Genomic DNA, 97,191 nt, shown 5'->3' with positions numbered 1-97,191 from the left:
AAACCCGACAGGAGCGAGCATCCCGATTTCTTCAATCGGGATAAAGCGAATGGCGGGACTACAGTACCTATGAAATATTGTCCTTTCATTTCCTAAAAACATTTTATTATTAATAGGAAATGAGCGGTTCTGTGCTCTTGGCTTTTTCAGCCCTGCTTTCTGGTACGAGTTCCGATGCTAATTTAGTGCCGATTTATCGGTAAAGGATCGGAAGCTCTTCCCGACAATCAGGTTTATTTAACAAAGTTTGGTGCCCTGAAGCAAGCCGCTGTTAACTAAACCCGACAGGAGCGAGCATCCCGATTTCTTCAATCGGGATAAAGCGAATGGCGGGACTACAGTACCTATGAAATACTAACCTTTCGTTTCAAAAACCTAAAAATAATTTATACTCAATACAAAACAATCAGTTTCATGTTTTGATATTTGTGGAAAATCAGCTACCTGACCATCATAAATTTGAAATCCCTGAAACAAACAATTAACTTCATGCCATGGAAACCGATTTAATCATTTCAGCAATAAACGAATTACACAAAAAAGCAGATCAGGCTTTAGAAAGTAAGGATATAACGGCCTATACTGCGATGTTTGATGACAGCATAACTTATACTCCTGCAGAAGGTATAGCGCTTAATAAACGCGATTATACAATCGATTTAAAAAAGTATTTTGGCCATATTAAGGAAATCCACACCAGCTATTATCGCATTAAATCTTCTTTTGAAAACGAAGTTTTTACCGAAAAAATAGCCCGGAAATCAGTCATTTTAAAACCTAATCTGCTTATTTTCTCTAAAAAACAAACCATCCAGACAGAAGAAATCTACCACTGGAAAAATATTAAAGGCGAATGGAAAGTAATCGCTATTGAAATTACCTTAGAGGAAAAGTATTAACGCTCATTTTGAATGATAAAAATATTAAAGTTATATAGTTTAGTACTTGTAGTCTTCTTAACAAGTTGCAATAATAAATCTTCTTCAACAAAGATCGAACTTTTGGATACGGTTTCATTTGAAGAGCTTTCTAAAATTTCATGTGAATATCTTAAAAACCAACAAGCCTACTGCCAAGACAAATATAAAATTGGCGAATATGAACGATGGGATTATGATCAATCAACCGGTAAGCTCATATTTAGCAATAAGGGTGTACAGAAAGTTATTATTGACTATGAGGAAGTTGGATCTGTATCATTAAGATCAAATACCTGGCTATGGGCTTGGGGTAATTCCTCGATAGAAGAAAATGTAAAAAAAGAAATATCAAGAGTTAGAGCTTATGGTATTAAAAGAGGTTTTGAAAATCTTTTAACGGCAAAATGGTCTGCTGATATAGTGGATGGTTGGGATATGGCCGCAATTTCAGCATATATTTTAAAATCTAAAGGTGTTTATCGCGTTCCTAGCGATGATAATAAACTGTTTTCATTTATGCTTTTCAAAAAGATTACTGTCGTAGATTCTTTACCCAAAAAGAAATAGCAGTTTTAGATGTTTTCATTTGATAGAAAAAACATAAAATCTTCTACTCTAAAGTTTAAAACAAAATCGGTATTTTTGCCGCTCAATTTAGATTACAATATATGTTAAGAACAGTAACTTGTGGTGCATTAAACCTAAATAACTTAGGCGAAAGTGTTACGCTATGTGGTTGGGTACAAAAATCAAGAGATTTAGGCGGTATGACTTTTATCGATATCCGCGATCGTTATGGCATTACTCAGTTGGTTTTTAACATGGACGATAATCGTGAACTTTGCGAAGCAGCACGTTCATTAGGTCGCGAATTTGTAATTAAAGCAATTGGTACCGTTGTAGAAAGAAGCAACAAAAACCCAAAAATGCCAACCGGTGATGTGGAGATTAAAATTTCTGCTTTGGAGATTTTAAATGCAGCAAAATTACCGCCATTCATGATCGATGATGAAACTGATGGTGGTGATGAGTTGCGCATGAAATACCGTTATTTAGATTTACGCCGTAATCCGGTTCGTAATAACCTGGTTTTACGTCATAAAATGGCACAGTCGGTTCGCCGTTATTTAGATGCTTTGGATTTTATCGAAGTAGAAACCCCTGTTTTAATTAAATCTACGCCAGAAGGAGCGAGAGATTTCGTGGTGCCTAGCCGCATGAACGAAGGGGAGTTTTATGCTTTGCCTCAGTCGCCGCAAACCTTCAAACAATTGTTAATGGTTTCGGGTTTCGACCGTTATTTCCAGATTGTAAAATGTTTTAGAGATGAAGATTTAAGAGCCGACCGTCAGCCTGAGTTTACCCAGATTGATTGCGAAATGTCTTTCATCGAACAAGAAGATATATTAAATACTTTCGAAGGTCTGATCCGTACTTTATTTAAAGAAGTACGCAACTACGACTTACCGGAAGTACCGCGTATGCAATATGCAGATGCGATGCGTTTATACGGCTCTGATAAACCTGATACCCGTTTTGCAATGCAGTTTGTAGAGCTTAACAATTTGGTAAAAGGTAAGGGCTTCCCGGTTTTCGACAATGCAGAATTGGTAGTGGGTATCAATGCTAAAGGCGCTGCAAGCTATACACGTAAGCAATTAGATGAATTAACCGATTTTATCAAGCGCCCGCAAATTGGTGCTACAGGTTTGATTTATGCCCGTCATAATGAAGACGGAACCATTAAATCTTCAGTAGATAAATTCTTTAACGAAGAAGATCTTAAACAGTGGAGCGAAGCTTTCGGTACAGAAAAAGGCGATTTATTATTGATTTTAGCAGGTTCTACCGATAAAGTACGTAAACAGTTAAATGAGCTTCGTTTAGAAATGGGCAACCGCTTAGGTTTACGTGATAAAAACACATTCTCTGCCCTTTGGGTATTGGATTTCCCGCTTTTAGAGTGGGATGAGGAAACAGAACGTTACCATGCGATGCACCACCCCTTCACTTCGCCAAAACCCGAAGATATTGCCTTATTGGATACCGACCCTAAAAACGTCCGTGCCAATGCTTACGATATGGTAATCAACGGAACTGAAGTTGGTGGCGGATCGATCCGTATCCACGACAGCGCATTACAGGCCTTAATGTTTAAACATTTAGGTTTCAGTGCAGAAGAAGCTCAAAAACAATTTGGTTTCTTAATGGATGCCTTCGAGTTTGGGGCACCTCCACATGGCGGTATTGCCTTTGGTTTCGATCGTTTAACATCAATTTTCGCAGGTTTAGATTCCATACGCGATGTGATTGCTTTTCCTAAAAATAACTCAGGCAGAGATGTAATGATCGATAGCCCGAGCACTATTGACGAGAAGCAATTGAAAGAATTAAAGATTAAAACGGATTTATAGATTCATTAGTTCACTGGTCATTGGTTCATTGGGCTGGGAGCAGAAATAGCACAGTCATAAAACAAGGTTTACAAAGGCTAAGTTTTTAATCAAAAAAGCCTCAGGATTCTAAATTCTGAGGCTTTTTAATGATATCATTTTACGCTACGCTAACGAATGAACCAATGGCTAATGAACCATTGAACTAATACGTTTCACTATCAGGCGGAATGCCGTAGTCTATAAATTTCTTTTCTTTTTTCTCTTTCTTTTTCCCCAACCAACTCTTCACAGAATTAAAAATTGCCGATAAATGTTCCGCATCAAGCGATTTACCAATTTTTCCTGAAACCAGGCCTACAGCCGCTTTGGTTAAAAAACCAGCACCTCTAAATAGGGTTTTATTCATAAACATGGGCAAAAGCAACGACATGGCGGTTCCGCTAATATTTAATTTTTCGTCGGCTTTAAACAGGTTACTTGGTGTAGCATACCGCTTTATCAGCGCGCCTAAGGTAAATTGTTTAAAATAGGCTTTCGTATCCGACTTAAGCATATTCTGCTTAAGGGTGTATTCAACCTTGAGTTCTAACTTTCTAGTCTGCAGGTCTTCTAGGTTACGGATGTCTTTATACCTTTTCATCTTCCTCCTTATCTGCAAGTTTATCAAAGTATCTTCTAATGGCTACATTAATAATTGCCTTTTCGATATACTTATCTTTAGTTAAATAAACACCTAGTGCCAATAGAATATAGAACAAGGAAACACAACCAAAGCCTCCGGCATAGCTACCCAAAAGATCAGACAGATAAAGTGCCAAGGTTACTGAGCCAAATAAAAAGGCTAATATAAAACAAACAATAACTGCGGTACTGGTTACTAAATCGGCAAAAACTTTAGAGACTTTTTCTACCAGGTAAAGTCTTGTATACTCAACCCTGGCCTCTAAAAAGCCCTTGGCATCATCGACAAGATCTTCAATGCTTTTATCTTTATTTTCCTGCATAATTCAGATTGATATTTAACCGGGCAGTTGCCCGGCTATGCAATATTTTATTTATTAAGCGTGCTCCACGTCGTCACTGTATTCTTCTTCTACGCTTCTTAATTTCGTTTTGATCGAGCTTACCACTTTATCCTTTAAGCTGGCAAGGTGGTTAATTTCATCAGCAGCTTTATCTTTGATAGAATCGCCCAGGTCTTTTAGAGATTGGCTTAATTTATCACGGGTTTCATCACCTTTATCTGGTGCGAACAAAATTCCTAGAGCCGCACCAGCAGCTAATCCTGCTAAAAGCGCAACTACAACTTTTGAGTTATCATTCATAATTAATGTATTTTAAGGGTTTAACAATTATGTACAATATAAAACTACTACATTATTTATTGTTAAGCTATATTTATAACTCCGTATGCTCGTTATTTGTTTTAATTCTTTCCAATCTTTCTGATGCCAGTGTACTGGTTTCGTAAATCTTAACGAGCAATATAAAATAAGATAATAGTAGTGGCCCAAAAACAAGGCCCAATATTCCAAATAAAGGGATACCAATAATTACGCCAATTACTGTAATTATGGGGTGAATATTGCCAACTTTTTTTGCAATGATAAACCTGAGCACATTATCGATATTGATGATAACTACGAAACCAAAAATAAGCATGGCCCAGCCTGCAAAATTATTCCCGTTCGCAATCTGTAAAATCGCAGCTGGAACAAAAACAACCGGTGGCCCCAAAACGGGCACAAAAGAAATAAATGTTGTAATAACCCCCCAAAATACAGGATCTTTATAACCCAAAACATAAAAAGAAAGGCTCAAAAGCGAACCTTGAACGAGGCAAATCAGCCCTTGTCCTAATACATTTGCATAAGTTGTATTTCGCATTTCATCGCCAAAACGAAGTGCATTCTGTTCTCTGAAAGGTGCATATTTAATCAATGAAAACTCGAATTTTCTTCGCTCAATTAACATAAAGTAGAGTAAAAAGTACATGACCAATAAACTTAATATAATATTTACTGCACTCGATATTAAGGATGGGAAAAGTTGGGTAGCCCAATTCCCCAAGCGGTTTAGCCCTTCCTGAATAAGGTCTTGATTAATTTTAACTGGAATAAGGTGCTGTAATTTAACCAACAGGTTCCTGAAAAACACTTCATTGTTCCTCAATTCCGAAATTTTGCTGATAACCATGCTACTTAACGCATAAAAAGGCATTACAATGAGTATGATACTGATGGTGATAAGGAAAATAGCTGTTACCCTTTTATTCCAGCCCTTATGCTCTGCCAAATGGATATAGGCCGGCCGCATGATCGTGTAAAGCACCAAAGTACTTAAAATAGCACTAAAAATACTTTGCAAGGAATACGCAATTAATACCCCAAGCGCAATAATAATGACCAGGTTGATGTTATTGCGTTGCTTATAAGAGAATACTGACATATATAGATAATAAGGGGTATTCTTTAAATGCTAAAATGGCCGATTTTGTTTTTCTAGATTTAAAATTTATATCCCTTCATCAACCTCAATAAATTTAATTTTATTATAAAGTGTTTTTCTGTCGATATTTAATATTTTTGCCGCCTTGGTTTTGTTGAAATTAACCGCTTTTAGCACTTCTAAAATAGCAATATATTCGGCTTCTTTAGCCGCATTTCGCAAATTAAGTGATTTATCATTATTTAATTTTAGCGGCAAAAGAAGCATGTTTTTTTCGGGCTGTGTCTTAGGATAATCAGTCATTCTAAGCTCCAATGGTAAAACATGGGTTTCTATCCGATCACCATCGGTTAATAAAGCAATCCGCCTGACAACATTCTTCAGCTCACGTACATTACCCGGCCAATTATATGCTAATAAACATTTCATCACTTCATCAGAAAAGCCTTTAATCTTTTTATTCAATTCTTTGTTTACCGTGGCCAGAAAATGCTCAGCAAAGATAAGGATATCATTGCCCCGGTGTTTCAATGATGGAACGTGTATAGAAAATTCGTTAAAGCGGTGATATAAATCTTCCCTGAATACACCCTTTTGAACCCCTTCTATTAAATTTTCATTTGTAGCTACAATAAGCCGCACATCCAGATCAATCTCCTTTGTACTTCCAATCCGCTTTATTTTCCGTTCTTGAACTGCCCTGAGTAAAGTTGCCTGGATCTCATATGATAAATTACCGATCTCATCAAGAAATAATGTACCCCCATTGGCCTGCTCAAAATGGCCAATTTTAGTGAAAACAGCTCCAGTAAATGCCCCTTTCTCGTGTCCAAAAAATTCACTTGCGGCTAAATCTTTTGTTAAAGAACCACAATCCATAGCGATAAAAGGTTCTTTGCCCCGCGAACTATTTAGGTGAATGGTTTTAGCAACACATTCTTTCCCTGTACCACTTTCCCCAGTTAAAATGACCGTATACCCTGTTCGTGCGATGAGTTGGATTTGTTTCAGTAAAAGCGCTGAAGCATCGCTTTCACCATTTATATACTCCGGGCCATTTAGAAAATCGTAAATAACATTACTTCCCGTGCATTCAAAATTCTTAGGTGATTTTACCTCCTCTTGCGCTTCAAGGGCTTTATTTATGGTTTTTAAAATTTCATCCGGGTAAAGCGGTTTCACGATATAATCGTAAGCCCCTAGTTTTATCAATTCCACGGCAAGCTTAATATCCGAATAGCCTGTAATGATAATCACAGCAGTTGACGGATAGTTTTCCTTAATATGGATTAAAATCTCTTTCCCATCGGTATCATCCAAACGATAATCGCATAATACTAAATCGAATTTCTCTTTTTCAAGAATTTGCAAAACCGTTCTACCTGTTGTTACATTCGAAACTTCAAATCCATTTTTAGTTAAAAAATTGCATAGCAATAAACCGATGCTAACTTCATCGTCAACAATGAGTACCTTCTTTTTCATGAGTAGCGTTATTATTATAAAAACCCATACGTTGTGGTAAGCACATTAGGGTTAATAATTATTTAACATAATTACTCAAAAAAAATTGCATTGAAAAATTTTTGCAACACTTTCGTTACACCAAATATCAAATTAATACTACACACATATGTTATTTTCCAGAAAAGTTTGCTTTTCTCTTTTCAACGAATGCAGTTACGCCTTCTTTAAAATCGGCAGTTTCGAAACATTTGCCAAATTCTTCAATTTCTGTAGCGTAGCCATTGTTATTATTTACAGCTGCAATTACAGATTTTATTGCAGCCGAAACAGCCAGCGGTGCACGTTGCTTAATAACATTCAGCATCTCTTCAGCTTTGCTAATTAGATCTGACTGTGGAACAACATAATTTACAAGACCTATTTTTTCTGCATCCAAAGCGGTAATCATATTGGCGGTCGTAATCATTTCTATTGCTTTACCTTTTCCAACCAATTGTGTAAGGCGCTGGGTACCACCATAACCGGGAATTAAACCTAAAGTAACTTCAGGTAAACCTAATTTTGCATGATCTGAAGCGATGCGCATATGGCAGGCCATAGCCAGCTCTAGTCCTCCGCCCAAAGCAAATCCATTAATTGCTGCAATAAATGGCTTTGAGGAATTTTCAATGGCATTAAAAACCAGCTCATGACCACGTTTTGCTAAATCTTCCCCCTGTTTACCACTATAATCAGAAAACTCTTTAATGTCAGCTCCTGCAACAAAAGCCTTTTCACCTGCTCCGGTTAAAATAACACCTCTTACTTCATCGGTTTTACCTGCGAAAGCAATTACATCTGCCAGTTCAGCCAAAGTATCTTTGTTTAATGCATTAAGTGCTTTTTCACGGTTAATGGTAACGTATAAAATGTTCTCTTTTATCTCTGAGATTAAATTCTGGTATGCCATACTTTAAAAATTTCTGTTTTCTGTAACCCAATTCTGAATATATTCTACAATACTTGCCATTGTTGTACCTGGAGGAAATAGCTCTCCAACACCCATATCTGCCAGTTTTAACCGATCTGCTTCCGGAATAATCCCTCCGCCGGTTAATAACACATCATCTAACTGTTTTTCTTTCATAAAGTGAATAATCTTTGGAAAAACTGTCATGTGTGCGCCCGATAGGATAGAAATCCCGATGGCATCAACATCTTCCTGAAGCGCGGTGTTTACCACCATTTCTGGCGTTTGGCGCAGGCCGGTATAAATTACTTCCATGCCTGCATCCCGTAAAGAAGTTGCAATTACTTTGGCCCCTCTGTCGTGGCCATCTAACCCAACTTTAGCTACTAAAACGCGGATAGGCCGATTTAATACTTTGCTCATCATTCATATTAAGTTGACGTAAATGTATCGATTTTATTAGGTAATTAAGAAATAGGGAAAAAGCAGATAATGGTTTACGGCTCATTGTTCATAGTCGTGGTTTTCGACAGCGGATTAGCTTATAATACGAACATATTTGTTCTTTCACAGCACTATAATGAAGTTCTGGACGATCAACGATCAACTATGGGCTAATAAACCTATAATCATTGTATAAATCCGCTCAATCTTTTTACATTTGCATTCCTAATTTACAGGTTTTTATGAGTGAAGAGAAGTCATTGAACTTTATTGAAGAAATTGTTGAGAACGACTTAAATAGTGGCAAGTATGAAACTTTGGTTACGCGTTTCCCGCCAGAACCTAATGGTTATTTACACATCGGCCACGCGAAAGCAATATGCTTAAATTTCGGACTAACACAAAAATACGGCGGCTATACCAATCTGCGTTTTGATGATACCAATCCGGTAACAGAAAAAACAGAATATGTAAACAGTCAGCAAGAAGATATCAGATGGTTAGGTTTTAACTGGAAAAATGAATTATATGCCTCAGATTATTTTGATGAGCTGTATGGTTTTGCCGTTAAACTGATCGAAAAAGGTCTGGCTTATGTTGACGAGAGTTCTGCAGATGAAATTGCAGCTTTAAAAGGCGCGCCAACAGAACCAGGACTGGATAGCCCATACCGTAACCGCAGCATTGAAGAAAATTTAGACATTTTCACGAAAATGAAAAATGGCGAATTTGCCGATGGCGCTTATATTTTGAGAGCAAAAATCGACATGGCCAGTCCGAATATGTTAATGCGCGATCCGATTATCTATCGTATTAAACACGCCGAACATCATCGTACGGGCAACAAATGGTGCATTTATCCGATGTACGATTTTGCTCACGGACAAAGCGATAGCATCGAAAACATCACGCACTCTATCTGTACGTTGGAATATGTTTCGCACCGTGAACTTTACGATTGGTTTATCGAAAAATTAGAGATTTTTCCTTCAAAACAATATGAATTTGCCCGTTTAAACCTTACCAGCACGGTAATGAGTAAACGTAAGTTACTTCAACTGGTTAACGAAAACTTAGTAAATGGATGGGACGATCCGCGCATGCCTACCATTAGTGGTTTGCGCAGGAGAGGTTTTACACCGAAGAGTGTACGTGAGTTTTGCGAACGCATAGGTATTGCCAAACGCGAAAATTTAATCGAACTGAGTTTATTGGAATTTTGTATCCGCGAAGATTTAAATAAAACAGCTAACCGGGTAATGGCAGTTTTAGATCCGATTAAACTGGTGATTACAAATTACGAAAAAGGAACAGAAGATTTAATCGGCGAAAACAATCCGGAGGCTGAAGATGGTGGGGGCACACGTGTGATCCCTTTCAGCAACGAACTTTGGATAGAACGTGAAGATTTTATGGAAGTACCTGCAAAAAAATGGTTCCGTTTGGCTCCAGGTGCGATGGTACGCTTAAAATTTGCCTACATTGTTAAATGTGAAGATTTTGTGAAAGATGAAAACGGAAACGTTACCGAAATTCATTGTACTTACATCCCAGAATCGAAAAGTGGAAATGATACCAGCGGCATAAATGTTAAAGGAACCATCCACTGGGTAAGTGCTCCACATGCCAAAACTGCTGAAATCCGTTTGTACGATCGGTTGTTTACTTCTGAAACCCCGGATGCTGAGGAAGGCGATTTTAAAGATTACTTAAATCCTGAAAGTTTGACGGTTTTACCTAACGCTTACATCGAACCGGCATTGGCAGACGCAGATTTAGAAAGCCGCTATCAGTTTATCCGTAAAGGTTATTTCTGTTTAGATCGAGATTCTACTGCAGATAAATTGGTTTTTAACCGTACCGTTACATTAAAAGATACGTTTAAGAAGCCGAATTAGATTTAGCCATTTTGGTCACAGATATGCACAGATGAACACAGATTAGCGTTGTTTGTCTGTGCTTTTTATTGGTTATTAGTGAGTTGAGGCTATACGATATTCCTTCACTAACTCAAAGGATAGACGATAAGTGCGCAAGATGTTTTTCGACAAGACTTCGTACCTCCGTCCTCTGACTTGACTTTCGGACTTATTTACGCTTACCGCCAGACGCCCTCCGCTTAATACTTCGTATAAACATTATAAAGCACCAAGATATCCACAGGTGTTAAAGTCGGTGTAATATCACTCTGGATAAAATGGATTTTAAAAGCCGTGATGGCTGCAGGGAGATTACTGGTGTCGTAACCAATATATTTTAAGGCCATTTCGGTATTAAAATCTACCGGCGGGTTTTTCAGCACATCATCATACCAATAGCCAAAGCCTTTATCTGCGAGTTTTTTCCAGGGGAAATTTTTAGGATCATTTTTCCGCTTAGGTGCTATATCAGCATGACCGATAAAATTCGCTGTCGGGATGCCATAGGTTTTCTTTAAAGTGGCCAACAGCTTTAGCAGGCTATTGATCTGTGCATCAGGCCATGGGTCAGTTAAGCCATTATTATCCAATTCAATTCCTATCGATGAAGAGTTTAAGTCGGTATCTTTCCCCCATTTACTTACACCAGCATGGTTTGCGCGTAAATAGTCGTTCACCATATGCACTACTCTACCATCGCGGCTGATCACATAATGGGCGCTCGTACCTGCCTTAGTTGAAAAAAATGTTTTTATGGTCTGTGCCAAACTATCTTGCGCAGTATGGTGGATCACTACAAAGTTTGGTTTACGTATCCCAAAATTTACAGAGCCAATCCATTCCTGGTTTGTTGCTCCTAATGAATCGTAAAGTTGACCAACTGGTGGCGTGGTATTGATTATTTTCGAAAAATCCTTCGCCTTTTCCTTATAGATTTTTTCAGTTGCAGCATATTTGCTGCTTCCGCAGGCAGATAAAATAAGTACAAGAGAGAAAGCGGAAATAGATAATAATTTTGATGACCTGGGAAATAACATGGTATGAATTGTTAGCAAGTTGAAGTTACAAAGTTATCTTAAACTTCACCCAATGCATCAAACTTTATACAAAGCTTTCAAAATTTACTAATTTAGCAGCCATATACTTTAATATGAAGAATTTATACAAATCAACCCTATTTTTATCGGCAGTAGCTATTTCTGTAGGTGCCTTATCCTCTTGTACCGGCAATAATAAATCTAAAGATGAAAAGGCTGTGGTAGTACAAAAAGATAGTCTGACCAATTATGTTGCACAACGCCTGCCTATTTACGAAAGGGTAAAATTAACCACCAATATTAATGAGTTGAGTGTTAACGACCGTAAAATTTTGCCTTTATTAATTCAGGCAGCAGAAATTATGGATCAATTATATTGGAAACAAGCCTACCCACAAAGAGACAGCTTGCTCGCAACTATTAAAGATGAAAAAACACGCGATTTTGTTAACATCAACTATGGCCCCTGGGATAGATTAAATAATGATAAACCTTTTGTTGAAGGTGTTGGTGCCAAACCAGAGGGCGCATCTTTTTATCCCTACGGCATTACCAAAGAAGCCATAGAGAAATCGGACCTTGCTGATAAGTTTGGTGCATATTCAGTTATTCAGAAAGACAGTACGGGCAAATTATCAACCGTACCTTATCATGTATTATTTGCTTCAGAATTACAAAAAGCAAGTTCGTTATTAAAACAGGCTGCTTTAATTGCCGAAGATGCCGGTTTAAAAAAATATTTAAACTTAAGGGCCGATGCTTTGGTAACGGATAATTTTACCGCAAGTGATTATGCCTGGTTAGATATGAAAACCAATGGTTTGGATATTATTATCGGCCCGATTGAAAATTATGAGGATAAACTGTTTAATGCCCGTACCAGTTACGAAGCTTATGTATTAATCAAAGATAAAGAGTGGAGCAAACGTTTGGCGAAGTATGTAAAAATGCTTCCTGAATTGCAGAAAAACTTACCTGTTGCAGCGAAATACAAAACCGAAACACCTGGAACCGACTCTGAGTTAAATGCATATGATGTGGTTTATTATGCAGGAGACTGCAATGCCGGATCGAAAACCATTGCCGTTAATCTTCCGAACGATGAAAAAATTCAACAGGAAAAAGGAACACGCCGTTCGCAGCTGAAAAATGCCATGCAGGCGAAATTTGATAAGATCCTGGTGCCAATTTCAAAAGAATTAATTGAAGCCGATCAGCAGCAATACATTAAGTTTGATGCATTTTTTGCAAACGTAATGTTTCATGAGGTAGCGCATGGTTTAGGGATTAAAAAAACCATTACCGGAAAAGGATTTGTACGTGCGGCATTAAAAGAACAGTATAGCTGGTTAGAAGAAGGCAAAGCCGATATTTTAGGCTTGTATATGGTAACAGGCTTACTTAAAAAGGGTGAGCTGAAAGGCGACATAAAAGATTATTACACCACATTTATGGCCGGTATTTTACGTTCTGTCCGCTTCGGCGTTTCTGAGGCGCATGGAAAAGCCAATATGCAATGCTTTAATTATTTCCAGGAAAAAGGTGCTTTTGAGCGTACCGCTAAAGGTACTTACAAAGTAAATTTCGAAAAATTTGCAACTGCCATGAACGATTTAAGCGCATTCATTCTTACCCTTCAGGGTAACGGCGATAAAGCTGCGGTAGAAAAAGCACAAAAAGAAAAAGCGGTTATCCATACAGAACTTCAAACAGATCTGGATCGGTTGACCAAAAAGAATATTCCTGTTGATGTTGTTTTCGAACAAGGTGTTGATGTACTTGGGGTAAAATAAAAGATTTCTTCCCAGGAACTTAAGGCCATAGATGCACAGGTATAAGCTTGTTTGTCTATGGCTTTTTTGCGTTGTTGGTTCACTCTTTCATTAGTTTATTTGTGGGACTGGGTTAATTGCCTAAGCTCCTTAAAAAATCTTCCCCTCCGCTATAAAAGAAAAATTGTCATTTATATTTATACGGTAAATAATCCTCAAGGTTAGGGCTGAAGAGGGAATTAAACGCCTAAACTTCTGTCATCGGACCTCCGACGTCGGACTTTTTCAAAATCCCTGTAACCTTTTTAAAAAACGGTCGTCTTACCTATAACTAAACAAGCGGAAACCTTTCGTTTCCGGGCTAAACTTTAAAATAAGCAAGCAATTAAATTGAAAGCGCATGCACATGCGGTATAGAAATCTTTTTGCCCATTTTTTTTAAGAATAAATACCTAAAAATGAAAACACTATACAGAATATCACTTACCCTTACACTCCTTTTTAGCGTTACGACCGGTTTTGCGCAAACAAATACTAAACCGAACATCAGTGGGGTAATTTTAGATGAAACCAAAAAACCTGCAGATTATGTTACTGTTGTGCTCTTTAAAGCATCCGATTCGAGCTTAGTTAAAACAGCATTTACCGATCCAAATGGAACATTTAATTTTAATGTTTCGGGCAAGGGGAGTTATTTTTATAAAGCCAGTAACATGGGTTACAAAACACTTAAAAGTAAAACCATCGTTTTAACAGAAGATAATCAAAAGGTAGATTTCGGAACGGCCCAGCTCACTGCAAACACTCAAAACTTAAAAGAAGTGAATGTAGCTGTAACTAAACCATTAATCGAAAGAAAAATGGATAAGATCGTGATGAACGTTTCCAATAGTTCGGTTATGACAGGTTCTACCGCATTAGAAGTTTTGCAAAAAGCACCAGGCGTAACGGTAGATCAAAATGATAAGATTTCGATGATGGGTAAACAGGGTGTGCTGATTCAACTGGATGGCAAGCAGACTTACATGAGCAGTGCTGATGTGGCGAATCTACTGCGCAATATGCAGAGTTCGGAAATAGAAAGCATCGAACTGATTACCAATCCTTCGTCAAAGTATGATGCTTCGGGTAATTCAGGAATTATTAACATCAAAACCAAAAAGAATAAAAACGGTGGAACGAATGGTAGCGTAAATGGCTCGCTGGGTTATGGTAAAAACCTGAGGGCAAATACCGGTATAAACCTCAATCACCGTACTCAGAAACTGAATCTTTTTGGCAACTACAATTATGGTAAATTTGAAAGAGACAACCTGATAGCGATCGATCGTATTTCGAACGGAACTCCAGATACTTACTTTATGCAGGTTGGCGAGAGCAATAGAAAGCAATATAACAATAACTTTAAGGCAGGTTTAGATTATTTTATTGATAAGAAAAATACCATCGGGTTACTCGTAAACGGTTATTTTAACCATGGAAATGAAACTGCGGTAAACAATACTTTAATTGGTCCATCTTTCAGTCAGGTAGATTCGAGCTTGATAACCAATTCATTCCAGGCAAACAAATACAATAATGTTTCTTATAACTTAAATTATAAATCTGTTCTGGATACCGCGGGTTCAGAAATCTCGGCAGATGTAGATTATTCCAAATACAAAGGAAACGATGGTTCTAATTATGAAAATGATTACCGGTTCCAAAATGGAGACAGAATCCGCCCCATCAGGTATACTCGGAACAACACCCCATCGATTATTGATATCAAAGCATTTAAAGTCGACTATAATGTATCACTTAACAAAACGATTAAACTCGAAGCCGGGCTTAAAAGCAGCTGGGTTAAAACCGACAATGACTTGCAGGCAGAAATGTTGGTAAACAATGCTTGGCAGAATGATGTAAAACGAAGCAACCAGTTTGTGTACGATGAAAATGTAAATGCGGCTTATACCAATGTAAACAAACAGTTTAAAAATACCAGCGTACAGATTGGCCTAAGGGTTGAGCAAACCAATTCGAAAGGAAATCTGATTACCACAAACACCGTTGTAGAACGAAATTACTGGGATTTCTTTCCAACGTTATTTGTTCAACAAACGCTTTCAAAAAATAATCAGTTAGGTTTTTCTTATAGCAGGAGGATAGACCGACCAAGTTACGATGCTTTAAATCCTTTTATTTATTATTTAGACGAATTTACCTATAGCAAAGGAAATCCCTTTTTAAATCCACAGTATACACACAATTTTGAGCTTAGTTATACACTATTGCAAAAATATATGCTCTCAATAGGCTATAGCAGGGTTAATGATGTAATTGCAGAGGTAATTTTGCCCGATGCAGCAAATCAATCGTTATATCAAACTAATGCAAATATTGCCACCAACATCAGCTACAACGCCAATTTAAATGTGCCTGTTCAGATTACGAAATGGTGGCAGACCAACAATAACTTAAATGTTTTTTACCTCAGTTTCAAATCACCAGATTTGGCCGGGAGCGCTTTAAAAACCGGAAAAACATCTTTCCAATTTAAATCGCAACAAACCTTTACCATTATGGATGGTTTTACAGCCGAAATAAATGGCAGTTACGAATCTCCGCTTGATTATGGAACGCTAAGTTTAAAAGCCCGCTATTATGTAGATGCGGGTTTGAGTAAATCGCTGTTTAAGAAAAAGGCAAGTTTAAAATTGGCCTTATCAGATGTATTTAACATGTCTGAAAACAATTTATCAAGTGCCTATCCGGGTTTAACTTACTCGGTACATCAAAAAAATGAAACTCAAATTGGTAGAATCAGTTTTACCTATCGTTTTGGTAAAAATGAAATTAAACCTGCCCGCCGCCGTGCAACGGGAACCGAAGCGGAACAAGGCCGGATGAAAAATTAACACTCAGCCCTTCAATTATGAAAACCCGATCAACATTATGCTGGTCGGGTTTTCTGTTTTTGTATATTTAAACTGGAAACCTGAGCATAATGTCTGTCGAGAAAATCCCCAAACAAACCGCAAATTTAACAGCTACTGCTTTTATTGAAAAATTAAGCACCTACCAATCTAAAACAGAATTGGAAAAAATTACCCGTTATTTTAAAACTGAGAAGGGCGATTACGGAGCAGAAGATCAGTTTATTGGCATTCGGATGGGGCAGGTTTTCGAAGTGGCCAAGGCTTTTGTGGCCATGCCTGTTCAGGAAATAGAAAAGCTGTTGGAAAGCCCGCTTCATGAACACCGGGCAGGCGCGGTAAGCATAATGGATTTTCGGGCAAGGGATAAAAAAACAAGTGAAAATGTAAAGAAAGCCCTTTTTGAACTTTACCTTGACCGCTACGACCGGATTAACAATTGGGACCTGGTAGACCGTGCCGCCTGTTTTGTAGTGGGTAGTTATTTATTTGATAAACCAAGAGCTATTTTATACCAATTAGCCGTTTCTGAAAATATGTGGCAGCGCCGTACAGCGATAGTGAGCACATCTTATTTTATCCGTAAAGGCGATTTGACCGATACTTTTGGTATAGCAGAAATCCTTTTAAATGATGGCGAAGACCTGATCCACAAAGCAGTTGGTGGTTGGATCAGACAGGCAGGCACAAAAAATAAAGTTCAGCTAATGGCTTTCTTAGAAAAACATGCAGCAATAATGCCCCGCACCATGCTGCGCTATGCTATAGAACATTTTGACAAAAGCGACCGCGAATATTACCTGAACCTGAAAAGAATAAATTAGAATTTATATTCCATTACATAATCATCCATAAAGTAACCTTCACCTATATCAAGTTTTACCGATTCTTTAATGGTAAAACCTCCTTTTAAGTAAAAATCCTTGGCTTTATTATGTTTGTTCACGTTCAATTGTAAAGCACTTCCCCCTGCATCTTTTACCTGGTTAAAAACCTCGTTAATTAAGATTTTCCCAACACCTTTGCCATGTGCAGATGGCAGCACATAAAGCTTGTGCAGTTTGTAAATACGCTCTTCGTGTCCAATAATAGAATATCCTGCAAAACCGAACTGCTTCTCGCCTTCCTCTGCAATCAGGAAAATATGCCCTTCCATAAATTGCTTTAGGAGTTCTCCTTTGTTGTACATTTTATTCAACATGTAATCAATCTGTGCCTGCCCGATAATATCGAGGTAGGTTGAGGGCCAGGTTGCCGCGGCAATATCCCTGATAATTTCTATATCTTCTTCTTTTGCTTTTCTGAGGGTAATCATATGGGTTCGCTAATAAAAATTGGTTGTCCTGAAAAGGTAAATTCTACAAAGCCATCTTTAACTACAGCAAAAATTTCTTCTTCATCCTGCACCAGGTTGGTTACTTCGATATATCGGTTGCCATGGATCAGGAATTCACTTCCTGCAGGTTTCCAAACAGAAAAACCTGATTTGATTGGATAATGTTTTGCCCTTTCAGTAAACACCACCAGATTAATTTTGTCTTCAAATCCGGCAAACTTCTCCAGATCAAATTTCTTCGCAATTACATTTACCGCGGGATACCGCTCTTCGTACAAATAATTAATAGCAACCATTAAAGCATCAACAGGGCCCTGAATAACTTTTGTATCCTCTTGCGTTTCCTGTCCGTTCCCATTTACTAGCACATCTACCTTTAAGCCTAATGAAAAAATCTTATCGTAACTTTCTCCGTTAACCAAAAGCGTAGGGCTCCATTCGAGCAGTTGGCCCAAAAGCTCCTCATTAAAATCCCCAAGCTCATCGATGTATAAAGCCGGCTCCTGTTTTTCTTTTACAATATGGTGTGAAGACATACTGCGAATATAGAAATTTCGCTTTAAGTACGGTAAAGGAAGAATCAGTTAGGAGTAAAATGATTAACGATTGTATGGATATTCACTCACCCAATGGAAGCCCCTGTTGATGAGTTTAAAATCTTTAAGATCTTTTCGCTTAAAACTTACGGATATGGAATCTTTCTCTGTTAGGCCTGAAAGAATCAGCCTATCTTTTCCAATAACATTATAGTTGAAAACATATTTAGTGGAGTCTTTATCGGTTGATTTTAGTAACAATTCTTTTTTCTTCTGATCAAAAACAGTAGTGAAATTAGCAGAACTATCGTTCATCTTCTTTATCCTTACATAGCCTGAATAATTAATAATCATCTGTTTCCATCGCGTACTATCAGTAGTTAAAGGCGCCAAGGTTTCACCTTTCACTTTCATACTTTCAACATTATAAATGCCATACATAAATGGCTTAGGTGCTGCACTACCATAAGTTTTTCTCTGCTCAATTAATGATGATATCAAGAATACCAGCGAAGCAGTAATGTACAGGTATTTTGCACCATAAGCTGTAAAGTAAAGCCATCTCTTTTTAAATTTTGGCCGATACATTTTTTCGAGCTGCTGGCTTTCATATCTGATAAAGAAGCGATATAGTTTTAAGAAATGTGGGGCCAAAATAAAAACACACATCACCACAAGTGCGGTTGAGAGTAGTTTTACAGGAACGTCGAAAAAATAATTCATCGACATTACATGCGCTGTTGCGGCCAAGGATAGAAAGGCACCCACAACAACCGTTCTACGGAACAAAAGCATAATGGCAGAAACTTCAATAATGCCCATAAAGATATTGTAACCTTTAGAAAAGCCAAGGAAGGTCCACGCAAGGCCCATTGGCGATGCATTTCCGAAAGGTTGAAGCAACCTCATCAATGAAGGATCAGGAAACTGTAGTTTGATTACTTTTATAGCGCCGTATAATATCAGGGTAAAGGCTAAATAAAATCTTACCAGTACCACAAGCCAGTAATAAGCTGAATTATAGCTTTTGCGTTTGCGGTCTAAAACTGACCAAATCATGCTACCAATTACCGATACTAAAAATATAAAGAGTAGCAATACCCAATCATATGAGGTGTCGCCACTTCCATTGGTGTAAATTGTAAAATCGTAATTGTAGTGGATAATGTTTTTAGAGAACCAGGGAATAAGATCGTGCAATACCAGATTTGGCAACTGCAGTATACTTGATAGGAACGTAAAGGCTCCATTGTTATTCAAGATAATGAAAAGAGACAAGAGGAGGAAAAAGAACCTGAAAGAGATTTTTTTATAAATGTTCCAGGGTGCATTGGTTTGAAGAGCGTTTTCAGACATATTTAGTTGGGTTTTATCCAAAACTAAAAATTATCCCACGGGCTTCAAATTCTAAAATGTTAATTAACAGCGCTTTCTTTAACTAATGTGTAAAAATCTTGATAGGCTTCGATAAAATCATCGGCAAAATTAATGGCTCCGGATACAGCTATACCATAAATACCTGTTTGCATTAAAGCTTCTACATTGTAGGTTTTTATCCCGCCCACAGCCAATATCGGAATATTGACGGACATAGCCTTCAATTCTTTTATAACCTGTTGATAGCCCTCGGTACCTAGAAGCGTATAATTATTGGATTTGGTTTCAGTTTCTGCAAATGGACCATAACCAGCATAATCGGCTCCTTCCTGGGCAAGTCTGATTAAATTTTCTACTGTATTTGCCGATCCTCCAAGGGTAATATCATGGCCAACCAGTTTGCGCAGGGCGATAAAATTGGCATCCATATCTTCTATATGGAAGCCCTGAATATCGGCCTTTCCATTTAAATGAACATGATCGGTAACGATTAAGGTGGTACCCCAATCATCACAGATTTCGGCTATTGCATTAATATCCTGTAAGAGTTCTTCATCACTTTTGCTTAGGCAACGGTATTGGATCCATTTTGCGCCAGCCTCGCAGGCTTGTTGTGCCTGTTCGATATGGCTTAAATGTGGGATATCGTGCGTAATGTAATGAAGTTTCTCTATGTATTTCATAATCTATAAATCGTCATTGCGAGGCACGAAGCAATCTATTTAGCGGATTAGATTGCTTCGTGCCCCACAACGACGAAAGTACTAAACTTTAACCTTTCTTAAAACTTAACGTTCAAGCTTAGCAAAAAGTTAGTTCCTGCCTGTGGGTAAAAGAAGTTTTCGGTTACCCTGCTTCCGCCTGCCTGGTAGCCATAGGTATAACCGTTGCTTTCGTATTTCTTATCGAAAACATTGTTTACCAATAAACCAAAGTTTATGTTTTTAACACCTGCAAATTTAAAGTCGTAACCCAAACGTGCATTGCTTACCCAATAACCATTAATGGTTCTATCGTTGTTCTGGGTATTATCCAGGTATTGTTTGCTTACATATTTGCTCTGTAAGGCTACAGCAAAACCCTTAACAGGTTTATAAACCAGTTCACCAAAAAGAACAGCATTTGGGGAATAGGAGATGTCGGTTAATTTGTAGTTGTTTACTACCTGCCCACCATTATCGTAATCATCATAATATTCGGTAAAGTTCTTGATTTTGTTTCTGCTCAATGCTGCATTGGCGTTTAATACAAATTGAGAAGAGATGGTGTATGAACCGTCTACTTCAATCCCTAAACGGTAACTTCTGTCTACATTCTGACGGAAATTTCCGCCAACATCATTTATTTTTCCGGTAACCACCAATTGGTTTTTATAAAACATACCATAGGCATTTGCACCGATATTAAATTTATCATTTTTAAAACGGTAACCTAATTCTACATCATTCAAACGCTCAGGTTTTGGGGAAACACCCACAGCAGCATCTGTATAATCATCTCTGTTAGGCTCTTTGTTGGCTACACTAAACGAGGCGTAAACATTGCTTTGTGGATTGATAAAATAGGTGGCCCCAAATTTTGGGTTAAAGAAATTTAAGGTTTCGTTAATAGCCAAAGTGTTCAGTTTGTTTTCCGTTCCGGCAACATCGAAATACACCCGGCGGTACTGCAGGTCGGCAAATAAGCTTAATGATTCTACCGGACTATAGTTTACTTTACCATAAGTGTTAAAATCGGTTTTAAAACCATCGTTATCATAATAGTGCCTGTCTATATTTCCATTTGAAGCATATTGGGCCCAGATCACCTGCCCGAAGTGAGCACCTTTATATTCATTATATGCACCGCCCAAAGTAAAGCTTAAATTCTTTTGAGGCACGTAGTTAAAGGCATAGGTAACACCATAAAAATCGTTATCTAACCAACGTCGACGGATTAAATCCGTTTCGGTAACTGGTACTCCTCCCGGAATAACAACCGGATTTAAGCCATAATTTTTAAGTTTATCCTGTGCCCTGTATTCTTCATAATAACCTTCACCTTTAGTATAGTGTAAAGCGCCGTTAAAAGAAAACTGATCAGAAAACTGTCTGGCATAAATTAACTGGTAATGGTTTTGTGTATAGTTATCCGTTTGGTTATTGTACAAGAAACTGTTGTAAGTTCTTCCCGAATTTAGAAGGTTTGCCGCATCTTCCGCACCTAATCCGTTTCTGGCAATATAGGCATTCATTCCGGCTACGTCATTTTCTAAACGTGATTGCGGAATACCGTTCCACGATTGATAGGTTTTCTCATTTCCTGAAAAAATATTAACGCGCAGCAGGTCTTTATTGCCGTGATAGGCACCAGATAGAAAATACGATTTAAGCAGTGATGAACCACGGTCTACATAACCATCAGAGCTGATCCTCGATAAACGGCCATCAAAGCTAAAGCGGTTATTAATCAAACCGGTTCCAACTTTAACTGTGTTTTTCCAGGTATTGAAACTGCCGTAAGTGCTGTTTACTTCGGCATAAGGCTCCGTTTCGCTGGCGGTTGTCTGGATATTTAAACTCGCACCGAATGCACCTGCGCCATTGGTTGAAGTACCTACACCGCGCTGAATCTGTATGTTATCTACAGATGAAGCAAAATCGGGCATGTTTACATAAAAAGTACCCTGGCTTTCACTATCGTTGATCGGAATACCATTTACAGTTACGTTGATCCTGCTATTGTCGCTCCCGCGGATACGGATCCCGGTGTAACCTACACCAGCACCAGCATCAGAATTAACCACAACGCCCGGTGTGTTCTGAAGGATGAAAGGTAAATCCTGCCCAAAGTTATTCTGCTGAATTTCTTCCTTACCTATATTTTTATAGGTAGTAGCCGATTTTTCTGTCGCCCGTGTTGCACGAACAATCACCTCATCAGCCAGGAAATTTTGAGCCGAGAGGCTAAAATCCAGCGTGGTAGGCTGTTTAAGTTCTACAGCTTTTTCGATTGTTTTATAGCCTACATAACTTACCACAATAGTGTATTTGCCGTTAACGAGGTTAGTGATGCTGTAATTTCCTGAGGCATCGCTTACAACTGCCGTTTTTTGATTTCTCAATTTAACCGTAGCACCTGGAAGTGGCTGCTGGTTTTGATCTGTTACCTTACCTGTAACAGAAATTTGTGCCGATACAAAGAAGGGCAACATTGCAACAAGCGCTGCAAAAAGTAAATTTTTCAATTTTATTGTTTTTAGTTAAACCCATCGGAAAAGGGGCATTGCCGATTTTCAGTTAAACTTCCATAACTCCAATCCCTACGCCGGCATTACCCGGATCAGGTGCATTCGAGGTGGATGGCTGGAGGGTTTTAAGGTTGATGGCATTACCCCTCTACCTTTTTACCTTCTACTTTTCACCTCAAAATGGGTATGATCTCAGCCTGTTTTTGTGTTTATTTAAACAAGGCACCCCTAATGATGGTGCAAATGTAGAAAATATTTAGCAATTCGAACGGTTTTTGAAGCTTTATAGGGTAATTGGATAAAATTGACAGCTTTATGGCGTAGCTTAATGAATTTGCTGGTGCTTAGGATTAGAAAATGAACGGTTCAGTGTACATGGCTTTTTCAGCCCCGCTTTCCCTCCTGCCAATTTTGAAGAAAAATCGGCATCCGTTCCAATCGGGTTTAGGTGGCCAGGAATGTAGAAATATTAGCGGATTGTTACCAAACGTTCCTACGGAACGAAAACGCCAATTAAATATTGGCTACCCACGAATCGTCCCGATGGGACGGCAAAGGCATAATATTCACAGATCGTCCCATCGGGACGACTCCTTGGTAGAAAAAAAATGTTTTATTTTTTCGTTCCATAGGAACGTTTAGTGTTTTAGGCACCACGGTAGCAAACCGCTGTTAACTAAACCAGACAGCAGCGGGCATCCCGATTTCTTCAATCGGGATAAAGCGGATGGCAGGACCACAGCACCTATGAAACACTGCCCTTCCATTTCCAAATAAAAAAATAATAATATTAATGGGAAATGAGCGGTTCTGAGCTTTTAGCAATTTCAGCCCCGCTTTCCCTCCTGCCAATTTTGAAAGAAAATCGGCATCCGTTCCAATCGGGTTTAGGTGGCCAGGTAGGTAAAAATATTAATGGATTAAGGGACTGTATTATAATTATAGATTGTCATCCTGAGCCTGTCGAAGGGCCTGTTAAATGCCGCTCAAGGCGTTTCGACAAGCTCAACGTGACAAATTCGAATGGAATTACAAATATGATACAACCTGTTTAGCTCCAGGGTAACAATCTTTGTTCAATAAACCCGACAGTAGCGGTTCCGATCCTTCATCGGAATTAGCGAATGGCGGGACTGCTGGCAGCCAAAAGCTACTGCCAATCATTTCCAAAAAAAATTAAAAGAATCCTAATCTTCTATCTTCCCAAAAATCCATCAATGGCCATAATTGCATTTTCTAACCTCTCATCACCCAATCCACCAATTACCTTATAATTCGCATTTAGTGCTTTCAGTTCCTTATGCCAAACCTGCATAAAATATTCGCGCTTATCGGGGAAATCGCGCAGCGGATCGTCTTGCCAGGGCAAATCGATGTCCATTAACAGATACAGGTCGTACGGTCTCTCAGGCAGTGCATCCAGCACTAGCTGTGGTGTTTCGCCTAATACTTCATCGCTCCAGATCTTTACCGTAATAAAAGTCGTATCGCAAATAATAAAATCGCTTTCGGTCGTTACTAAAATGGCATCTTCTAAAGCTACCTGACCGTAATACATGTTCACTTCATCTTGCAGGGTATAATCGGCAACCAGGTTTTCGCAGTAATAGCGGGCATACTCTGGCACCCACGAAACTTTATAATATTTTGCCAGCAATTGAGATATAGTAGATTTTCCCGTACTTTCCGGGCCAACAATAGCGATCTTTTTAATGTTTTTATTCACAATATGTTTTCTGAATACGGTCAAATGTAGTGGAAAAAGCCTTAAAAGAAAAAATCCGGTTGAGGAGGGCTCCTCTAACCGGATAATAAACCAAACAAACTATTTATGAAGAAATCCTCATGGCGGGTAACTAATCCGCGGAGGAAGCTTTAGATCATTGTCTAAAGTATATACAAAACGCATATATGTTCTGCTTATTACAACATTATTGCCAATATTTCTAGTATCACAACTTCGTGACTTAATTCTGACCTATAGCCGCACTTTTACTAAATTCTTTTAACACTAATTAACATTTATAATAAAACCGTACATTTGATTTCTACAGCCGTGTATAATTTATAGTACAATCCTAAAATTAGTGTTCATTATTTAAAACTATTTGTACTAAATGGTGTTATTTATTTAAGACATCAACAACTAAAACGTTATACCATGAAAAAGTTATGTGTTGTATTATCTCTGCTCATTGTATTTGCTTTAGGCTCAATTGCCTTTACAAATATTAAATTGGGTGGAATAATCGGAAAAATTACGCCGGGTGATGCGGCTTCTGCTGTTTCGCTTGTAGCGGCGACAGACACGCTAAAAGCGCAGATTAGCCAAGGTGTTTTTATTTTTACTAACCTCAAAGAAGGCGTTTATACTGTCGTTGTAAAAGCCAATGCACCATACAAAGATGCTGTAATAGAAAAGGTGGCCGTAAAAGATAGCGCCACCACAGATTTGGGCGAAATTAAATTGCAACAATAGTTCATTTCTCAAAAGAAAAATCTAAAAAGAGCACTTAAATGGTGCTCTTTTTTATTTTAAAAAAAACGCCTTAAAATCACATCTAAAGATGTATCTTTGCATCCCGACAGAACAGTTGGGATTTTTCTTCTTACAAGCACAAAATCTCGTTGCTTTCAGGGTTTCAAAAGAACCAACACTTTAGAATTTTAATTATTGTTTAAGCTTTATCATGCCTAAAGACACTTCCATACGCTCAGTACTGATTATCGGATCTGGACCAATTATTATTGGCCAAGCCTGTGAATTTGATTACTCGGGTTCGCAAGCAGCGCTTTCTTTAAAAGAAGAAGGGATTACCGTTTCCATTATCAACTCCAATCCGGCTACAATTATGACGGATAAGGTTATCGGCGACCATGTTTACTTGCGCCCGTTAACTGTTGATTCAATAGAGGTTATTTTACAAGAGCATATCGACTCTGCAGATTTACCTAGAATTGATGCGGTACTTCCTACCATGGGCGGCCAAACTGCATTGAACCTTTGTAAGGAAGCTGAAGAACGTGGTGTTTGGGAAAAATACGGGGTAAAAGTAGTTGGTGTAGATGTTGCTGCAATTGAAAAGACCGAAAACCGCGAAGCTTTCCGCCAGTTAATGGTTGATATCGGTGTAGGTGTTGCAGAATCGAGAATTGCCAACTCATTTTTAGAAGGTAAAGAAGCAGCACAAGAAATCGGTTACCCACTGGTAATCCGTCCATCATATACCTTAGGTGGTTCTGGTGGTGGTTTCGTGCACAAAAAAGAAGAGTTCGATGCCGCTTTAAAACGTGGTTTAGAGGCTTCGCCAACACATGAAGTATTGGTAGAGAAAGCTGTTTTAGGCTGGAAAGAATATGAGTTAGAGTTGTTAAGAGACAGCAATGATAACGTAATTATTATCTGTTCGATCGAAAACTTCGATCCGATGGGTATCCACACAGGAGATTCGATTACTGTTGCGCCGGCAATGACCTTATCTGATCGTTGTTACCAGGAAATGCGTAACCAGGCGATCAAAATGATGCGTGCAATCGGTAATTTCGCCGGCGGCTGTAACGTTCAGTTTTCGGTTAACCCCGTAAATGATGAAATTATCGCCATCGAAATTAATCCACGCGTATCACGTTCATCAGCTTTGGCAAGTAAAGCAACTGGTTATCCAATTGCAAAAATTGCAGCAAAACTAGCAATCGGTTACAACCTGGATGAAATTGAAAATCAGATTACAAAAACTACTTCAGCATATTTCGAACCTACTTTAGATTACGTAATTGTTAAAATACCACGCTGGAACTTCGATAAATTTAAAGGCGCTAACAAAGAGCTTGGCCTGCAGATGAAATCGGTTGGTGAGGTAATGGCAATTGGCCGTACTTTTATCGAAGCCTTGCAAAAAGCTTGTCAGAGTTTAGAGATCAACCGCGCTGGTTTAGGTGCTGATGGCAGACAGGTGCGCAATATCGAAGAGATTATGGACGGTTTGGAGCACGCTTCATGGAACCGTTTGTTCTTAATAAAAGATGCTATGGCAATGGGCGTACCTCTGGAGTCCATCCGTAAGGTAACCAAAATCGATAAATGGTTCTTAAACCAGATCCAAGAGCTGGTATTGCTCGAAACTGAACTAAAAAGATATTCACTAAACAATATCCCTCAAGATTTCTTCGTAACACTTAAACAAAAAGGCTTCTCTGACATCCAGATCGCCTGGTTGTTAGGCAATGTTACCGAAGATGAAGTTTACGATCGCCGTAAAGCTTTAGGTATAAACAGGGTATATAAAATGGTTGATACCTGCGCTGCAGAGTTCCCGGCCAAAACACCATACTATTATTCTACTTTCGAAGAGGAAAACGAATCTGTTTCATCTGACAGGAAAAAGGTAATTGTTTTGGGTTCAGGCCCTAACCGTATCGGTCAGGGTATCGAATTCGATTACTCTTGTGTACACGGCTTATTGGCAGCTAAAGAAACAGGTTTCGAGGCCATCATGATTAACTGTAATCCTGAAACGGTTTCTACAGATTTTAACATGGCCGATAAACTATATTTCGAGCCGGTTTTCTGGGAACATGTTCGCGAAATCATTGAACTGGAAAAACCGGAGGGCGTGATCGTTCAATTGGGTGGACAGACCGCTTTGAAAATGGCGGAGAAATTAACCGAAAAAGGCATCAAAATTATCGGAACATCTTTCGAGAATATGGATATCGCTGAAGACCGTGGCCGTTTCTCAGACCTGCTGAAAGAATTAGACATTCCTTATCCAAAATATGGTGTTGCAGAGAATGCTGAAGAAGCAATCGTTGTAGCAAACGAAGTAGGTTATCCGGTATTGGTGCGTCCGAGTTATGTATTGGGTGGACAGGGCATGAGCATCGTAATTAACGATGAAGACCTTGAAAAAGCAGTAGTAAAATTACTAGGGGATTTACCGGGCAACCGTGTATTGATCGATCACTTTTTAGACAGGGCAGAAGAAGCAGAATCTGATTCGATTTCTGATGGTGAGGATGTACACATTGTGGGTATGATGGAGCACATCGAGCCGGCCGGTATCCACTCAGGAGATTCATTTGCCGTATTACCTACATTCAGCTTATCAGAAACGGTAACTAAAGCAATGGAAGAATACTCGGTCAAAATTGCAAAGGCATTAGATGTACGTGGTTTATTAAACATTCAGTTCGCCATTAAGGATGAGAAAGTTTATGTAATCGAGGCAAACCCAAGGGCATCGCGTACGGTTCCTTTCATTGCAAAAGCTTACGATGTTCCATACATTAACATCGCTGCTAAAATTATGCTCGGTGTAGCGAAGCTGAAAGATTTCACGATCGTTCGTAAACTTAAAGGTTATGCCATTAAAGAACCGGTTTTCTCTTACGAAAAATTCCCTGAGGTAGCGAAAGAATTAGGTCCTGAAATGAAATCTACAGGTGAGGCGATCCGTTTCATCAAAGATTTAGAAGATCCTTACTTCCGCAAGCTTTACAAAGACAAATCGATGTACTTGAGTAAGTAATCTACTTACTAAGACTTATAAAATAACAATGGCCAGTGATGATTTTCACTGGCCATTTTTTTGTTCGATTCGTACAAACATCGCGGTTTTAAATATGATCGTCACCCTGAATTTATTTCAGGGTCTTAATAGCATGTCGTCATGCTGAAATAAATTCAGCATGACGACATGCTACAAAAAACCTATCAGGTTTTTGAATGTTTTATTATTTCTTCAATTTCGGAATCCTCGTTGGGGTATCCGTTCCGTTTACAATGGTAATTGCGCTCTTTGCAATGGCTTTGATGGTAGAAAGAATATTTTCTACATCTAACGAGCTGTATTCATCTTTCACACTATGGTACAATTTATCAATATCAATTTTATCGGTACTGATGGTGTGCGCCGGAACGCCCAAAGCAGCTAAAGTTGCATTATCACTTCTATAGAATAAGTTTTGATCCGGATATGGATCTGGATGGAAAGTAAATTCGGTCCCAGCTAAATTTTTTTGTAAAATCTTCCCAAAATCAGATCTTTCATAACCTGTAATAAATGCAGTATTCTTGCCAAATTTCGAATCCTTACCAATCATCTCAATATTGAACATGGCTACTACATCATCAGGATTTAGTTTTTCTGAGAAATATTTTGCACCAAAACCGCCTATTTCTTCAGCGGTAAAAGCAACAAAGATTAAAGTACGCTCGTTGTTTTTCTGCGCTTTGTAATACTTGGCAAGGGCAATCATAGCCGTCGTACCTGAAGCGTCATCATCTGCACCATTGGCAATACTATCGCCATCAACACTTTTTAAAAAACCTAAATGATCATAATGACCTGAGAAAATCACGATTTCTTTTGCTTTTGATTTACCTGGAATTACCCCTGCAACATTAAACAAAGGCATTTTATCTACCTTACTTTTAAATGTTGCCGAAAAATCTGTTGCGGCATCTTTGCCCAAAACAAAAACCTGCACAGCGCTTGTAGTTGCTTTAACATCTTTCTCATCAACGGTTGCAGGTTTGCTGAAATGATCTTTATAACGGTTAAAAAGATCAGCAAACTTACTGTCGACTAAAACGATCTGGTTTTTATCAGTGTTCAGCATGGTTCTGAACTGTGCTACAAAAGGCTTTTCAGGGTCTAACTTAACAACAGTGGTGTTCGACTTATCTAGCGTAACACTTTCTGTGGTAACGCCCGTAACCATTATGTTTGCAGGTGCAACTTCCTGACCATCTATTTTAACACTCGTACTTTGGTTGGTAACCTGGTATTTGTTAAAAGTTTGACGGAAAGTTTTCTCGCCAGGTAAAGGCTGTAAACCGATCTTTTTAAATTCAGATTCGATAAAAGTAGCCGCTTTATCAATGCCTGGCGTAAAAGTTGCACGCCCCTGCATATCATCGGCACTTAAGGTCTTAATCAGGTGATCGGTGTATTCGCGGGTGATAATTTTATCGATGTTTTGCGCTTTAAGCTGCAAACTTGCCATCCCGACAAGGGTAAAAAAGAATATTTTCTTCATATAATAAGTATTTTTTTGCTATTTAGATTTTACATGCGATGTTAACCATTTATCTCTAAAAGTCTGCATGGCCGGTGTTAAATTCCCGCCTGTTTTTTCAATGGCAACGATTTCTAAGGCTGGATCTTCTGTCAAGGTTAATTGAGCTGTTTTCTCTTCTCCACGGTAAAGATAAGTAACCTTCAGTACATCGCCGGGTTTGTGGGCATCAGTAATGGCCGTAACCGCAGCAAGATCTTTTAATACCTCACCATCGATGGATAGCAATACATTATCAACGTCTAAACCTGCCTGGTATGCCGGTGTACCCATCAGCGTTTGACCTAAAATCAATTTTCCATCCAATGTATTAATCTTACCAAAGCCAGCAAAAGCTTTACCAGGGTTTGCTTTGCGCAAAACAAGGCCTGCATTTAAAAGCAGCTTGGCATAATCGTTCTTTTTGGTGCCGTAAATATAATTTTTAAAAAAATCGGCAGCGAAAGCAGGATCTTTAGTCAGCGTTGCAAGGCTTTTCTCTAAATCAGGAACGGTGTAGGCAATTTCAGGTTTACCGTAGGCTTTCCAAAGTGCACGCATATAATCATCAAGACTAAGCTTAAATTCGGTTCTTAAGCGCAGATCTAAAGCCAGGGCAGTAGCGGCGCCATAAGTATAATACGAAGTAAAAATATTGCCTTTATTGGTCTGATCGATAGCCACTCCGGCATCGGCAAACACCGCATACCTACTGGCCTCTATCGGCGAAAATTTTTTTGCTCCGGGAGACAGTAAAACAGCATTTACCAAACCATTAAAAGTTTGTATGGCATTGTCGGTAGTTTTTAAACCCGCCCTGGTTAACAGCAAATTGCCGTAATATTGGGTAAAGCCTTCAGCCAGCCAAAGTTCATCACTCATATTGGCATGCTCAAAATTGAAGGGCTCCAAAGTTTTTGGCCTTAAACGTTCTACATTCCAGCTGTGGAAATATTCGTGCGAAAAAGTACCCAGGAGGTTAGACTCATAACCTGCAATTTTTGGTGTGCGCTGCACAATCGAAGTAGAGTTTCTATGCTCCATTCCATCACCCGCATTCTCCGGATACACATCATCCAGAAAATAATAATTACCATAATCGTATGTGGGGAATTCGCCCCAAACGGCAAAATGTTCATCTACCATTTTTTTAAGCATCTCAGCATAATTATCGATGGTTTTCTGATCGTCGTTAGCATGCGTAATTAAATGGATGGTCTGCACTTTACCATCGGTATTTTTAACCTGCCAGCTTGCCGTTTTATAATTGGCAATTTCGGTAGGACTATCCATAAAATATTGAAGATTTGGCGCGAAATAAGTCCCATCGGCCATTGGCTTAAGCTGTGTAGCTACTTTCCAGCCTGGTTTTTCGGCATAATTGAATTTCACCAGCCGCGGTCTGTTATCCATGCCTACCGGAAAAGCAAAAGTTGCAGGTATATTCATGTGTGCATGGGTTTCGTCGAAACCAGCATAGGTGCCGTCAATCCAGTTTCCAAAAAGTGTATAATTTACTTTTACACTGGTGCCATGATTGGGAATTTCATAAACATCGCCCGCCGTTTGTTTAATGGCCAGCTGTTTACCTGATGCATCGAAAGCTTTCAGGTGATAGACATTTTTTCCAAATTCATGTGTAGCATAACGGCCCGGAGACGACCTGCTCATTCTAACCTTTAATGTACCCGCAGGCACATTAGGGATTAACATGCTGATTTCAGCTTCATGATGGATAACGTTTGGAAAGGCAACCGTATAACTGATCTCATTTTGGGCAAAAGCCTGAAACGATAGTAGACCAAATACCGCAGCACCTAAAAATTTCTTCATAAGAATCGGGATTATAAGGGCAATTTAATAAAAATGGAAGATGTTTGAGGTAAAATGTACGATGGCTAATCGTTGATGGTCTATGTTCACAGTTGATTTTTTTCGGTTTAATAGTTTAGGAGTTTAAGCCATGACCTATGAACCATCTGACCATGAACCATCCGCTCCAACTTTCTTCTTACATTCCCCTTAGCTGTCCCAATCGTGTTTTTCGAGATCGCGGTAAGCTTTTCCTTTTATAATTTCCTTCTTCTTTGACGATTCGGAATCGACCCTTGTTTCGTGAATATTATCGGCCACTTCAAAATGGAAATCCTTGTCTTTTTTAGAATGATAAATCGATATCTCGTCCCCATCCGCTATAGCATAATCATAAGGCCCGCGTGCACTCATCAGTTTTACAAACACCGGCAAACATTCAAAAAAGATAAACAGCAGCCCGATAAAAGTAACCGCAATTGCCGTATTGTTATCCCGTGTGCCATCTACATTAAATTTAAGCTGCCCTAATGCCCAGTTGCGGTCGGCAAAACCCGCAATATCCGATAAACTGTCTAACTGTTTTTTGGTGTACAGCTTTTCGGTAAACAGGCCATCAAATTCTTTTCGTTTATCTACAAAACCTTCCGATTTATTGATGGCCGCTTTTAACGAATCTAATTCGGCCGTACGTTGTGCAATTTCGGCTTCCTTACGTTTGGCATACGGTCCGTAGCCCATTACTCCTGATGTTTCGGTAGTTTTGTTTCCAAAAATCTCGAAATTAAGTTTTTGTCTATCCGCTTTAATTCCTTTTTCAAGTGAATCTCTCGTAGCTTTCTGTTGATTTAATCTGCCAAATTCTACCTGATATTTTTTCTCGAAAGCTTTGTTCAAGGTATCAATTTTAGAACGCTGCCCGTTTAGGTAACTCACCTTTAGGCGTTCTTTAATTTCTTTATCGAAAATTTTAAGCTCTATTGGTCTCGAAATAACCATACCAATCATAATGGCCAACAGAATACGCGGTGTAGCCTGCAACAACTGTTTGTTGGTACTTGCACTTTTATTAATACTCGATACAATATAACGGTCCATATTAAAGATGGCTGCCCCCCATAAAAAGCCGAAAACAACGGCAAAAATTACCGCCAGATCATCCCCCTTAAACACAAAATACATGGCATAACCTCCCGAAAGGGCAGCAAATAAGCCGGTAAAAAAGATGGTGGCGCCAATGCCTGTATATTTATTTTGTTCTGAAGGATACTTTTCCAGTGTCGGGATATGAGCGCCAGAGCAAAACCAAAAGAAACGGTTCAGTTTGTCCATTTGTAACTATTTATAGTTAAACGCCTAAGGGCGAAAGTTGTTACAGTTTTACACAAAATTTTATGGCATTTTTTTGATGGGGAGGGTAAAGTTGATTTTCCTATATTTGCATAAATACATTTAATAAAATGAAAGAAATATCGGTACAAGAACTAAAAGAGAAAATCGATAACAAAGAAGATTTTCAATTAATTGATGTTCGTGAAACATTCGAATACGAGGTTTCCAATCTTGAAGGCGAGAATATCCCTTTGGGTGGAATTTTAATTGAGGCTGATAAGGTTGCGAAAGATAAGCCGGTAATTATTCAGTGCCGCAGTGGAAAAAGAAGCGCAGCAGCAGTAATGCAGTTAGAGCAACAATACGGATTTGACAATCTTTATAACTTAAAAGGCGGTATTTTAGCTTGGCAAGAGGCTTTTGATCCAAGCATGCCGGTATATTAATGATAGCATGAGTGAATTTTGAATGAGTGAAGTTATTATCGCTTATTCAAAATTCATTCTCTCATTCAATCATTCTCTAATTTCGTCATTCAATCATTTCTACCGTGGGTAAAAAATTTGCTTTAAATATCTTCTATAACCTAGCCATTATCCTTTCTATTTTTGGATTGGTTTGGTGTTATAACAATGCTAAATATCTTCCGGCTGGCTTTTTGGTAGGCACTACTGCCTGTTTGTTCTACTTTAAGTATCAACTTACCAAAGACATCAGAAAAAGTTTTAAAGAAAAAGATCAGAAGTAATACCTGTTAAGCCTAGACCGGGTAGCTCTTTTAAGATATACTTACCTTTTTCGAAAGCCGGATCAGTAAAGGGGTTATTCTTGGTCAGCCAGGGCCCATCCAAATCGGCCCAGTTACATAAAGGTGCCAAAGCAGCTGCAGCCAAAGTGGCGCAACTCGTTTCGCTCATACAACCGATCAGCACTTTCATCCCAAAAGAACGGGCTTTCAAAATCATCTGATGCCCTTCGTACATGCCACAGCTTTTCATCAGTTTTACGTTAATGCCATGATAAGCACCTTTCAGTTTGTCCATGTCGGCTAAACGCTGTACGGCTTCATCAGCTAACAGCGGGATCGGACTGCGCTCGGTTAACCATGCGTTCCCATCGAGGTTATTTTTATCCATAGGCTGCTCGATTAACACCACACCCTGGTTATGCAGCCAATAAATTAAATCGATCGCTTTAATTTTATCTGCCCAGCCCTGGTTCGCATCCACATATAAGGGCACATTGGTCATGCTTCTTATTGTTTCGATAATTTCCCGATCGTTATCTCTCCCCAGTTTAACTTTGATCACTTTAAAAGCTTCGGCATCTTTCAGTTTTTCGCGGATTACTTCAGGCGTATCAATTCCAATGGTGTAGGAAGTTACCGGCATTTTAGCTGGATCTGCGCCGTAAATTTCATAACAGGGTTTATTTAACAGCTTCCCTTGTATATCGTTAAGGGCAATATCAATAGCCGCTTTAATGGCTGGCTGGCCTGGAGCAAGACTATCCAGATAGACAATAATTTCTTCAAAATCGAATGGATATTGGATTTTATCCCAATCTACAAGGCTTAGAAAAGCTGTCGCACTTTCATAACTCTCACCCATATACGGCACCATCGAGGCCTCGCCATAACCTGTTACGCCTTCATATTCTATCTTTAACAGCATTAAGGGGGTGCTGGTACGGGTAAATTTCGAGATCGAAAAAGGATGTTTTAATTCTAATTCAAATTGCCTGCAACTAATCTTCATTATCAATCGTCTTCTAAATAAATAAGGTAATTATCGCCTTACAAATTATCTTTGTTTATTAACGCAACTACCACTGCCATGAAAAACATTTCAAGATTACGGTATTTTATTTATTTATCCTTAATAATTATTGGGGGATGTACCACCGGGAAAAAAGCCTTACAAAAAGGTGATTATGATGCTTCGGTTGCCAAAGCAGTAAGCAGGTTGCAAAACTCGCCAAAAAACAGTGAGGCTATGGAAGTGCTAAAAACAGCATACGACTTAGCGCTACAGGATCATTTGCGAAAAATTGAAGAAGCTAAAATATCCAACGATCTTTTCAGATGGGAATCGGTGATGTACGATTATCAAAAAATCAATCAATTGGCTGATGATATTAACAGTTGCCCAGCTTGCTTGACCATTGTTCCAAGACCTTCAAAATACATCAATGAACTTGCTGATAGTAAATACAATGCTGCTGCCGCAAGATATAATTCGGGTTTAGGGTATTTAAGAGAAAACAACCGCCAGTCGGCAAAAAAAGCTTATTATGAGTTCGAAAAAACACAAAATCTTCAGCCAAATTATAAAGATGCCAAAGCCAAAATGGAGGATGCTTATTGGGCAGCAGTAATTAGGGTTGTGGTACAACCGATTTTTGTAAACAGCGGCATGTACAAATTAAGCGCTGATTATTTTCAGCAACAGATTGATCAGTTTATTGGCAATTACTCAAGAAATAAATTTGTGATTTTTTATGGCGAAACACAGGCAACAGATCAAAAAATTATTCCCGATCAGGTATTGAGCTTAAACTTTGACGATTTTGTGGTAGGCCAGACCTATGTAAAAGAAAGGGTAGAAAAGTTGAAACGCGACAGTGTGGTAATTGGCGAAACCCGTGAGAAAAAACCAATTTACGGTACAGTTAAAGCCACCTTAAGTATTTTCGAAAAGAATATCTCCTCATCGGGTTTACTGGATATGAGCATTACCGATTGGAAAACAAAAAAGCTGGTACGCCAGCAAAAATTCCCAGGAACCTATGTTTGGAGAGATAGTTGGGCAACCTATAAAGGCGATGACAGGGCGCTGAGTAAACAACAATTGGCCATTACCAGAAGGAGGGAGCAATTGCCACCACCGCCAAGTGCTTTGTTTTTAGAATTTACCAAACCCATTTACAACCAGCTGGTTGATGATATCAGTTATTATTATAACAACCTGTAGACCTCACCCTGTTAATGGAAATGGTATAGCGATGTCTTTCGTTGAGGTAGTATCGTAAGACGACACCTAAGATACTGTCATGTTGTCCAAAGGACTCCTACGGAGAGCTTGTCGAAACACCTTAAAGCGTATTTAAGCAGGTCCTTCGACAAGCTCAGGATGACAAATCTTTATTTACCCCTGCAAGGGTAATAGGTAAAATGAGTCAACTAACAGGGACAGGCGGTTGTAATCCCTGCGTTAAAATAAAATATCGGTGCAAAGCCCTAAAAATATAATGGTTAATATTGCGGTGATGAATACCGGTTTATACAATCCTTTCCAAAACTTCGATTTTTTATACAAAATCTGCTTCTTAAGCGGCAAAACTTTTAATTCGCCTGTTGTTCAGGTGCCGTTAATTCCAAAATGGTTGTTAGCACAGGCGGGCTTGAGTGGCGAAGAGCAGATCCAGTTTTTGGATGAGAGTATCCGTTCCTACAACACCCTGGTTATCCCGGTAAACAACGAGGTAAACGAGCAGTTTTTAAACCCGCTTGAAAACAAGATCGAAACAGCCTTTGCAACAGGTTACAATGCCGTTTCTGCACTGCCCGAACTAGATCTTTTTAACTGGATAGGCAAGTTTTTATACGGCTTTGTATATATCGAAATGCACTCAGCCCTACGCAAGGAAATGACTGCCGATGGTTTAAATATGTCGCAATCATTAATGATGAAATTTGCCAATCTGAATTTCATGATGCAGAACCTGTATACCAGTCTGGAGTTTGAAGATTTTTCACCATGGTCTATCACGGTAGTGAAATTAGAAAACGGAGAAACACCGTTCAGTTTCCGTGATGAGATAAATACTTTAACCTTCTCGTTAAAAATGAAAGATTTTGGTATCATCGCCTGTTTACAGGATAATGGTACGAATAAACGCTATCATCAGGACATCATCAACGAAATAAAAGGAAAAGCTTTAACCGCCGAACAGTTTGAAGAGTTGAGCGCCCGCTTTTATTATTCGGCCTATCTGTTTAACCGCTTGCCCGAATATACTTTTATGCCAGTAGAAGGCACCACCTATATCGAAGCTATGCCTTTACGGGGCAACATGACCAAACCGCTTTTTGATGTTTGGCAAAATAAAGTATATGCACAGGTATTGGAAAACTTTTGGAAACCCTGGGGTTATGTGGTATTCGAGATTATTAAAAACCCTGATGAACCCATGAGTTTCTTCGAGAAGCCTTGTTTACCTACTGCAGGGTAGTTTTTTGCAACAGATTTGCACTGATTAAATTTTTCGATAACCTAAACGAGATCGTCATTTCGAGCGAGTGCAACGAAGTCGAGAAATCTGTGTTGATAGATCTCTCCATTTTGCTATGCTTCAGTCGAGATGAAGAAGTTAAACTATCTCCCTCCTGTTAACATGGCAATAAAGTTCTGCAAAATGCCCGGAACAAAAATGATCGTAAAAATCAGCCCGGTTAAGGCACCGAAAAAGTGTGCATCGTGGTTAATACCGTCTCTGGAATTTTTTGATGCGTAAACACAATAAATTAGATAAAGAATACCAAATATAACCGCATATACTCTCACAAATGGAATAAATATGATTCCATATGTTGCAAGAGGATCAAATAATATACAAGCAAATACTACAGCACTAATTGCGCCCGAAGCTCCCAGACTATTGTAATTAAAGTTGTCTTTATATTTGAATATTGTTGGAAGATCGCTTAAAATCAGAGCTACAATGTACAATAATGCAAATCTCCAACTACCCATCAATCTTTCAAGTTTAAACGAGAACATCAAGAAAGTGTACATATTGAAAATCAGATGCATCCAATCAGTATGTATTAAGCCACTTGTTATGACTGTCCAAGCCTTATGGCCCCTTGATACACTGTAGGGATGCAGCATAAACTTGCCATATAGCGCATGATCATAGAAAGCGTATAAGCTGGTAATAATGGTAAAAACGAAAATTACGGAGGCAACTGGTGCAATATTGAAGTATTCCATTAGGCTTATTTTAAATCAAGTTTTACGTCTGTAACCAAACGGGCTACCGGATATCTGTTGTGTGTTTTTTCGTAATAATCAGAATTTTTATACACAAAATCAAGTTGTGCAGCCGCATTCTTCGCAAAATCGACGTCCGAAGCTTTTTTCGCTTCTAGTTTATGCTTTAGTTCTGGGTTATTGTTAAGCAGTGCTGTTGCCGTATCTTCAAAAACATAGGCCGAATAATGTTCTTTCATATCCAGAATTGAATCGAAAAAGTTCCAGTTGAAATAAGAATCAGTAGCCTGTGGCTCCAGGGTTTCTACAATATACCGGTTACTCCGCTGATTAACATAAACCACAAAATCGCCTGCATAGTACTGTAAGCTTTGCTTAACTGGGTTTACCTTTACCCCAGTGTGCAGGTAGTGCCCCTCATAGGGCCTTGTTCCGGTTTTAAAATCGCCGATATAATAACTTTCTACTTCAATTTTCTGATCGGCTTTAAGTTCCTGCAGCTTAACATTATTCAGTTTAAGCAGGGCAATTACACGGTCCCAGGCTTTCGGAATAATGTAGGCAACCGGTTTTTGAACAGACACCGCGGGTTCGAACCTGTTCCATTCTTTAATGGTTTTGGTGTAAGGTTTATTGCGGTCGTAATATAAACGATCAGCGCCGCTTACCGTGCTGGGTTTTTGCCCCGCCTCAAAGCCTTTAAAGCTCAGATCGTTTACCTCGGTTTTATTCAGCTTCCATTCTAAAGGAAATTCCTTTTGTGCAGCCACAATTTCATCGGCCTTCCGCTTATTCTCTCCAATAACCCTGGCATCACGCGCTACAACCTGAATATAGGTCTGCAAAAGCTTATAAGTGGCATCCACACGCAAACCGTACGACTTTAACATATGCGTTTCGGGCATAAAACCTATGGTATTGTGCAGCGTGGTATATCCGGTAGAATAACGTGGAGGATCTATGAATCCGGTTATTCCGCTTTCTGGCGTTTCACCTATCGAATTTACATAGGGAATCATCGGGTAACCCATCTTTTCCATTCCGACATATAGATCGGGCACCAACGTTTTAGTTAAATAATCAGAAAGAATTGGGTTCAGCTTATCTTTTTGTGTCGGGATAAGTGTCATTACATATTGATAATCAGCGCCATTACTGGTGTGCGTATCTACAAATATTTCGGGTTGCCAGGTATTAAAAATGAGTTGAAATGCTGCCGAATTTTTTGAATCGGTTTTAATGAAATCACGGTTCAGATCGAGGTTTTTACTATTCCCTCTAAAACCATAGGCAACTGGGCCGTTCTGGTTGGCCCTCGAAGTTCCGCTACGGTTAAAACTGCCATCTATATTGTACAATGGAATAATGCAGATCACTACATTTTTTGGCAGTTTACCTGCTTTAAGCAAATCGCGGGCAAGCATCATTGATGCATCTATACCCTCTGGTTCGCCAGGGTGAATGCCGTTGTTGATCAATAAAATCCTTTTATCCTGCTTTCTAATCACCGAAGGATCGAAAACCCGATCACGCGATAAAACCAACACATGCAAAGGCTTACCAAAATCTGTACTTCCATAGGTGAATAGCTTAGCCTCTGGATAAGTTTTAGCCAAATTTTCGTAATAAGAAATTGCGGCAGTGTAAGTTGTGGTTTCAATTTTTCCGCTTAACTCGAAAGGTGTTTTTTGTGCGGCAGCTTTTAATCTCATCGAAAGCAAACAAAACACAAAGAATTTTCTCATGCCTTAAATCTAAGAAATGAAATGCTGTTATTAAAGTGTTTTACGATAAGATTTAATCGTTCCGAACATGTATTTAAAACCTATGGTGTAGGAGTTATAAACATCAGGTGAGTAGTTTTTAAATTTGCTACTTGGATCGTTATAACCGTCAAGGCCTTCGCCGAAAGTAAAGTTCGATTGTGCATTGATATTGATGATATACCGCATATAACCGTATCCATCGTTGATGTAATAGTTGAAACCAAAGTTTAAAGGCACCAAGAGATTAACGGTTTTGTCTTGACCAGGAAAAGGCCCGTAGCCAGGGTCGTAAGCTGCCCAACTTGGTTTATACCTTACAATATCGGTAATCTTATTGTTAATAGCCCCTATACCCAAGCCCACATACAAACCTCTTAGATTGTATAAAAATTCGCTTTTATTGTAGTCTGCCACCTCGCCAAGCATTAGCTTTATATTGGCCGTAATGGCGGTATATTGATTGATAAACTGACGGTTGTGCGGATCGGTTTCGATGTTTCCTCCTTGAACCCTACCATACTGCCCCTCTAAACCCAGCGTTACAAACGGCGTGATATGATAATCGAATACGCCATAGGCAGTGTAGCCAAAACTTCCTTTGTACACATCAGTATAAGATTTGTTTATACCTCCACCAAAACCATACGACATTTTAAAGTAATTAGATTGGGCAAAAGAAAAACTTCCTATAAAAACAAGCAGAAGGGTTATATATGTAGCTCTCAGCAATTTAAAAATCATATCGTTTTTTTACAAAAATAATATGTTTATCGAATATCTATAACTTTTACCTTTGAATTATGAGCACATACACCAACTTTAACAAATCTCTGGAGCAGCGGTTTATAAAATATGCGAAGATTGATACCCAATCTGATCCGAATTCTCCAACTTGCCCATCAACCCTAAAACAAAAAAATTTAGGGAAAGAACTGGTTCAGGAACTGTTAGAAATTGGCGTTACTGATGCCGAAATGGATGATAATGGTTATGTATATGGTACCATCCCTTCAAATACAAACAAGCCGTTACCCGTAATTTTCTTCTGCTCGCACATGGATACCTCGCCAGATTGTAGTGGTGAAAATGTTAAACCGATTATTCATGACAATTATCAAGGACAAGACTTAATTCTGCCCGACGATAACAATATTGTGATAAAATTGTCTGAAAACAAAGACTTAAAACACCAAATTGGTAACGATATTATCACAGCAAGCGGGACAACTTTATTAGGTGCCGATAATAAAGCAGGCTTAGCAGAAATTATGGAGGCAGCTACCTTTTTAATGCGCAATCCTGATGTAAAACACGGAACCATAAAGCTACTTTTCACCCCTGATGAAGAAATAGGCCGCGGCGTAGACAAAGCCGATTTAAAGAAATTAGGTGCCGATTTTGGCTATACCATAGATGGAGAAACACTGGGCTCAATCGAAGATGAAACCTTTTCTGCTGACGGCGCCACCCTTAAAATTTATGGCGTAAGTACTCACCCGGGCTTTGCCAAAGGAAAAATGGAAAGCGCCATTAAGATCCTTGCCGAAATTTTAGATTCGCTGCCAAAAGATACACTCACTCCGGAAGCTACCCATCAAAAAGAAGGATTTATCCACCCGGTAAGCATGAACGGACAGGTAGAAGAGGCAGAGGCACAGTTTATCATCAGAGATTTTACAGATGAAAAACTAGCCGCACATGGCCATTTTTTAGAAGAAACCGTAAAAAAGGTGATGGCTAAATATCCAAAGTCTACCTACAAAATTGATATTAAAGCGCAGTACCGCAACATGAAACAGGTTTTAGATCAGCATCCTAAAATTGTGCAATATGGAATTGAAGCCATTGAACGGGCAGGCGTAGTGGCAAAACAACAAAGTATCCGTGGTGGAACCGATGGCTCGCGGCTTTCTTACATGGGCTTACCTTGCCCCAATATTTTTGCCGGAGAACACGCTTTTCATAGTAAACAAGAATGGGTAAGTGTACAGGACATGGAAAAAGCTGTACAAACCATTATTAACATCGCCTGTATTTGGGAAGAGAAGGGATAAGTACAAAGTCTTGAGTTAGTAGTCTTGAGTCCTTATCAATCGATGATTAGACTCAAGACTTTGGACTCAGGACTAAAGACTAATAAGAAGCCTGCCCAATATCCAACCTCGCTATTTTTCCCTCTTTGTTTACCTTAAATTTAAAGCAGGTTTTAAAATCGCCCCATTGGTCGGAGTGGAAATGGCCATACACCTCCAATCCGTTGTTTTCAACCTTATCTATACTGGTAAAACGCTCATGTCCCAGCGCTTTCTTAAAAAAGTTATTAAATTTCATCTGGTTTCCGTCGTCGTAAAAGGCAACATCGATGGCAAATAAAGGAAACCATGTTTTTTCATCGCCTTTTTGCAATGCGGTAATAGCGGCCTTTACTTTTGCATTTGATAATTTTGTTAAATCTATCGCCATGGGTTTCTGATTTTATTTTAAGCGAAAGTAAATGCGCGGGTAATAAAATAAATAGCGCTTTAAGCTTTTCATTTGCTTAAGCTTTAAGTACTGATCAAAATTAATAAAAAAGATATTTTTAAAATACATCTTTTTGTTAATTTAGACTGCAAATGATAACTCTCGAGAACGACTATATAAAAGTTAGCCTGGCGGCTAAAGGCGCAGAACTTCAAGGCATATTTAGTAAAGAAACAAAGCTGGAATATTTGTGGAATGCCAATCCTGAATATTGGGCAAAACACAGTCCGGTTTTATTTCCTATTGTTGGCTCATTAAAAAACAACAGTTTTACTTATCAAGGTAAAAGCTATACGCTGCCACGCCACGGTTTTGCCCGCGATCATGTTTTTAATATCGAAAAAATAAGTGAAACCGAGGCCGTTTTTAGTTTAACCCAAAATGAAGATACCTTAAAAGCATATCCTTTTTATTTCGAGCTGAAACTGAGGTACCGGCTAATCGACAGGAAACTGAATTTAACTTACGAGGTAATAAACACAGGTACTGCCGAGCTTTTATTCTCAATTGGTGCACACCCGGCTTTTGCTGTACCGAACACACCCAATACCGTTTATGAAGATTATTACCTGGCCTTTAATGCCGATGAGAAATTAACTTTCTGGAAACTCGAAGATGGTTTAGTGGCCGATGAAACAGCACTCATTGAACTGGGTGGCCACAGGTTAAACCTTAAACATGAGCTGTTTTATAACGATGCGCTGGTTTTTAAGACCCTGCAGAGCAACTGCATCAGCTTGCTCAATACCAAAAACGATTATGGCCTGCATTTCCATTTCGAAGACTTCCCTTTCTTCGGCATTTGGGCTGCTACCGATGCCCCTTTTATCTGCTTAGAGCCCTGGTGCGGAGTGGCCGATGGTGTTAACCACGATCAGGAATTAACACGCAAAGAGGGGATAGTAAAGCTGGATATAGGCGAAAACTGGTCGCGGTTTTGGGAAGTAGAGTGTTTCTAGGCAGGTTACCATACGCAAGGAAAAGCTAGCTTGGGCAATTGGTCGGTATTTTTAGATTATACCAATACGCTAATGCCCTTTTTAGTAAGGCCTGTAGCCAATGTAATGGCTATTATTGCCACCACTGGCGAGCTGGTGTTTGCGGTAATGCTTATCGTAGGATACAAAATTAAGTTGGCGGCTATAGGCAGTTTTTTACTAACACTTGCTTTTGCCCGCTGTATGTTCGCCTTTGCAAATTACAGGGCCCTTTTAATTATTCTGTTTTCGTAGTAAGTACCTCCAGCTTGTTGTTGGCAACGTTACCCGCTTATAAATGGAGTATTGAAGCGAGCAAATAATTTTCCACATTAAAATATCCGTATCGCGGTGTAGTGAAAACCACTACCCATAAAGGGGTATTTTTACCTTTTAATTTGATGTTAACATGTTGATAACTATATTTATATTGTTAAAATTAAATCAACGGGACGATTTAGATTAAACACGAAACCTTTCAGCAATGAAAGGTTTTTTTTTGCAAAAAAAAACACGCCCTCAAAAAGAGGACGTGTTTACTCAAATCTAAAATTATTTTGGGACGATCGAGAATTGTTTCAATAAATGTTTAATACCCTGATACAAATATGAAAAAAGATATGGATTTATTTCCGTTCAGTTTTATTCATCTGTAAAACAATAACTTATCCAAAATCCACAATAAAATGAATAAAACATTTTAGTCTATTTAAAAACAGTGTTTTCTCAAGCTCAGCATCCGGGTTAAGGTCATCGCAACAAGATGGAATCATATAAATTTATTAATTTTCAAATGTCGAAAACGCCCTTACATTTGTCTCAAGTACACCCATTTTATCATTAAAAGGTGCAGTAACTTAGTTGTAAACAAAAGAAATAAGATTATGGCAACCATGCACCCTTACTTAAACTTCGACGGCAAGGCCGAAGAAGCTTTTAATTTTTATAAATCGGTTTTCGGAGGAGAATTTACCTTCTTTGCAAAAATGGGCGATGCACCCGAATCGGATAAATTAACCCAGGAGGAAAAAAACCGTGTAATGCACGTAGCCCTACCCATTAATGAGCATACAGTTTTAATGGCGTCTGACTGTGTACCTTCCGCAGGGCATGTACTTAAAGAAGGCAATAACATGTACATTAACCTCAATACAGAGAGCCGTGAAGATGCCGATCGCTTCTTTAATGGCCTTTCAGCAGGTGGCACCATCGAAATGCCAATGGACGATATGTTCTGGGGCGATTACTTCGGCAGCTTTAAAGACAGGTTCGGTATCCAATGGATGGTTAATTATAGCAGCCACAAATAAAACAAAGCCCTTATTGTTTTTCCCTTACCATACCTAGAGCGATAAACGGCTTAGAGTTTCCCTGGTAACACCCAAATAAGATGCAATAAGGGTTTTCGAAATCCTCTTTTGTAAAGATGGGTATTGATTGCGCCATTGTTTGTAACGCTCGCCCGCATTATTACTCAATAGCGCCAATACCCGTTTTTGCAAAGCCATGTTTCCTGTGGTGTACTTTTTCCTAAAAAAGTATTCCATTTTCCGGGAAGAAGCACAAAGTTTTTCCTTGTTCTCAAAAGAGATAGAAAGGGTTTCGGTATCTTCAATACAGTCTACATTTAAGGTTGCCGGCATTCCGGTGTTAAAAGCGTTCGGGTCTGAGAACCACCACTCTTCCATGGCAAGCTGTAAAATGTATTCTTTGCCTTCATGGTCGGTATAAGAAGACTTCACAATTCCTTTCAGTACAAAATGTTCGCAACTGGCTGCATCACCTGCCTGAATAATATATTGATGTTTTCTATATTTCCGCTTGGTAAAAAAAGATTCGGCATATTGAAATTCTTCATCTGTTAAACAAACAATCTGATCAATATGCGCCCTTAAAAAATTTGTTTCCATGTTTCTGATACAACAGCACAAATGTACTGTTTATTAAAGATTTATAAACCTGAGACAATTGCCCTTATCCGATGTACGTGATAATAATCACATTAAAATAGTGATCTATGTCCTTTCCAAAAGTTGATGCTTGCTTTAAGTTTGCAATACACAAACACACAAAACCAACCGCTAACACACAAATGAAACTTAAATTACTAACCGCCATGGCCTTACTTGCCGTATTAAACACACAAAAGTCAGCTGCCCAGAGCCTTGCTAAAATGAACTGGTTTAACGAACCTGAAAAGTGGGAAATCAAGGATAAAAACACATTTAGCTTATTTGTTCCTGCCAAAACAGATTACTGGCGGATCTCGCATTATGGCTTTACCGTGGATGATGCCCCTTTTTATTATGCCACTTATGGTGGTGAATTTGAGGTAAAAGTAAAAATTACCGGCAATTATGTAACCACCTTCGATCAGATGGGTATTATGCTCCGAATTAATGAAGAAGAATGGATTAAGGCGGGAGTAGAATTTGTGAATGGCAAACAAAATGTAAGTGCGGTGGTTACGCATAAAACAAGTGACTGGAGCGTAGTAGAATTAGCTCAGGCACCAGCATCTATCTGGATGAAAGCCGTTAGAAAACTTGATGCAGTAGAGATTTTTTACTCACTGGATGATAAAAAATACACCATGATCCGTACGTGTTATTTTAAGAATAATGCTCCTGTAATGGTGGGCCTTGTGGCTGCCTGTCCTGATGGCAAGGGCTTTAACGCCACATTCGAAAATTTCAAGGTTACACCCACGCCAGATCAGCGCAGGTTAGATTGGGCAAAAAAACAGCAGAATTAATATTTTTTTTTATAAAGTGGTCGTCATTTCGACCGTAGCGGAGAAATCTATGATTAAGTGTAGCTCACAGAACTCTCCATTTCGCTTTGCTCCATCCGATAGCTATCGGATCTAGATGACGATTTTTCTAGGGACTCAGATTAACAACTTTATAATGAAATCTTCGCTAAAGCATCAACCAAATCCTGAAAACCAGGCCTGTTTAAGGGCGATTCGACTAAACAGGCATCTCTTAAGGCACCCAGAGCATTCGAGCACGTTTCGCTTACCGTTTCGCTTTTTAAAGAAAGTAAATCATCGAGCAGGTAACCATAAGCACTAACTTCAATCCGCTCCAGCGCAAAAGCGAGCGGAGCATCAGCCTGATCATAAAAACTTGCGGCACCAAAATCGCCGAACAACGTACTGCCCTCATCATCAATTAAGATATTGTGTGCATATAAATCGCCATGCATAATTCCGGCCCCGTGCAATTGTGCAGCTAAGGAGGCAATGGTTTTGGCAATACTCAGCAGCTGTGTTTCTGACAGCTGCGTACCTTCAGGAAAAACATCCCTGGTGCAGCTTTCTAAACTCGGCGGATTACCCAGGTTATAAAAATGATGCGGAATGAGGTCCATCACTAGTCCTTTTTTATCTTCTGGGTGCAGGGCAATCTGTCCGATTAAATTAACCAAACCAGGGTGGTAACCCGCAGCAATATAGGCCGTCATTTCATCTTCTGGCAAGCCATCGCTGGTTACATTGCCCTTAAATATTTTAACGGCTACCTCCTGGGTTTCATCACCAATAGTCCGGTTTGCTTTTGAGATGATGCCCGAAGCCCCTTCACCCAATAAATGGTTAATCTCTAAGTCGTGCCAGTTAATTAACGAAAGTGTTTCTACAGCAGGTGTTTTGCTAAAGTTGTTCCCGGAAAATGCAATCCACGAAAGTTTAGGCATATTGGCAATCCATTGTGGCAGCTCATGCAGTTTATTAGCAGCAATCCGCAGTAGGGCTAAATTCTGGCAATTACTTAATTCGTCGGGCAATTGTGTTAAACGGTTACCCGATAACATCAGCTTTTGCATCCGCGTACACTGCCCAATCTCTTTTGGTAATTCGGCAATGTTGTTGTTGGTTAAAATCAGCCAGCGAAGATTAGGGTTCAGCGATTTTGCAGGCACCGTTTTAATCTGGTTAGATTTAAAACCTACAATATCCAGCAAAGGGCAGTCGGCCAATTGCTCTGGCATTACCGTAAAAAGGTTTTCTGAACAGAAGAAAATCTTCAGTTTCTTTAAACGGCCAAAATCTGCCGGTAATGTACTTAATTTATTAAAAGATAAATCCAGCACTTCCAAAGTATCGGCCAACTCGAATATTTCGTTTGGGAACCCGGTTAGGTTTTCAGAAAGTTTTAACGATACTGCTCCTTTAAGTTCGCCGCTTTGTAGTGCTAACAGGCTTTGCATAGGTATACTGATTTTAATAATTTAGAACGAAGATAAGGCTATATATTTATTTTAAAGATCAATGCTATGTTCCACACAGATTTGCTTAAGAAAATATGCATCGTGCGATATGACTAAAAGCGTTCCCTGATATTCGTTAATGGCTGCCGTTAAAATTTCTATGTTCTGGATATCGAGGTTATTGGTAGGCTCATCCAGTACCATCAGCTCGGGCGATTGGTTGCCGATGGTTAACGAACAAAGCATCAACCGCATTTTCTCACCACCACTTAAGGCCGAACAAGGTTTGTCCCAATCGGTTTTGCCAAACAAAAACCGGTTTAAACGGATTTTTACTTCATGCTCCTGCAATGCACCCGAGTTGTATTGCTGGGCCTGTTCGTAAACCGTAAGTTGATTATCAATCAACGAATAATCCTGGTCGATATATATGGAGCTAACGCCTGCTTTATTTAAACTTCCCGTTGAGGGCTGGAGCTGCCCCAAAATAAGCTTGATCAAGGTGCTTTTGCCAGATCCGTTCCGGCCCTTTATCAGGTAACGCTCCGCACTAAAAACCTGAAAACTAAGCGGCTCCTTCCAAAGTAACTGATCGTGAAAAGCAAAATTGAGCTCCTTAGCCTCAACAATACTTTTTCCTTTGTGCAGCCTGGCTTGGTTAAAACCGATTTTCATTTTGCCTGCATCGGGCAGTGCAGACCTGAGCTGGCTTAATTCAGCAGAAATATGATCGAGCTTTTCGGTATGCACAGCCTTTAATTTTGCCGTACTTTTTTCCGCATTATTTTTTAACGTATTCATCGAAATGGTCGGCAATCCGGCTTTTTCCTGTTTTTTCTTCCCTTTGGCATCAAGCTTCTGTTGCCGTTCCATCGATTCCCTTTCCACTTCTTTAGCCTTGCGCAGTGCTTTTTCCTTTGCTCGTAAATCATTGTTCAAAGCATTATTTTCAATTTTCTTTTGAGCAGCATAGAAATCGTAATTTCCGCCATATACGGTTATTCCCCGTTCACTTAACACGCAAACTTTCTCAATTTGGTTCAACAAAGTACGGTCGTGACTCACCACCACCAAAGTATTTCTGGTCAATCGGATATAATCGTACAACCTGTTTCTGCCTTCCAGATCCAAATGATTGGTCGGCTCGTCCATCAAAACAATATCCGGGCGGTGTATCGACATGCCGGCCAAAAACACACTGGTTTTTTGTCCGCCGCTTAAACTTTCCATTTTTTGGTTTAAGTCTAAACCTGCCAATCGCCAAAAACGCAAAGCTTCCGTGCAACGTTCCTCAATGGTCCAGTCATCGTTAAGTATGGCCAAATTTTCGTCGGTTACTTCCCCGCCGAGGATTTCGTTCAGCGCTTTTAGTTTATCTTCAATCCCGAGGGCCTGCGCAACGGTAAAATCATTAAACTGACCAAAAAGCTGTGGCACATAATAAGGCTCCGATTCCGTTTTAACATATCCGGCAGTTGGTTTGAGTTTACCTGACAAAATTTTTAAAAGTGTCGATTTCCCAGCCCCATTATGGCCAATGAGTGCAGTTTTTTCGTATTTATTGATGGTAAGATTTAAGTCTGAAAACAGTAAATCTCCATTGGGGTGGATATAGTTAGCCCCTTGTAGAATAAGCATAAATTTCTTTTTTATGGTAAATAATTGCAGGAACGGAACCGTTCTGCTTGTTATCTATTTTCTGAAAAGAAATGAATCTTACATGTATGGGGTGTTTTGGTAATGCTGCAAAGGTAAGGAATTTTTGCGTTTTGCGAAAGGCAGTTGGCGTGGATTGGTTAATTAGCCTTTAGTCCGAAGTCGGTAGTGAAGGATCTTTTTAATTTGAACCATGTAAGACATAGGAGGCTCATATAAGCTCAAGGGTCTAATATTTTCTTACATTTCTTATATGGTGATAATGCAATATGCTTTAAAACTCTCGCCTGCACGGGAATGACGACTGCTTTTTACACCCAACACTGCGACCTTTGTGCCTTCCCTTTGTGCACTTTGCGGTTAAAAAACAGAAAAGATGGATGAGGGAGTCTAATCGGGAGTCGGGGATCGAAAATTGAGTGATGAAAATTTTGTTTTAATCGTCCCAATTGTCATCCTGAAAGCATTGAAGGATCTTTTTCCGATGTTACACCTAGTAAAGATCCTTCGTCACACTCAGGATGACAATTTTGAACTCCTCTATCCCTATCTCTATATTATCGCTAGCATTTTATAGATTTTATCTATGTCAATTTTTATTTGCATTAGAAATTTAATCGCATATATTTACAAAAAACTTTAGGGGTGCCTACGTGCTGAGAAATACCCTTTGAACCTGATGCAGTTAGTACTGCCGAAGGGAAAAGTGAAAGCAATCACATTGCTGTCTTTTCGATCTCCATTTTGGGGCAATCTCTATAGTTTTTCCAATTTTTTAGCATATGGAAGTAACTATAAACAATCAAAACTATCTGCTCAACGAGGCCTGTTCCATCGAACAGATGCTTGCTGCTGTTATTTCAACAGAAACAAATGGCCTTGCCATAGCCATAAACCAAACCATTATTCCCAAATCAGACTGGGCAACCCATGTATTAAATCCAGCTGATCAGGTTATACTCATCAAAGCCACGCAGGGAGGGTAATGGGACGATTGAATGAGAGAATTTTGAATGATGGAACGGGAGATACTTTACATTCAAAATTTACCCAATCACTCATTCCTTCATTTTCTCCTTCACTCAATCACTCATTCTCTCCTTCAAACATTTCAACATGAAACAAGAAAAAACACCGAACCAAGAGGTGATCAGCCGCAGTCCTTTTCCGGCCTCACGCAAGATTTTTGTACCCGGAAAAATCCACGATATCCAGGTGGCCATGCGCGAAATCAGTTTATCGGAAACCAAAATCCATAACGGATTTGGCTTAACCGAGCCCAATCCGCCCGTAACTGTTTACGATACCAGCGGTCCCTATACCGATCCCAATGCTGTTATTGATGTAAAAAAAGGCTTACCGCGGATCAGGGAGCAATGGATAAAAGACAGGCTTGATGTGGTAGAACTCCCTGAGCCATCTTCTGCTTACGGGCAGCAGCGCCTGGCCGATGAGAAGCTTGATGCCTTACGCTTTAATTTCATCAACAAACCTTACAAAGCACAAGCCGGCGCCAATGTATCTCAAATGCATTATGCCAAAAAAGGCATCATAACGGCCGAAATGGAATATATCGCCATTAGGGAAAACCAGCAGATCGAACTGTTAAATGCGCAGTTGGGCGATCAGCACGAGGTAATGAACCACCAGCACCAAGGCAATAGCTTTGGCGCAAATACCCCAAAAGGTTACATCACACCCGAATTTGTAAGGGCAGAGGTAGCCTCTGGCAGGGCGGTAATTCCCTGCAATATCAACCACCCCGAACTCGAACCCATGATTATTGGCCGAAACTTTCTGGTAAAAATTAACGCCAATATCGGTAACTCGGCAGTAACCTCTACCATCGAAGAAGAAGTAGAAAAAGCCGTTTGGGCCTGCCGTTGGGGAGCCGATACCATTATGGATTTATCAACAGGAAAAAATATCCACGAAACCCGCGAATGGATTATCCGCAATTCGCCGGTGCCCATTGGTACCGTTCCTATTTATCAGGCCTTAGAAAAAGTAAACGGAAAAGCCGAAGACCTCACCTGGGAAATCTTTCGCGATACGTTGATTGAGCAGGCCGAACAAGGCGTAGATTATTTTACCATCCATGCCGGTGTTCTGCTCCGTTATGTGCCTTTAACCGCTAAAAGGATTACCGGTATTGTTTCGCGTGGCGGATCTATTATGGCCAAATGGTGCCTGGCCCATCACAAAGAAAATTTCCTGTATACCCATTTTGAGGAGATCTGCGAAATTATGAAGGCTTATGATGTGGCCTTTTCGTTAGGCGATGGCTTAAGGCCTGGCTGTATTGCCGATGCAAATGATGCCGCACAGTTTTCGGAGCTCGAAACGCTTGGCGAACTCACAAAAATAGCCTGGAAACACGATGTACAAACGATTATAGAAGGCCCTGGGCATGTACCCATGCACCTGATCAAAGCCAATATGGAAAAACAGCTCGACCATTGCGGCGAAGCGCCATTTTACACTTTAGGCCCATTAACGATCGATATTGCACCCGGTTACGACCACATTACCTCGGCCATTGGCGCTGCCATGATCGGCTGGTTTGGCACAGCGATGCTCTGTTATGTAACCCCTAAAGAACATTTAGGCCTGCCGAACAAAAAAGATGTTAAAGACGGCGTAATCACCTATAAAATTGCCGCCCATGCAGCCGATTTAGCCAAGGGCCACCCAGGCGCACAATACCGTGATAATGCTTTAAGCAAGGCCAGGTTCGAATTTAGGTGGGAAGATCAGTTTAACCTCTCACTCGATCCAGATACCGCAAAAGAATTCCATGATGAAACCTTACCTGCAGAGGGTGCCAAGATTGCACACTTCTGTTCCATGTGCGGACCGAATTTCTGCTCCATGAAAATTACGCAGGATGTGAGGGAATATGCCGCAAAACAAGGTGTGGAAGCAGAAGCGGCTTTAGCGCAGGGCATGCAGGAAAAATCGAAAGAGTTTACCCAAAAAGGAAGCGAAATTTATTCTTAAGCCGCTATGGAACTGATTGTAATTGCCAAGCCTACTATTTTTAAGGAAGAATGTCTTCTTGTAAATCAGCTTTTCGAAGCCGGTTTACAGGTTTTTCATTTACGAAAAGAAAATGCAGATGAGGCCGGTTACCGCAAAATTGTGGAAGGGATTTTACCGGAATATCATCCACGCATCGCTTTACACCATTTCCATACACTGGCCAACGATTATAACATCAATAGAATCCACCATACAGAAAGCTTTAGAAAAAGTATTACACCCAATACCCAGCCGCAAAAGCATATATGGAGCACATCTATTCATCAGTTATCAGATATAGATTGCATTAGGCCATACCGTTACAGCTTTTATGGCCCCGTATTCAACAGCCTTTCCAAACCCGGTTATATGGGGGTTATCCCTGCAGGTTTTCATTTAAACAAGCCTAACAGCAAGACAAAACTGATTGCGCTGGGTGGAATCGGTTTAAACCAGATCGATCGGGTAAAAGAAATGAATTTCGATGGCGTTGCACTATTGGGCAGTATCTGGAACGACCCCAGTAAAGCTTTAACCAATTTTAAAAAAGCACAGCAACATTGCCTCGTTTACCATCAACCGTTTTAAAAATATCAATATGATTCAGCCCCTACAATATATCTCGCAAGCAGCTAAAACAGGTACCCATTTGGATGCCATTGAGCAGGTGCTACAAGCTGGCGGAAAATGGATCCAGTTACGCATTAAACACCAGGCCGAAAGCGAGGTGTTGCCTTTTGCAAAAGCCGCGCAGGCCTTATGCGAAAAATATGGCGCCAAACTTATCGTAAACGATTTTCCGCACCTCGCTAAAGCCGTAAATAGTTATGGGGTACACCTGGGCCTGCAGGATATGCCCATTTCCGAAGCCAGGAAAATTATCGGCAAACACCAGATCATCGGCGGCACAGCCAATACTTTCGAACACATTTTGCAAAGGGTTGCGGAGGGTGCCGATTACATTGGCCTTGGCCCCTTTAGGTTTACCCGGACCAAAGAAAACCTGAGCCCGGTTGTGGGTTTGGCAGGTTACCACAAAATAATGGAAAAAGTGCGTAAAGTTGGAATCAGCACCCCCATTATTGCCATTGGCGGCATTGAAGCAGCAGATATTCCGGCTATACTCGAAACCGGAATTTACGGAATTGCCATCTCGGCAGCACTCACCAACCAAACACAAACGGCTGCGGTTCTTGAAGAAATCAACAGCAAGTTCAGTATTCATTCGATTTAAAAATTACAGATATGTTAACCATAGCAGATCAAACCTTTAGCTCTCGCCTCTTTACCGGTACCGGAAAATTCAGTTCTGCCAAAGAGATGGAAAGTGCCTTAATTGCCTCGGCCTCCGAACTGGTTACCGTAGCGCTCAAACGTGTAGATTTAAAGGGCAAGGACGACGATATCCTTCATCACCTTAAATATCCGCACATCAATTTATTGCCCAATACCTCTGGTGTGCGCAATGCAAAAGAAGCCGTTTTTGCCGCTCAACTGGCACGTGAAGCCTTAGAAACCAACTGGATTAAACTGGAAATCCACCCAGATCCGAAATACCTCATGCCAGATCCGATCGAAACCTTAAAAGCCACCGAAGAACTGGTTAAACTCGGTTTTGTGGTTTTGCCTTATATCCATGCCGACCCGGTTTTATGTAAACGTTTGGAAGATGTGGGCACGGCAGCGGTAATGCCGCTGGGCTCCCCAATTGGCAGTAACAAGGGCTTAAGAACCATCGATTTTTTAGAGATTATCATCAGCCAGAGCAGGGTTCCGGTCATTATCGATGCCGGTATAGGTGCACCGTCTGATGCGGCCAAAGCCATGGAAATTGGTGCTGATGCCGTTTTGGTGAACACCGCCATTGCTATTGCCAAAGATCCAACCAATATGGCTATTGCCTTTAAATTGGCTATAGAAGCCGGCAGAATGGCTTTCGAGTCTAAATTAGGCGCTCAAACACATTATGCTGCAGCAAGCAGTCCACTAACCGCATTTTTAGATGAAGAGTTTTAACGGGGTATTCGAATCTTACAATTGGGACGATACCAAGGTCAGTATTTACGATAAAACGGCTGCAGATGTAGAGCGGGCATTGCGCAATACACAACGGGATCTGGAAGATTTTAAAGCGCTTATTTCTCCCGCAGCATTGCCTTATCTTGAAGATATGGCGCAAATTAGCCAGCGATTAACTTTAGACCGTTTCGGTCGGGTAATACAAATGTATATACCGCTTTACCTCTCCAACGAATGCAATAACATCTGTACCTATTGTGGTTTCAGTTATGACAATAAGGTAAGGCGGAGAACGCTCAACCCAATGGAAATTATGCAGGAAGTGGCCGTAATTAAGGGTATGGGATACGACCATGTGCTGCTGGTAACGGGCGAAGCCAACCAAAGTGTACACACCGATTATTTTAAAAAAGTATTAGACCTCATCAGTCCACATTTCGCCCATATATCCATGGAGGTGCAGCCTTTGGATGTAGCCGATTATGAAACCCTTATTCCGCACGGGTTAAATACCGTACTGGTTTACCAGGAAACCTATCACCAGGATGATTACCGGAAACACCATCCAAAGGGCAAAAAATCTAACTTTTTATATCGCTTAGAAACGCCTGACCGCTTGGGGCAGGCCGGAATCCATAAAATGGGGCTTGGCGTATTAATTGGGCTGGAAGACTGGCGTACGGATTCGTTTTTTACGGCCCTGCATCTCTCTTACCTCGAAAAACAGTATTGGCAAAGTAAATTCAGTATTTCTTTCCCCAGGCTGCGGCCTTTTAGCGGTGGTTTAGAACCTAAAGTGGTGATGAACGATAAGGAATTGGTGCAACTGATCTGTGCTTACCGTTTATTCAACAGCGAAGTAGAGCTGTCTATTTCTACCCGCGAAACCGTAGCTTTCCGCAACCAGGTGATTAAGCTGGGCATTACCGCCATTAGTGCGGGTTCTAAAACCAATCCCGGTGGTTACCAGGTAGAACCTCAATCGCTGGAGCAGTTCGAAATATCTGATGAACGCTCGGCACAGGAAATTGCGGCCATGATCAGAAAACAGGGTTATGAGCCCATTTGGAAAGATTGGGATATGAGTTTGATCCAAAAATCATGTTAATAAAAGAAGAATTAAGCCGCTATAACCGCCAAATCATCCTGCCCGAGCTGGGCTTGGCGGGGCAAGAGAAGCTAAAAGCCGCCAAAGTATTGCTTATCGGCGCAGGTGGTTTGGGCTGCCCGGTATTACAGTATCTGGCCGCAGCGGGTGTAGGAACAATCGGAATTGTAGATGATGATGTGGTAGAATTGAGCAACCTGCACCGGCAGATTTTATATAATCATACTGATATTGGGCAACCTAAAGCAAAAATTGCCATGGCAAAACTCCAATTGCTTAATCCGCACGTGGGTTTCAATGCCTATCACGAACGTTTTAGGGCTGATAATGCGATAAACATTTGCCAGGATTATGATCTGGTGATCGATTGTTCAGATAATTTTACCACCCGTTACCTGGTGAACGATACCTGTGTGGCTTTAGGCAAAACACTTATTTTCGGTTCTATTTTACAGTTCGAAGGCCAGGTTGCGGTGTTTAACCACCAGGGCGGTGCAAACTATAGAGACCTTTATCCGGCACCGCCAACCGAAAATATTAACTGTATAGAGGGAGGGGTGATCGGCATTTTACCTGGCCTAATAGGCCTGTACATGGCCAATGAAGCCCTAAAATTAATCTGCGGCATTTGCGAAACACTTGCGGGCAAACTGATGATTGTTAATGCGCTGAACAATACCGTAATGGTATTTAAAATCGCCGCAAAAAAAACAGCTGATACCGCAAAGCCAGCGCCGGCCAAAACCGATAAAGCCGTACAAGAAATCGATAGCACAACATTAGATCGCTGGCTGGAAACCCATGCGGATGAAGTTTTTTTAATTGATGTACGCGAGGGTTACGAACATGAAGAAAATAATATTGGAGGCATCAACCTTCCGCTTTACGGGTTAACAGCATCGCTTACCGCTATCCCAAAGCACAAAAAAGTAGTGTGTTATTGCCAAACCGGGCAAAGAAGCAAAATGGCCGTGCAGGTGTTGGCGGGGCTTTACGAAGGAGAAGTATATAGTTTAAAAAATGGAGTGGCTTAGTTTATTAGTCATGTCGTTCATATTGATTTTTATGAGATAAATTAACCCACAAAAGCGCAACGCAGCGTAAACCGGCATCATTTAGAACCTTGCTCATTTTAGGTATTTCACTAAAAATCGATAGAGAAACCACCGCCAAGAACAAAACCTTTATCAAAATTTGGTGGCAGCTCACCAGCGGTATATTTTACGGCCACCTTGGTTTTGGTACCCGGACCTAGATTAATTTTAAGCAGCTTTTCTATCCTGATCATGTAAAAGTAATTCCAGTCTTTACCTGCATTTTTCAACAATAAATTACGGTCGAGGTCGTAATACGAATCGAATAAAAAAGCAATCCGCTCATTTCCGGAAAGTATGCCCGTTTCCCATTCCGCTTTAAGGTTTAACCTGTTCATAAATTTCGAGTCTGCAAGCAAAGGGGCAAGGCTGGTTTTATTGGCGCCAGTTACGTAATCATAACCGACAGATAAATCCAGCTGCCTGGGATTGTTGTTTTTTGCGGCCCTTAACAAACCAAACGGAAAATCGAGGATCGAACTCAGGTAAGAAGTAGAAACAGAAAGCTGCGGGCCAAAGGCAAAATCGTAATTTCTGAAATCCTGGGTGGTTTCATGTTTTGCATGCAGGTTAAATGATAACCACAAGGGCGACGCTACCTTTGCGGCCAAATTGCGTGCTTCTTCTACAAGGGGGTCTTTCCCCGGAGGTAGCTCAGGGCCGTCATCCGCCAGCGGATTTATAGTACTGCGGGGGCCAAGGTCTTTGCCTTTTACGTGAAAGAGGGGCTGCCCTTCCAATTTAATTTCCGAAATCAGGCTGCTGTTTTTGTTTTTATCCTCAGCAACGGTTACAAAACCCCTGCTGCCTAATGATAGGTTAAGTTTATTAATTTTAGCCGGGTCATTGCCCAATAGTTTTTTATCCAGTTGAAACTGATAATCGATCCCGAACGATCCTTTTTCCGGATCGATAAATTTAAGGTCGACCTTTAGCCCGTATTTATCGAACACTTTAAACGAAGCCGACGCTTCTACCATGCTTTTTTTTGCCGTGGTATCGGCACTACCCGTTTGTGCAGCTGCCAGGCTTCCATAACCCAAACAGGAGATCAATAATAACGCCCCTTTCATTTGTCTATTGCTTTAGTGGCAGTCTTATCACTCGGAAAAATGGCCTTATCAGCCCAGGTATTTATCATCGCTCCGTTGGTCTGCGTATCCTTATCCAGGTCTACCAGGATATCTTCAAGCGCCAGCGAAACATTATAATGCGCTAAAATCTGGTTAAAATTATAGGCAAACCTGATTTTTGATCTTTTAATGGCATCAGGATCTATCCCCCAATTCATATCCTTTACCTTGGCCGCTAAAAATTCATCCCAGGCATCAAATGGATTTACATCATCAAGCGGATTGTCTGATACACCGAAATAAGTACGCTTAATAAAACGTCTTTTCTTTTCCGTTAACTCTGATTCTTTCATCATGGGTCTTTTGGTTTTAACTCAATAACAAGAATATTGGCGTAAGCTAAAGCAGGCTAAAAAATAAAATTAAATCTACACATTAAGTAGCTCACTATCAACACCTCATGTTGGGTATATTATGGTTGGTTCATTCGGAAAATGGTTTATTTGGTTAACTGTAAACCAAACCGAGTATCCCATCCCATATTATTTGACCATATAGGCTTCAGCATTTTTTAATCAGCGCTAATCGCTCCCCGCCAAACACCTGACTGTTTCCACAATCCATCTTACATTTTCCATAATTTTAACCGCAAAGCGACAGAGAGAAGGCACAAAGGCCACAGCGTTGGGGCGTAAAGTTTTTTACCACATAAGGAATTTAAGAAATATAAGGCAATCGGGCTTATGTGAACCTTATAGGTCTTATTTGGTTAATTAAAAGATTCTTCAGTTTCATTCCGCTCAGCACAAGCTCGCTCAAAGACCCCGTGCATTCCATGTTTCCGTGGCAAAAAAAGCTCACCGATTTCGTTAATTCATGATAATACGTTGATCGACTCACGACTCCGGACTCACGACTTTAGGCTAAAAAAACGGCTCAATCTTTGCTCCTCCCCAGAATAAATTTAATAAGGAAACCCATTTTAGCTCATGAACAAATTACCAGCACTATCCCCAAAACCATTATTCTCCCTTTTAATCCTGTTTAGCCTTTTCCTCTCGGCCTGTTCCGAAACCCCTGAACGTTTCTTCGACATCGCCATCCTGAACACCAACATGATCAACGATTTTGCCAGTGCCGACCTGGCCCGCCACTTTAACGACGAAACCAAAGAATACCCCGATATCCCATCCAGCAAAAAGAAAGGCAACGAAGCAGCCACCAACCTCAACAACAAAATTTTATACCTCGAGCAATCGCTCGAAAAGGTAAAAAAGCTTTCCGCTTCGGGCGATGAAGAAAAGGAGATTAAAGCCCTTTCGCAGCAATTGTACGAACTCGTAATACCCGTTTATAAAAACGAGTACCTGGCTTACGCAAAACTGTGCGACAGTAAAGGCAGCCAAAGTGCCAAAGATGAAATTATTAACAGCATCGACCAGAAATATGGCGCCCGCTTTGAACAAAACTTTAATGCTTTAATGGAAAAAGGCAAAGCCTACGCTCAGAAACACAACATCCAGGTAAACTGGGGACAGTAAAATAAATAATGGTTTAACTCAGGTGTGATGCATTTGGGTTAAACCATAGCTTAGCGGCTAAGTAAAGCTTATAGGGCAATAATAAGTTTAACTTATTGTTGGGCGAATTCGGCTTCATAAAAATTTGCAGCATTATCAGTCTCTCCTTCTTCCACGGGCTGTTTAACTTCTTTCTTTAGGGTACTCGCCCAATAACCGCAAAGGCTTACAAAAATAGCTGCACATAAAAACCACACTAAACGGGTAAGCATATACCTGTAATTGGAAGTGTATTTGGTTAAAATTGTGCTGGTAAGTGGCTTTAACACTCTTTGTATATCTTTCGGATAAGAACCGCTATCGGTAAAAAACTCATGATCTTTTCCATGACCTTTATACCAAACTTTACCTATTGAATAATTTGTCAGCGTATCAGGTAAATTAATTTTCCTTTGCTGTGTTAAAGTTCGAACATTTAACGGAATTATTGGCACACCAACATTTTGTTTATCATCTTTAATCGGCTCATAATGATCATTGTCCCAATACATAAATTTCTCTTCTGGTCTGGGCATTCTAATTCTAGTCCAACGTTCCCAAACTGCAAAAGAAGTGGTGCCGATGAAGAGCAAGAGTATACAGAAAATAATGATGTAGTTTAGGGAAAAGCGGGGTTTGGCAAGTGGTCTGGATTCTGGCTCTCTAATTAAGCCCTTACCATCTGGAGTTGATGTCGTCGTAGTATTATTCGGGAAAAGGATATCTATAGGTATCCCAGCTATTTTAATTGTTTTATCAGTACTTGAATAATAATAAGAACTTCTCGGTCTAGGTTCCAAATCTATCAACCAAGCTAAGAGATCAGTATTCTCTTCGCTCGTTTTTCCTTTCTCTTTTTTAATGTGGTTATAAAGGGCCTTAAAATCATCGGGGTCTGAATCATCTATAACTTTTCGAAAGTTATCGCATTTCATTTTATCCACTTTGAAGAACATCGAAAGTATATCGATATCATTTGGATTATTTCTACTGCCATAAACCTTTAAACAAGCCTTTCTTAATCTTGTAGTGGTTGCTTCGGGCAAAATTGCATGCAGCTTCCCATTATCCCTCATCTTTTTATAGGCAGCCAATACTATGTCTTGATAATCTTCAGGCATTTTTCAAAAAATTTAGTGTAAAAGTAAAAATGAAATTTTTGGAATCTTTACGGGTTTCCGGAATTCCTTGGAATTTAAAAAGAATTCTTTAGAATCTTTGGAATTATCTGAAAACTAGCGATTTGAAGCTTGGACATTTGTCTCAACAATTAATTCAAGCAACGATTCAAACTATAATCCAAGCAAAGAACTAAATGTTAAAAACGAGTAGAAATCGCGGTAGTTATTAGCCGGTTTGGGAAGCAGTTACTAGCTCCCGCGACAGATACTCATTACTTCCCAAAAATTTCAGAAGGCCTTCTGATTTACAAATCGTAGCAAACCCCGCGAATGGTCGCGGGGAACTACTGAGTTAATCATTTCTAAAATTTTTGAATCATGTTTTTACCATTATTTATTGCTATCCTATTGGGATTAGCTACACCATCAAATACAAACCATTCTGCATCTTGTGGCGGAACAACAACTGTAAATACTGCTGATACCGATCCTGGGGATCCAGGTGACCCAGGAGATACGGATCCAGGTGACGACACTGGAGGTGAAGGCTCACATGTTCCACCAAAAAATCCATAGTTTGTGATCTACCCGAGATAGAAATTATTTCGATAATAAGTAAGGCAGTATTTTTTGCCTTACTTATTTACTTATAAAACAATCCCGAAATATCCAAGGAGAAACCATCCTGTTTTTTTATATTTGAGTAAATAATATTCTCGCTCTTGAAAAAAATATACTTTCTCCTATTTTTTCTTTTGGCAGCATTTGCTTGTAAGAAAAAGAACAACACTCAATCTCCGATTAAAAACCAGAATTTTGAAATAGCAGAATCCTTTTTCTTTAAAAATAACGACTCTTCATTCTATTACTTCAACAAAGTAACCACTACCTCTAAGGATAGCTTACAGGTGGCGATGGCTTATAATTATATGGCAGTGATACAATCAGATGCCGGAGACTACTTTGGAGGCCAAGAAAGCTTAACATTATCATTAGGCTTCTTAAATGAACAAAAACAAACTGACCTCGCCTGCCTCGCTTCGAATTATAATGAGTTAGGATTAAATAGTACATATTTCAAGAAATATACCGAGGCCATAAATTATTACAATTTGGCACTAAAGTTTTGCAGAAACGAGGCATATAGATTACGGTTCCTTAATAATAAAGCATTAGCTTATCAAAAAAGTGGGGCCTATTCAAACGCAATTGATATTTACAATGAAGTTTTGAGAAAAATCAGAGACAGGAAAGAATACGCAAGAGCACTTTCTAATGCGGCTAAAACAAAATGGCTTCAAAATCCGAAATATAATCCAATAGCAGATTTCTCAAAAGCATTGCAGATTCGCTATTTAGGAAAGGATGAGTGGGGGCAAAATGCCAGCTATGCACATCTTGCTGATTATTACGAAAAGAAAAAACCTGATTCAGCATTTAATTACGCGCAAAAAATGTATTTAATTGCAACGGAGCTTAATAGCCCAGACGATCGGCTAGAAGCACTCCAGAAGTTAATCAAACTTAGCCCATCTGCAGCAACCAAAGCGTATTTTCAAAAATACCAAAACATTGACGACAGTCTTCAAACTGCACGTAGTGCAGCTAAAAATCAATTCGCAGTTGTTCGTTACGAAACGGAAAAAAACAAAGCCAATTTTCTAAAAGCCCAGGCTGAGAACATTGAAAAACAAAAAGACATATTGCTCAGAAATATAGGGATTGGTACCTTGATCCTGTGTTTGCTATTGGGCTATTTTTTATACCATAGACGGAAAAAAAGCCTGCAACAGGAAAAGGAGATAGAAGTTAAAAAAACAGAGCTCAAATACGTGAAAAAAATTCACGACCGCGTGGCCAATAGGGTATACCAGGTAATGTCGGAAGTAGAAAATACAAGCGAAATAGACAAAAATGACCTGGCCGATAAACTCGATGTGATCTATAAAATATCGAGAGACCTTTCTTATGACAGCAAAGACATTAACAACGAAGAAAGCTTTTCAATTGAACTGTCGAAAATGTTATATGCTTACGCCTCGGCGAAAACCAACATCGTGTTAGAAGGTGGCGGCGAAAAACTTTGGGAAGACATTAAGGGCGATACCAAAGCCGAAGTATTTTGCATTTTACAGGAACTGATGACCAATATGAAAAAACATAGTGGGGCAGATACGGTTACCATAAATTTTAAGCGCGAAAATGACCGTATAACGGTTTTATATGTAGATAATGGAAAAGGAATGGAGGTTTTAACCCCTAAAAATGGATTAAGAAATACGGAAACCCGTATAGAAAGTATTTCGGGCCATATTACTTTTGATACCAAGCCTGATGGAGGGCTTCGTGTTGAATTTTCATTTCCAACCTTATAAAAATATAAATATGTTCAAAAACGTACTCATCGCCGAAGATCATGAAATTGTTAGTAAATCGCTCCGTAGCGCCCTTACAGATCTTGGCATCACTATAGCCGATAAAGATTATGTATTTTATTGTGATGATGCATTTACACGGGTACAAAAAGCACTGCGCGATGGCGACCCTTATGAACTGATCATTACCGACCTTTCTTTTGATGAAGACTACCCGAAACAAAAAATAGCAGGAGGCAGAGAACTGATCAAAGCTTTAAAAGAAATACAGCCAGATTTAAAAGTGCTGGTATTTTCTATCGAAAACAGGGCCTTAATTGCCAATACACTATTTAAAGAATTAAATATCGATGCTTACGTGCCTAAAGCCCGCCATGATGCAAAAGACCTTAAACTGGCTTTAGAAAGCATTTATAAAAACAAAAAATACCATTCGCCCAACCTGAGGCAAAAAGAAGAATACCTGCACGATTTTACCCCTTATGATAAAACAATTGTTTCGCTCATTTTAGATGGAAAAACCCAAAAAGAAATGTCGGGCATTTTGAAACAAAAAAAGATGGAACCATCCGGCTTGAGCAGCATCGAAAAACGGATAAATTATATCAAAACCGCGTTAAATATTTCAAATAATGGTCAGTTAATTGCTTATTGCATCGCAAATAAGGTGATTTAGCCGAGGTTAGTCTTCAATCCATGTCGGGAGTCGATCGGTTTCGTTTAGTCACTCCCGCAATTGTCCTTATTCGTGGTTGTCATCCTGAGCGTAGTCGAAGGATCTTCAACGATGAAAAGAATTTTACTGCTTTTAACAACCTCAGCGTGCTCTGCGACATGCATCTGTGAATCTGTATAGTTAAAAAAAGAGCTAATGTTTGGTGTTTAACATGGATAATCGCTAGGCTATCCAACCATGAACTATTAAACCATCACCCAATTAACCTATCCTAAAAGATTGCTTCGGCTCCCTCAATCCGGTCTCGCAACGAAAATGGCTATAGACTATCAGCCAATGAACTATTGACGAATGAACCGACCTACGGTTTCCCGTAAGGATGCGCCATATTCCGCCTATACTTTTGAGCAGCAAAAAAAAATAACGATGGGAAAATTTATCATTACCAAAAGAACAAACGGCGAATACCAGTTTAATCTCGAAGCAGCAAATGGCAGGGTTATCCTCACCAGCGAGGGCTACGCCGCAAAAGCAAGCTGCAACAAAGGTATCGAATCGGTAAAAACCAATGCACCAACCGATGCCAGGTACGACAGAAAAATTGCCAAAAACGGAAACTACTATTTCAATTTAAAAGCTGCCAATGGCGAAATTATCGGTACCAGCCAAATGTATACCACCGCTGATGCCAGAGATAACGGTATCGAATCGGTTAAAGAAAATGCGCCGAATGCATCAGTAAAAGATGAAACCATTTAATGCAAAAAGTTATGGATCTTAAACTAAAGTTAGAACAACTTCATCAGCGCGTAGTGGGATTAAAAGACCAGATCAATACCGAAGAAGCTACAAAAAATGCATTTGTAATGCCCTTTATTCAAATCCTCGGTTACGATATTTTTAACCCTACAGAAGTTATACCCGAACACATCTGCGATATCGGCACCAAAAAAGGCGAAAAGGTAGATTATGTAATCCGTAAAAACAACGAACCTATCCTCATTTTCGAATGTAAACACTGGAAAGAAAGTGCCGATGCGCATAATTCGCAGTTGCACCGCTATTACCATGTTTCGAAAGCACGCTTTGGCGTATTAACCAACGGTACGGTTTACAACTTTTACGCCGATCTGGAAAAACCGAATATTATGGACGAGAAACCATTCTTAACCATCGATATCGAAGACCTGAAAGATAATTCGATAAAAATCCTTGAAAGTTTTACCAAAAACGAATATAATTTAGAAACGATCCTCGATTCGGCAGAAGGTTTAAAATACATCAAAGCCATCAGAAAGGAATTTGAAAAAGAAATAGACAGTCCTTCTGACGAGATGGTGAAGTTATTGGTTAACCGTTTTTTCGATAAACCCTTAACCGCAAACCGGATGATTGCTTTTAAAGATTATACCAAAAAAGCACTTACCATCTCCATCAACGAATCCATCAGCGATCGCTTAAAATCGGCATTGAATATTAACGAGAAAATAGAGAAAAAGGAGGAGGGCAAAGTAATTCCCATTAATGAAGATCCCGATACTTCTAAAATCGTAACTACTGAAGAGGAATTAGAAGCCTTCCAGATTGTAAAGGCTATTTTGCGCGAGAAGATTCCATCTGCCAGGATCGCTGCACGGGATACCCAATCTTACTTTGGCGTATTGCTGGATGACAATAACCGTAAACCAATTTGCAGGTTCCATTTTAATACCGTTAACAAGTACATCGAAACTTTCGAGAAAGGGAAAGATGCCGGCGAGAAAAAGCAGTTATTCAACCTTGATGAACTTTACGATTATAGAAGCCAGTTGCATCAAACCTTAGAGAATTATTAATTATCCGCTCATCTCTCAAAAAATGTAGAGGTTGCTTCCGTGTCTGTTTTCGATCCAGGCAGAGCAACCGCTCATTTTGGTATAAACAACCTCCTATCATTCCCTTACTGTTAGCCGTAAGGAATATATTTTTTGCCCAAATACCTTAGTGGCATGAAACATCTCGTTACACTACTATTATTAACATTCATAATGGATAACGCCCAGGCACAAAAACAGAAGGTGATTACCTATCAGTTAATGGAGCCGGGTTTTAACACCAAAGTAATTAAAGGAAGCATTAGTGAGGTATACACGACAAAACGTTATGGCAAAACTTTCTGGTGGGTCGTAATCGGTACCGATACCATTATCCATGTATGGCGCAGGCACCTCGATACGGCAACCATGAAACCTGGCGTAAACCGCGCTTTTTATTCCATTAAACGCCTCGATAATAGCTGGTGGAAGAAAGAAAAATCGGAAGATTATGTGAAGCCGAAAACCAACTGACAAAGGAAGATCTGCCAATTTGCACCACATTAAATCATATTTACAAATAACTGTAAATGAATTAATTAACCTAAAATCACACCAATAAAATCATTGTTAAAATAGTTGTAGGCTTTACGGTTTCCCGTAAGAAAAGCAGTAAGTACCTTCATACTTTTGATATGAAAACTAAATACACACTAGACAAAAAATTATGATAAATGATTTAAAAAAGTTCTTAAATGAAGAGCAAGATCCAAAAGCCGTGGAAAAAATTTTAGAGCGGATTAATAGCCTGCTTACTTCTAACGAACAGGTAGAATATATTGCAGTACAAAAGAAACCTGCAATAAACTTCTCACCAGATTGTATTGCCTTAACGAATAGGCGAATAATATTTTGTAAACCAAAGAACTTTGGTTTGTCGATGGATTTTCAGGATTACAGTTGGAAAGATGTTGTGGATTGCCACATTAAAGAGGGCATATTAGGCGCAACATTTACAATGAAGACTGTAAGAAACTTCAATAACATGATGGATTATCTTCCAAAAAATCAGGCTAGGAAACTTTATCAATATGCTCAAGAGAAAGAGGAAGAAATGCGCGAATACAGAAGACAAAAGGAACTGGAAGATAAAAGAGCTGCAGCGGGTGGCGGTATTGTTGTAAATAATACTCCGATTACACCAAATGAAAACATTGTCCAGCAAGAAGACCCTTTTGCCGTTTTGCAAAAATTAAAAGCCCTATTAGAAAATGGAATTCTGTCTGCGGAAGAATTTGAAAATAAGAAAAATGAAATTCTATCGCGTGTGTAATGAAAGTTATAAAGTATATACTCATTGCGTGTTCGATCTGCTGTTTCGCCGCCATATTAAAATTGCCAATCGAATATTATACCTTTCTGAGAACAATAGTTTCGCTGGGTGCCTTGCTGCTTATTTACGTTTGGACAAAACAAAAAAACTATGCTTTAACAATTGTTTTTATCCTCGTCCTCATTCTTTTTAACCCACTCTTCCCCATTTACCTACACCGAAAAAGTATCTGGATTCCGCTTGATGTAATCACCGGCTTACTCTTTTTACTAATCGCCTTTTATAACAAAAAACAACCCGTAAAAAAAGAAGAAAAAGCCATAGAAGTTTTACCTGTTCAAAAAACATACGCCAGAGACCGGATTGTTTCTGCGAAGCGAGAAATATAATCATGAATTAATAAATCAAACTCAAAACTTAACGTTATGATTGCCCAAATAGAAGAATTTTTTAACCCAAAAACAGCTGAAGCACCTCAAGATGAAAATGTTGAGATCAAAGAACCCGTTACAGAAGAAGCAGAGGAAGTAAGAAAAAGAACTTACCACGAAGCAGGTTTTAGAGATGGATCGCGAAACAGCGGCAGCCCTTTGGCACTTTCGATATGCCTGAACGCCATTTATGCCAAGTTCCAAAACGAAGAAAAAGAACTGGTAGAAAAACAGCAATTGGCTAAAGAGCCCTATATCAACGAGCAGAAAACAAAGGAAACGGAAATCAAAACCCTTGCCATCAGTGAAGAAAGCAAAAAACAGCAGATCACCCACGTTGAAACCAATATCAGAAAGGTAAAAGACAATATCGAAGAGTTAAAATTCGAAATTAATGAGTTGGCCAGGGACCCCGAAAAATACCACATCAGTGCTTCAAAAGGTGCCTCAACAAAATTCTGGATCGGTCTGATCATCCTGATACCTTTAAGCTTGTATTTATTTACCTTTTATATCTCAACCTCTTATTCCGCCTTTTTTAAGCCTTTTGACGCAACAAGCACGATTATCATGAATGTGCTCGATTCAAAGGCTTTTTCAAAGGCCTGGCAAGATGGATCGTTAGAAGGTGCTTTCGTAACTTTTATTCCCTTTGTGTTTTTAGGCCTAGGCTATTTAATCCATATGTTTGGCGAAGTTAAAAGTATGGTAAACTACATTAAAATCGGCCTTCTTTTACTTACCACCTTCGTATTCGATGCTATTCTGGCCTATCAGATAGAAGAAAAGATTTATGAACTAACCAAAACCTTCGACACTCCTGCATTTAATCTCCCTATTGCCTTCGGTAAAATCCAGTTCTGGGGAATCATCTTTGCAGGTTTTGTGGTCTATCTAATCTGGGGCGTGGTATTTGATTTTATCATGAAAGAGCACCGTGAAAAAGACAAAATCAAACATGAGCAGCTCCGCAGAAAAAAGGACATCCAAATTCATCAGGATAGGATAACAGATATCGAAACGCAAAAAGAAAAGCTGATCGCAGAACTCAGCGATATAAAAAAACTTTCCCTTGAAGCGCAAGGGCGAATCGTTACCCTGCAAAGAATCATCGATGCCGTAATTATTCCTACAAAAGAATATGTGCTGTATGCCTCCGAGTACATGCAGGGCTGGATTACATTTGTAAACGAAAAACTCCGCATTTCACAGCACGAAAAATTTGACCTTCAAAATGAATGTAGGGCCTGTTATGATGAAAACCTTAAAAATGTAGGTGCCAGTGAAGATTCTCAAAATTCTGTTTATGTATCTACTTTATAAAGCCAGCACCATGAAATCGAAATTATTAACCTTATTACTAATCCCTTTAATTGTTGGCGTTTTTGTAAAAGAAAGTAAAGCCCAAGCGCAGAACCTGAACATCAGCTTTTTGCTCGACTTATCTGATCGGATAGCTCCAAAAAAGAACCCCGATTTCTATCAGAGAGATCTCGGATACATAAAATCAGTAGAAAGAGCTTTTGTCAATCATGTAAAAGGAAAAAAGATAATGCTTTTAAACGATCAGATGCAGGTTTTTTTTGATCCGATTCCTAAAATTCCAAATATCAATGAGCTAAGTCAACAATTGAAAATAAGTTTCAATCCAAAAACAGATAAAAAAGCTATTCTACGTATTGACAACATTTACACGCAAGTTTCTTCAAAAATCTATACACATACCATTAAAGACAATCATTATGTTGGTTCCGATATCTGGAAGTTCTTCAAAAATAATGTTCAGAATTATTGTATTAAAGATAAACAGCGAAATATATTGGTGATATTAACCGATGGTTACATGTATCATGAAGACAGTAAGTTTTTAGATAAAGGTAAAAGCTCTTACATCACCCCAGCATTTATCCAGTCAAAAAAGCTCATCTCTTCCGATTATAGGGCAATCATGAAAAAGAATAAGTTGGGTTTTATTTCTTTTCCTTATAATTTAAAAGACCTAGAAATTATTGTTTTAGGCATTAATCCATCAAAACAAAACCCATACGAAGAAGATGTGATTAAGCAATATTGGACTGATTGGTTTACTGCTATGAACGTGAAAAAATTCCACCTAATCACAACCGATCTGTCTGCCAATTTAGCACCTGTACTTCAAAAAATTATTTCAGGAAAATAAGAGGATATATTCACTAATTTAAAACTAGCAATGATCTTCTATAACACAGCTTGTTAATTAACCATTTTCAACAATACCATCCCTCAATCATGAAAACGCTCTCCTTACTCCTTTTTTTCTTTACCAACATTACTTGTAAAGAAAATACAAGCGTGTACATTTGCAACAGTCCTGGCGCTAAAAAATACCACTATACCTCCAGTTGCCGCGGTTTAAGCAATTGCACGTATAAAATTATAAAGGTGGATATAGAAAAAGCCAAAAAAGACGGAAAAACAATATGCGGTTGGGAAAAGTAAGTTTATTGGTTTTATTGTTAACGCTCCAGGCTTGTTTCATCCCGCCAGGCGAAAGCAAACCACTAATAAACTACAAGCATCTTATTTTTACCGCCAAAGTGATCCGCATTATGGATGGCGATACCATGGAGGTATTATACCAAAACCAGCCCATTAAAATCCGCTTGGCACATATCGATTGCCCCGAAAAAAGAGGCTCGCAACCTTTTGGCAATCAGGCTAAAAAAGCACTCTCCGATTTGTGTTTTGGGCAAATGGTGAGTGTGCGAGGCCAGAAATACGACCGCTATAAAAGATTAATTGCTATAGTAATTAACCACAACAAACAGGTAGTGAACCAGGAAATGATTAAACAGGGCATGGCCTGGCATTATAAAAAATATTCCAGCGATTTACTTTATGCACAACTGGAAATAGCCGCCAGGAAAAATAAAGTAGGCTTGTGGCAAGAAAAAGACGCTGTAGCGCCCTGGGCATGGCGGGAAACAAAGCATAACTTGTCAAAGTAGCAATTGGAATAATACTCATGATGTTTACTGGCAATTTTTTATCAAAAGTTATTAGATTTAACCCGAATTACTGCAGGATCATAGGTCTGAAACTAAGCGCATATTTTTGATGCTAAGCAATTACCTTGAGTCTTTAACGTCAATTCGGTACGACTAAAAAACAGATGAAAATATTAACAATAATATTGCAGCTTTTCATATCAATTTCTATTACCAGCGCTCAGCCCAATCTCAGGGAAGCGATGTAAATCAACATACCTGGGCGAGCAAAAAGCTTTGGGAAAATTGATTCTGCATCTGCTGGCTTTTATCAGTTACTTAATGCTATAAAGCAAATTGTAACCATTTGATATTTTTCTTGATTAACTGTTCGATAGCATTTATCCCCTCCGCATGCCTTACCTGTAATGCATCAGTACAAATGAGATAGGTTTTTCTGAAGGTAACATGCTGCATTATATGATTCTAATTTAGAGCAGTTCCATCTCCTTTTACCTTAATCTGAAAGCTGTAAGGATTTGGTTATACGGCGTTTTCATTTTTGAATGGAGATTATAATTTAACAATTTAATAATCTAGCTGGTTGCTGCTGCTTATATCAAAAAGACATCTTTGTGCGATTTTTTAGTTCACAGAAATCCTAAACCAAACAATTTATTATTATCAATTATGCTCATGAAAGGAATGTATACGCTTAATTTTCGATTGTCGCCCCCTTTGTTCCTGAAAATCATGTTTTCAGCAATACTCCTGGTGATGTCGATGGCTGTATTTGCACAGCAACCGGGGAGGACAATCTCCGGAAAGATCACCGACGAAACTGATCTGCCACTGATCGGTGCTACGGTAAAGGAACAGGGTACTTCGAATGCCGTTTCTACCGGTAGCAAAGGCGAATTTAGAATCAGCGCCGTTAAAGGTAAAATACTTGAGGTATCTTTTATCGGTTACAAAACAAAAATAATAGTTGCCGATGCCGATGTACTGAACATTAAACTGGAACCAGATGCCTCTACCATGGAGGAGGTTTTGGTTGTAGGTTATGGTAAACAGACCAAAAAAGACGTTACGGGTGCAGTTACACAGCTCGATGAGAAAAATTTCAGGCAGGGGGTTGTTACTTCGGCCGATAATTTACTCCAGGGTAAAATTGCCGGTGTACGCGTGGTAGCCAGCAGTGGCGAACCCGGAGGAGGTGTTGATGTAACCATCCGTGGGGTGGGTTCCATTCGTAGCGGGAGCACACCGTTGTTCGTTGTGGATGGGGTACCCCTAACCAACGATGATGTGAGCCCTACGGGTTCGAATGTTGGTTTTGGCTCGTCAAAAGCAAAAAATCCGTTAAACTTTTTAAATACAAGTGATATCGAATCCATTTCGGTATTGAAAGATGCTTCTGCGGCAGCCATTTATGGTGCGCGCGGATCAAATGGTGTGGTAATCGTAACCACTAAGAAGGGTAAAACGGGAGCGGGAAGCTTTACTTACGATTCGTATCTGGGCCTTTCGAATGTTGCCCATAAGCTCGATCTTTTAACTGCCGATGAATACCGTGCGGCAATCAAGGACAAATCTTTTGATCATGGCGGCAATACCGACTGGCAGGATGTAATCTACCGGCAGGCGAAAACATTGAACAATTCAGTATCCTTCTCGAAGGCCACCGCTACCGGCAACTATTATGTTTCTGCAGCACAGATGGATCAGGAAGGGATTGTGAAAAACAGTGAATTCAGACGCACCTCAGCAAGGATCAACGCTTCTGAATCGTTTCTGGATGATAAAAGACTGAAAATTGGCATTAACCTAACAGGAAGTGAAACCCGCGATGATGGTGTGCCAACCAGTGATGACGGTGGTTCGAACGGACAGTTGATCATTCAGGCCTTAATGTCGAACCCAACACGTTCGGTATTCGATCAGAATGGAAACTTCACCAATTTCAAGGCAAACGCGCACTATAACCCGGCCTACCTTTTGGATATTTACCGCGACCGTACACGCACCTTGAGGGTGCTGGGTAACCTGGATTTGTCTTTCAGAATTGTAAAAGGACTTGAATACAAGTTTAACTTAGGGTTAGACCGCTCTGTGGGCGAAAGGAATACCACTATTTTCCCGAACACAACAGATTTAAATCCAACAGGCAAGTATATCCAGGCAAACTTAGATTCGAAAAGTACGCTGATGGAACATTACCTTAACTACAGTCTGCTTACCGGAAAACATAAACTGGAAGCTATCGGTGGTTTCTCTTATCAAAAATTCGAAAGGGGCAGCAGTAGCTTTAACCTTGATGGAATAGCGGCAAAGAGCAGTGGGATTTTACCGGAAAACAATCCGGGTTACGCCGGAAAACAAACAGGCGTATTTGGTTTTGCACAGGTTAATGAGCTTCAATCTTTCTTTTCGAGGGTAAATTATGCTTTCGATAACAAATACCTCCTCACGGCATCGGTACGTGCCGATGGTTCTACGCGTTTTGGTGCGAACAACAAATATGGTTATTTCCCTTCGTTTGCATTGGGCTGGAACATGGCACAAGAAGATTTTTTCAAAAAGATCCCAGTTCTGAGCGAGCTTAAGTTAAGGGCAAGCTGGGGCCAAACGGGTAACCAGGAAGTACAGAACAAGCTTACACAGGCCAGTTATGCACTTTCTGCAGGCGATGGTTATTATTTATATAACGACCTGGCCCTGGTTAACGGTATTTCTGTAACCAGAACACCTAATCCCGATTTGAAATGGGAGGTGGTTACCCAATACAACATAGGGCTCGATTTCGAACTCTTTAAGGGCAAGTTTTATGGAACGTTAGATTATTTTAACAAAACCACAACCGATGCGATCCTGAACATTCCTTCGCAGGTATTAAGTCCAACCAGTACAGTATGGGTAAATATCGATGGCAAGATTGTAAATAAAGGATTTGAAATGATGTTGGGCTCGAGAGTGATCAATACCGGAAAATTCAACTGGTCGGTTGATGTGAACGGCGCAACCTTAAACAATAAAATTAAAGACCTTCCGGTTTCAGAAATCCTGTCTGGTACCATTTCAGGCCCGGGACTTTCCGGTGTAACCGCCAATATCTACAGAAGCGGTTATGCAGCGGGGTCGTTTTACCTGCTGGAACATATGGGTTTTGACAGTAAAGGCGCAAATATTTTTAGAGATGTAAATAGTGATGGCGTGATCGACAATAAAGATCGTGTAATTTTCCAGGGAGCCATTCCAACTTTTACCTATGGTTTAAATAGCCAGATGACTTATCAGAACTTCGACTTCTCGTTTTCGTTCATCGGGCAAACTGGTGGTTATCTGGTAAATAATACGGGTTTAAACGCACTGAATATTAACAACCTTTCTTCAGATAGAAATGTGGCCAGACGATATTTCGAATCAGGGGCTAATCCTGCCAACCCGCCACAGTTGTCTTCCCTATACCTGGAGAAATCAGATTTCATCAGGCTTAATTCTGTGCGTTTGGGCTATAACATCAAGCTTAAAAAACTAACCTGGCTGCAGGGACTTGGAGTATATGTTACCGGACAGAATTTATTTACCATAACAAATTACAGCGGTTACGATCCATTGATCAACAGCCCGAAAGCAACCGGAGGAAACCAGTCGCTGGGTATCGATTATACCAGTTATCCAACGGCAAGGACATTTATTTTTGGCGCCACCTTAAAACTATAACAATGAAAACATATCAATTATTTAAAATAAAAAATATCATGTTCCTGGTTACAGCCCTGGTTTTGGCCAGCTGTACCAAACTGGATGAAAAGGTGTTGGATGAAGTGCTGGGCGGTAACGCACAAAACCCGGCAGGGGCTTTAGCGGCAGCTTACGACCGTTTAGGTGATGGTACCTTTGTTGATCATGGTGCTGTATTCTCCCTGCAGGAGTATACCACCGATGAAGCAATATTGGCTACACGCGGAAGCGATTGGGGCGATGGAGGTAAATGGCGTTCGATGCACGAATTTACCTGGGCATCAGACAATCCGATTGTAACCGATAACTGGAATATGCTTACCAACGGGATTACCAGATCATTAACAGCAATTAAACAGGTTACTGAAAGCAGCATTCCGCAGAGAACACTCTTTTTGGCAGAAGCCAAAGGTTTACTGGCCTTTTATACCTATACTACGCTCGATCTTTTTGGGCAGGCACCATACAGAGATCCGATGGATGAAAAAGCGCCTTTAGAGATGAAACAGGCTGCAACTGAAATTGATAATCTCATCCTTCAGGTTGAAGCACTCATCCCTGATCTGGCTACCTTAGGTCAACAGTCTACACACAACGGAAGGTTTACCAAAGAGGCCGCTTATGGCCTTCTTGCCAATATGTACCTTAACCGTGCGGTATTTAAAAACCGTTATGCTGCTTCATTTAACTTTAATGAGAAATCGGTAAACACCAGTGAAACCGATATGGACAAGGTAATCAGTTATACTTCGCTGTTGATCAATTCGAGCAAGTTTAGCTTGTTGAGCAACTACTTCGATAATTTTGCGATCAAAAACTCCGGAGGTGCTGAACTGATTTTTGTAGTAACACAGAAAATTGATTATATCCATAATGGCTCCAATTCTTTCGCCTATGTTTGTGTAGAGCGTAACCAAAAACCTTCACCATTAAACAGGGGCACCAATGCTGCATGTATCAGCCCTGAGTTTTATGCAAGCTGGGAGGGTAACCATGATGACCCCAGGTTTGAAAGGAAGTACCAGTATGCCGATGGTACCTGGTTTATGAACAATGGCCCGGGTAGCGTTCCGGCAACAGATCTTGTTCCAAATAGTAGTCCTGCCGTACCCTGGTTCCATTTTAACAGGGGAATTATGGTTGGCCAGCAATACGGGCCGAAATTAACTACCGGAGGGGGATTCGAAATGACCTCAGACGGAAGAATCAAGGTATCTGAACTGGTAATGGAGAAAAGTACATCCACTAAAATGGACTTCACCCCGGCACTTAATTTTACAAACCCGGCACAGGCTGTTTTTGCACAAAACGAAATCAACCGTGGTGCCCGCTGTTTCAAATACGAATTCGACCCCGAGGAAGGTAACGGAACCAGCAATGTGGATATCCCTTTAATCCGTTTGGGCGCAATATATACCATGCGTGCCGAAGCTTATTTCCGCAAGGGGCTAACTACAGAGGCACTGGCCGATATTAACAAACTGCGTACTTCGAGAACCAGAGAATCGCTTTACGGGAATGCACCTGGTGTTGCCATCCCATCGCTTAATGAGGCTACCCTTTATAAAGAAATCGCCTTTGAAACCTATTGGGAACTGTTAAGACGCCCGCAAATGATCCGTTTTGGTAAATTTGAGCAGCCTTTTAGTGCAAAACCGATTACGCAGCCGTTTAGAAGAATCTTTCCAATCCCACAGACTACACTTGATGTAACAAAATCGATTAAACAAAACCAGGGATATTAAATTAACATGAAAAGTATTTTGCCCCCGTCTAAGGCCCAATAGTATTGAACGGTGGTGATTGTTGGTGGGAGGCTGGCATTAATCAATAAAAAATGCCCTTAAACTTAAGGGCATTTTTTGTAATCCTCCACAGCCAGTTATTACTTTTAGTGTGTTTTGGCTGTGGATTTATGAGGAATACGCTCCCCTTTTACTACTATTAATCTAAGTTGTTATTTCGCAAAATTCATTGCATTTTGTTCTGCTTCCATGATGGCCTGAGAAGCATACGATAAAGATTTAAGACTGGCAAAATCAGCCAGTTTTACATTTTTCATGTTGCTTGCAATCATTGTACTTTCGCCTGCAGTACCGTTTAATTTCAATACCGCATCTTCCTTAACGATGGTATATAAAGTGCCTGCTGTAGTTTTAATTTTTGCTGTAGCGCTCTGGTTCAGAAATAACTGAAGGTATTTTGCATCAATATTATTGCTGGTTACCACAACCGACTGTCCATAAGCTTCAATTCTTTCTAAATCTTTTACGGTAATGTTTAACGTTACCTGGCTGGTTTCCTCTGAATTGATGAATAAGGTTTTTCCATCGGTTGATACAGAAGTTTTTGTAGCATCGTAATTGCTGGTACCTTCTACATTTTGTTTATCACCTTGTGTTAAGATCAGCTTCACGTTACCACTTACCCAGATCCTGCTGAATTTTGATAATGAAGCAGTTTTGGTTTCTGCTTTAACTGGCTCAGCGGCAAAAGTTGCCATGGCTGATGAAGTAAATACTACTGCTGTTAATGCTGCTGCGAATATTGTTTTTGCTAAAGTTTTCATATCTTTTATATTTTAGGTTTTTGCTATTGTTTTGTTATTAAGACGCAGCTGCCCATTAAACGTTTCAGGCAAAAACCCGGTATTATACCAGTGTTGGTAACCGCTATACCAACGCCTGTAATTTCTAGACGAACGGTTGTTCATCATCAACGGTTTGAGGTAATCGTTTTCGGGGAAAACGTATAAACTTAAAGCGCAGCCTTTGTAACCTGCGTAATGCCGAAAAGCGCTGTCCTGCATTAACCCGCCAATTGTTAAAAAATGTTAAAGGAATTTGAAAATATTATTTTGTTGTTTTTTTTTGAACCTCCATCAGATAAACAAACAGGAAAGCATTTTTTAGAGCAATTATTTATTTTTTGATTTTAGATCATGTTATCAGCATTACCATTTAACCGTTTTCGCTTATCGGGAAGATTTGCGCTTTTTTTCATCATCTTTTTTGCCCCATCACTGGCCACTATTGCCCAGCCACTAAACGAAGCCAAGGCTGGCCCATCAGCCTTTACGGCAAAGCTGATCAATATTGAGGCGGCCACCAATGAAGTTTTTAGGTACAGTACCACCCTGCATAATGGCACTAAAAAGCAGGCCATTTACGAGCTGAAGGCAGCACTGCCAGAGGGCTGGGTAGTGAGTTACAAAGTAGAGGGCAGCCAGGTTACCTCGCTCAATATGGATGCCGGCAAAAGCCAGGAAATTGCAGTGGAGATTAATGCCAGTGCAAATGCATCACCTAAAAAATACAATATTCCCCTTAAAGCCGTTTCGGCCGATGATACCCTTTTACTTAAGCTCGAAGCAGTAGTAAAAGGCTCGTATGGCGTAACAATGAGTACACCGAGCGGAAGGCTGAGTGAAGAGGTGAGCTCGGGCGGGCATAAAGATATCCAGCTGGAAGTTAAAAACTCCGGCACACTGGCCCTGAACGAGCTGGAGCTGAGCAGTCAGCTGCCGAGCGGCTGGGAAGTGCGTTTCGAGCCAGCCAAGATCAGTAAACTTGAGGCTGGAAAAAGCGTAGCCGTTACCGCTTTTTTAAAAGTGCCCGATAAAACCATAGCCGGAGATTATGCGGCAACCTTTAGCCTTTCGGGTGCCAATGCGAACACGCAGCTCGCGTTCCGCATGTTTGTTAAAACTTCATTGCTTTCTGGCTGGATCGGTATCCTGGTGATTGTGCTCGCCATAGGCAGTGTATACTACCTTATACGCAGGTACGGCAGAAGATAATCCATTCTTTAACAGCACAAAATAAGATGGAACCTATTATACAACTCAGGAACCTAAGCAAACGCTATGGTACCTTTAAGGCGGTTGACGAACTGAACCTGGACGTGTACCGGGGTGAGATTTTTGGATTGCTCGGGCCAAACGGCGCAGGCAAAACCACCTCCATATTAATGATGCTTGGGCTAACCGATCCTTATAGCGGTACTGCCCGTGTTTGCGGATATGATGCCACCAAAAACCCTATTGCAGTAAAGCAGAAGGTGGGCTATATGCCCGATAGTGTGGGCTTTTATAACCGCATGACGGCCCTCGAAAATTTAATTTATTTGGGCAGGCTGAACAACCTGGACGAAAGTACCTTAAAAGACCGGGCCAAAGCAGTACTTAATATAGTGGGGCTTGCTGGCAGCATGGATAAAAAAGCCGGCATTTTTTCGCGGGGCATGAAACAGCGGCTGGGCCTGGCCGATGTATTGATCAAAGACCCCGAGGTAATTATTCTCGATGAGCCAACACTCGGCATAGACCCTGCAGGGGTAAAAGAATTTTTAAGCCTGATTAAAACCCTGAGCGAGCAGCAGGGGCTAACCGTTTTGCTCTCTTCGCACCACCTGCACCATGTACAACAGGTATGCGACCGTGTGGGAATATTTGTTGGCGGGAAACTGTTGGCCCAGGGCGATATTGCCTCGCTTTCTGCGAACCTTTTTGGCAAAGAAGGGGCAGTTACCACCATTAAAACAGCACAGTTAATTGAGCAGCCCTGGCCATTGGAAGCCGAAATGAGGCAATGGGAGGCGGTTACAGCTATTGGCATTTCTGGCGATACGCTGGAGTTTAGCACCCAGCATGATATTACCCCTAGCATTGTTAAGCATTTAGTGGAAAAGGGTTACGGCATTTTACAGGTAAGCCGTAAGGAGTATGGCCTGGATGAGATCTATCAGAAATATTTTGAAAGTAGTTTTAATGAAAATCTAAATCATGGAAAATCAAGCGGTATCTTCAAGCGCGCTTTCTTCGGGCAGAACAAAAAATAAGAAATATACAGGCTCATTTCAGCCAAACAGCGCCTTTGGCGTAATTATCCGAAAAGAGATTGCCGATCACATCAGGAGCTGGCGCTTTTTGGTACTGCTTGGTTTGGTGCTTTTAACCTTTGTGGCTTCTTTATATGTGTCGGTAAGCAATATCAGAACGGCCTTTACCAATACAAACGATCCAGACCATGCCTTTATGTACCTAAAGCTGCTTACATCAACAGATAATGCCATGCCGCCTTTCCATGTGCTGCTCAGTTTTCTTGCACCGCTGCTTGGCATTAGCATGGGCTTTGATGCCATTAATTCGGAGCAGAACAACGGCACTTTAACCCGGCTTTTGGCACAGCCGATTTACCGGGATAACCTGTTGCTGGCTAAATTTAGCAGTGCGATAATGATAGTAGGCATGCTTTTTCTTTCGCTCACCCTACTTATGATCGGCGGCGGGCTGGTGTTAACAGGCGTTAGGTTAGAAGCCCAGGAACTGATCAGAATAATGGGCTTCGTTTTTGTAACCCTTCTTTACGTGGCTTTCTATTTAAGTTTATCGATCCTGCTTTCTATTGTTTTTAGGCAGCCGGCAACTGCTGCACTTAGCGCCCTGGGGCTGTGGCTGTTCTTTACTGTTTTTTATCCGATTATCGTTAACCTGGTTATAAGGGCCTTTTTACCCGACCCGGCCTACCTTACGCAGGCACAGGTAATGGGCTACAATGAATTTATCTTAGATATTATGCGGATTGCACCCAACCAGCTTTATACCGATGCGGCCACCACATTATTGATGCCATCGATACGGAGCCTGGGCCCCATGAGTATGGAGCAAATGGCAGGTGCCATTCCCAGTCCGCTGCCGGTAAAAGAAAGCCTGATGATTGTATGGCCCCAGTTAAGCGGAATAATTGCCGCCAGTACAGGTTGTTTTGCCATTGCTTATTACCTTTTTATGCGCAGGGAAATTAGAAGTTAATACAAAGCAATCATCTCTAATTTTTTGTTAGGAAATATTGGATTACCGATCGCAGTGGATCTGAAGAAAGTCAAATCCCCTGGAATTAAAAAAACGTTCTGTTATGATAAATTATAGTGTAAAACCCTTTGGTACGGGGGTAAGGAACAATTATCAGTTATACCTAATATAAGCCTATTAAAAACAATAGGCAAGTTCATGCTGCCTGAGCGCCTAATTTACAACAACAATAAAACCACCTCCTTTCTTATTTGTACAATAAGGAAAATGACCTATACTGCAGTTCGATATTGATCGGTGTGGATTTTCCCTGTATGACCAGCGGCTAATTCTATTACAATTATTAATCATGTTTACCCTAATTCTGTAACGGAAAAATAATTATTTAACCCTAATTCTGTGACGAAATATTCATTAATTAACCCTAATTTGCAACAACAAGTAGTTTTGGAACCCACATAATGTGGCCATCCGATTTTATGCAGGCTCGCTGCACATTACCGACGCCGTTACCCTCGGCGGAAAGAATTACAAACTATTGAATCTCCCTTATTATCTGGTGTTTCAAATCGAGAATTACCTAACCTGGTTCAAAACACAAATTTAGATTAGCAAGTTTACACGAATTTTTTCAAAAGAATTGAAATAGATTAGTCCATAGCGTTTATTATCAAATCTTAGGATCTATAACGATTCCTATTTGTTATCCGATTGATTAATAGGTGATAGGGAGTGAAATACCCATTTTTAGGTATTGCAGTGACGGGAATTCTCATTAACTTTATTTAACAAACAAACTACCGCCACACGCGTTCAATAAACCATTTGTGAAAATAGCCCAAGGTTATTTACGGGGTATCTGTCACCCAATGGTGAATAGGCGAATTTCTTGGAGTGGGATAAAAAAAGGATGGATAGGGGCTAATTTGCAGCGCTGGTGACCTTCGCTCAGCCAGTACTGCGGTAGCTAAAAGGAAATTTAAGTTTCCGTAAACGACTATATTACCACTCGGAACTATGGGGGCAATTGATAGCTTGTGCGAAAAATAAACATATCTAAATTAACAATGATAAGCTCATGGAAAGTCTCCTAAACACTATTTTGTTTCTGTACTCCATCAATCTACTGTACAGCCAAGTCATAACCTTTAATAAAAATGTAGATGCCACCTGGAATTCGGGCAGTGTGGGAAGTTCTAGGCATTGAAAGTGATGTCAAAAAGTTCCTATTCAGCCAGCACAGGGCTATTGACCTGGGCACCACTACTGCCCAAGATTTTAGGGATAGACTTTAAGTTCAGGGCAATAACACCAGAAGTTAAATGGGAAAACTAAAATCTATTAGTAAAAAATACTTAAACTCCGGAAATGAAAAAATTAAAGTCACCTCTGGAAACGAACCTATAGCCAAGCAATTGGAGTAATGGAATGCGACGAATTTAGTGATACGGCTAAAAATAAGGCTAAGAACCTCGTCTGTGCTTTAACCGAACTGAATTTAGTATTTAGTTGTAAATCATAATAATCCAAAGAAATAAAAACTTAAATAAACAATTAAATGAAGATTCGTTTCACCCTAATTATGCTACTGGCTACCTATGTGTTTCATGGTTGCATACAAGATCAAAAATCACCATCGGCACGTGCAGATGAATGGTATGTATTATTGGATAAGAAAGCCCAAGCATATCCTTTTTGTATCGTACATAAAGGCACTATTATAGTTCCAGCAACGAGATACAAGATATTAGACGGACCATACGCAACAAAAGTGGAGGCGGAAAAAGCAGAGAAGAAATGCAAGGAATGTAAAGACCCTGACACAAAGTGAAAACCAGAATTATAACATCACTTAAGTTATAGTAAACATGAAATTATGAAAAACCCGATATCTGAGGATCAGTCGAGGAGGGACTTTTTAAAAATGATCTCTTTAGCCCCCTTTGCCCTTATGCCTACAATAAATACTATGGCAGAAATTTTAGGTATTAGTCGTCAGTACGTGGCGGATTTTTTCTCAGATGACTTTCATTATTTTGACAACAACCTCACCAGTCTGCACTTTTATTTTATAAACGCAAAGGTGGGGGGCAATGTACTTAAAAAAGTTGATCCGAAACTATCCGCTTACATGGTAGTAAAAATCCCGCAACAGCATATTTCAGAAGAAGTAATTAAAGAAGACGAATTTCTGAAGAAATATGCAGGAAACAAACAGCGGGCTAAGTCAAAGATTTCTGGTTTCTCATATCTCTCTTTTTTATTATTCCCCGAGAAAATCAAAAATGTAACAGGCAAACCTATTATCTCTACAAAAACACAATTAAATCTTAATCCACCAGATAAACTGCTCAATTTCGCGGATGCCAATTATTTTGAACTAATCATCCCCAAAAAAGATGACATTAAATCGTTTAATGGAATAGAATGGAAGGATTTCAAAAACAGTAACAATGTTAAAATAGATGATAGTAACAATAAACCGGTAAAAGGGTATATCAGTGAGCTTTATAAGGATATCTGCACAAAAATATTTAAAGACGGATCAAGTCACCCAATAACTGTACTAGAAATACCGGAAGGATTATTGGTTACTCCTTACAGCCAAGACGGGGCTAGGCCCCTTGTAGACACCTATCGGATCGAAAAGCAACGTTTCATTATTAATCAGGGCAATAAGCGGATTCTTCGCACAGTTGAGGAAATCTGGTCTGCACAAATGTTTTTCGATTCAGCAAATGGAAAAACTGATCCGGCTTTAAGGGCAGTTGGATACCTGCCTAGAAAAGACGTTGAACAAACCAGAGGTGACAATGAATGCCCAACTGGTGAATTTACTTTTTTGCCCACATTGCTGGATAAAAAGGAGCTTGTTTACCTTACGAGCTTAGGAAGGGCCGGTAGCGAGAGCAAAGATTGGAATATAGAAACCAAAGGTTTAACTTTTACCGGATTGGGTGCAATTGCTAAATTTCATTATAAGAATATGAGTCCACCCAAAGACACTGATTTAGCTGAATATGAACATCATATTAGTTTAGGGAGAGATGAATATATCAAGGTAGCCAGATTAGGGGTAATCTCTGTGACAGGCCAAAGGGCAATGCATGTAAAAATAGGGCAACGAAAAGTAATAAAAGGGGAATCTTACATGGATTTTAAGGAATACATTGAGATTGTCCAAAAAGAAATCCTATACTTTGATAATCGCTTGTTTATGGGTAATGAACAAGGTAAAGACATCAAAGAACCTCAAAACTATCTCCAAGCCAGAACTTACCCTCCAACAGCCAACCTTCCGGACAAGGTAATTCACAGCATAGATAATTCAGCAAACGAAACAGACAACACGTATCGAGACAGTGTGCTGTGGAACCTGCCAGGATATTTACCTGGTCACCCATATGCTTCAGCTCAAAGTGAGCTGAACTGGCATACCCATTACCGCCGCTGGCCGTTTAAAAAAGTAGAGTCGGTTAATTTAGTTAGCCAGCCAATTGAAACAGCTTTAGCAAAAAAACCAACTGCCATGACGTATGAGCATCCAGGGTGTGATTGCGCAAGCGTATTTTGGCCGGTATTGGAAGTACAGGTAAATAATAAAGACAAGGATTGTTATCTTGAATTTATCGGCTATGACTGGAATAATCAGCCTATCAAATTTTCAAGTACATTTCTGTTTATCAGGAAGAGGATTATAGAGTGCAACAACAATCTCGCTCAGCTTCACAAAGAAATTTACAATAACCGTTTTATCAATCAGCTGCCCGAGAGGAGGAGTATTCATTTTATTAATCAAACTATTGCACTAACTCCCGATTTCACTCCAGGAACATCCTCGGAGAATAAGTCAAATTTAGCAAAAGTAGATTTTCTTGAATACTATTTTAGTCTTTGTGCAGAACCTGTAAAAATAATCCAGGATACGGCGGGTAAAGAAACAGATGTGCCAGAAAGTTCCATCTTTAATGAACGCTTCTTTCCATTGTATCCCCAACTAAAACAAGCACAGGTATATTTGGAAAATATTCAAAGCTATTCACCGGAACCACTAGTATCTATTATTGAATATAATGATGATTTTATAAACTTTGGTTATGAAGGCAAAAAAGCATTTATATATAAAGGAAAGCAGCTATCGACTACTTACAATAAAGGAAAGCTGATATTTAATCATACCACAGACTTCATAAGTGGTAAAGATCAAGGTTTAGGCTTCAAAGACGGCCTATTAGTGAAAAAAACTGAGCTTGTTCAGGGCTACCAGAAAATCAGACAAGCCTTTAGCGGAGCCGGAGATGCAATAGGCGCCCTGGTAAATCCTGATTTCGATATTCAGTCTATTGGACTGATCAAGCAAAGTATTTCGGTTGGGAAAGAAATTAATAAAAAATATGAACAGCTGACTAGCGTAACAGATAAGCTGGAGAAATTTAATCCATCGGATTTATTAAGACAAGCACCTGAGATATTTAATGGCATTAGCTTATTGGACATCCTTCAAGAGGTCTTCCCTGATTACGAAGCACCAGTTAATGAAATTAAAAATGTCGCGGCCAAACTGGAGAAGTTTAAAGATGAAATTGTCAATAATCCGATTTATGTTAAGTTAAAGAAAGAACTGGAAACGGTTAACAAAAGTATTTTAGATTTCATAACAAGCATAGAGGCAGCGCAGGCGGGCATAGAATCTTTCAAGCAAAAGCTCAACGATTATAAGAATCAACTAAACTTGGAAGCTCAATTTGCGGATCTTGAGAACTTGGTGGAGAAGAAAATCACTCAATATAAGGTGCCCTTTCTAAAATATGAAAATGATATTGTCAATATCGCAAGTGCCGTTGATGTTATTGTCGAGGAAATCACCACTGATTTATTGACTAAAACTGAGATAGCATATGGGCTTTATCAGCAATTGACCGATGCCAGAAATAGTTTGCTGCTTTTAAAAGACTTCAAAGTAAATGCAAATGAATTTTCACCAGATGTAAAAGCAATTATTCAGGATTTCATCTCCAATCATTATTTTAATGCTACGAAATATATAATTATTGATCTGAGTGTTAATCGAGCAGAAGGTTGTTTAAGGCCCCTGCCATTAATAAAAGCCGAATTAAGCACAATATTCGGACCTTATGTTGCAAAATATAATGAATTCACTGCTGCCGTATCCAATGAATTGAAAGCCAGAGAAGCTTATGTCAATAAGCAAACTGATACCATGTTACTCTCCAATTATCAAAAGGCAGCACAGCGTTTGGAAGATGCGACAAAGGCAATTAAGCTGCTGGAACAAAAACTTGATTTCAGAGAGTTAACAAAAGAGATTGATGAAAAAATAAAAAAAACCGGGAATAATGTTGACAAAGAGCTTATTGAGTTTCAGAGATCAAAATTTGAAATAGTACAGGCTGCAGCAAAAAGTGGTATAGATTTTATTAATTCCTTCAATTTACCGTTCTATATTGAACAATATAAAAAAGCTGCCAAAGATTTCGAGACCATTAAAAGCAAACTTAAATACGGTCCGGCACTTTTAAACACTATTATTAAAAATGTCGATCTTAAGAGTAAACTCAAGCAACAAATTGATAATGCTAGAAAAAAACTAACAGCTCATTATGCTGCAAACTATACATTATTTAAAGATGATGTAAATAAGCTGGTATTAGAAAGCAACCAGGTTATCGGCGCATACAAATACATTTGCGAATCGATGATATGGGATGGCCTGGATCCGAATATTCCAGAACAGAAGGCGATTAAAGCATTACTGGGAATAACTGATGACCTTACGAAAGATATTCTTTCTATTAAGGATTTAAATTTTTCAAAAATAAATGGGTTAGATATAAACCAGGTTCGCTCTGATATAGAAAGAATTGTAAAAAAGGATCTTAAAGATCTTGAACAGAAGCTTCGTGATACCGTTAAGGATTATGAACTGTTACTAAGAAAACAAGTAGAACAAGCAGCTAATGGAATCGTAGGGAAGTTAACAAATGAAATCCAACAAATAAAACAGCAGATTCTCGAGGATCCTGACAATCAGGAACTGGCCGATAATTTTATCAAACTGAACGAACTTTACAATCTACTCACAGCCGTTAGTAAAAAGGAAGTCAACTACGATTGGCAAACAAGTTCGTTTAAGAATGCCGATTTCGGCATCGTATCATTTATAGCTTCTTCAAATCCGAAAACAACGTTAAAAGTAAGTGTAAAAAGCGCCATTAATTTTGAGCCGCTAAAATTTCCTGCAATTGTAAGTAGTATCGAATCCTCTGCTGAAAACAGGTTAAACAACTTTGGTATCAGTTTATTGAAGGCCATCATTATTAATTTTAATGAGGTAAGTTTTATTGCTGGTACAAACCAAAAGTCCAAGTTTGAAGTTAAGATAAGGGATGTACAGTTTGCTGGGGCATTTTCTTTTGTGCAAGCCTTAGAAAGTATTTTTAGCAAGTTGCTGGGTGATAATTTTTCTGTAAAGATACAGCCACTAAGCATCGAGATTCAATATCTATTGCCAATTGCTTATCTAGGAGCGCCCTCGTTCGGCTTTAAAGATATCTTGTTTAAAATATTGTATACCCTTCACTTTGACAAAAGACCGATGGAATTAGGTGTCGGAATAGGCACACCAGAGAATAGAACAAAACTATCAGTGGGTGTTTATACCGGGTTGTTCTATTTTATTGTCATTGGGAATCCAAAAGATGGGATCACCGTCATTGAAGTAAGCATAGAATTTGGTGGGTACTTTGGTTTAAATCTAGGCCCACTTAGAGGGGAGGTCAAACTAGTAGTCGGTTTATACTACAGAAAAGACCCAACAGGCGTAATCATTGAAGGCTACTTCTTGTGCGAAGGCAGGGTTAAACTCTGGTTTGTTATGGTTACAGCCAGGTTCTATATGGGCGTAAGAAGCCGAGGCAGTTATGTAGAAGGTCGATGCACAGTGTCCTATGAAATTAGGATAAGCCGCTTCTTCAAACGATCATTCGATGCTACCTATTACAAAAAACTTGCAGGTGCTTCGCCAGGCAACAATCAATCAGGTGCCTCACAAAGGCTTTTAGCAAAATATATGGCCATCAACGCAGGTGCATTGGATAAGAGTGTTAATGCGGATTCATTTGAAAACAGTGAGGAAAGAAAAACAAGGCCACTTACTCAAAAAGAATGGGAAAAATTCATTAACTCTTACATCGATTAACATGGCAACTCCTATTAAAAATATTCTTACCAGCATTTTGCCCTATGGCTATAATCAAAGTACTAAGTCATATCGCTTCTCTTTATGTATAGATTTAAATCCAAATTATGATGCCCCTCAAGGTGGGACTGATACAAATGTTCTTAGGGATTTCCTGATCAACTTTGCTGGGAAAAGTGATTCTATTTTTTCTATGATAGTGAAGACTCCTGGACTCAAAATAGCTCAACTCAACAAAGCAGATACCGTCCTTGATCCTAAAGGTTTAAAAGTGTGTTTTCCGGAGGTGATCAAGAATGTGGATGCCGTTTGGGGTAGCCTGCCAATTAATACATTTGATGCTGCTAGTCCCAAGAACTTTGGTTTTAGTAGAACATTGGATATTTCATTTAACAAAGTAACCACCATGTTTAAGGGATCTGTTCCGGACGCACAAAGGATGAGGAAATCGATGATGGCGGAACTCAGTTCTACTAAAATGGAAAAAAAAGCACTGACCCCACTTAAAAGCTCGTTACGTTCAGAATTAGTTTCGATTAACGATGAAGTAGAAAACTTTGCCAGTTTATTAGATGGTATTTCCTCGTTTTCAGAACAAGTTAATGCGATACAGCTAAAATCGATGCTGCAAGAAGCCAAATCTTTAAGATATAGCTCTATCTATGACAGTACCGCTAGTATATTGGAGTTTTGGTCTTTTATTGATTCAAATACTGTTCTTCAACGGTTAATGGGGCAAATAATTGATTTCGAAGTAAGTGAAGACGTTTTTTTCAGTTTCAACGACGGCCACGAATTCGAGTTGTCTTTTTTTTCTTCAAGTGAACTGGAAGCAAATATTAAATCCTTAGCTGGCGTAACTTGGGAGCATTTGAGTACGCCATGTAAAATTTATACAACACATAAAGCAGTCATTGTTCGCGAAGCACCATTGGTCGATTCCGTCCCGATCCAAATCGAAGCTTTTAATTATGATGTTGGTGGTAAATTAATTAGTTTGAAATCCGTTAAAGAGAAATATGAAAAATATCTCGACATTTTGGATGATCCCAGCGTAAGTGAATATGAAAAATACCTGATCAGAAAACAGCTCTTGGCAATTGATACGGCTGCAATGACTATTGGAGTAAATACTTACAACATGTCTTTAGAGGAAATTCAGCGTGCAGAAAGAAATGTGCAGGAACAAGCAGATAGCACTAACACCTTGTTGCCAAACTATCTTTACAGAATAAGAAGTGGATATAGGTTTTCGGTAAAAAGCACTGAAAGTGAAGGCCTTACCTCTATTGGTCTCCGAAGTGTGAGTTTAAAAGGAACACTAGGCAGTAAGATTGCTTTACCCAAGGAATTAACGGTTCAAAATGTAGGAATAAATACTGATTCTGGCACTCATGCTTTTTTAAAGGGTGCAACTGGAAATATGGAAGCCAAAGTGGTTGCCGATCCGGCCATGCACAATTGGAATGGGGAAAACATTGGTATGCCGAGTGTTTTTTCAAACCAGGAAGACGAGAAGAATTTCGAATCATCAATAGATGAAGGTTCTATTAGTGAATCTGTACAGTTTGTAACAGAACAGTTGAGCAAGTTTTTTATAGAAGATTACGAAATCAAAGGAGTAGAATACAAAAGGAAATCAACAGGGAAATTCTCAAGGCTTCATACAAACATCAGCGATCTGCCCATTCAGCTGATTTATTCTGCAGAAAAGATCACAAATAAGAAATTGATATTTGGACGGGAAATCCAGTTATTTCTAACTCCCGAATACAAAAACAAATATGCCATTCCAAATTCCTTGCTCCTCAAATTTCATGAAGATCAGGATAGTAGAAAGAGAGAGAAGTCGCACTGCTTAGTCACACAAAAATTTATTTTCAAAAGAAACGAACCTGTTAAACCAATTGAGTTCAGGCTATTTCACCAGCTTCTAAATGACGATGGTACACCTGTCCAGTATAGAGAAGGAGAAAGTGTAAACAACCTGGTGATAAGAAATTTTAGTGATGTTGATGATGACAAAATTTACAAAACCACCCAAACCAGCATACGTCACATACTTCCGCCAGCAATTTCGTTTCAGCAGGCAATGTGGCATAACAAGCTTTTCAACGACAATGAGGAGGGAATGACGATAGCACAGTCCTATCAATGGTATCTCAAGCATCATTATCCCGCTAATGAGGGTGAAATTAAAATGGATTGGGACAATAAGGGGGACTGGTCCCCAGTGTTATCAGCTGACGGGACTCCCCGCAGGTATACAAAGAATGATGCGTTCCTAAAATCAACCCGGATGAAAGATTTTTATCCTGGTACCTGTGAAATCAACTATCTCCCAGATCCTCTTACCAATGGATTTAGACTTGAATTTTTTAAAGATAAAGATAGATTGATAAAAGCGACAGCATATGAAGAATATGAAAAAGCAGAATTCTATTTTACAGGGAAGTATCCTAAAATTAATGCCTGGAAAATTTCTGTTGGTGATTATATACAAGATTCAGATCTTGTTTCCATTAGTAAGAGCAACGAAACCATTACCGTGCGTCTAAAAAAAGGAAGTGAAATATTTGTAACCGCGCGCACCATTTTGGTTGATGGTTTCGCAGATAAAATGGAAACTTTTGGCAACACCAACCAGTTTACGAAATTTGGCGGTAACGATTTGTTGACCCCACCTTTTGAGTTTTCTCTAGTGCATGCGGTTCAAAGGCCTTTGGTAAGACCGAAGTTTAATAATCTTTTAAAATGCCAAAAAGAACAAAACCAGACCAATGTAGAACTTATCACAACTGCAAATCTTGAACAATTATACTCCTATCGAGACATCGGGGGAATAACACGCTATGTTAGAAACACCAAACCTACAGGAAATATAGAAGTATATGCAAAATGGGAAGAGTATATTGATGACCCTAAACATATTACCACGCCTACCGAAGACTGGACTCCATTAATGCCCGTCAACAAAATAAATTTCCGTCAGTTTAATACTAACGCTAAAAATGGAGAATCGCCTGCCGTTTTCGAATACAGCATTGAGGTGACTCCGCAACTGGAAAACATGGAGCGGACCTTGAATAAAGTCAATACTGACCATAATGAATTTAAAAATTATGCAGTTGATTTAAAGGCGAGTTATAATATCAGAGAAACCAAGTACATGGAGAAATGGGTTTGGATTAAGAATAAGTCACAGTTTACAGGTTATTATCCTAAAGAGTGGGGCACAGAAGATGAATCTGTGGGAGGAGAATCTAGGAAGTCAAGGGAATTTTTTAACAGACTGTCCCAAGAGCCATTTTTAATTAAAATATTAAATAATAAAAAACCCCAGCCCCCTAAAATTTCAGATCAAAAAAGAATAAAGCTGCTTTCGGTAACTGAAGAATGGAAAGAAGGTAATACGCTTAAAAAAGCTGTAACGATGAACCGGTTAAGAATCTTCTTCGAAAGGGGAAGGTTAACCTCTGGCAACGGCGAAAGAATAGGGTTTGTAGTAAACGAACCTAAAGCCTTGTATAATAACCAAATGGTTAAAAATAATTGTGTATCTATTGTTGGAAAAGATATTGTCTCAGATACAGTAAAACCATATGATGGCTTAAATGCAAATTCGGACGTATTGTTAACAAAAGCCAATTTCGTAATTCGTGATCCCCAGAATATTTATGATGTAAATTCGGTTCATAAAGATGATCATGAGAGCTTTAGCCCTAAATATATTGAAGATTTGGGAATCATGACCTACTTGCCAAAATTCGATAGACAACATAATCTTTGGTACCTGGACATCGAACTGGCTGTCAATGACGAAAAAGGAAAAGAATTACATAATCCATTTTTAAAATTTTCACTGGTTCACTTTCAGGAAAACTCTTTTAACTACAATGCGGGAACGACAAAAGATCTAAGCAAGGATTGTAGGATATCCGATGTGTACCATTCCGGATATGCTTATATCATGGGCAAAAGACTTCTAACGGTAAGTTATGGTTATAGTTATGTCAAACCTGCTATTGAATTTGACCTTACCTCTATAAAAGGTACCCCTGAAGAAAATTTAACCAGTTTCTTCGCTGTAGTTAGGGAAAAGCCAACTGGAGGATTTGTTTGGAAAGCAGCGGCTAAGAAAGGTGGGGGTGAGGCATTCATTCAACTCCCCAACACAAGTAATAGCAATGGAATTCAGATAGATTATGTAGCCAGCAGCAATAAAGAATTTCAACTCGTGGTCATAGAAACTGAAAATTGGGAAGGTGCTAACCCTGCATCACTTGATGAACTTATTGAAAACAGAAATAATAGAATTGTATTGGTCAGCACATTTGAAATTACACCGTAAATAAACTAAAAGATAAAAATTATGAGACGCATATTCTTTTACATGGCTTCCATCAGCATCTGTATTTTCTTCGCAAGCTGCTCAAAGAGAAAAACATTAAAAATGGAAGTAGACATCACTGATTCTCTATCTTCTGTTAAGAAAATGAAAACGGCAATAGAAATAAATTACTATGAGTCCGATAGATCAACAGTTAAATATAAAAATCCTGCAGCAATTGCCTATGCGAAAAAATACGCAGCACTTAGTGATAACGTATGTGGTATATACAATAATAATCCTTCGGCTAACTTAAGCGATTGTGCCCATTTTATAGCTCACTGCTTAAAAAGCGGTGGAATAGAAATCAAAGCACAACAACCTAACCTGAAGATATGTACGGAAGGATTATGTTATAGGGTGCAGGAACTTACATCTGCACTAAAGAAGCTTTCTCAACAATATTCAAATGTTAGCGAAATTGAGATCGAAGATGCAATTATTGGGGATTATGGCTTTTTTAAAATTCCTGTAGTCAGACCAACCCACGCATTTATGATTTGCCAGCCAGCGGCAAACACTGACGATATAAAAATTTATGCACATACCGCAAACAGATCCTGTACAACCCCTGAGCCGAAATGGGATCAGTTTTTTGACGTGGCTTATAGAATTACAGATGGCAATTAATTATACCATAATGAGAAAATTATCATGAACCTTTGTTTCCCTTCTGATGTTGAGCTCACAAATAATATATGGATAAAGTAATATAATTGTAAACCCGAAAATTAGCACAGTAACAGTAAAAAAATCATAAATTCCGAGTTGTTAATCCAAATTGAACTGGAGTTCTTAACAATACTACCGTTACCTCAAATCCGGTAATTAACTGCAAATTGACAACAAAACATCGCCGCCATTTTCTCAGTTCAGTTCGGCCGATATTGTCAAAGTTAAACTTCTCAAGAGAGGTATGAAACCGTCGAACTTTTGAGGCCAGCGTGTCCAGATAATCATTAAGTTCCCGTATCTCCTCGCGCAGGCCAGTGCCTTTTCCTTTAAGCGCAGACCAGAAGCTGGGAACAATTTCCCTGCCGACAGAATATTCCTAATGTTTTCCTTTCACGGTAATCCGTAAATAGATGGGCATCATCTCGCCCTTGATAAAATTTTTTGGTCTTTTCAGATAGAATAAAAGATGAAAATTGTAACTCATAATGATACATTTAAAATTAAACAAATGTACATTTGAGCCAGTGAGTCATCAAGATGTTCGTCAGTCGAACGGGCTGTAAATCAATATTTTACAAAATAATCCAGCACCCGAACATTTCGGAAAAATTCTGGTTTTGATGTTTCAATCAATTCACTGACCTACAGGGTTTTACAAAAAATCGTCAGTTTTCGACTCACTTAAATTGACCATTCAAAATGGTCGAAAACGAGTCTTAATGTGTTATAAAAACCAAAACAAAGTCTTGAAAATCAACGATTTGCGCGACAATGTTCTGGTTTGAATCTAAGGAAGTGGTCCCGACGAGAATCGAACTCATATCTAAAGTTTAGGAAACTTCTATTCTATCCGTTGAACTACGGGACCATTTGTTGCGCAAATATAACAAAAGTTTTGTCGCAAGAGAATTCATTTTAACAAGCATTTATCTAAGGGAATTGTCTTTAAAAAACAAATTACAACAGCCACCCTTTAGGAGTATTGCATAGGGCTAAGCAATAAAAAAAGCCATTTGATTAATTTCAAATGGCTTATATTTAATTACGGACAGGCAAACGTTATCTAATTACACTACCCTCCGGAAACTTTTCTACAGGTGCCATAAAAGTGAGTTTGCCTTCGGCATTTTCGGCCATCAGGATCATTCCCTGTGATAAAATCCCTTTGATTTCGCGTGGGGCAAGATTTACGATTATACTTACCTGTTTACCAACAATATCTTCAGGTTTATAATATTCGGCGATGCCCGAAACCACTGTTCTTTCATCAATACCGGTATTTACCGTTAATTTTAATAGTTTTTTTGTTTTCTCTACCTTTTCGGCAGCAACAATGGTGGCTACACGGATATCCATTGCCGAGAAATCGTCAAACTGGATATTTTCTTTTGCCGGAACAGCAACTACATTACTGGCTGCATTGCTGGCTTTGCTTTGGTTTAGTTTCTCAATCTGGAAATCGATCGCTGCATCTTCAATTTTATCAAACAAGAGTACAGCTTCGCCAATTTCGTGGCCACGTTTTAACAGGCTTACTGTACCCGCATCTTCCCAGTCATGACCGCCATTTTGAAGCATCTTCATTAACTTTTCTGCTGTAAATGGCAAGAAAGGTTCAATCAGGATCTGAATATTGGCGGCAATTTGAAGCGCAATATTCAATATCGTTCTTACCCGGTCCTCATCCGTTTTAATGATTTTCCACGGCTCGGTTTCGGCCAGGTATTTATTTCCTAAACGGGCAACATTCATCACTTCGGATAAGGCCTCTCTAAAGCGATAATTTTCGATAGACGCAGAGATTTTGGCAGGGTAGCCAGCCAATTCATCAATAACAGCCTGATCTACAGCTGTAATTTCCATGCAGGTAGGCACTGAACCACCAAAGTACTTGTGCGTAAGTACCACAACCCTGTTCACGAAGTTACCCAGAATGGCCACCAATTCATTATTGTTTCTCGCCTGAAAATCTTTCCAGGTAAAATCGTTATCCTTGGTCTCGGGAGCTGTTGCGGTTAATACATAACGCAATACATCTTGTTTTCCTTCAAACTCTCTTAAATATTCGTTCAGCCAAACTGCCCAATTTTTAGAAGTTGATATTTTTTGGCCTTCTAAGTTTAAAAATTCGTTTGCCGGCACATTATCGGCCAAGGTATATTCGCCATGGGCCATTAACATTGCAGGAAAAATAATGCAGTGGAAAACGATATTATCTTTACCGATAAAGTGTACCAATTTGGTTTCGTCGCTTTTCCAGTATTCTTCCCAGCCACATTTATCATTTTCGTAGCTACTGATGTAATATTCTTCGGCTTTAGGGTTCCACACATCAAGCTTGGCGTAGTTACAAAGCTCTTTGGTGGCAGAAATATAGCCAATAGGCGCATCGAACCACACATAAAGCACTTTACCTTCGGCATCGCGAAGCGGAACACGAACACCCCAATCTAAATCTCTGGTCATGGCCCTTGGCTGTAAGCCTGCATTTAACCAGCTTTGGCACTGGCCGTACACATTCGGCCGCCACTCTTTATGGCTTTCGATATAGGTACGTAAACGGTCTTCATATTTATCAAGCGGCAGAAACCAGTTTTTAGTTTCTTTTAAAATTGGTTTATCACCAGATAGGGTCGATTTCGGATTGATTAAATCGGTCGCATTAAGCGTAGAGCCACAGTTTTCGCATTGATCGCCATAAGCATTTTCATTACCACATTTTGGGCAGGTACCGGTAATGTAACGATCGGCCAAAAATTGTTTTGCAGTGGCATCGTAATATTGCTCGGTAACCTCTTCGGTAAAAACACCTTTATCGTAAAGGGTTTCGAAGAAATCGGCAGCGGTTTGGTGATGGGTAAGTGATGAGGTACGGTGATAGATATCGAAAGATACGCCGAATTCTTTAAAAGAATCCCCAATAATCTTATGGTACTTATCTACCACTTCCTGAGGCGTTATGCCTTCTCTTTTGGCTTTTAAAGTAATGGGCACACCATTTTCGTCAGATCCACAGATGAATTTTACATCGCGTTTATTCGACCTTAAATAACGGGCATAAATATCTGCAGGGATGTAAACACCAGCCAGGTGCCCAATATGAACTGGCCCATTGGTATATGGAAGCGCTGCAGTTACGGTATATCTTTTAATTTTACTATTATCCAAAACAATTTTTATTAATTTGGCAAAGATAAGTGTTTTGAAGATGATTAAGCAGCCCCCGTATTTAAAAAAAGGAGATAAGATTGCCCTGGTATGTCCGGCAAAGAAATTACCCAAACCTATAGACCATGCCATAGCACGATTAGAAAGCTGGGGCTTGGAGGTTATTGTAGGCGAAAGTGTATACGCCAGTCACCACCAGTTTGCAGGAACTGATGCTTTAAGAGCCAAAGACATTCAGCGTTTTTTAGATGATCCCGCTATAAAAGCCATTATTTCGGGCCGTGGCGGTTATGGTACCATCAGAATTATTGATGACCTGGACTTTACAGAATTTAACAGGAACCCTAAATGGTTTGTAGGTTTCAGCGATATTACCGTATTATTATCACACCTGATTGCGCAATGCAATACCCAATGTATGCACGCGCAGATGCCCTATACTTTTGATGAATCTACCACAGAAGCTTTAATTTCATTACAGCAGGCTTTGTTTGGCGAAAAACAGACCTATTCTTACCAAAGCGCCTTTAAAAATCGGGCAGGAGAGGCGACCGGGGTTTTGATTGGTGGCAATTTAACTTTGCTCACCATGGTACAGGGCTCGGTTTCGGAAATGGATTTTACCGATAAAATTCTCTTTTTGGAAGATGTTGGCGAACAAGAATACGGTATAGACCGCATGTTGCGTATGCTGAAAAGGGCGGGTAAGCTAAAAGCCTTAAAGGGTTTGATTATTGGCGCCTTTACTGAAATTGAAGAAGAAAAGATTTCTTTCGGGCAAACGGCCGATGAGGTAATTTGGGATATTGTTAAGGACTACGATTTTCCAGTCTGCTTTAATTTTCCAACAGGACATATCGATAACAACCTCAGTATGGTTTTAGGTGCTGAGGTGAACTTAAAAATAGAAACAAATAACGTTCAATTTAAATATTTATAGGATGGCAATTTTAGATAATTTAGGAAAATACCGCAATACAGGCTTGTTATTGCTGCGCATTGGTTTAGGCGTAATGTTTATTATCCATGGTTTCCCGAAACTTGCAGGCGGCCCAAACGGCTGGACTGGTTTAGGAGGAAGTATGAAAGTAATCGGCATAGACTTTTTACCTATATTTTGGGGTTTTATGGCCGCCGCTACCGAAACCTTTGGTGGTTTCCTTTTAATTGTAGGATTGTTTTTCCGTCCGGCGTTAATTTTATTAATCTTTACGATGATGATAGCTGCGCTGGTTCATTTTGGTAAAGGAGATGGATTAGGCGGTGCCAGTCATGCAATAGAATTGGGCATTGTATTTTTCGGACTGATTTTTATTGGGCCGGGCAAATATAGTGTGGATAAGAAATAAACGGTTACTATATAAAACAATAAAGCCCATCGAAGAAGTTCGATGGGCTTTATTGTTAAGGCATAAATCTAGTTTTGCACAATCAATTTATTGTTTTGAACCTCATTAGCCGATATCGGCCAGATATAACCTGCAGTATTAAATGGAATTGCAGGAGCGGTACCCTGAGATCCACTTTTCGCAACAAAGCCTGCCCCAAGTCGCATTACATCTGGAGACCTAAATCCTTCGCCTAATAATTCGATTCTTCTTTCGGTGAGAATAGTATTTTTAAGATTTGCCGGTAATAAATCTGTTGCCGGAAATACATACCCTGGATTGGATCTTTGTCTAACTGCGTTTAATAACGCGATAGATCTTACAGGATCGGTTGCCACCGTAGCTTCTGCTAAGTTTAATAAAACCTCAGCATATCTAATTACGGGAATATAATCTGTATATGGAGACGGCCTCTTAAATTTAGTTAAATAAGTATTTGCTCCAGAAACTGTTGTTAAACCTTTTCTAGCATCAGTTGAAGCGGCTGCAAAAGCTGCATTTCCAAAAATCCCAGTAGGGTTTAAGAAATACTCTTCATTACCACCAGCCCCATTCGGAGTAATATTATAATAATACGCCAATTGATTTTGTGTACCAGGGGCATCAAGATCGGCCATTGGAAGACTTAAAACAGCTTCTGCTCCTACATAAGTTCCACCAAACACTGTTGCAATGTTTGCTTCCAATTTATAAGGAGCACCAGTTGTGGCCTGAAACGGAGCTGTTGCACTAACAATCTTATTTGCTTCGGTTACTACTGCCGATAAATTACCCATTGAGAGGTATACCCGAGTTTTAAACGCAATTGCGGTATTTCTAGATGCCCTAGTAGGACCAACTAACGAAACAGCTAAATCCGGCTCGGCCTCGTTTAGGTCTTTTAAAATTTGCGTATAAACTTCTGCTACTGTACTTCTTTTTAAATCGTTACCTGTTAAATCCTTTTCGCCTCTAAGTCTCAGCGGCACGCCCAAACTAGCACCGGCATCGGTTATATAAGGTTTAGCATATAATTGCAAGAGGCTATAATAGCACAGGGCACGCAAGAATTTGGCTTCAGCAATATATTGTTTCGCTACCGCTGGGGTAAGTAACGATGCATTGGCATTTACGCCTTCAATAACTAAATTAGCCCTGTTTACAGCAG

79 protein-coding genes, 1 tRNA gene and 1 riboswitch (1 of these 81 cut by a window edge) are annotated in these 97,191 nt (G+C 39.5%); of the genes, 48 read left to right on the top strand and 32 right to left on the bottom strand.

Going from position 1 to position 97,191, the window contains the following annotated elements:
* Nucleotides 1-494: 494 nt before the first annotated feature.
* From AC07VK_RS17110 to aspS, 3 genes are all read left to right on the top strand, one after another.
* Nucleotides 495-899 carry a hypothetical protein gene (locus tag AC07VK_RS17110; protein WP_492961971.1) on the top strand — a complete coding sequence of 135 codons (405 nt, stop codon included), beginning with the start codon at nucleotides 495-497 and terminating at the stop codon, nucleotides 897-899.
* Nucleotides 900-911: 12 nt separating this feature from the next.
* Nucleotides 912-1,487 (top strand): DUF6882 domain-containing protein, encoded by a 576-nt coding sequence (locus AC07VK_RS17105; RefSeq protein ID WP_492953662.1) that lies wholly within the window; start codon nucleotides 912-914, stop codon nucleotides 1,485-1,487.
* Between the two features lie 101 nt (nucleotides 1,488-1,588).
* The gene (gene aspS, locus AC07VK_RS17100) at nucleotides 1,589-3,334 is read left to right on the top strand and encodes an aspartate--tRNA ligase (RefSeq protein ID WP_492953663.1); all 1,746 of its coding nucleotides are present in this window, start codon (nucleotides 1,589-1,591) and stop codon (nucleotides 3,332-3,334) included.
* 184 nt (nucleotides 3,335-3,518) lie between these two features.
* Here the strand turns inward: aspS and AC07VK_RS17095 are convergent, their stop codons facing one another.
* The 7 genes from AC07VK_RS17095 to AC07VK_RS17065 form a co-directional block, all read right to left on the bottom strand.
* Nucleotides 3,519-3,956 carry a hypothetical protein gene (locus AC07VK_RS17095; RefSeq protein WP_492961969.1) on the bottom strand — a complete coding sequence of 146 codons (438 nt, stop codon included), beginning with the start codon at nucleotides 3,954-3,956 and terminating at the stop codon, nucleotides 3,519-3,521.
* Nucleotides 3,943-4,320: a phage holin family protein gene (locus AC07VK_RS17090; protein WP_492953665.1), complete on the bottom strand. Its 378-nt coding sequence runs from the start codon at nucleotides 4,318-4,320 to the stop codon at nucleotides 3,943-3,945. The genes AC07VK_RS17095 and AC07VK_RS17090 overlap by 14 nt, the downstream gene beginning before the upstream one ends.
* 54 nt (nucleotides 4,321-4,374) lie before the next feature.
* Nucleotides 4,375-4,641, bottom strand: a complete 267-nt coding sequence (locus AC07VK_RS17085; RefSeq protein WP_057930800.1) for a YtxH domain-containing protein — start codon at nucleotides 4,639-4,641, stop codon at nucleotides 4,375-4,377.
* A 73-nt stretch (nucleotides 4,642-4,714) separates the two neighbouring features.
* Nucleotides 4,715-5,764, bottom strand: coding sequence for an AI-2E family transporter (locus AC07VK_RS17080; RefSeq protein WP_426326704.1), 1,050 nt, complete (start codon nucleotides 5,762-5,764; stop codon nucleotides 4,715-4,717).
* Between the two features lie 66 nt (nucleotides 5,765-5,830).
* Complete coding sequence (locus tag AC07VK_RS17075) at nucleotides 5,831-7,249, bottom strand: sigma-54-dependent transcriptional regulator (protein ID WP_492961967.1); 1,419 nt, start codon at nucleotides 7,247-7,249, stop codon at nucleotides 5,831-5,833.
* 151 nt (nucleotides 7,250-7,400) lie between these two features.
* Nucleotides 7,401-8,180, bottom strand: a complete 780-nt coding sequence (locus tag AC07VK_RS17070; RefSeq protein ID WP_492961965.1) for an enoyl-CoA hydratase/isomerase family protein — start codon at nucleotides 8,178-8,180, stop codon at nucleotides 7,401-7,403.
* A gap of 3 nt (nucleotides 8,181-8,183) precedes the next feature.
* The gene (locus tag AC07VK_RS17065) at nucleotides 8,184-8,606 is read right to left on the bottom strand and encodes a cobalamin B12-binding domain-containing protein (protein WP_244215883.1); all 423 of its coding nucleotides are present in this window, start codon (nucleotides 8,604-8,606) and stop codon (nucleotides 8,184-8,186) included.
* A 260-nt stretch (nucleotides 8,607-8,866) separates the two neighbouring features.
* On the opposite strand from AC07VK_RS17065, the gene AC07VK_RS17060 reads away from it, so the two are divergent.
* On the top strand, nucleotides 8,867-10,522 hold the full coding sequence (locus AC07VK_RS17060) for a glutamine--tRNA ligase/YqeY domain fusion protein (RefSeq protein WP_492961963.1): 1,656 nt from the start codon (nucleotides 8,867-8,869) through the stop codon (nucleotides 10,520-10,522).
* Nucleotides 10,523-10,743: 221 nt separating this feature from the next.
* Here AC07VK_RS17060 and AC07VK_RS17055 read toward each other — a convergent pair whose 3' ends face one another.
* Nucleotides 10,744-11,580, bottom strand: coding sequence for an N-acetylmuramoyl-L-alanine amidase (locus tag AC07VK_RS17055; RefSeq protein ID WP_492961961.1), 837 nt, complete (start codon nucleotides 11,578-11,580; stop codon nucleotides 10,744-10,746).
* A 113-nt stretch (nucleotides 11,581-11,693) separates the two neighbouring features.
* On the opposite strand from AC07VK_RS17055, the gene AC07VK_RS17050 reads away from it, so the two are divergent.
* The 3 genes from AC07VK_RS17050 (at nucleotide 11,694) to AC07VK_RS17040 (ending at nucleotide 17,094) form a co-directional block, all read left to right on the top strand.
* Complete coding sequence (locus AC07VK_RS17050) at nucleotides 11,694-13,373, top strand: DUF8614 domain-containing protein (RefSeq protein WP_492953670.1); 1,680 nt, start codon at nucleotides 11,694-11,696, stop codon at nucleotides 13,371-13,373.
* Between the two features lie 437 nt (nucleotides 13,374-13,810).
* Nucleotides 13,811-16,252, top strand: a complete 2,442-nt coding sequence (locus AC07VK_RS17045) for an outer membrane beta-barrel protein (protein ID WP_492961959.1) — start codon at nucleotides 13,811-13,813, stop codon at nucleotides 16,250-16,252.
* 89 nt (nucleotides 16,253-16,341) lie between these two features.
* Entirely contained in the window at nucleotides 16,342-17,094 is a 753-nt protein-coding gene (locus AC07VK_RS17040) for a DNA alkylation repair protein (protein ID WP_492961957.1), read from the top strand.
* Here the strand turns inward: AC07VK_RS17040 and AC07VK_RS17035 are convergent.
* The 6 genes from AC07VK_RS17035 to AC07VK_RS17010 form a co-directional block, all read right to left on the bottom strand.
* Complete coding sequence (locus AC07VK_RS17035) at nucleotides 17,091-17,585, bottom strand: GNAT family N-acetyltransferase (protein ID WP_492953673.1); 495 nt, start codon at nucleotides 17,583-17,585, stop codon at nucleotides 17,091-17,093. The two genes, AC07VK_RS17040 and AC07VK_RS17035, sit on opposite strands and share 4 nt — an antisense overlap.
* On the bottom strand, nucleotides 17,582-18,142 hold the full coding sequence (locus AC07VK_RS17030; protein ID WP_492961955.1) for a thiamine pyrophosphokinase: 561 nt from the start codon (nucleotides 18,140-18,142) through the stop codon (nucleotides 17,582-17,584). Before AC07VK_RS17030 ends, AC07VK_RS17035 begins: the two co-directional genes overlap by 4 nt.
* 63 nt (nucleotides 18,143-18,205) lie before the next feature.
* The gene (locus AC07VK_RS17025; RefSeq protein WP_492961953.1) at nucleotides 18,206-19,498 is read right to left on the bottom strand and encodes a hypothetical protein; all 1,293 of its coding nucleotides are present in this window, start codon (nucleotides 19,496-19,498) and stop codon (nucleotides 18,206-18,208) included.
* A 59-nt stretch (nucleotides 19,499-19,557) separates the two neighbouring features.
* Nucleotides 19,558-20,202, bottom strand: a complete 645-nt coding sequence (locus AC07VK_RS17020; protein ID WP_492961951.1) for a thiamine phosphate synthase — start codon at nucleotides 20,200-20,202, stop codon at nucleotides 19,558-19,560.
* Between the two features lie 98 nt (nucleotides 20,203-20,300).
* A complete protein-coding gene (locus AC07VK_RS17015; RefSeq protein ID WP_492961949.1) occupies nucleotides 20,301-22,745 on the bottom strand; it encodes a TonB-dependent receptor in 2,445 nt (814 codons plus the stop codon).
* Nucleotides 22,746-23,943: 1,198 nt separating this feature from the next.
* Entirely contained in the window at nucleotides 23,944-24,474 is a 531-nt protein-coding gene (locus AC07VK_RS17010; protein WP_492953678.1) for an AAA family ATPase, read from the bottom strand.
* A 435-nt stretch (nucleotides 24,475-24,909) separates the two neighbouring features.
* Here AC07VK_RS17010 and AC07VK_RS17005 point away from each other — a divergent pair, with 435 nt between their 5' ends.
* Both AC07VK_RS17005 and carB read left to right on the top strand, forming a co-directional pair.
* Nucleotides 24,910-25,227 (top strand): carboxypeptidase regulatory-like domain-containing protein, encoded by a 318-nt coding sequence (locus AC07VK_RS17005; RefSeq protein WP_492961947.1) that lies wholly within the window; start codon nucleotides 24,910-24,912, stop codon nucleotides 25,225-25,227.
* A 211-nt stretch (nucleotides 25,228-25,438) separates the two neighbouring features.
* Nucleotides 25,439-28,276 (top strand): carbamoyl-phosphate synthase large subunit, encoded by a 2,838-nt coding sequence (carB, locus tag AC07VK_RS17000; protein WP_492953680.1) that lies wholly within the window; start codon nucleotides 25,439-25,441, stop codon nucleotides 28,274-28,276.
* Nucleotides 28,277-28,481: 205 nt separating this feature from the next.
* On the opposite strand, the gene AC07VK_RS16995 is transcribed toward carB, so the two are convergent.
* The 3 genes from AC07VK_RS16995 to AC07VK_RS16985 all read right to left on the bottom strand — a co-directional run bounded on the left by AC07VK_RS16995 (nucleotide 28,482) and on the right by AC07VK_RS16985 (nucleotide 32,951).
* On the bottom strand, nucleotides 28,482-29,789 hold the full coding sequence (locus tag AC07VK_RS16995) for a M20/M25/M40 family metallo-hydrolase (RefSeq protein ID WP_492953681.1): 1,308 nt from the start codon (nucleotides 29,787-29,789) through the stop codon (nucleotides 28,482-28,484).
* A gap of 18 nt (nucleotides 29,790-29,807) precedes the next feature.
* Complete coding sequence (locus AC07VK_RS16990; RefSeq protein ID WP_492961945.1) at nucleotides 29,808-31,640, bottom strand: M61 family metallopeptidase; 1,833 nt, start codon at nucleotides 31,638-31,640, stop codon at nucleotides 29,808-29,810.
* A 189-nt stretch (nucleotides 31,641-31,829) separates the two neighbouring features.
* Nucleotides 31,830-32,951: a DUF4407 domain-containing protein gene (locus AC07VK_RS16985; RefSeq protein WP_492961943.1), complete on the bottom strand. Its 1,122-nt coding sequence runs from the start codon at nucleotides 32,949-32,951 to the stop codon at nucleotides 31,830-31,832.
* A gap of 128 nt (nucleotides 32,952-33,079) precedes the next feature.
* On the opposite strand from AC07VK_RS16985, the gene AC07VK_RS16980 reads away from it, so the two are divergent.
* Both AC07VK_RS16980 and AC07VK_RS16975 read left to right on the top strand, forming a co-directional pair.
* Nucleotides 33,080-33,397, top strand: a complete 318-nt coding sequence (locus AC07VK_RS16980; protein WP_029277953.1) for a rhodanese-like domain-containing protein — start codon at nucleotides 33,080-33,082, stop codon at nucleotides 33,395-33,397.
* A 104-nt stretch (nucleotides 33,398-33,501) separates the two neighbouring features.
* Nucleotides 33,502-33,699 carry a DUF6358 family protein gene (locus tag AC07VK_RS16975; protein WP_029277955.1) on the top strand — a complete coding sequence of 66 codons (198 nt, stop codon included), beginning with the start codon at nucleotides 33,502-33,504 and terminating at the stop codon, nucleotides 33,697-33,699.
* Here the strand turns inward: AC07VK_RS16975 and AC07VK_RS16970 are convergent.
* A complete protein-coding gene (locus AC07VK_RS16970) occupies nucleotides 33,677-34,708 on the bottom strand; it encodes a dipeptide epimerase (protein WP_492961941.1) in 1,032 nt (343 codons plus the stop codon). The genes AC07VK_RS16975 and AC07VK_RS16970 overlap by 23 nt on opposite strands.
* A gap of 78 nt (nucleotides 34,709-34,786) precedes the next feature.
* On the opposite strand from AC07VK_RS16970, the gene AC07VK_RS16965 reads away from it, so the two are divergent.
* Both AC07VK_RS16965 and AC07VK_RS16960 read left to right on the top strand, forming a co-directional pair.
* The gene (locus AC07VK_RS16965; RefSeq protein ID WP_492961939.1) at nucleotides 34,787-35,923 is read left to right on the top strand and encodes a hypothetical protein; all 1,137 of its coding nucleotides are present in this window, start codon (nucleotides 34,787-34,789) and stop codon (nucleotides 35,921-35,923) included.
* Between the two features lie 277 nt (nucleotides 35,924-36,200).
* Entirely contained in the window at nucleotides 36,201-37,184 is a 984-nt protein-coding gene (locus AC07VK_RS16960; RefSeq protein ID WP_492961937.1) for a hypothetical protein, read from the top strand.
* 143 nt (nucleotides 37,185-37,327) lie between these two features.
* Here the strand turns inward: AC07VK_RS16960 and AC07VK_RS16955 are convergent, their stop codons facing one another.
* The 3 genes from AC07VK_RS16955 to AC07VK_RS16945 are packed head-to-tail and all read right to left on the bottom strand — an operon-like array spanning nucleotide 37,328 to nucleotide 40,452.
* On the bottom strand, nucleotides 37,328-37,945 hold the full coding sequence (locus AC07VK_RS16955) for a rhomboid family intramembrane serine protease (protein ID WP_492961935.1): 618 nt from the start codon (nucleotides 37,943-37,945) through the stop codon (nucleotides 37,328-37,330).
* Between the two features lie 5 nt (nucleotides 37,946-37,950).
* Nucleotides 37,951-39,690 (bottom strand): M14 family metallopeptidase, encoded by a 1,740-nt coding sequence (locus AC07VK_RS16950; RefSeq protein WP_492961933.1) that lies wholly within the window; start codon nucleotides 39,688-39,690, stop codon nucleotides 37,951-37,953.
* A 30-nt stretch (nucleotides 39,691-39,720) separates the two neighbouring features.
* Nucleotides 39,721-40,452 carry a hypothetical protein gene (locus AC07VK_RS16945; protein WP_492953688.1) on the bottom strand — a complete coding sequence of 244 codons (732 nt, stop codon included), beginning with the start codon at nucleotides 40,450-40,452 and terminating at the stop codon, nucleotides 39,721-39,723.
* A gap of 59 nt (nucleotides 40,453-40,511) precedes the next feature.
* Here AC07VK_RS16945 and pepT point away from each other — a divergent pair, with 59 nt between their 5' ends.
* A complete protein-coding gene (gene pepT / locus AC07VK_RS16940; RefSeq protein WP_492961931.1) occupies nucleotides 40,512-41,765 on the top strand; it encodes a peptidase T in 1,254 nt (417 codons plus the stop codon).
* Between the two features lie 79 nt (nucleotides 41,766-41,844).
* On the opposite strand, the gene AC07VK_RS16935 is transcribed toward pepT, so the two are convergent.
* The gene (locus tag AC07VK_RS16935; RefSeq protein ID WP_029277971.1) at nucleotides 41,845-42,174 is read right to left on the bottom strand and encodes a hypothetical protein; all 330 of its coding nucleotides are present in this window, start codon (nucleotides 42,172-42,174) and stop codon (nucleotides 41,845-41,847) included.
* 152 nt (nucleotides 42,175-42,326) lie between these two features.
* Between AC07VK_RS16935 and AC07VK_RS16930 the strand changes: the two genes are divergently transcribed.
* The 3 genes from AC07VK_RS16930 (at nucleotide 42,327) to AC07VK_RS16920 (ending at nucleotide 44,521) form a co-directional block, all read left to right on the top strand.
* A complete protein-coding gene (locus AC07VK_RS16930) occupies nucleotides 42,327-43,193 on the top strand; it encodes an aldose 1-epimerase family protein (protein ID WP_492961929.1) in 867 nt (288 codons plus the stop codon).
* A 30-nt stretch (nucleotides 43,194-43,223) separates the two neighbouring features.
* The gene (locus tag AC07VK_RS16925) at nucleotides 43,224-43,466 is read left to right on the top strand and encodes a DoxX family membrane protein (RefSeq protein ID WP_492961927.1); all 243 of its coding nucleotides are present in this window, start codon (nucleotides 43,224-43,226) and stop codon (nucleotides 43,464-43,466) included.
* A gap of 629 nt (nucleotides 43,467-44,095) precedes the next feature.
* Entirely contained in the window at nucleotides 44,096-44,521 is a 426-nt protein-coding gene (locus AC07VK_RS16920) for a VOC family protein (RefSeq protein ID WP_492953692.1), read from the top strand.
* 33 nt (nucleotides 44,522-44,554) lie between these two features.
* On the opposite strand, the gene AC07VK_RS16915 is transcribed toward AC07VK_RS16920, so the two are convergent.
* Nucleotides 44,555-45,121 carry a Crp/Fnr family transcriptional regulator gene (locus AC07VK_RS16915; RefSeq protein ID WP_492961925.1) on the bottom strand — a complete coding sequence of 189 codons (567 nt, stop codon included), beginning with the start codon at nucleotides 45,119-45,121 and terminating at the stop codon, nucleotides 44,555-44,557.
* 182 nt (nucleotides 45,122-45,303) lie between these two features.
* On the opposite strand from AC07VK_RS16915, the gene AC07VK_RS16910 reads away from it, so the two are divergent.
* Nucleotides 45,304-45,966 (top strand): DUF1349 domain-containing protein, encoded by a 663-nt coding sequence (locus AC07VK_RS16910; protein ID WP_492961923.1) that lies wholly within the window; start codon nucleotides 45,304-45,306, stop codon nucleotides 45,964-45,966.
* A 149-nt stretch (nucleotides 45,967-46,115) separates the two neighbouring features.
* On the opposite strand, the gene AC07VK_RS16905 is transcribed toward AC07VK_RS16910, so the two are convergent.
* Nucleotides 46,116-47,423 (bottom strand): leucine-rich repeat-containing protein kinase family protein, encoded by a 1,308-nt coding sequence (locus AC07VK_RS16905; RefSeq protein ID WP_492961921.1) that lies wholly within the window; start codon nucleotides 47,421-47,423, stop codon nucleotides 46,116-46,118.
* Nucleotides 47,424-47,474: 51 nt separating this feature from the next.
* Nucleotides 47,475-49,061, bottom strand: coding sequence for a ribosomal protection-like ABC-F family protein (gene abc-f, locus AC07VK_RS16900; RefSeq protein ID WP_492961920.1), 1,587 nt, complete (start codon nucleotides 49,059-49,061; stop codon nucleotides 47,475-47,477).
* 649 nt (nucleotides 49,062-49,710) lie between these two features.
* Nucleotides 49,711-49,799, top strand: a riboswitch (TPP riboswitch).
* Between the two features lie 62 nt (nucleotides 49,800-49,861).
* Between abc-f and thiS the strand changes: the two genes are divergently transcribed.
* From thiS to moeB, 7 genes are all read left to right on the top strand, one after another.
* The gene (thiS, locus tag AC07VK_RS16895; RefSeq protein WP_492953696.1) at nucleotides 49,862-50,065 is read left to right on the top strand and encodes a sulfur carrier protein ThiS; all 204 of its coding nucleotides are present in this window, start codon (nucleotides 49,862-49,864) and stop codon (nucleotides 50,063-50,065) included.
* 130 nt (nucleotides 50,066-50,195) lie between these two features.
* Entirely contained in the window at nucleotides 50,196-52,079 is a 1,884-nt protein-coding gene (gene thiC / locus AC07VK_RS16890) for a phosphomethylpyrimidine synthase ThiC (protein ID WP_492961918.1), read from the top strand.
* Between the two features lie 6 nt (nucleotides 52,080-52,085).
* Nucleotides 52,086-52,688 (top strand): thiamine phosphate synthase, encoded by a 603-nt coding sequence (locus AC07VK_RS16885; protein ID WP_492961916.1) that lies wholly within the window; start codon nucleotides 52,086-52,088, stop codon nucleotides 52,686-52,688.
* Between the two features lie 10 nt (nucleotides 52,689-52,698).
* Nucleotides 52,699-53,334 (top strand): thiamine phosphate synthase, encoded by a 636-nt coding sequence (locus tag AC07VK_RS16880; protein ID WP_492961914.1) that lies wholly within the window; start codon nucleotides 52,699-52,701, stop codon nucleotides 53,332-53,334.
* Between the two features lie 11 nt (nucleotides 53,335-53,345).
* A complete protein-coding gene (locus AC07VK_RS16875) occupies nucleotides 53,346-54,116 on the top strand; it encodes a thiazole synthase (protein WP_492961912.1) in 771 nt (256 codons plus the stop codon).
* Nucleotides 54,103-55,227 carry a 2-iminoacetate synthase ThiH gene (gene thiH / locus AC07VK_RS16870; protein WP_492961910.1) on the top strand — a complete coding sequence of 375 codons (1,125 nt, stop codon included), beginning with the start codon at nucleotides 54,103-54,105 and terminating at the stop codon, nucleotides 55,225-55,227. Before AC07VK_RS16875 ends, thiH begins: the two co-directional genes overlap by 14 nt.
* Nucleotides 55,221-56,261 carry a molybdopterin-synthase adenylyltransferase MoeB gene (gene moeB / locus AC07VK_RS16865; protein WP_492961908.1) on the top strand — a complete coding sequence of 347 codons (1,041 nt, stop codon included), beginning with the start codon at nucleotides 55,221-55,223 and terminating at the stop codon, nucleotides 56,259-56,261. Before thiH ends, moeB begins: the two co-directional genes overlap by 7 nt.
* A 110-nt stretch (nucleotides 56,262-56,371) precedes the next feature.
* Here the strand turns inward: moeB and AC07VK_RS16860 are convergent, their stop codons facing one another.
* Nucleotides 56,372-57,394, bottom strand: coding sequence for a hypothetical protein (locus AC07VK_RS16860; protein WP_492961906.1), 1,023 nt, complete (start codon nucleotides 57,392-57,394; stop codon nucleotides 56,372-56,374).
* Entirely contained in the window at nucleotides 57,391-57,750 is a 360-nt protein-coding gene (locus tag AC07VK_RS16855; protein WP_492961904.1) for a hypothetical protein, read from the bottom strand. Before AC07VK_RS16855 ends, AC07VK_RS16860 begins: the two co-directional genes overlap by 4 nt.
* 633 nt (nucleotides 57,751-58,383) lie before the next feature.
* On the opposite strand from AC07VK_RS16855, the gene AC07VK_RS16850 reads away from it, so the two are divergent.
* On the top strand, nucleotides 58,384-58,935 hold the full coding sequence (locus tag AC07VK_RS16850; RefSeq protein ID WP_492961902.1) for a hypothetical protein: 552 nt from the start codon (nucleotides 58,384-58,386) through the stop codon (nucleotides 58,933-58,935).
* 92 nt (nucleotides 58,936-59,027) lie between these two features.
* Here AC07VK_RS16850 and AC07VK_RS16845 read toward each other — a convergent pair whose 3' ends face one another.
* Nucleotides 59,028-60,074 carry a hypothetical protein gene (locus tag AC07VK_RS16845; protein ID WP_492961900.1) on the bottom strand — a complete coding sequence of 349 codons (1,047 nt, stop codon included), beginning with the start codon at nucleotides 60,072-60,074 and terminating at the stop codon, nucleotides 59,028-59,030.
* A 378-nt stretch (nucleotides 60,075-60,452) separates the two neighbouring features.
* Here AC07VK_RS16845 and AC07VK_RS16840 point away from each other — a divergent pair, with 378 nt between their 5' ends.
* The 13 genes from AC07VK_RS16840 to AC07VK_RS16780 all read left to right on the top strand — a co-directional run bounded on the left by AC07VK_RS16840 (nucleotide 60,453) and on the right by AC07VK_RS16780 (nucleotide 75,137).
* Complete coding sequence (locus tag AC07VK_RS16840; protein WP_492961898.1) at nucleotides 60,453-60,650, top strand: hypothetical protein; 198 nt, start codon at nucleotides 60,453-60,455, stop codon at nucleotides 60,648-60,650.
* 146 nt (nucleotides 60,651-60,796) lie between these two features.
* Nucleotides 60,797-62,449: a tetratricopeptide repeat-containing sensor histidine kinase gene (locus AC07VK_RS16835; RefSeq protein ID WP_492961896.1), complete on the top strand. Its 1,653-nt coding sequence runs from the start codon at nucleotides 60,797-60,799 to the stop codon at nucleotides 62,447-62,449.
* A gap of 10 nt (nucleotides 62,450-62,459) precedes the next feature.
* Nucleotides 62,460-63,125: a DNA-binding response regulator gene (locus AC07VK_RS16830; RefSeq protein ID WP_131029384.1), complete on the top strand. Its 666-nt coding sequence runs from the start codon at nucleotides 62,460-62,462 to the stop codon at nucleotides 63,123-63,125.
* Nucleotides 63,126-63,551: 426 nt separating this feature from the next.
* A complete protein-coding gene (locus AC07VK_RS16825) occupies nucleotides 63,552-63,884 on the top strand; it encodes a YegP family protein (protein WP_492961894.1) in 333 nt (110 codons plus the stop codon).
* Between the two features lie 11 nt (nucleotides 63,885-63,895).
* A complete protein-coding gene (locus AC07VK_RS16820; protein WP_492961892.1) occupies nucleotides 63,896-64,960 on the top strand; it encodes a type I restriction endonuclease in 1,065 nt (354 codons plus the stop codon).
* A 192-nt stretch (nucleotides 64,961-65,152) separates the two neighbouring features.
* Complete coding sequence (locus AC07VK_RS16815) at nucleotides 65,153-65,452, top strand: hypothetical protein (RefSeq protein ID WP_492961890.1); 300 nt, start codon at nucleotides 65,153-65,155, stop codon at nucleotides 65,450-65,452.
* Between the two features lie 193 nt (nucleotides 65,453-65,645).
* Nucleotides 65,646-66,251 carry a PH domain-containing protein gene (locus AC07VK_RS16810; protein ID WP_492961888.1) on the top strand — a complete coding sequence of 202 codons (606 nt, stop codon included), beginning with the start codon at nucleotides 65,646-65,648 and terminating at the stop codon, nucleotides 66,249-66,251.
* Complete coding sequence (locus tag AC07VK_RS16805) at nucleotides 66,251-66,640, top strand: DUF6804 family protein (RefSeq protein WP_492961886.1); 390 nt, start codon at nucleotides 66,251-66,253, stop codon at nucleotides 66,638-66,640. The genes AC07VK_RS16810 and AC07VK_RS16805 overlap by 1 nt, the downstream gene beginning before the upstream one ends.
* A 36-nt stretch (nucleotides 66,641-66,676) precedes the next feature.
* A complete protein-coding gene (locus tag AC07VK_RS16800; protein ID WP_492953720.1) occupies nucleotides 66,677-68,005 on the top strand; it encodes a hypothetical protein in 1,329 nt (442 codons plus the stop codon).
* Nucleotides 68,006-68,015: 10 nt separating this feature from the next.
* Nucleotides 68,016-68,861: a hypothetical protein gene (locus AC07VK_RS16795; protein WP_492961884.1), complete on the top strand. Its 846-nt coding sequence runs from the start codon at nucleotides 68,016-68,018 to the stop codon at nucleotides 68,859-68,861.
* A gap of 280 nt (nucleotides 68,862-69,141) precedes the next feature.
* Nucleotides 69,142-69,669, top strand: coding sequence for a thermonuclease family protein (locus AC07VK_RS16790; RefSeq protein ID WP_492961880.1), 528 nt, complete (start codon nucleotides 69,142-69,144; stop codon nucleotides 69,667-69,669).
* 732 nt (nucleotides 69,670-70,401) lie between these two features.
* Nucleotides 70,402-73,371 (top strand): SusC/RagA family TonB-linked outer membrane protein, encoded by a 2,970-nt coding sequence (locus AC07VK_RS16785; protein WP_492961876.1) that lies wholly within the window; start codon nucleotides 70,402-70,404, stop codon nucleotides 73,369-73,371.
* Between the two features lie 2 nt (nucleotides 73,372-73,373).
* Complete coding sequence (locus AC07VK_RS16780) at nucleotides 73,374-75,137, top strand: RagB/SusD family nutrient uptake outer membrane protein (protein ID WP_492961873.1); 1,764 nt, start codon at nucleotides 73,374-73,376, stop codon at nucleotides 75,135-75,137.
* Nucleotides 75,138-75,349: 212 nt separating this feature from the next.
* Here the strand turns inward: AC07VK_RS16780 and AC07VK_RS16775 are convergent, their stop codons facing one another.
* Entirely contained in the window at nucleotides 75,350-75,961 is a 612-nt protein-coding gene (locus AC07VK_RS16775; RefSeq protein WP_492961871.1) for a GIN domain-containing protein, read from the bottom strand.
* A 372-nt stretch (nucleotides 75,962-76,333) separates the two neighbouring features.
* Between AC07VK_RS16775 and AC07VK_RS16770 the strand changes: the two genes are divergently transcribed.
* The 7 genes from AC07VK_RS16770 to AC07VK_RS16740 all read left to right on the top strand — a co-directional run bounded on the left by AC07VK_RS16770 (nucleotide 76,334) and on the right by AC07VK_RS16740 (nucleotide 91,443).
* Nucleotides 76,334-77,191, top strand: coding sequence for a COG1470 family protein (locus AC07VK_RS16770; protein WP_492953726.1), 858 nt, complete (start codon nucleotides 76,334-76,336; stop codon nucleotides 77,189-77,191).
* 26 nt (nucleotides 77,192-77,217) lie between these two features.
* Nucleotides 77,218-78,231 (top strand): ABC transporter ATP-binding protein, encoded by a 1,014-nt coding sequence (locus AC07VK_RS16765; RefSeq protein ID WP_492961869.1) that lies wholly within the window; start codon nucleotides 77,218-77,220, stop codon nucleotides 78,229-78,231.
* Nucleotides 78,176-79,204: an ABC transporter permease gene (locus AC07VK_RS16760; protein WP_492961867.1), complete on the top strand. Its 1,029-nt coding sequence runs from the start codon at nucleotides 78,176-78,178 to the stop codon at nucleotides 79,202-79,204. The genes AC07VK_RS16765 and AC07VK_RS16760 overlap by 56 nt, the downstream gene beginning before the upstream one ends.
* Nucleotides 79,205-80,762: 1,558 nt before the next feature.
* Nucleotides 80,763-81,035, top strand: coding sequence for a hypothetical protein (locus tag AC07VK_RS16755; protein WP_492961865.1), 273 nt, complete (start codon nucleotides 80,763-80,765; stop codon nucleotides 81,033-81,035).
* 45 nt (nucleotides 81,036-81,080) lie between these two features.
* Entirely contained in the window at nucleotides 81,081-86,423 is a 5,343-nt protein-coding gene (locus tag AC07VK_RS16750) for a hypothetical protein (RefSeq protein ID WP_492961863.1), read from the top strand.
* Nucleotides 86,353-90,774: a hypothetical protein gene (locus tag AC07VK_RS16745; protein WP_493053037.1), complete on the top strand. Its 4,422-nt coding sequence runs from the start codon at nucleotides 86,353-86,355 to the stop codon at nucleotides 90,772-90,774. The genes AC07VK_RS16750 and AC07VK_RS16745 overlap by 71 nt, the downstream gene beginning before the upstream one ends.
* 102 nt (nucleotides 90,775-90,876) lie before the next feature.
* Complete coding sequence (locus AC07VK_RS16740; protein WP_492961859.1) at nucleotides 90,877-91,443, top strand: amidase domain-containing protein; 567 nt, start codon at nucleotides 90,877-90,879, stop codon at nucleotides 91,441-91,443.
* 841 nt (nucleotides 91,444-92,284) lie between these two features.
* Here AC07VK_RS16740 and AC07VK_RS16735 read toward each other — a convergent pair.
* Nucleotides 92,285-92,356: transfer RNA gene (locus AC07VK_RS16735), tRNA-Arg, on the bottom strand.
* 191 nt (nucleotides 92,357-92,547) lie between these two features.
* Entirely contained in the window at nucleotides 92,548-94,656 is a 2,109-nt protein-coding gene (gene metG / locus AC07VK_RS16730; protein ID WP_492961857.1) for a methionine--tRNA ligase, read from the bottom strand.
* A gap of 40 nt (nucleotides 94,657-94,696) precedes the next feature.
* Between metG and AC07VK_RS16725 the strand changes: the two genes are divergently transcribed.
* The gene (locus tag AC07VK_RS16725) at nucleotides 94,697-95,596 is read left to right on the top strand and encodes a S66 peptidase family protein (protein ID WP_492953937.1); all 900 of its coding nucleotides are present in this window, start codon (nucleotides 94,697-94,699) and stop codon (nucleotides 95,594-95,596) included.
* Between the two features lies 1 nt (nucleotide 95,597).
* The gene (locus AC07VK_RS16720) at nucleotides 95,598-96,005 is read left to right on the top strand and encodes a DoxX family protein (RefSeq protein WP_492961855.1); all 408 of its coding nucleotides are present in this window, start codon (nucleotides 95,598-95,600) and stop codon (nucleotides 96,003-96,005) included.
* 68 nt (nucleotides 96,006-96,073) lie between these two features.
* On the opposite strand, the gene AC07VK_RS16715 is transcribed toward AC07VK_RS16720, so the two are convergent.
* Nucleotides 96,074-97,191: the 3' portion of a RagB/SusD family nutrient uptake outer membrane protein gene (locus AC07VK_RS16715; protein ID WP_492961854.1), read on the bottom strand. It continues 343 nt past the right edge of the window; only the last 1,118 of its 1,461 coding nucleotides appear in the window; its start codon lies off the right edge, out of view; it ends in the stop codon at nucleotides 96,074-96,076.

It is taken from the genome of Pedobacter sp. GW821-FHT01D05 (assembly GCF_059422505.1).
The sequence above is the reverse complement of the archived record's forward strand: the minus strand, read 5'-3'. Positions and strand labels throughout refer to the sequence as shown.

Excerpts from the sequence above, each read along its gene's own strand:
- AC07VK_RS16915 (WP_492961925.1), bottom strand. The coding sequence starts at position 45,121 with ATGGAAACAAATTTTTTAAGGGCGCATATTGATCAGATTGTTTGTTTA.
- AC07VK_RS16910 (WP_492961923.1), top strand. The coding sequence starts at position 45,304 with ATGAAACTTAAATTACTAACCGCCATGGCCTTACTTGCCGTATTAAAC.
- AC07VK_RS17035 (WP_492953673.1), bottom strand. The coding sequence starts at position 17,585 with ATGATTACCCTCAGAAAAGCAAAAGAAGAAGATATAGAAATTATCAGG.
- AC07VK_RS16805 (WP_492961886.1), top strand. The coding sequence starts at position 66,251 with ATGAAAGTTATAAAGTATATACTCATTGCGTGTTCGATCTGCTGTTTC.
- AC07VK_RS17070 (WP_492961965.1), bottom strand. The coding sequence starts at position 8,180 with ATGGCATACCAGAATTTAATCTCAGAGATAAAAGAGAACATTTTATAC.
- AC07VK_RS17095 (WP_492961969.1), bottom strand. The coding sequence starts at position 3,956 with ATGAAAAGGTATAAAGACATCCGTAACCTAGAAGACCTGCAGACTAGA.
- AC07VK_RS16995 (WP_492953681.1), bottom strand. The coding sequence starts at position 29,789 with ATGAAGAAAATATTCTTTTTTACCCTTGTCGGGATGGCAAGTTTGCAG.
- AC07VK_RS16935 (WP_029277971.1), bottom strand. The coding sequence starts at position 42,174 with ATGGCGATAGATTTAACAAAATTATCAAATGCAAAAGTAAAGGCCGCT.
- AC07VK_RS16815 (WP_492961890.1), top strand. The coding sequence starts at position 65,153 with ATGGATAACGCCCAGGCACAAAAACAGAAGGTGATTACCTATCAGTTA.
- AC07VK_RS17005 (WP_492961947.1), top strand. The coding sequence starts at position 24,910 with ATGAAAAAGTTATGTGTTGTATTATCTCTGCTCATTGTATTTGCTTTA.
- AC07VK_RS16855 (WP_492961904.1), bottom strand. The coding sequence starts at position 57,750 with ATGATGAAAGAATCAGAGTTAACGGAAAAGAAAAGACGTTTTATTAAG.
- AC07VK_RS16795 (WP_492961884.1), top strand. The coding sequence starts at position 68,016 with ATGAAATCGAAATTATTAACCTTATTACTAATCCCTTTAATTGTTGGC.
- AC07VK_RS17080 (WP_426326704.1), bottom strand. The coding sequence starts at position 5,764 with ATGTCAGTATTCTCTTATAAGCAACGCAATAACATCAACCTGGTCATT.
- AC07VK_RS17085 (WP_057930800.1), bottom strand. The coding sequence starts at position 4,641 with ATGAATGATAACTCAAAAGTTGTAGTTGCGCTTTTAGCAGGATTAGCT.
- AC07VK_RS16850 (WP_492961902.1), top strand. The coding sequence starts at position 58,384 with ATGAACAAATTACCAGCACTATCCCCAAAACCATTATTCTCCCTTTTA.
- AC07VK_RS16990 (WP_492961945.1), bottom strand. The coding sequence starts at position 31,640 with ATGAAGAAATTTTTAGGTGCTGCGGTATTTGGTCTACTATCGTTTCAG.
- AC07VK_RS16760 (WP_492961867.1), top strand. The coding sequence starts at position 78,176 with ATGGAAAATCAAGCGGTATCTTCAAGCGCGCTTTCTTCGGGCAGAACA.
- AC07VK_RS16965 (WP_492961939.1), top strand. The coding sequence starts at position 34,787 with ATGAAAAACATTTCAAGATTACGGTATTTTATTTATTTATCCTTAATA.
- AC07VK_RS16755 (WP_492961865.1), top strand. The coding sequence starts at position 80,763 with ATGAAGATTCGTTTCACCCTAATTATGCTACTGGCTACCTATGTGTTT.
- abc-f (WP_492961920.1), bottom strand. The coding sequence starts at position 49,061 with ATGCTTATTCTACAAGGGGCTAACTATATCCACCCCAATGGAGATTTA.
- AC07VK_RS16775 (WP_492961871.1), bottom strand. The coding sequence starts at position 75,961 with ATGAAAACTTTAGCAAAAACAATATTCGCAGCAGCATTAACAGCAGTA.
- AC07VK_RS16920 (WP_492953692.1), top strand. The coding sequence starts at position 44,096 with ATGGCAACCATGCACCCTTACTTAAACTTCGACGGCAAGGCCGAAGAA.
- AC07VK_RS16720 (WP_492961855.1), top strand. The coding sequence starts at position 95,598 with ATGGCAATTTTAGATAATTTAGGAAAATACCGCAATACAGGCTTGTTA.
- aspS (WP_492953663.1), top strand. The coding sequence starts at position 1,589 with ATGTTAAGAACAGTAACTTGTGGTGCATTAAACCTAAATAACTTAGGC.
- AC07VK_RS16860 (WP_492961906.1), bottom strand. The coding sequence starts at position 57,394 with ATGAAAGGGGCGTTATTATTGATCTCCTGTTTGGGTTATGGAAGCCTG.
- AC07VK_RS17065 (WP_244215883.1), bottom strand. The coding sequence starts at position 8,606 with ATGATGAGCAAAGTATTAAATCGGCCTATCCGCGTTTTAGTAGCTAAA.
- AC07VK_RS16960 (WP_492961937.1), top strand. The coding sequence starts at position 36,201 with ATGGTTAATATTGCGGTGATGAATACCGGTTTATACAATCCTTTCCAA.
- AC07VK_RS16955 (WP_492961935.1), bottom strand. The coding sequence starts at position 37,945 with ATGGAATACTTCAATATTGCACCAGTTGCCTCCGTAATTTTCGTTTTT.
- thiC (WP_492961918.1), top strand. The coding sequence starts at position 50,196 with ATGAAACAAGAAAAAACACCGAACCAAGAGGTGATCAGCCGCAGTCCT.
- AC07VK_RS16765 (WP_492961869.1), top strand. The coding sequence starts at position 77,218 with ATGGAACCTATTATACAACTCAGGAACCTAAGCAAACGCTATGGTACC.
- AC07VK_RS17110 (WP_492961971.1), top strand. The coding sequence starts at position 495 with ATGGAAACCGATTTAATCATTTCAGCAATAAACGAATTACACAAAAAA.
- AC07VK_RS16780 (WP_492961873.1), top strand. The coding sequence starts at position 73,374 with ATGAAAACATATCAATTATTTAAAATAAAAAATATCATGTTCCTGGTT.
- AC07VK_RS17090 (WP_492953665.1), bottom strand. The coding sequence starts at position 4,320 with ATGCAGGAAAATAAAGATAAAAGCATTGAAGATCTTGTCGATGATGCC.
- AC07VK_RS17055 (WP_492961961.1), bottom strand. The coding sequence starts at position 11,580 with ATGTTATTTCCCAGGTCATCAAAATTATTATCTATTTCCGCTTTCTCT.
- AC07VK_RS16725 (WP_492953937.1), top strand. The coding sequence starts at position 94,697 with ATGATTAAGCAGCCCCCGTATTTAAAAAAAGGAGATAAGATTGCCCTG.
- AC07VK_RS16820 (WP_492961892.1), top strand. The coding sequence starts at position 63,896 with ATGGATCTTAAACTAAAGTTAGAACAACTTCATCAGCGCGTAGTGGGA.
- AC07VK_RS16800 (WP_492953720.1), top strand. The coding sequence starts at position 66,677 with ATGATTGCCCAAATAGAAGAATTTTTTAACCCAAAAACAGCTGAAGCA.
- AC07VK_RS17060 (WP_492961963.1), top strand. The coding sequence starts at position 8,867 with ATGAGTGAAGAGAAGTCATTGAACTTTATTGAAGAAATTGTTGAGAAC.
- AC07VK_RS16980 (WP_029277953.1), top strand. The coding sequence starts at position 33,080 with ATGAAAGAAATATCGGTACAAGAACTAAAAGAGAAAATCGATAACAAA.
- AC07VK_RS16905 (WP_492961921.1), bottom strand. The coding sequence starts at position 47,423 with ATGCAAAGCCTGTTAGCACTACAAAGCGGCGAACTTAAAGGAGCAGTA.
- thiH (WP_492961910.1), top strand. The coding sequence starts at position 54,103 with ATGAAGAGTTTTAACGGGGTATTCGAATCTTACAATTGGGACGATACC.
- AC07VK_RS16840 (WP_492961898.1), top strand. The coding sequence starts at position 60,453 with ATGTTTTTACCATTATTTATTGCTATCCTATTGGGATTAGCTACACCA.
- AC07VK_RS17050 (WP_492953670.1), top strand. The coding sequence starts at position 11,694 with ATGAAGAATTTATACAAATCAACCCTATTTTTATCGGCAGTAGCTATT.
- AC07VK_RS17075 (WP_492961967.1), bottom strand. The coding sequence starts at position 7,249 with ATGAAAAAGAAGGTACTCATTGTTGACGATGAAGTTAGCATCGGTTTA.
- AC07VK_RS16810 (WP_492961888.1), top strand. The coding sequence starts at position 65,646 with ATGATAAATGATTTAAAAAAGTTCTTAAATGAAGAGCAAGATCCAAAA.
- AC07VK_RS16740 (WP_492961859.1), top strand. The coding sequence starts at position 90,877 with ATGGAAGTAGACATCACTGATTCTCTATCTTCTGTTAAGAAAATGAAA.
- AC07VK_RS17105 (WP_492953662.1), top strand. The coding sequence starts at position 912 with ATGATAAAAATATTAAAGTTATATAGTTTAGTACTTGTAGTCTTCTTA.
- AC07VK_RS16825 (WP_492961894.1), top strand. The coding sequence starts at position 63,552 with ATGGGAAAATTTATCATTACCAAAAGAACAAACGGCGAATACCAGTTT.
- pepT (WP_492961931.1), top strand. The coding sequence starts at position 40,512 with ATGAGCACATACACCAACTTTAACAAATCTCTGGAGCAGCGGTTTATA.
- AC07VK_RS16945 (WP_492953688.1), bottom strand. The coding sequence starts at position 40,452 with ATGATTTTTAAATTGCTGAGAGCTACATATATAACCCTTCTGCTTGTT.
- AC07VK_RS16950 (WP_492961933.1), bottom strand. The coding sequence starts at position 39,690 with ATGAGAAAATTCTTTGTGTTTTGTTTGCTTTCGATGAGATTAAAAGCT.
- AC07VK_RS16790 (WP_492961880.1), top strand. The coding sequence starts at position 69,142 with ATGCGGTTGGGAAAAGTAAGTTTATTGGTTTTATTGTTAACGCTCCAG.
- AC07VK_RS16830 (WP_131029384.1), top strand. The coding sequence starts at position 62,460 with ATGTTCAAAAACGTACTCATCGCCGAAGATCATGAAATTGTTAGTAAA.
- AC07VK_RS16985 (WP_492961943.1), bottom strand. The coding sequence starts at position 32,951 with ATGGACAAACTGAACCGTTTCTTTTGGTTTTGCTCTGGCGCTCATATC.
- carB (WP_492953680.1), top strand. The coding sequence starts at position 25,439 with ATGCCTAAAGACACTTCCATACGCTCAGTACTGATTATCGGATCTGGA.
- AC07VK_RS17030 (WP_492961955.1), bottom strand. The coding sequence starts at position 18,142 with ATGTCTTCACACCATATTGTAAAAGAAAAACAGGAGCCGGCTTTATAC.
- AC07VK_RS17020 (WP_492961951.1), bottom strand. The coding sequence starts at position 20,202 with ATGAAATACATAGAGAAACTTCATTACATTACGCACGATATCCCACAT.
- moeB (WP_492961908.1), top strand. The coding sequence starts at position 55,221 with ATGTTAATAAAAGAAGAATTAAGCCGCTATAACCGCCAAATCATCCTG.
- AC07VK_RS16885 (WP_492961916.1), top strand. The coding sequence starts at position 52,086 with ATGGAACTGATTGTAATTGCCAAGCCTACTATTTTTAAGGAAGAATGT.
- AC07VK_RS16785 (WP_492961876.1), top strand. The coding sequence starts at position 70,402 with ATGTTTTCAGCAATACTCCTGGTGATGTCGATGGCTGTATTTGCACAG.
- AC07VK_RS16770 (WP_492953726.1), top strand. The coding sequence starts at position 76,334 with ATGTTATCAGCATTACCATTTAACCGTTTTCGCTTATCGGGAAGATTT.
- AC07VK_RS16880 (WP_492961914.1), top strand. The coding sequence starts at position 52,699 with ATGATTCAGCCCCTACAATATATCTCGCAAGCAGCTAAAACAGGTACC.
- AC07VK_RS16930 (WP_492961929.1), top strand. The coding sequence starts at position 42,327 with ATGATAACTCTCGAGAACGACTATATAAAAGTTAGCCTGGCGGCTAAA.
- AC07VK_RS16970 (WP_492961941.1), bottom strand. The coding sequence starts at position 34,708 with ATGAAGATTAGTTGCAGGCAATTTGAATTAGAATTAAAACATCCTTTT.
- thiS (WP_492953696.1), top strand. The coding sequence starts at position 49,862 with ATGGAAGTAACTATAAACAATCAAAACTATCTGCTCAACGAGGCCTGT.
- AC07VK_RS17045 (WP_492961959.1), top strand. The coding sequence starts at position 13,811 with ATGAAAACACTATACAGAATATCACTTACCCTTACACTCCTTTTTAGC.
- AC07VK_RS16845 (WP_492961900.1), bottom strand. The coding sequence starts at position 60,074 with ATGCCTGAAGATTATCAAGACATAGTATTGGCTGCCTATAAAAAGATG.
- AC07VK_RS16750 (WP_492961863.1), top strand. The coding sequence starts at position 81,081 with ATGAAAAACCCGATATCTGAGGATCAGTCGAGGAGGGACTTTTTAAAA.
- AC07VK_RS17025 (WP_492961953.1), bottom strand. The coding sequence starts at position 19,498 with ATGTCTGAAAACGCTCTTCAAACCAATGCACCCTGGAACATTTATAAA.
- AC07VK_RS17040 (WP_492961957.1), top strand. The coding sequence starts at position 16,342 with ATGTCTGTCGAGAAAATCCCCAAACAAACCGCAAATTTAACAGCTACT.
- AC07VK_RS16875 (WP_492961912.1), top strand. The coding sequence starts at position 53,346 with ATGTTAACCATAGCAGATCAAACCTTTAGCTCTCGCCTCTTTACCGGT.